Origin of the sequence: Niastella caeni (assembly GCF_004834005.1) — a bacterium.
GTDB lineage: Bacteria > Bacteroidota > Bacteroidia > Chitinophagales > Chitinophagaceae > Niastella > Niastella caeni.
In genome coordinates, this window is record NZ_STFF01000006.1 from 1 (window position 1) to 115,343 (window position 115,343).

80 protein-coding genes and 1 tRNA gene (1 of these 81 running past the window's edge) are annotated in these 115,343 nt (G+C 43.5%); 33 read left to right on the top strand and 48 right to left on the bottom strand.

Going from position 1 to position 115,343, the window contains the following annotated elements:
* A partial coding sequence (locus tag FAM09_RS20565; RefSeq protein ID WP_136579037.1) for a T9SS type A sorting domain-containing protein occupies positions 1–281 on the top strand: 281 nt, incomplete at its 5' end.
* Positions 282–343: 62 nt separating this feature from the next.
* Here the strand turns inward: FAM09_RS20565 and FAM09_RS20570 are convergent.
* The 3 genes from FAM09_RS20570 to FAM09_RS20580 form a co-directional block, all read right to left on the bottom strand.
* Complete coding sequence (locus FAM09_RS20570; RefSeq protein WP_136579038.1) at positions 344–4,708, bottom strand: FG-GAP-like repeat-containing protein; 4,365 nt, start codon at positions 4,706–4,708, stop codon at positions 344–346.
* 220 nt (positions 4,709–4,928) lie between these two features.
* Positions 4,929–5,552: a response regulator transcription factor gene (locus FAM09_RS20575; RefSeq protein ID WP_166437213.1), complete on the bottom strand. Its 624-nt coding sequence runs from the start codon at positions 5,550–5,552 to the stop codon at positions 4,929–4,931.
* Positions 5,539–7,380: a sensor histidine kinase gene (locus tag FAM09_RS20580; protein WP_136579040.1), complete on the bottom strand. Its 1,842-nt coding sequence runs from the start codon at positions 7,378–7,380 to the stop codon at positions 5,539–5,541. Before FAM09_RS20580 ends, FAM09_RS20575 begins: the two co-directional genes overlap by 14 nt.
* A gap of 158 nt (positions 7,381–7,538) precedes the next feature.
* Here FAM09_RS20580 and FAM09_RS20585 point away from each other — a divergent pair, with 158 nt between their 5' ends.
* Both FAM09_RS20585 and FAM09_RS20590 read left to right on the top strand, forming a co-directional pair.
* Entirely contained in the window at positions 7,539–7,775 is a 237-nt protein-coding gene (locus tag FAM09_RS20585) for an AAA family ATPase (protein WP_136579041.1), read from the top strand.
* A 1-nt stretch (position 7,776) separates the two neighbouring features.
* Entirely contained in the window at positions 7,777–8,055 is a 279-nt protein-coding gene (locus tag FAM09_RS20590; RefSeq protein ID WP_136579042.1) for an RloB domain-containing protein, read from the top strand.
* Positions 8,056–8,345: 290 nt separating this feature from the next.
* Here FAM09_RS20590 and FAM09_RS20595 read toward each other — a convergent pair whose 3' ends face one another.
* The 10 genes from FAM09_RS20595 to FAM09_RS20640 all read right to left on the bottom strand — a co-directional run bounded on the left by FAM09_RS20595 (position 8,346) and on the right by FAM09_RS20640 (position 23,371).
* On the bottom strand, positions 8,346–8,828 hold the full coding sequence (locus FAM09_RS20595; protein WP_136579043.1) for a hypothetical protein: 483 nt from the start codon (positions 8,826–8,828) through the stop codon (positions 8,346–8,348).
* 57 nt (positions 8,829–8,885) lie between these two features.
* Positions 8,886–9,428 (bottom strand): RNA polymerase sigma factor, encoded by a 543-nt coding sequence (locus FAM09_RS20600; RefSeq protein WP_136579044.1) that lies wholly within the window; start codon positions 9,426–9,428, stop codon positions 8,886–8,888.
* Between the two features lie 296 nt (positions 9,429–9,724).
* A complete protein-coding gene (locus FAM09_RS20605) occupies positions 9,725–12,664 on the bottom strand; it encodes a M16 family metallopeptidase (protein ID WP_136579045.1) in 2,940 nt (979 codons plus the stop codon).
* 6 nt (positions 12,665–12,670) lie between these two features.
* On the bottom strand, positions 12,671–13,798 hold the full coding sequence (locus FAM09_RS20610) for a TlpA disulfide reductase family protein (RefSeq protein WP_136579046.1): 1,128 nt from the start codon (positions 13,796–13,798) through the stop codon (positions 12,671–12,673).
* Positions 13,799–13,855: 57 nt separating this feature from the next.
* Positions 13,856–14,773 carry a TlpA family protein disulfide reductase gene (locus FAM09_RS20615; RefSeq protein ID WP_136579047.1) on the bottom strand — a complete coding sequence of 306 codons (918 nt, stop codon included), beginning with the start codon at positions 14,771–14,773 and terminating at the stop codon, positions 13,856–13,858.
* Positions 14,774–14,795: 22 nt separating this feature from the next.
* Positions 14,796–16,082, bottom strand: a complete 1,287-nt coding sequence (locus FAM09_RS20620; protein WP_136579048.1) for a TlpA family protein disulfide reductase — start codon at positions 16,080–16,082, stop codon at positions 14,796–14,798.
* Positions 16,083–16,098: 16 nt separating this feature from the next.
* On the bottom strand, positions 16,099–17,553 hold the full coding sequence (locus FAM09_RS20625) for a RagB/SusD family nutrient uptake outer membrane protein (protein ID WP_136579049.1): 1,455 nt from the start codon (positions 17,551–17,553) through the stop codon (positions 16,099–16,101).
* A gap of 20 nt (positions 17,554–17,573) precedes the next feature.
* A complete protein-coding gene (locus FAM09_RS20630) occupies positions 17,574–21,110 on the bottom strand; it encodes a SusC/RagA family TonB-linked outer membrane protein (protein WP_166437214.1) in 3,537 nt (1,178 codons plus the stop codon).
* A 357-nt stretch (positions 21,111–21,467) separates the two neighbouring features.
* Positions 21,468–22,682: a FecR family protein gene (locus FAM09_RS20635; protein ID WP_166437215.1), complete on the bottom strand. Its 1,215-nt coding sequence runs from the start codon at positions 22,680–22,682 to the stop codon at positions 21,468–21,470.
* Between the two features lie 89 nt (positions 22,683–22,771).
* Positions 22,772–23,371, bottom strand: a complete 600-nt coding sequence (locus FAM09_RS20640) for an RNA polymerase sigma factor (RefSeq protein WP_136579052.1) — start codon at positions 23,369–23,371, stop codon at positions 22,772–22,774.
* Positions 23,372–23,880: 509 nt separating this feature from the next.
* Here FAM09_RS20640 and FAM09_RS31445 point away from each other — a divergent pair.
* The 3 genes from FAM09_RS31445 to FAM09_RS20650 all read left to right on the top strand — a co-directional run bounded on the left by FAM09_RS31445 (position 23,881) and on the right by FAM09_RS20650 (position 26,829).
* Entirely contained in the window at positions 23,881–24,003 is a 123-nt protein-coding gene (locus FAM09_RS31445) for a hypothetical protein (protein ID WP_262711678.1), read from the top strand.
* 154 nt (positions 24,004–24,157) lie between these two features.
* Positions 24,158–25,579 (top strand): tail fiber domain-containing protein, encoded by a 1,422-nt coding sequence (locus FAM09_RS20645; RefSeq protein WP_136579053.1) that lies wholly within the window; start codon positions 24,158–24,160, stop codon positions 25,577–25,579.
* A gap of 89 nt (positions 25,580–25,668) precedes the next feature.
* Entirely contained in the window at positions 25,669–26,829 is a 1,161-nt protein-coding gene (locus FAM09_RS20650) for a T9SS type A sorting domain-containing protein (RefSeq protein ID WP_136579054.1), read from the top strand.
* 90 nt (positions 26,830–26,919) lie between these two features.
* On the opposite strand, the gene FAM09_RS20655 is transcribed toward FAM09_RS20650, so the two are convergent.
* Positions 26,920–28,170 carry a hypothetical protein gene (locus tag FAM09_RS20655; RefSeq protein WP_136579055.1) on the bottom strand — a complete coding sequence of 417 codons (1,251 nt, stop codon included), beginning with the start codon at positions 28,168–28,170 and terminating at the stop codon, positions 26,920–26,922.
* A 185-nt stretch (positions 28,171–28,355) separates the two neighbouring features.
* Between FAM09_RS20655 and FAM09_RS20660 the strand changes: the two genes are divergently transcribed.
* The 5 genes from FAM09_RS20660 to FAM09_RS20680 all read left to right on the top strand — a co-directional run bounded on the left by FAM09_RS20660 (position 28,356) and on the right by FAM09_RS20680 (position 37,943).
* Complete coding sequence (locus FAM09_RS20660) at positions 28,356–31,067, top strand: TonB-dependent receptor (RefSeq protein WP_136579056.1); 2,712 nt, start codon at positions 28,356–28,358, stop codon at positions 31,065–31,067.
* A gap of 51 nt (positions 31,068–31,118) precedes the next feature.
* Positions 31,119–33,521 carry a glycoside hydrolase family 3 C-terminal domain-containing protein gene (locus FAM09_RS20665; RefSeq protein ID WP_166437216.1) on the top strand — a complete coding sequence of 801 codons (2,403 nt, stop codon included), beginning with the start codon at positions 31,119–31,121 and terminating at the stop codon, positions 33,519–33,521.
* Between the two features lie 383 nt (positions 33,522–33,904).
* A complete protein-coding gene (locus FAM09_RS20670) occupies positions 33,905–34,966 on the top strand; it encodes a sensor histidine kinase (RefSeq protein ID WP_136579057.1) in 1,062 nt (353 codons plus the stop codon).
* Positions 34,963–35,661 (top strand): LytR/AlgR family response regulator transcription factor, encoded by a 699-nt coding sequence (locus FAM09_RS20675; protein ID WP_136579058.1) that lies wholly within the window; start codon positions 34,963–34,965, stop codon positions 35,659–35,661. The genes FAM09_RS20670 and FAM09_RS20675 overlap by 4 nt, the downstream gene beginning before the upstream one ends.
* Before the next feature lie 29 nt (positions 35,662–35,690).
* Positions 35,691–37,943, top strand: a complete 2,253-nt coding sequence (locus tag FAM09_RS20680) for a CocE/NonD family hydrolase (RefSeq protein WP_208025619.1) — start codon at positions 35,691–35,693, stop codon at positions 37,941–37,943.
* A gap of 237 nt (positions 37,944–38,180) precedes the next feature.
* Here the strand turns inward: FAM09_RS20680 and FAM09_RS20685 are convergent.
* Positions 38,181–38,268, bottom strand: a tRNA-Ser gene (locus FAM09_RS20685).
* Positions 38,269–38,670: 402 nt separating this feature from the next.
* On the opposite strand from FAM09_RS20685, the gene FAM09_RS20690 reads away from it, so the two are divergent.
* On the top strand, positions 38,671–39,591 hold the full coding sequence (locus FAM09_RS20690; protein WP_136579059.1) for a hypothetical protein: 921 nt from the start codon (positions 38,671–38,673) through the stop codon (positions 39,589–39,591).
* Between the two features lie 175 nt (positions 39,592–39,766).
* On the opposite strand, the gene FAM09_RS20695 is transcribed toward FAM09_RS20690, so the two are convergent.
* Both FAM09_RS20695 and FAM09_RS20700 read right to left on the bottom strand, forming a co-directional pair.
* The gene (locus FAM09_RS20695) at positions 39,767–40,135 is read right to left on the bottom strand and encodes a DUF1801 domain-containing protein (protein ID WP_208025620.1); all 369 of its coding nucleotides are present in this window, start codon (positions 40,133–40,135) and stop codon (positions 39,767–39,769) included.
* 69 nt (positions 40,136–40,204) lie between these two features.
* The gene (locus tag FAM09_RS20700) at positions 40,205–40,798 is read right to left on the bottom strand and encodes a Crp/Fnr family transcriptional regulator (protein WP_208025621.1); all 594 of its coding nucleotides are present in this window, start codon (positions 40,796–40,798) and stop codon (positions 40,205–40,207) included.
* 91 nt (positions 40,799–40,889) lie between these two features.
* Here FAM09_RS20700 and FAM09_RS20705 point away from each other — a divergent pair, with 91 nt between their 5' ends.
* A complete protein-coding gene (locus FAM09_RS20705) occupies positions 40,890–41,204 on the top strand; it encodes a hypothetical protein (protein WP_136579060.1) in 315 nt (104 codons plus the stop codon).
* A gap of 151 nt (positions 41,205–41,355) precedes the next feature.
* Entirely contained in the window at positions 41,356–41,793 is a 438-nt protein-coding gene (locus tag FAM09_RS20710) for a CBS domain-containing protein (protein ID WP_136579061.1), read from the top strand.
* Positions 41,794–41,974: 181 nt separating this feature from the next.
* On the opposite strand, the gene FAM09_RS20715 is transcribed toward FAM09_RS20710, so the two are convergent.
* Positions 41,975–44,089, bottom strand: coding sequence for an endonuclease MutS2 (locus FAM09_RS20715; protein ID WP_136579062.1), 2,115 nt, complete (start codon positions 44,087–44,089; stop codon positions 41,975–41,977).
* Positions 44,090–44,158: 69 nt separating this feature from the next.
* Positions 44,159–44,611 carry a hypothetical protein gene (locus tag FAM09_RS20720; protein ID WP_136579063.1) on the bottom strand — a complete coding sequence of 151 codons (453 nt, stop codon included), beginning with the start codon at positions 44,609–44,611 and terminating at the stop codon, positions 44,159–44,161.
* 156 nt (positions 44,612–44,767) lie between these two features.
* On the opposite strand from FAM09_RS20720, the gene FAM09_RS20725 reads away from it, so the two are divergent.
* Positions 44,768–45,637: a hypothetical protein gene (locus tag FAM09_RS20725; RefSeq protein ID WP_136579064.1), complete on the top strand. Its 870-nt coding sequence runs from the start codon at positions 44,768–44,770 to the stop codon at positions 45,635–45,637.
* A gap of 435 nt (positions 45,638–46,072) precedes the next feature.
* Positions 46,073–46,732: a peptide-methionine (S)-S-oxide reductase MsrA gene (gene msrA / locus FAM09_RS20730; protein WP_136579065.1), complete on the top strand. Its 660-nt coding sequence runs from the start codon at positions 46,073–46,075 to the stop codon at positions 46,730–46,732.
* Between the two features lie 677 nt (positions 46,733–47,409).
* On the opposite strand, the gene FAM09_RS20735 is transcribed toward msrA, so the two are convergent.
* Positions 47,410–49,035, bottom strand: a complete 1,626-nt coding sequence (locus FAM09_RS20735; protein ID WP_136579066.1) for an ABC transporter substrate-binding protein — start codon at positions 49,033–49,035, stop codon at positions 47,410–47,412.
* 116 nt (positions 49,036–49,151) lie between these two features.
* Here FAM09_RS20735 and FAM09_RS20740 point away from each other — a divergent pair, with 116 nt between their 5' ends.
* The 3 genes from FAM09_RS20740 (at position 49,152) to FAM09_RS20750 (ending at position 53,414) form a co-directional block, all read left to right on the top strand.
* Positions 49,152–50,867, top strand: a complete 1,716-nt coding sequence (locus tag FAM09_RS20740) for a M1 family metallopeptidase (protein WP_243751739.1) — start codon at positions 49,152–49,154, stop codon at positions 50,865–50,867.
* Between the two features lie 146 nt (positions 50,868–51,013).
* A complete protein-coding gene (locus tag FAM09_RS20745; RefSeq protein ID WP_136579067.1) occupies positions 51,014–52,507 on the top strand; it encodes an oligosaccharide flippase family protein in 1,494 nt (497 codons plus the stop codon).
* Positions 52,508–52,970: 463 nt separating this feature from the next.
* Positions 52,971–53,414 carry a sensor histidine kinase gene (locus FAM09_RS20750; RefSeq protein ID WP_136579068.1) on the top strand — a complete coding sequence of 148 codons (444 nt, stop codon included), beginning with the start codon at positions 52,971–52,973 and terminating at the stop codon, positions 53,412–53,414.
* Between the two features lie 470 nt (positions 53,415–53,884).
* On the opposite strand, the gene FAM09_RS20755 is transcribed toward FAM09_RS20750, so the two are convergent.
* On the bottom strand, positions 53,885–54,667 hold the full coding sequence (locus FAM09_RS20755) for a C40 family peptidase (protein ID WP_136579069.1): 783 nt from the start codon (positions 54,665–54,667) through the stop codon (positions 53,885–53,887).
* Between the two features lie 473 nt (positions 54,668–55,140).
* Here FAM09_RS20755 and dnaE point away from each other — a divergent pair, with 473 nt between their 5' ends.
* From dnaE to mqnE, 5 genes are all read left to right on the top strand, one after another.
* Positions 55,141–58,782 carry a DNA polymerase III subunit alpha gene (gene dnaE, locus FAM09_RS20760; RefSeq protein WP_136579070.1) on the top strand — a complete coding sequence of 1,214 codons (3,642 nt, stop codon included), beginning with the start codon at positions 55,141–55,143 and terminating at the stop codon, positions 58,780–58,782.
* Positions 58,783–59,004: 222 nt separating this feature from the next.
* The gene (gene trxA, locus FAM09_RS20765) at positions 59,005–59,322 is read left to right on the top strand and encodes a thioredoxin (RefSeq protein ID WP_136579071.1); all 318 of its coding nucleotides are present in this window, start codon (positions 59,005–59,007) and stop codon (positions 59,320–59,322) included.
* 145 nt (positions 59,323–59,467) lie between these two features.
* Positions 59,468–59,911, top strand: coding sequence for a thioredoxin (gene trxA / locus FAM09_RS20770; protein WP_243751740.1), 444 nt, complete (start codon positions 59,468–59,470; stop codon positions 59,909–59,911).
* Between the two features lie 344 nt (positions 59,912–60,255).
* Entirely contained in the window at positions 60,256–61,551 is a 1,296-nt protein-coding gene (locus FAM09_RS20775; protein ID WP_136579072.1) for a NupC/NupG family nucleoside CNT transporter, read from the top strand.
* Between the two features lie 191 nt (positions 61,552–61,742).
* Entirely contained in the window at positions 61,743–62,912 is a 1,170-nt protein-coding gene (gene mqnE / locus FAM09_RS20780; RefSeq protein WP_136579073.1) for an aminofutalosine synthase MqnE, read from the top strand.
* Between the two features lie 83 nt (positions 62,913–62,995).
* Here the strand turns inward: mqnE and FAM09_RS20785 are convergent, their stop codons facing one another.
* The 3 genes from FAM09_RS20785 to FAM09_RS20795 all read right to left on the bottom strand — a co-directional run bounded on the left by FAM09_RS20785 (position 62,996) and on the right by FAM09_RS20795 (position 65,624).
* Positions 62,996–64,423 (bottom strand): L-serine ammonia-lyase, encoded by a 1,428-nt coding sequence (locus FAM09_RS20785; RefSeq protein WP_136579074.1) that lies wholly within the window; start codon positions 64,421–64,423, stop codon positions 62,996–62,998.
* A gap of 246 nt (positions 64,424–64,669) precedes the next feature.
* Complete coding sequence (locus FAM09_RS20790; RefSeq protein WP_136579075.1) at positions 64,670–65,155, bottom strand: FKBP-type peptidyl-prolyl cis-trans isomerase; 486 nt, start codon at positions 65,153–65,155, stop codon at positions 64,670–64,672.
* Between the two features lie 148 nt (positions 65,156–65,303).
* Positions 65,304–65,624, bottom strand: coding sequence for a hypothetical protein (locus FAM09_RS20795; RefSeq protein WP_136579076.1), 321 nt, complete (start codon positions 65,622–65,624; stop codon positions 65,304–65,306).
* A gap of 116 nt (positions 65,625–65,740) precedes the next feature.
* Here FAM09_RS20795 and FAM09_RS20800 point away from each other — a divergent pair, with 116 nt between their 5' ends.
* Both FAM09_RS20800 and FAM09_RS20805 read left to right on the top strand, forming a co-directional pair.
* Positions 65,741–66,757 carry a hypothetical protein gene (locus FAM09_RS20800; protein WP_136579077.1) on the top strand — a complete coding sequence of 339 codons (1,017 nt, stop codon included), beginning with the start codon at positions 65,741–65,743 and terminating at the stop codon, positions 66,755–66,757.
* A gap of 163 nt (positions 66,758–66,920) precedes the next feature.
* Positions 66,921–67,427 carry a cupin domain-containing protein gene (locus tag FAM09_RS20805; protein WP_136579078.1) on the top strand — a complete coding sequence of 169 codons (507 nt, stop codon included), beginning with the start codon at positions 66,921–66,923 and terminating at the stop codon, positions 67,425–67,427.
* Positions 67,428–67,570: 143 nt separating this feature from the next.
* Here the strand turns inward: FAM09_RS20805 and FAM09_RS20810 are convergent, their stop codons facing one another.
* The 3 genes from FAM09_RS20810 to FAM09_RS30775 form a co-directional block, all read right to left on the bottom strand.
* Positions 67,571–68,995: an APC family permease gene (locus FAM09_RS20810; RefSeq protein WP_136579079.1), complete on the bottom strand. Its 1,425-nt coding sequence runs from the start codon at positions 68,993–68,995 to the stop codon at positions 67,571–67,573.
* A gap of 84 nt (positions 68,996–69,079) precedes the next feature.
* Positions 69,080–70,195 carry an aromatic ring-hydroxylating oxygenase subunit alpha gene (locus tag FAM09_RS20815; protein ID WP_136579080.1) on the bottom strand — a complete coding sequence of 372 codons (1,116 nt, stop codon included), beginning with the start codon at positions 70,193–70,195 and terminating at the stop codon, positions 69,080–69,082.
* 25 nt (positions 70,196–70,220) lie between these two features.
* Positions 70,221–70,385 carry a hypothetical protein gene (locus tag FAM09_RS30775; protein ID WP_153825469.1) on the bottom strand — a complete coding sequence of 55 codons (165 nt, stop codon included), beginning with the start codon at positions 70,383–70,385 and terminating at the stop codon, positions 70,221–70,223.
* 71 nt (positions 70,386–70,456) lie between these two features.
* Here FAM09_RS30775 and FAM09_RS20820 point away from each other — a divergent pair, with 71 nt between their 5' ends.
* A complete protein-coding gene (locus FAM09_RS20820; protein WP_136579081.1) occupies positions 70,457–71,056 on the top strand; it encodes a 3-keto-disaccharide hydrolase in 600 nt (199 codons plus the stop codon).
* Between the two features lie 233 nt (positions 71,057–71,289).
* On the opposite strand, the gene FAM09_RS20825 is transcribed toward FAM09_RS20820, so the two are convergent.
* The 9 genes from FAM09_RS20825 to FAM09_RS20865 all read right to left on the bottom strand — a co-directional run bounded on the left by FAM09_RS20825 (position 71,290) and on the right by FAM09_RS20865 (position 88,641).
* Positions 71,290–72,762: a glycoside hydrolase family 30 protein gene (locus tag FAM09_RS20825; protein ID WP_136579082.1), complete on the bottom strand. Its 1,473-nt coding sequence runs from the start codon at positions 72,760–72,762 to the stop codon at positions 71,290–71,292.
* A 16-nt stretch (positions 72,763–72,778) separates the two neighbouring features.
* Complete coding sequence (locus tag FAM09_RS20830) at positions 72,779–74,266, bottom strand: hypothetical protein (RefSeq protein WP_136579083.1); 1,488 nt, start codon at positions 74,264–74,266, stop codon at positions 72,779–72,781.
* Between the two features lie 12 nt (positions 74,267–74,278).
* Entirely contained in the window at positions 74,279–75,766 is a 1,488-nt protein-coding gene (locus FAM09_RS20835; protein ID WP_136579084.1) for a glycoside hydrolase family 30 protein, read from the bottom strand.
* Between the two features lie 25 nt (positions 75,767–75,791).
* Positions 75,792–77,486 carry a RagB/SusD family nutrient uptake outer membrane protein gene (locus FAM09_RS20840; RefSeq protein ID WP_136579085.1) on the bottom strand — a complete coding sequence of 565 codons (1,695 nt, stop codon included), beginning with the start codon at positions 77,484–77,486 and terminating at the stop codon, positions 75,792–75,794.
* A gap of 25 nt (positions 77,487–77,511) precedes the next feature.
* Positions 77,512–80,373, bottom strand: coding sequence for a SusC/RagA family TonB-linked outer membrane protein (locus FAM09_RS20845; RefSeq protein WP_136579086.1), 2,862 nt, complete (start codon positions 80,371–80,373; stop codon positions 77,512–77,514).
* A 133-nt stretch (positions 80,374–80,506) separates the two neighbouring features.
* On the bottom strand, positions 80,507–82,339 hold the full coding sequence (locus tag FAM09_RS20850; RefSeq protein ID WP_136579087.1) for a RagB/SusD family nutrient uptake outer membrane protein: 1,833 nt from the start codon (positions 82,337–82,339) through the stop codon (positions 80,507–80,509).
* A gap of 123 nt (positions 82,340–82,462) precedes the next feature.
* Entirely contained in the window at positions 82,463–85,747 is a 3,285-nt protein-coding gene (locus FAM09_RS20855; protein ID WP_136579088.1) for a SusC/RagA family TonB-linked outer membrane protein, read from the bottom strand.
* Between the two features lie 19 nt (positions 85,748–85,766).
* Positions 85,767–87,299, bottom strand: a complete 1,533-nt coding sequence (locus FAM09_RS20860) for a glycoside hydrolase family 32 protein (protein ID WP_136579089.1) — start codon at positions 87,297–87,299, stop codon at positions 85,767–85,769.
* A gap of 10 nt (positions 87,300–87,309) precedes the next feature.
* Positions 87,310–88,641: a sugar porter family MFS transporter gene (locus FAM09_RS20865; RefSeq protein ID WP_136579090.1), complete on the bottom strand. Its 1,332-nt coding sequence runs from the start codon at positions 88,639–88,641 to the stop codon at positions 87,310–87,312.
* 228 nt (positions 88,642–88,869) lie between these two features.
* On the opposite strand from FAM09_RS20865, the gene FAM09_RS20870 reads away from it, so the two are divergent.
* Together FAM09_RS20870 and FAM09_RS20875 are read left to right on the top strand one after the other, a co-directional pair.
* Positions 88,870–91,623 carry a hybrid sensor histidine kinase/response regulator transcription factor gene (locus tag FAM09_RS20870; protein ID WP_243751741.1) on the top strand — a complete coding sequence of 918 codons (2,754 nt, stop codon included), beginning with the start codon at positions 88,870–88,872 and terminating at the stop codon, positions 91,621–91,623.
* Positions 91,624–91,694: 71 nt separating this feature from the next.
* The gene (locus tag FAM09_RS20875; protein ID WP_136579091.1) at positions 91,695–92,297 is read left to right on the top strand and encodes an RNA polymerase sigma factor; all 603 of its coding nucleotides are present in this window, start codon (positions 91,695–91,697) and stop codon (positions 92,295–92,297) included.
* Between the two features lies 1 nt (position 92,298).
* On the opposite strand, the gene FAM09_RS20880 is transcribed toward FAM09_RS20875, so the two are convergent.
* From FAM09_RS20880 to FAM09_RS20925, 10 genes are all read right to left on the bottom strand, one after another.
* Positions 92,299–93,597 carry an amidohydrolase family protein gene (locus FAM09_RS20880; RefSeq protein WP_136579092.1) on the bottom strand — a complete coding sequence of 433 codons (1,299 nt, stop codon included), beginning with the start codon at positions 93,595–93,597 and terminating at the stop codon, positions 92,299–92,301.
* A gap of 31 nt (positions 93,598–93,628) precedes the next feature.
* Positions 93,629–96,640, bottom strand: coding sequence for an amidohydrolase family protein (locus FAM09_RS20885; RefSeq protein ID WP_136579093.1), 3,012 nt, complete (start codon positions 96,638–96,640; stop codon positions 93,629–93,631).
* Between the two features lie 4 nt (positions 96,641–96,644).
* The gene (locus tag FAM09_RS20890) at positions 96,645–97,907 is read right to left on the bottom strand and encodes a M14 family metallopeptidase (RefSeq protein ID WP_136579094.1); all 1,263 of its coding nucleotides are present in this window, start codon (positions 97,905–97,907) and stop codon (positions 96,645–96,647) included.
* Positions 97,908–98,007: 100 nt separating this feature from the next.
* Positions 98,008–99,408, bottom strand: coding sequence for a SusD/RagB family nutrient-binding outer membrane lipoprotein (locus tag FAM09_RS20895; RefSeq protein ID WP_136579095.1), 1,401 nt, complete (start codon positions 99,406–99,408; stop codon positions 98,008–98,010).
* Positions 99,409–99,420: 12 nt separating this feature from the next.
* A complete protein-coding gene (locus FAM09_RS20900; RefSeq protein WP_166437217.1) occupies positions 99,421–102,873 on the bottom strand; it encodes a SusC/RagA family TonB-linked outer membrane protein in 3,453 nt (1,150 codons plus the stop codon).
* Between the two features lie 220 nt (positions 102,874–103,093).
* Positions 103,094–104,362, bottom strand: a complete 1,269-nt coding sequence (locus FAM09_RS20905) for a FecR family protein (protein ID WP_136579097.1) — start codon at positions 104,360–104,362, stop codon at positions 103,094–103,096.
* Between the two features lie 970 nt (positions 104,363–105,332).
* Positions 105,333–105,971, bottom strand: coding sequence for a hypothetical protein (locus tag FAM09_RS20910; protein ID WP_136579098.1), 639 nt, complete (start codon positions 105,969–105,971; stop codon positions 105,333–105,335).
* Between the two features lie 110 nt (positions 105,972–106,081).
* The gene (locus FAM09_RS20915; protein ID WP_136579099.1) at positions 106,082–106,852 is read right to left on the bottom strand and encodes a TapB family protein; all 771 of its coding nucleotides are present in this window, start codon (positions 106,850–106,852) and stop codon (positions 106,082–106,084) included.
* Between the two features lie 238 nt (positions 106,853–107,090).
* A complete protein-coding gene (groL, locus tag FAM09_RS20920; RefSeq protein ID WP_136579100.1) occupies positions 107,091–108,728 on the bottom strand; it encodes a chaperonin GroEL in 1,638 nt (545 codons plus the stop codon).
* A 150-nt stretch (positions 108,729–108,878) separates the two neighbouring features.
* On the bottom strand, positions 108,879–109,169 hold the full coding sequence (locus FAM09_RS20925; RefSeq protein ID WP_136579101.1) for a co-chaperone GroES: 291 nt from the start codon (positions 109,167–109,169) through the stop codon (positions 108,879–108,881).
* Positions 109,170–109,517: 348 nt separating this feature from the next.
* Here FAM09_RS20925 and nusB point away from each other — a divergent pair, with 348 nt between their 5' ends.
* The 4 genes from nusB (at position 109,518) to coaE (ending at position 112,325) form a co-directional block, all read left to right on the top strand.
* Positions 109,518–110,498 (top strand): transcription antitermination factor NusB, encoded by a 981-nt coding sequence (nusB, locus tag FAM09_RS20930; RefSeq protein WP_136579102.1) that lies wholly within the window; start codon positions 109,518–109,520, stop codon positions 110,496–110,498.
* 40 nt (positions 110,499–110,538) lie between these two features.
* Complete coding sequence (locus FAM09_RS20935) at positions 110,539–110,970, top strand: DUF1573 domain-containing protein (RefSeq protein ID WP_136579103.1); 432 nt, start codon at positions 110,539–110,541, stop codon at positions 110,968–110,970.
* A gap of 149 nt (positions 110,971–111,119) precedes the next feature.
* A complete protein-coding gene (gene yajC / locus FAM09_RS20940) occupies positions 111,120–111,458 on the top strand; it encodes a preprotein translocase subunit YajC (protein ID WP_136579104.1) in 339 nt (112 codons plus the stop codon).
* Between the two features lie 264 nt (positions 111,459–111,722).
* Positions 111,723–112,325: a dephospho-CoA kinase gene (gene coaE / locus FAM09_RS20945; protein WP_136579105.1), complete on the top strand. Its 603-nt coding sequence runs from the start codon at positions 111,723–111,725 to the stop codon at positions 112,323–112,325.
* A 78-nt stretch (positions 112,326–112,403) separates the two neighbouring features.
* On the opposite strand, the gene FAM09_RS20950 is transcribed toward coaE, so the two are convergent.
* Positions 112,404–113,372 carry an MBL fold metallo-hydrolase gene (locus tag FAM09_RS20950; RefSeq protein WP_136579106.1) on the bottom strand — a complete coding sequence of 323 codons (969 nt, stop codon included), beginning with the start codon at positions 113,370–113,372 and terminating at the stop codon, positions 112,404–112,406.
* Between the two features lie 298 nt (positions 113,373–113,670).
* Positions 113,671–115,343: the 3' portion of a glycoside hydrolase family 127 protein gene (locus tag FAM09_RS20955; protein ID WP_166437218.1), read on the bottom strand. Its footprint extends 364 nt past the window's final position; the window shows 1,673 of its 2,037 coding nt (coding positions 365–2,037); its start codon lies off the right edge, out of view — the gene reads right to left on this strand; the stop codon is at positions 113,671–113,673.

Consider the following 115,343-nt stretch of genomic DNA (forward strand, 5'->3'; position numbering starts at 1 on the left):
GCCGTACGCACTGGCTTTATTTCGGAGATGACGCTCGTACTCATATACAGCTATTCCCTAATCCAGCGTCTGATCAGATAACGATCCAGTTGTCCCGTTCTCTCAGCCGAAAGGCGACGGTGAAGCTGGTTAGTTACCAGGGACAGGTTTTACATGCTTATGAATTGAACAATATCGGTCAGCCGTATAAACTGAAACTGCCCACGCTGGCCAAAGGGGTATACCTGGTACTCATAGAGGGAGAGGAGATCCGTGAACATGTTAAGCTCATGATACAATAATATTTCGAACGAGAAAACGCCTTCAAATTCAACAATTTGAAGGCGTTTTAGTTTTTCAACCTTTATTGTTTCATGAACTGTAAAACTTGCTTTTCGTCGCCACTTTGCAAATACATAAAATACATACCTGGTTTTAAATTAATAACAGGTATGGTTAACTTTTGCGTTGTGATTAATACATTGTTTAGTTGTTTCACCATTTGTCCGGTGCTGTTTACGATCTGTACATTCATGTTTGTGTAATTTTTATTCAACAACAAGCATAACTCATTGGCCGCAGGGTTGGGGAATACAATAATTTCAGTGGTGCTGATATTTTGCAATAAACTGATATTACTGTATTCTATATTTCCATTGGTAAACACGATTTTTATCCGGTAATACAGTTTGAGACCGATTGCGTTAATATCGGTAAAATTATAGCTGGCTGCACCTCCCGTATTATTGGCATTCAATTTTCCCGTTTCCTTAAAATCAAAACCAGAACTGCTTTTTTCAATTATATAACAGCAAACGTCCGATTCTTCATCTACCGAAAATTTCACCTGTGCCGTAACGCCCTTACGTAGCCATTGTGTGTTGAAGGCGGTAATATGTAACGGCAATGGTACTATTGATAAATAAGCCTGGTCAGGTACATACCGCCATGGACCGTATACCTGCCCGGTAATGGCTGTAACGGGATTGTATTTTACCCTTGTTCTTATTTTAGTGTAAAAATTGGCTGCGGTTACTACTTTTGCCACTACATTTTTCAAGGCTATCCCTGATACACCCAGGCTGGAATAGTTGTTTTGTGCCGAGGTAAACACTACGCTGTTGGTAATGGGTGTACCGCTGTATGCATTATAACTTACCCGGGTTTCCCAAACCAATTTGCCTTGTTGATTGCCCAGGAACGAACGGGCAAATAACCCCGTCCCGAAATTGGTATTACTAAAATTGCTGCTGTTTATTGGCGTATTTAAATCGGTATTGTATAGATCCATGTTATTGCGCATATTGTTACCAGCGCTGTTTCCATTATACACAAAGACAGCCCCTTCATTCGTTTGACCGTTACTGTACTGATGAGCTCCAACAATTACATCGCTATACCCGTCGCCGTTTACATCGCCACCGCATACCGAAGCACCAAAAGAAGCACTCCCCTGGTTGCTTTCCAGCATAGCTGCGGCAGTTGTTTGAATGCCGGTGGGTGAACCATGGTAAACAAAAGCCCCCCCTTCATTCGTTTGACCGTTATCGTAACCGTTTGCGCCAACGACTATATCGCCGTACCCATCGCCGTTTACATCGCCCGCACCGGATACCATTCGTCCTGTTTGTGATCCACCTCCGCCAGTATAAGCATTATCCTGGTTGATTTCCAGTATAGCAGCAGCAGTTGTATTGACGCCAAAGGAAGATCCATGGTAAATGAAGGCAGCGCCTTCGTTGGTTTGACCATTATCATAAAATTTAGCACCTACGATCACATCGCTATACCCATCACCGTTCACATCGCCTGCGCCGGATACCGACCAGCCAAATAAAGCAGATGCCTGGTTGTATTCCAGCATCGTGGCGGCAGTTGTATTGATGCCGGTGGCAGACCCGTGATAAATAAAGACGACGCCTTCGGCAATTTGCCCATTATTATAACTGCCCGCACCAACGATTATATCGCTGTACCCATCGCCGTTCACATCACCTGCGCCGGATACCGATGAGCCCAAACCTCCGCTTGCCCGGTTGCCTTCTATCCTGGCCGCAGTAGTTGTATTGATACCGGCGGAAGAACCATAGTAAATAAACGCTGCACCTTCATTGGTTTGCCCATTATCGTAATTTGTAGCACCAACAATAACATCACTGTACCCATCGCCGTTCACATCGCCCGCACTGGATACCGATGTGCCAAAATATTCAGTATTCTGGTCTCCCTCTACTATAACAGGAGCAGTTGTATTGATGCCGGTAGAAGATCCATAATATATATACGCCCGGCCTGCATCAGTGAGCCCATTATCGTAATGGTCAGCACCTACGATTATATCGCCGTATCCATCCCCGTTCACATCACCGGCACCGGATACCGACCACCCAAAAAAAGAAACCGTCTGGTTGCTTACCATGATAGCAGCAGCAGTTGTACTAATACCGGAAGATGAACCATGGTATACGAGAGCAGCGCCCTGGTTATTAGAGTAAAAAAAAGCTCCGACGATAATATCGCTGTACCCATCGCCGTTGACATCGCCCGCACAAGCTACTGAAATCCCGGAATTAGCACCATTCAAATTGCTCTCCAATACCGCAGCAGCAGTTGTTTTGATGCCGGAGGAGGCGCCATGGTAAACAAAAGCGGATCCTTCATCAGTTTGTCCATTATCGTATAAATAAGCACCTGTAATTATATCGCTGTACCCATCGCCGTTTACATCGCCGGCACTGGATACCGAATAACCAAAACTCGCATAGGCCTGGTTGCTTTCAAGGGATACAACAGTAGTACTGCTGATACCTATGGCTGAACCCTGATAAATAAAGGCCGCACCTTCGTCAATTTGTCCATTATCGTATAAATAAGCACCTGCAATAATATCGCTGTACCCATCGCCGTTTACATCCCCCGCACAAGCTATCGACCGCCCATAATAGGCGCCGGCCTGGTTACTTTCCAGCATAACTGCGGCAGTTGAATTGATGCCGCCTGAAGATCCATGATATACAAAGACAGCACCTTCGTCAATTTGTCCATTATCGTATAAATAAGCACCTGCGATTATATCGCTGTACCCATCGCCATTTACATCGCCTGCACTGGATACTGAATAGCCTAAATTCGCTGTGTCCTGGTTGCTTTCTATCATAGCGGCGGCTAATGTATTGATGCCGCTGGAAGATCCATGATATATAAACGCAACTCCTTCGTTAGTTTGACCATTATCGTATAATGGAGAGCCCACTATCACCTCACTATACCCATCGCCATTTACATCACCGGCGCCTGATACCGAATAGCCCAAATTAGCAACATCCTGATTGCTTTCCAGCATAGCAGGGGCCACAGTACTGATGCCTGTGGATGAACCTTGATATATCAAAGCAACTCCTTCATTGGTTTGCCCATTATCGTATAAAGGAACGCCCACGATCACATCACTATACCCATCGCCATTTACATCACCAGCCCCGGATACCGAAAATCCAAAAAAAGTAGAGTTCTGGTTGCTGTTGCTTTCCAGCATCGTTGCGGCAGTTGTATTGATGCCGTTCCCCGATCCATGGTACACAAAAGCGGCCCCCGCATCGGTGTGCCCATTATTGTATAGTGGCGCTCCCACGATCACATCACTAAATCCATCGCCATTCACATCACCAGCCCCGGATACCGCAAAGCCAAAATTAGCATTGTCCTGGCCACCTTCTATCATTGCTGCAGCAGCAGTACTGACACCTGTGGAGGAACCGTGGTATATAAAGGCAGCACCTTCATTAGCTTGTCCATTATCGTAATTGTAAGCTCCAACAATTATATCACTATACCCATCGCCGTTTACATCGCCGGCACTGGAGACTGAATAGCCCAAATTCGCATTGTCCTGGTTGCTTTCTATCATGGCAGCCGGCGCATTACTGAGCGGGTCAATGGTGATGGGGTAAGCAGCATCTTTACTTTGTACGTGTACGCAGTAATGCATATTATCTTTTTCAAAAAAGGCTTCCAGCGGCCGGCCATTGGCATCCCACACTTTTAATTGGTCGTAGTTCAATACCACACCGCTTTGCTTATGCAGAAATTGTAAACGGTCTTTTTGCATACGTTGCTGAAGATTGGTAGATACACTGAAACGAAGTTTAAGGTCACCTTGTTTCGAAAGCGGTTGCTTTACCACAAAGTTCTGCCGCAATCCATTCTCATTATTTATGTATTGAACAACTATATTACCTGCATCGTATTCAGCCTTATTGCCATTGATCTGCCACTGGCCTTCACCTACCTGGCTTCTATCAAGGTTAAAGGCTACTTCCCAGTTGGGTAAACCGGAATATCTTATTTCATCCGTTGTAGTTGTTGCTTCCATTTTTCCAACCGGCGCTTTGGTGGTTCCGGGTTGCACCGTAAAACCATTGCTATTATAATGAAAGTAAAAATTGTTCTTCCTGTTGTAGGTAGTATATGTAGCAGAATCATTTCCGCGAGAAAATTCATATTCTTTCTTCTGCAATTCTTTCACCACATTGTTGAACCAGCCATTTTGTTTGAGCATTTTAACCTCCTGGTTCTCTGCCTGATTTTTCTGCGCTGTCAACAAATTAACTACATAGGGTTGTTCCTGGCACAACTTTACATCATCAGATAAATTTTTTTTTGTTTCAAATGATGTTGGAACTACAGGCAATACCAAAAGGGCTGCCAAAGCGTATAAGGGATTTAGCATCACAGAGTAGTTTAAGCTATTGAATTGTATAATTATGAACAGTGAATAATGATTGCTGGTGCAATCATGTTCAAATAATTAGGATAGGCAATTACGATATGGCACGAAATTACTTTCAGGCAGAACCCGCAACAATACCTGATGTCAGGTATTTTGGTTCATATACTTAACCGATGATATATTTAACTGTGAGGGATAATATGAGGGGACTTTCAGATCATCACAATTCATAAATAAATCGAAGAAAATCATTTTCGCCTTTCAGTCCGGCTTTTAACTTTATGTTCTTTCGATGTGTTTCAACAGTATAAAAAGAGAGGTTAAGCTTTTCGGCAATCTCCTTGGTTTTTAAACCCGCTTTTATCAGGGTAATGACTTCCAGTTCGCGCGGAGAAAGTTTCAATGCTTTTAAAAAATTGTCGTCGGCATGATTGCTTTTCCCAGAAGTATTTGGAAAGTAAAAGCCGCCTGAATGCACTGTTTGAATAGCCAGTATCACATCCTCAGCAGAAACCGTTTTAAATAAATACCCGCGTATGCCGGATTTCCGGAATGTTTCGGTATACCGTTCTTCATGGTACATACTCAGGATCAATATCTTCAGGTTGGGATGATTTTCAAGCAACAAACGGGTCAGTTCCAGCCCATTGATATAAGGCATATTGAAATCTACAAGCACTATTTCAGGTTCCAGTTCTCTGATAGCCCGTAAGGCTTCGCGGCTATCATATATCCTCGATAGCACTTCAATGCCGGGTTCCGGCTGCAACATGGCACATAAACCGTCGCTAAAGAGCCGGTGGTCGTCAATGATCAGTATTTTAATTTTTTCATTTGTTGTCATAAGGGATCTCCAGTATAACGAGCGTACCATTACTGTCGCTTTCAAAATTAAGTCTTGCACCGATATAAGCAGCTCTGTGCCTGATATTTTTCAAACCAATGCCCTGCTCTGAACCGTTACCGGCTTTTGCCATCCCGCTTCCATTGTCTTCAACCATCACTACCAGACTTTTATCCTGGTAAATGACCTGAATAAAAGCCGCTTTGGCCCCGGCGTGCTTAATGATGTTCGTAATAAGTTCATTTACGATGCGGTAAATAAACAGTTCTGTAACCGGATTTAGTTTTACCATGCTACCTGTTTGTACAAAATCAAAAGATATAGCAGGATGTTCTATAAACTTATTAACGGTATGCCGCAAAATATCGGGCAGTTCGTATTCATTAAAGTTTATATGCATCAGGTTATGACTGATATTCCTTATATCGTGGAGAATAGTTTCAATTTCCTTTTCTATAACCGGGTAATCTTTTTTAAGGACCAGCATGTTTTTAACCGCTGCAAGGGAGTTGCCTACTTCATCGTGCAGATCACGGGCAATGCGCTCCCGCTCATCTTCCTGTATCGTGATGATCTGTTGTTGAACCTTATTTAGATCGACCTGAACCCTTAGTTTTTCTTTAATGGCTTTTGAAAAATGGAAGCCCATTCCTAACACCATGCATAATATTTCAATGAGTGGGGTAAAGAAATAAATATCGGTATTCTGGTTCACACCGTCTATCCATTGCAGATCGGCCAGCATTAATATAGATGCTATGATCAGGGTTGATAAAAAACCTGACAGATACAGGTATACGACCAGATCTTTACTGGCGATTCGAATGCAGATGGAAAAAAGAATAAAGGCATTAACAAAGAATATAATATAATAGGAGAAATAACCAAGCCACCAGCGTATGGCATCAGGCAATGGCAAAAAGAGGAGCGCTATCGCTATCAGGCAAAACAACCAACCGCTGCAAATGCCTGTGTAGTACAGCCATCTGAAGCGATGTGATTTGAGATTTAATAATACAACAGTGAATAAACAAGACCATCCCACCAGCCAGTAATAAAAGATTGTAGTGAAGGTATTGATCATGGGTTGATGCTGTTTATCAGATATAAATGCATGCATCAATCCTGAATTAGCCAGTAATAGTGTAAAAAAACTCAGGCAATAAATGCTATAGTATAAATATACCTTATGCGCAATAAAAAAATATAAAACGAGCCCCACCAATGCCGCCAGTACGATCATACCTTCAATAAAACAAAACGCCATGCTAAACAGGTATTCATAATTCTGAAAATAACGCTTTGTTTGCAGGTTAAGAATATTGGCATGCCGGCCAAACTGCCGCTGTGTATATAAATAGCACGTAATTGTATCATTCTTTTGCAAAAAAAGGTTATAGACAAAATGCAGGGAGTAAAAGGGTCTTTGAGACATCTTCAGAAAGTGCCCGGTAAGCGGATATTTCTCCAGGGAGTTATGCCGCATCACATACAATTGCACACTATCTACCCGGTTTTGCTGAACTTTCAATACCCAGTTTATATTGTCAGAAGAATTGGTAAGAGTAAATTTACACCAGCCGGCCGGCCAGTGAAAACCATAATGCACATCCTGTTTGTATTGATTTTGTATAAATTGCTCCTGTGAGGCGTTGCGAACCTTTTCGATATCATGTATGCCGGTATGCTGGTTGGTATATAGCCATACACTGGAGTTGAGTACAACGTTATCTTCATTGTTTTTCAATGTAACTATGGGCTGGCCATAAAAAATGGAAGGGTTTATACAAGCAACAAATAATAATAATTTCAAATAGACTGTTCTCATTTCAAAGCAGTAGCCTTTTTCATATAAAATGTCCGAATGTTTATTTTGTAATTGTCGCTGATAGCCTTGCCGCCAACAATTGCATTTCCTCTATTATACGCCATTTTTTAGTGTGAAACAATATTTTAAGCCATTCAGTAAAAAATCACGCAGATTGGATGAACCTGTTTTTATTGATCTTCGCTTCACATAACATTTTTTTGTTGGAAGAAAAGGATTTTATTCGCAAGGTTTGGTTCACCGAGAAAAGCAAAGCTGGGCAGGTTTCTCTTTATTCCGCCATTGATTTTGACAGTGCCACATTAAGAAAGGGAGCAAGCCTGATCAATGCATATAGATCTGGCAGGCTTGGCGCAAAACCCAATTTGGGCTCACCATATTTAACTTCAGAATGACATGACCAGGAAGCCAAGACGAATTCCGTCCAAACCCAAGGTCGCCCTTGTCGGAGATGGTCAGACGGAGCAGATCTATTTTGCCAATGTAAACGATACAGACAGACCGTCAGACCTGGATCTTTTTCCGGATTTGCCTATGAAGCCGGGCTCCTACAAGAGCGTCTTGAACAAAGCAGTACAGCTTGTTGAAGAATATGAATACGAAAGAGTGTACGTTCTTATTGATATGGACAAGGTGATCAGCGACGGCCAGCGAGGAAACGAAAAATGCCCCTAACGGGGCACTTTCGCACGAAATTTTATAATGCTAAATGCAATGCTCATAGTTATACATATCGGGCAAACCCCAAATCTAAAAAAAGTCAAGACGGCTTTTTTATACCAGGGTAGATTAGTGGGAATTATTGGACAACTAACTCCATCTCCTTCATATTCTTTAATGCCCCAAATATTGATATTTTCTTTCATTATTGTAAGCTTTAATTATCCCAAAAAATGGTAAATGCATAATGTTGTTAAGACGATTGATATTATGCACAAAATTATTTTCGTTCGCTTTGTCATCGTTTACTTGTTTAAAAGATTGCCAATTATTTGATTCATTTCAATGTTGGCAATCGCTAAGCTTTTTTCGCTCAATACTTTCCGCGTTTTGGCATCAATAAAAGTTACTATGCCTGTTGCTATTGATCTGTTTTTGCCATGTATAAAGCCACAGACTTGCATCATTCTGCCTACGCCTTTTCGCCTGGTTTCGTAAATCTGCATGTAAAGGGAAGATCTTTTTAGCTCGGCCTTTGACTTTTCAATGGTCGAATCATCCGTCAAATCATTCGTGATAATCACCAATCCTTTTGAGGCATAGGGAATAATGTTTTTGCCAAATCTTTCGCCATTGGCTTTGCATATACTGCACCAATCGGCTCGATTTATGACTGCAAATATTTTGGATGGATAGACAGTCGGTTGAATACCGTTAGTCTCTTGTCCGTGAGACAAGAAAGTAATTGACATTGAAAGGAGGCTGAAAAATGTTTTTAATTTGTTCATTTTATCGTTTTTTGATATAAACATTTATACCAAATTAAACGAAGTATCACCCAGGCATTAAAATTTATTTCCGCTTTCCTTTCTAATCTGTTCTATGCATTTGTATTTTTGATTTGATGCGGTGTGTTTATTTTTCCAGCCCATTTTTAACATTAGCCTATCCATAGGCTCGTTTAAGAAAAATATAGCTTTCAAAATGCGTTGGCAGTTGGCGGTAATTTTATCAAGCCAGGTCGCTAGTTTTTCTTCTTTGCAGTTTTGGTTGGCTTCCGAATCGAAATTTATTGTCTCAATTTCATCGACAGTAATACCAATAATGAAACCTTTTTTGCTTCTGATTTTTTTTAGCCAAAGATTTTTGGATATAGAAAAAAGGTAAGTCTTTAACGAAGAGGTCAGAATAAAATCGGGTCGCCTTAATTTATCAAGCAAAACTAAAATAGACTCTTGAAAAATATCCTCGGCATCCTGATCATTGCCACTATTTTTCTTTATATAATTAGCTGTCGAAGGAAAATGAGCTTTGTATAGCAAATTGTATGCATCATTTTCTTCCATCCTCAATTTATCAAGTAATATATTATCTGCTATTTCTGGCATATTGACTTAGAATTTTAAAGGTTAATACCACTTATTTGATATTATCACCCAGAACTTTTATAAATATTATCAAACTTGGCAGTAATCAAGTAAATAGCCCTAACTATTTTGGTAACGGTCCAAGGGCTTCATTGGGGATACGAACCTTCTCATTGCTTGATAATAAGACAATTAATACAAATCGGTTAATTTAATTAAAAGTATTCGAAATTTAAAAAACCTTCAAGGTCAACGACTTGAAGGCTTCAATTTTCCGCGGGCCTGTAGGTTACAACTTTCGAACCTGTTGAAATATATTAAAATCCAAACAGCTCGTTTACCGACAAGGTCTGTAACGTTCCATATTTCTTTAATTCGTCGGGATTGATCCGTTTGTCGGATGCAATTACACAATATGTATAGTGCTTCCCTGAAAGTGTTTCTTTATGAAATTTATAAACGTCGTCTAAGGTCAGGTTGCCGTATTGAGCATAATTATCCTTACGAAGATCATGATCTATCCCTTTTTGTTGTGCTGTAAGATAATCTGTAATGATCGCATCTTCTGTGATCCTTTCCGTCTCTATGTTCTTCATCAACCCTGATTGGGCGTTTTTAAAGCTCCCTTCCGTTTTTGGCAGTTCGTTTAAAAGCTCATTCATGCCTGCAATGGCATCGTTCATTTTATCGGCCTGACATCCCACATATGCAACCATTGAAAAGTTATCATTTTTCTTTTCCGGTATACTGATCTGTGCATAGGTGGCATATGCCAAAGCTTTTGATTCTCTGATGGTAGAAAAAACAACAGATCCCATGTCTCCTCCAAAATAACTGTTGAATAAATTTATCAATGCTTCCTGCCGGGAGTCATATGCCGACAAATTTTTCACCCAAAAGATCTCTGACTGTACCGCATCATAATTTGTGAATAACACTTTATTGCTTTCCTGCGGTACACGTTCAAATTTTGCAGCCTCGGGAGAAGGTAGCCAGGAAGAAGGCAGCTTATGCAGCTCCTTAACTTTTTTGATTAAACCGGCAACCGGCTGCGGGCCGTAATAACAGATTCTATGCTGATAATTGAATAAGGCATGCAATACATTGGTCAGGTCTTCCGGTTGTAATGCTTTAAGCTCATTATTCGACAGGGTATAATTAAAGGGGTTGCTCGCACCATACATAGCATAGGATTGCAAAGCCCTTGCGATCGCACCTTTGTTCAACAGACTGTTTGACCGGGCTTTGAATAAAGTATTTTGCAGGCCCTGCAATGCCTTCAGATCTGGTTTGCAATTTTTCAGCAACACTGAAAAAAGGCTTACTGCTTTATCAAAATTCTCATTCAAACCTGTTATAGAAATAGTTGTTTGCTCGCCTCCTGTGTAAATGTTGAAACTGCAGGCGAGATTGTAAAACTGCTTGCTGATCTCCTCAGAAGACCACTTGTCGGTGCCTAAATATTCTAAATACTGCGCAGCTACAGGTAATAATTTATTGTTCCTGTTTCCCATATCGAACCGGTATGATAGCTCAAACAGCTCATTTTCCCTGTTTTGAACGTACAGTACCCCGGCGTTTGACAGGTTGGTTTTTTGAAGGTCTTTATCATATTCAACCCAAACCGGCCTGATTGCGGGAAATGGTGTTTCAAGAATGGAATGAACAAAGGGGGATGTTTTGTCTTCATTGGTCACTACAGGCGTAATAGGAGGTTTATCTACCTTCACCGTGTTTTTATCCTCGCCTTTTCTTTTATAAAGTATCACATAATTCCTGTCGGTAAAGAACCGGTTGGCGAATGCAACGAGTTCTTTTTTCGTCACCTTACCCATTTCTTCTGTCATGGCTATGGCTTTATTCCATTCCAATCCTTTAAATTTAATGAACTCATCCACCAGGTTTTCGACACGGCTCGCGTTATTCTTCAGGGATTGCAACTTGTCTAATTTATTATTGGCCACAACTGCCCTGATCAACGATTCATCAAAATGCCCGCTTTTCAGGTCTTTCAATTGCGCATGTATCAATTCCTTTGCGTCATCAAGACTTTGCCCCTGCCCTGGTGAAGCCACCAGAAAGAATACGCCATAATCATTGAACTGCCACAGTACAGCGCCTGCGCCTAACACTTTTTGTTGTTTATTCAGGTTCAGATCGATCAGGCCTGCTTTCCCATTGTAAAGTACTGCGGATGCCAGGTTCGCCAATAAAGCATCCCTTGTACCTGCCGGCGCCGAGCGATACAGCAAGCGTATACTTTCTGCCGTTGGGCCAAACACTTCTTTAACGACGGGCCCTTCAATATCCTTCTCTTTAGTTCCCTGGTATGCCTGCAGCGGTGCAGGCCGCATATAAGCAAACTGGCGGTCTATTTTTGCGATCAATTCATCAGCATTAAAATCACCCGCCATGATAATAGCCATATTATTGGGCACATAATACTTCTTATAATATTCTTTAATAGCCTTTATTGATGGATTCTTCAAATGCTCAATGGTGCCAATAGTGGTTTGAAGTCCGTAATTATGCGTGGGAAACACAGTCGAGAACATGGCTTCCTGCATTTTGTTATTGTCATTGTCCAGCGCCCTGTTCTTTTCTTCATATACGGCTTCCAGCTCGGTATGAAATATTCTTAGAACGGGGTTCCGAAAACGTTCAGCCTGTATGGCCAGAAACTTATCAATGGCATTGGCCGGAATATCTTCTTCATACACTGTTTGTTCAACGGAAGTATAAGCGTTGGTTCCCTGGGCGCCCAGGGCCGTCATCATTTTGGAATACTCGCCGGCGATAGCAAACTTTGCCGCTTCACCGGAAACTTTATCTATCTCCTTATAAATTTCCCTGCGTTTCGCATCGTCTTTTGTTGAATTATATTGTTCATATAAATTCTCAATCTTCAAAAGCAATGGTTGCTCCTTTTCCCAATCCAGTGAACCGTATTTGTCGGTACCCTTAAATAATAAATGCTCCAGGTAGTGGGCTAAACCAGTATGGTCTTTGGGATCATTGTTGCTGCCTGTTCTTACAGCGATCCTGACTGCTATGCGGGGTTCTTTTGTGTTTTTGGAAAGAATGACCGTGAGGCCATTCTTCAAAGTATAAAAACGGGTTCCGGTTGGGTCGTTGGTCACATACTTATAATTGTACCCGCCAGCAGCTCCCTGCTTCCAGTCGTAACTTTTCTGGGCATATGTTGCAATAGAAAAAAAGATCGATAATAAAACCGAACAATATATTACTCTTATCATTATAGCTTATTTAAAAATTACAGCCAGTTTGGCTTCTAACATTTTTCCCATCAGGGTCTTCCCAACAATAACGCCGTTGGGATCAATTAAAAAATTCTGAGGAATTGCCTGCACGCCGTATAATTTTGCCGCCGGGCTATCCCAAAACTTCCCGTCAGAAAGCTGTAACCATGGAAGCCCATCTTTTTTAATAGCGGCTAACCACGCTGCTTTACTGTCAGACTTGTCTAGAGAAACACCAATGATCGTAAAATTCCGGTCTTTAAATTTGTTGTAGATATTAATGAGGTTGGGGTTTTCAGCGCGGCACGGCCCACACCAGGAAGCCCAGAAGTCGAGCAGTACATACCTGCCACGAAATGATGAAAGTTTAACCAGTTTACCTTCCGTATCGGGTATTTCAAAGTCAGGCGCTGGTTGCCCTATTGCTGTCGCTCTCATCTTTTCCAGGTTATCGGCCAATTTTTTACCGTCCTTACTGTTTTTAACTTCCGGTGACAATCCGTCAAATAAAGGTTTAACCATACTATAAGGCTGTTCATAAGCGATCTTGGGAAACAATTGCAAACCCAGCATGGAGGAAGGGTGCGTTTTTATGAACCTTACGTATGCGTCCATTGTCGCATCACTAAACCTTTTCCGAAAACCCTCCAGCATGGTCTCATAATCCGGCGTGTTCTGTGGTGATATTTTCCCCTCCATAAACATTTTGTCTTCGGCTGTCATATTTGAGCAAGCGGCATCCACAAGGTTGTTCAAATCGTTATCATCGTTATTATAGGGAGTTCCGGTTACCTGCGAACCAATAACGGTGGCTCCTTTCGCCGCAAACTTAATCATACCAGGCTCTATATAAACCGGTCGTTGTTCCATACTATTGGTTCTCCCCACGCCTTTGGTATCAAAGATCAGTGTGGCCATTACCGGCGTATTGGTTGCCTTCCCGGTGAATTTAAAAAAACCATTTTTCAACACAACCGAATCTATAATAGCGGCATCCCCCATGCTATACTCCAGGTATGCCTTGGCTGGTTTATTAAAAGTGCCATATCTGCCATCGATTATAAATCCTTTACTGCTCTGACCAAAAGCAGTCAGCCGTATCATTGCCAGTACTATAATTAATTTTTTCATTGCTTTTATAAGTCATTTGTTTTGAAAACAGGCGTTGCGATCAGGAAGCCAGCGAACTTATTTAAATAATTCCTCCAGCCTGGCTTCGAGCGCTTTTCCATGCAGGTTCATTACAATTATATTTCCCTTTTTATCGATCAGGAGATTTTTGGGAATAGCTGTAATACCATATTTTTTGCTGATGGGTGAATCGAATCCTTTACCGTCGCTGAGGTTGGTCCAGGGGTAGCCATCTTCCCGGATGGCTTTTTTCCACCTGGCGGCATCCGTATCCAGCGAAACGCCTATTACGCCCAGCCCTTTCGCTTTGTATTTTTTGTACAATGGCAACAACGCCCTGGCCTGTGAACGGCAAGGCGCACACCAGCTTGCCCAGAAATCGATGAAAGTATATTTGCTGGCGGCCGTGATGGTTTTGGTAGCCACTTTTTTCCCTTCCGTATTCGCCATGATAAAATCTTCATATTGCAGGATCACGGCTGGTTTATCAGGAGCCGCCGCAATTTTTTCTTCCCCGGCACCTGGGGATGCGCCCTCTTTATCGTTTACCACCAGCGTATACGCTGCGGAGGAAGGCGGCAAACACATTTCATCGGTGCATGCCATGTATTTGATCCGGAAACGTAATGTCGTTTTCTGGTCGGCTTTCAACTGAATGGTTTGCGAAAAAGTAACGCCTCCTGCATAATACGCCACCCCGCTATTTGACGGTTCAACCCCTTTTTCCTCCAGCTTCCCGATCAGTTCCACATTGGGATCTTTCTCAAACGTAATCGTGGTAGGCATTCCTAACCCGCCTGCAAAAGTCTGCGGATAGATGTGAAACGGTTCATTGATCGATGCCGTGAAATGTATTATATAAGTGCGTGGTGCAGTAGAATCACTATTAAATTTCCAGGAAACCGGGTGGTTGTCCTGAGCCTGGCCATGAAAAACTGCCAGGCTCGCTAACCACAAAAAAATCATCGATCTCATATTGTATGCATTGAGTTACTTATTACCCTTTATACCTTGCTTTGGTGATCTCTACCATTGACTTCAGCTTATAATATTCCCGGTCGGTGGAACCGGCATAGCCGGAGCTGTAGAACCGGATATTTCCCAACGGATCAAATACGATTTTGGTGGGCGTTCCCTGAACATCATAGGCTTTGTTGTCCTGATCCTGCAACACATCGAGCGTTATACCCTTCTTAGCTACAAATGATTGTACGGTGGCCTGTTCTTCGAACAGGTTCACTACGAATAGTTGAAAAGCCTCTTTTTTGTAATCAGCCACCACCCGCTCAAAGCCACTGAATGCGGCCACACAGGGCGTACACATGGTAGTCCAGAAATCCAGCGCCAATACTTTTCCTTTATAGTTACCCAACTGAACGGGTTTGCCATTCAGATCCACCATCACAATATCTTTCACCGGTTGTTTGGCCTGGAAGAGCTTCATGGGTTTCGCGTCTTTACGTTGATTGGGAAAAAATCCATCTAAGGTTGTTTGGGGAGAAGCGATGTATAATTTCGCCACTTCTTTATAACATTCCTGGTAGGCTTCCTGCTGTAGTTCTTTGAGGTATTTTTCAAATCCTTTGTCGGAACCTTTCACTTTGGTGTACACCTGTCTGAAGGTATTCACCATAACGGGTTTTGAATCCGCCTCGCGGAAAGCTTTGCTTAAGGTATCGAATGCCACCTGGTGTTTCCCCGCTGCTGACAACACGATGGCATACCGGTTCAGGTAATTGGCTCTGGCATCCCTGAAATATTTCATATCGCGCATCCCGTCTTTCACCTCCGAAGAACCGGCCAGCATTTTTTCGGCGATGGCTATGTTTCCCAATTGGGCATTCACCGCGGCATTTATTTCCATGACAGGCTGCGTTCTGCCGATGGGATCACTGATTGTTCCGTCTGTTATGTCTTTCAATATTCCTGCCGACACTTTCTCCAGTTCGGCCGGGTTCTTATTGGCATCCAGCAGGTATTCCATGGCATAGGTAAGATACATGAGCTGCAATACATTGAATTTCGGTTTGGTGTTCTTGTAATACCAATACCGTTCAAAGTTTCCATGTGAAAGCCATCCCAGCGCCAATTGCGCCCGGTATTCCTCATACATGGATGGTTTGGCAGGGTCAATGGGAGTTGCCTTCAACATTTCGTCGTATTGCTTCTCCTGATCTTCTACGTTCACGATCAAAACAAAGTCTTCAAAATTATAATTCGTGGGTTTTACCTGCTGCGCAAAAACAGGGCTCGAAATCAATAAAAGCAAAATTATCCTTTTCATATTCTTCAAATTTGTATTACTTATTCTCAGTTAACCCCTTGTTTTCGGCCAACATGCGTTCGCCGAATTTCAGGGCAAATCGTTCAGGCTTCAGCGTATAGGTGGCCACTACATTGCCTGCATCATCATAAAGCTTGTGTGTATATTTAACCGTATTGCTGTAAACCGGGTCTACTGAAAGCCGGCGCATATCCATCCAGCGCATGCCCGAGGTGGCGAATTCACGAATACGCTCATCGAGAATGAAACGAACCAGCGCTTCTTTATTACTTGCTGTGTTCACTGGTACAGCTACGATATTTGCAGGCATTCTTTTGGCGCGCAACACTTCCAGGTCGCTCTTTGCGCCCGTAAGGTCACCTGCCCTTGCTTTTAACTCGGCCCGCATCAGGTACAGGTCGGGTAACGAAGGGCCTACCTGCAATCCGCTGAATAACGCAGCGGAGTAACGCCGCATGCCACCGGGAAATATTATACCCGGATCGAACATTTCTGTTTCGGAGAACAACAGCAGCCTGTAATCCATAGGATCGTACAAGGCCGCTGTTTCGGGTGAGAACACATAAGTATTAGCCTGCTGAAATTGAAAATTGATCATGCTGAGATTGTACATCACCTCCGTATTATTGGCGGCCAATGGAAAGTTGGAAAGCCCGAAGCCGAAGTCGGGGAACCAGGAGTCGATGTTGTTTTCGTCCAACACGATATTGTAATCGTATAACTCCAGGGGGATCGTGGCCTTGCCCAGTTCAGCAAATCCCGCATCCACATGTGTTCTGGATTCATTGAACTTTGCCATATACAAATAAACACGGGCCAGGAGGAGTTCGGCCGCCACCCGCGAAAATTTTCGCCGGTGGGTCAACGGCTCCAGATCAGGCAAGGCATCTGCAAGGTCTTTTAGGATGAAATCATAGCTTTCCTGCACGGAAGCCCGTACAAATGAAGACTGGGTTACATCTGCTTTGGTAAGCAGTGGCACACCCGGGTCGGTAGCTGCGGTAGCTGCATTATAAGGCAACGAATAATCATTGAGAAAATAAAGATAGCAAAGCGCCCTGCCTACTTTGGCCTGCGCCAGGATCGCCTTTTTTTGCTGATCGGTACCACCCTGCGACTGCATCACTTCGTTGATGACCTTATTGAAGGTATAGATGCTGGTGAGATGCCAGGTTTCGGATGGAAGCTGATCTTCATCATACACCCTGTCTTCATACCTGAATAACCGTTGCGACCTGATGGCGGCGGCATCCATATAAGATTGCTGGGCGGCCATTTCATCACCCAGGTACAAAGAGGGAGCGTAAAGCACCTGGAGCGCTACAGCGTTCATCAATTGTTCATAATCGAGCGTTGTTTTTGCTATGCGCGAACCCTTGGCCTCAATTTCCAAAAAGTCTTTGGAACAGGCGGTTTGAAGAAGCAGCCCTATAAAAAAAAATGGTATTGATATTTTATGAATTGATCTCATAATTGTAAAGCTGGTTTTGATTAAAGAGTGAGGTGTGCGCCAACGGTAATGGTACCCTGTCCTGTACGGATATTCCGGTAACCATCAGGCGATTGAAACTCAGGGTCGATGCCGAAATTATTTTTCTTCCAGAGCATGAGATTCGATACCTGTGCCCGGAACGTCAATCCCTCTGCGCCTATCCGTTGTACAAAACCCTTTTCGAGGGAGTAGGAAAGCGTGATCTCCCTGATCTTTGCGTAAGAAGCGTTAAAGGAGTTCAGATTTGAGTACTGATAATATAAATCATTTCTGGCATTCGCGATACTGCTGTTATAGGCAAACCTCGGGATATTGGTTTTGTTTTCGTCGCCCGGTGCCTTCCAACGATTGGCGAATTCGGGTTGAATGTTATTTTGATACAGAGGTTCACTCCACACCCGGTTGAAATCACGGAAAAGCACATGTCCTACATTGAAACTGATATTAACGCCTAACTGAAAACCTTTGTAAGTAAACGTATTGAACAACCCGCCGGTCCAGATCGGTTGAGAAGTTCCCGCCAAATGAACATCTTCCCGTTTGGAACCGTTCTTTGCAGACAATATTTTTCCATCGGCCTGAATGATCTGGGGATCGCCGGATGCATTCAGCCCGCCATTTATAAACTCGAATAACGCATACGCAGGTTTTCCTTCCGCGAAAGCGGAATTGATCATACCTGTACCGGTGGTGATGGCAGTAGCATTGGCCATCCGGGTTATTTTATTTTTATTGTAGGCCACATTCAGCACGGTGATCCAGCCGAAATTTTGTTTATTGATGTTGATGGAGTTCAGGCTGAATTCGATGCCTTTATTCTCGAGATCGCCATAATTGCCAATAACGGTAGCATACCCTGTGAGGGGGGCCGTCATCAGGGGGCCGATGAGGTAGGTAGTTTTTTTCACATAAAGATCAATCGACCCGCCGAATCTCGATCTGAAAAAAGTAAAATCCAACCCGGTATTGTAGATCTTTGTCCCTTCCCAGGAAAGCTTATCGTTCCCGGGTGTTGCCACTATTAAACCCACGCCATTCACATAGTTAACGTTTGAAGAAGCCTGCAGAATATCGAAAGAGGCGGCTTGTGCCGGCCGGGGCGCATTACCCGTTATGCCATAAGTGAATCGTACGTTCAGCCGATTCACCCAGTCCACCGATTTCATGAAGGCTTCGTTATTCAGCAACCATTTGCCGCCAATGCTGTACACCGGTCTGTTCTGTGCGGATTTGGCAAGGCCGAATAAATTACTCTGATCAATTCTCCAGCTCGCATTCAACGCATACCTGCGATCATACATATAACCTAGTGTAGAATAATAGGAAGTCGTTCTGGCCACAGCGCCTTCGCCCCCCCTTACGTTATTACTGTCCAATACCCTTGTTCCACCGGGTATGGTGCCGGTAATTCCCTTCATCAGCATATCGATATTTACAGGCCGGCCAACCTGCAACTGGTCATCCCAACCGTAATAGATAGCTTCAGCAGTAAGCGGCGTAATACTGGTGGCTTCCTGACCAAACAGTACCGTCAACTGATGCGGATCCCAGTTCCGGTCGAATACCAGTTGGTTTCGAACCGTCCAGTTTTTTTGTGACGCATTCTTAACGGTGAGCATGCCGCCATCTTTCGGCAACCAATACGTGGGATTACTGGTACTGGTAGGAGACTGCGTAAACTTAACCAACTGGTCCCTTACCACATAACTTTCCTGGTCCTGTGTCAAACGGCTGTTCCTTGAAAACGTCTGGTAGCCATACGTACCTTCAAAGCGAAGGCCTTTCAATATTTGCAATCGGGCGCTTCCTACTACCCGGCCCGCAATCAGATTGCTCTTTGCGTGCGCCCGGTTCATTTCATCTATGGGTACATAATCGAGGTTAACCCGGCTTCTGGCAGCGTAGTCGAGCCTGAGCGAATCGCTGTAACTACCGAGAAAGTTTACTGCCAGGGGATTCCCTGCATGATCGCGAAAACGCTGGTAAGGCACAAACGATACGTCGGGAGCCGTAATGCCGTTACCGAGATTGCCAGCACTTGCTACGGTATTTGTAAGATCGGTTATTAATGACAGTTGTAGTCGCTTGTTAAGATTGAAATCCTGCCGAAGGTTCAATTTATAGGTATTGTTCTTCTCTCCGCGGGTGCTGCTTTGAATGCCGGTATAGCTCACCGATCCGTAAAAACTGTACACGTTCCCACCTCCTGAAAGCGAAACCGTATGATTGGTGGTGGCCGCCTTTCTATAAAAAACATCAGCGATCTCTCCCCTGTTATCAAGGCTTGCCAGGCTGTCTAAACTTTTATCAGCCTGCTGTGGGGTGATCAGTCCGCGGTACTGGTCATACTGGATCTGTAGATGCGGGGGAACGGGAACGATCGACTGCACCGAACTCCAGTTATTATACGGTGCATATTGCGGAAAGATCTCTTTGGCAACGGCAATAAATTCCCGGCTGTTCAATTTGGGAACATATGCGCGGTCGGGCCTGCCCTGGAAATTATAATACCCATCGTATTCAACCCGAAGTTTTTGTGCTGCTTTACCTTTTTTGGTAGTAATAACGATCACGCCGTTGGCGGCTTTGGCGCCCCAGATAGAAGCGGCAGACGCATCGCGCAGAATGGTGATGTCTTCAACGTCCTGCGGATTGATGTTAGAAATAGGATTAGATATATTGAATACATTGTTACGGGAATCATCGCTGGTGTTATCGGAGGGCAATTCCACCCCGTCTACCACGATCAGCGGCGACCTGGTAGAATTGAGCGAAGTTAACCCCCGGATCAGCAAGGGCTCTCCGCCGGGTGCGTTGTTCACTACCACCCCGGGTGCTAACCCATCCAGTCTTTGCAGAATGTTGGTACTGCCCGACCGGGTGGCAACAGTAACCATGTCTACTTTGGCCACCGAACCGGTATTTCGCTCCCGGGTAATTTTCTGGTAGCCTGTAGAAACCACTTCTGCCAATTCAAGCACCTGTTCCGAAGGAACAAGCACAACCGTTATCACTTGTGCATCTGTTATTATAATTTCCTTTTCATTGAAGCCAACAAAAGTTATTAAAAGCACTTCTCCTTTTTCAGCTTCCAGTTTAAACATGCCATTCTCATCACTCACCACCACTTTTACGCTTCCTTTTACCCGGATGGTGGCCCCTCTTAAAGGATTCTTATTATTATCTGTTACCTTTCCTGTTACCATTATCTTTTGCGATGGAGAACCAGAAAATTTCACCTCTTTTTCGCGCATCACTACCACATTGCCCTGCTTCATCTCAAAAGTGAGTTTCTCCGGTTTCAAAATGGCAGTCAAAAAATCAGCCAGCGGCATCTGGCGCGCATCGATTGTTACAGGGTTCGTATTCTTTATGTACTCATCATTGTAAAAAACAGTAACGCCGGTTTGTTTTTCAACGATCTTGAAAACATTCCGCAAAGGTTCCTTCTGTAAATTCGCTGTAACAGATTGCGCCAGTCCTGCAGCCTGCACCTGAAATAAAAAGGCAGTTAATAAAACAATTGTCAGTTTCATTGCTAACAGCGTTTTGGTTGAAACCGTCGGGTAGCTACAGGCACAACGGGCCGTTCCAGGCCACGACGGCTGGTTTAAAGCAGAAAATGTCATAACTTGGTTCTGGTTTGGTTGATAATAAGCAGTTGTCTCGAAATAATAATTGCTTTATTGACTGGCCTGTTATTCACCGGAGATGTTCTCAGCATCTTCGGTTTTTTTATCAGGCAGCCTGTTGGTTATTTCATCTGAAAATATTAATTGTTGTTTGGCCAGATGGATCTTACCATGACAAAATTTTCATTGCCCTGTGTGTCATAATGAAAATTTTGTCATGGACGATTCATCATGATGATATTTTAAGTTTTAAATTTTGAGTTATCCGGGGAGTATGACCAGCTTCCTGTTTCCTTCCAATTTGTAGCGAAGCCCAACGTTCCCGAGGAAATAAAGAACATCGGTAAAAGGCAGGCTTCTCTTAATGGTGCCGCCAAGCTGCAACCTGGGCACCGGTTGTTCATACACCACCTCAATATCATACCATCTTGCCAACTGCCGCATAGCTTCTTCCAGTGGAACATTTTCAAAATCGAATACGCCTGCTTTCCAGGCAACAACAGCAGCTACATTTACATCGTTGTATACCCTGATAGGGTCATTCCCTTTCGTCATCAGCGCCTGCTGTCCCGGCGAAAGCACTTTGAACAATTGCGTATTGGCCTGGTTCACTCCTACCTTAACTGATCCCTGCAGCAGGGTTGTACGAACAGCTCCTTCATTTTCATAAGCATTCACATTAAAATGGGTACCGAGCACTTCAACCCAGGTGCTTCCATTAACGTCTACCCTGAAAGGAGTAGAAGCTTTATGGGCTACCTCCAGGTATACTTCGCCTGCAACGTGAATCAATCTTTCTTTGCCGGTGAATGCTATAGGATAACGGATGGAACTTTCTGCGTTCAACCAAATGTTCGTTCCATCTGAAAGTTTTAGCTGAAATTGTTTACCCTTCGGAGTAGAGATGGTGTTGTATAGTACTTTGGAGCCGGTTCCTTCATAAAGCAATACGCCATTCCTGATACTGGCAACAACGCCACCCTGTAAGGCTATGTTACCATTTTGTATGGTATCTAAAAGTACTTTTGATCCATCAGCTAATGTAAGTAAAGTGCCCGTTTTCCCAGGCTGTACATTTTCGGTTGATCGCACGATCTCAGCAGGTGAGTTTCCCTTTTTATTCTGAAACCAGCCGTAAACGCCAATACCTGCTATAAATGCTATGGACGCTGCTACCGCCCACCATTTTCGTATAAAATGAACCCGGTGAACAGGAGCCATCGTTGGAACTACCTCATTTTCATCAGGCAATGACCTGGCTGGATAGCGGTCAAGGATATTCCTGATCATCATTTGCTGTTGCTCGTCGCTGAACTGCCCTTCGTCTTCCATTTTTTCCCATATTTCCTCAAGGGCAGGAATGATATCCCGTTCGGCAGAGGCAACTTGTAACATTTCGATAAGCTCCTGTTTTTCAGCTTCTACGAACTGATCTTTTGCCCACAGTTCCAGCAGTTGCAGTAGTCTGTGATTCACCATTCAACTAATTTATTATTATGGATATAAGGCTTCTATATGATAGGAGTAGGCTTTTGTAAAAAAGGGGGTATGCGATCGAAAAAAAATTACAATTTCCTGATCAGGAACGCAATTATGATGTTCAGGCCATAGTTCCTGATATAATCAACGATAGAGGAAGAGGCGATCTGAAGATATTTTTTTACTGTTTCCCGGCTGATGTTCATTTCCAGTGCTATTTCGGCATATTTCTTCCCTTCTAACCGGGCTAGTATCCAAACTTTCTTCTGTTGGGGCGGAAGCCGGTCAATAGCGTGCTGAACCAGGCTATCATAGGCATCTTTTAATGAGGCCTGATCCCTGACTTCAGGATTATCTAAACTGGTTTGGGTAAGCTGATGCCATTCCTGCCTTTTCCGGTTCTCACGGTCAATATTCTTCAGCATCCGCACGGCATGATGCCTGGAGATCACAAATAGCCAGGAACGAAAACTTTCCACGCCTTTGAGTGATTCCCTGGTGAGCCATAGTTGGGTGAAAATCTCCTGCACTACATCGGAAGCTATATCCCGGTCTTTGGTTAGTTTGACCAGGTAGGTAAAAAGCAGGCCGGAATACATATTCACAAGCATGGAAAAAGCCTGTTCATCTCCTGTGGAGATCTGCAGAAGCAACTGGCGTTCACTATGCTGATTTATTTTTGACAATTAAAATTGGCTAGTGCTGGTATTCCTGCAATACTATTAAAAAATTCACATATTAGGACGTGGCAAATACAAAAAGCCCGATCATATCCTTGGTTTACACCTCAACTATATTGAGTGTATAAAGAAACAGTGCTGTTAAAGTAGACCCCTAACAATTTGTGGCCCTTTATCACTTTTGGCTCGTTGTCAAATGCACCCGTCATTACTCTTTTATATGTTTCAGTATTTTCTGTTCCCGACCCATAACCAAAAACAAAGGAAATCTTATCGGGACTGCCATCATCCATTTTGGTAATGTATATTTTCTAACCAGGAGCTTCAAATGTTAATTTGCCTCCATTTGCCTTATCGGGCCTTGCATGACGCATATAACTTTTGCCACATATTTGTCTTTGTGACCTTTATTCGCCCCGTTAGTTTATTTCAGCCGTTCAACACCTTAAACCGATTGCTCACTGTTTTATAGTCTCAACAATACAAAGTCCTTGATAATTTGGACCCGAATTGTAATGGCAACGACAAGTGGAGTATACTCGCTTTACAACAATGCTACCGGCTTTTACAACACTGCTGTTGTAGTGTCGCTGGTAAAGGCAGTACAGGAATTAAATAAAGAAGCAGCATCGCAATAACAGATCATTGCTGAAAAAAACAAAAAAATAGAATTGCAGGATAAAAAACTGGCAGCGCTGCAACAACAACTGGATAACATAAAACAATTGCTGCCCGGTTTCAAATAGCACGCACAACTCACCCAATATAATATTAAAAACAAAACCAGAAAAAATGACAAAACGTTACATCGGCCTAATGGCCCTGTTAGTATTTATGACACCTTGCCTTGCGCAAAATGTGGCTATTAATGAAGATGGTTCTATACCACACGCTAAAGCAATACTTGATGTAAAATCGCAAAACAAAGGGATATTAATCCCCCGCATGGGCACAACCAACCGGTTGGCTATTAAAGCACCTCAGGGTTTACTGGTGTATGACACCACCACCAATTCGTTTTGGTACAGCATAGGATTAGGATCTGATTCCGTAGCTATCTGGAAAAAGGTATCAGCCTCCAGTGGTGATTTTCTAACGGCAGCGGCAGCGGCAACCGACCCCTGGCTGTTAGGGGGCAATACGGTTGACAGTACCAATTTTTTGGGAACCACTAACGCAATGCCATTGAAGATAAGAGTTAATAACGAGCCTGCAGGTCATGTTGATCATGTAAGGAAAAATACCTTTTTGGGGTTCCAGGCCGGTAACCCAAATGTGGTTGCTGCCGATTCACCGGCAACCGGTAATACGGCAATCGGATTCCGTGCGTTAAAAACCAACACCGCAGGACAATATAACACAGCCATTGGAGAAGCCTCACTTTTTTTTAATACAAGGGGAGATTTTAATACGGCGAGTGGCTATGGTGCATTGAATAAAAATTTAACCGGTAACGAAAATACCGCAGCAGGATGGGCTGCAATGAATAATAATACCAGGGGAAGTGGCAATACAGCTACCGGAGTAGGCGCGCTGATGCTGAATGTTTCTGGCCATAATAATACCGCCGTTGGCTATTGGTCATTATATAAGAATGGGCATGGATCGAACAATACGGCCATAGGATATAAAGCAGACGTAACTATCGACAGTTTAACAAATGCCACCGCTATAGGATATGATGCAAAAGTGAATGCCTCTAATAAAGTACGCATAGGCAATAGCGCAGTGACCGCCATTGAAGGATCGGCGCCTTTTAGCGTTGTCTCCGATGGTCGTTTTAAATTCGAAGTAAAAGAAGATGTAAAAGGCCTTGATTTTATTTTACAACTGCGCCCCGTTACATACCGGTTTGATGTAAAACGGTTCCAGACATATACCGGCCAAACTGCCAATAACCAGGCAAACACAGCCGGATACCAGATTATGCAGGCAGCATACAATGAAGCCGACGCGATTCGTCGTACAGGATTTATTGCCCAGGAAGTAGAAAAAGCCGCTGTTACATCGGGTTACAATTTCAGCGGTGTTTTACGGCCCAAAACATCCCGGGAACACTACAGCCTCAGCTACGAATCATTTGTAGTGCCATTGGTAAAAGCAGTGCAGGAATTAAGCAAAGAGGTAGAAACCCTGAAAAAAGAAAATAGTAAAATAGCAGACCTGCAACAGCAGCTCGATGAGCTTAAACAATTGCTGAAAGCGTTAAAATAGCGATAAGGGGGCAGATTAGTCAGCATGCACGTCTGCCCTGCTATTCGCAGGGAAAATATTTAATTCATTGCTGCAATTAAAATCATTTTATGATTCGAAAAAAATGTATAGGGAACGTAACATTAAAATTGCTGGCGGCGCTATCACCGGTTTGGGTAAACGCCCAGGGCATTTACATTGGCGCCGGGGCCAACCTGGTTGCCAACGGAAATGTAAAAATTGTATTGAATAACGCCGGCCTTGTAACAAATGGAAATTTCACAGCCGGTCAAAGCAACGTTATTTTTTCAGGAACCGCAAGTTCAATTCAACCTTCTGTTGGAGGAAATTCGACTGCCTCTTTTAACGATGTTACTATCAACCGGTTTTTTAATAAAGTGGTGTTAAATGGCGATATAACCATTCAGGGTGTACTTACTTTAGCACAGGGCAATGTGGAATTAAACAACCATACCCTCGATCTGATTACCACAGGTAGTATAACCGGAGAAAAACTTACTTCGCGTATTACAGGCGTTGGCGGAGGAGCAGTTCGTAAAAGTATCGACCTGAATGCACCACAGGCCATTAACCCGGGTAATATTGGCATTGCTATAACCAGCGCTGCCAGCCTGGGCCAAACGGTAATTACCCGAACGCATGTTCCGCAACCGATGCCGAATGGCGCAACAGGCATTAAACGTGTTTTTTCAATAACACCCGCTAACAATACAGCACTAAACGGTACCATCAGGTTCAATTATATAGATGCAGAGTTCAGTGGAGTAAGTGAAAGTAACCTGGTTTTTTGGACCCGCGCCAACGTGGGAAGTAACTGGCTGTTAATGAAAAGAGATAGTATTAATACAACATTAAATTTCGTAATAAAAAGCGGTATTGAAAATTTCGCGGAGTATACATTGGCTCCCGAAATAGCAGACGAGAAACTTACTTCAACAACTAATACTGTAACGAGGGTATCAACAACTACCAATGATCAAAAAGTTTTGCCCTATGCGCTTCAAACATCGGCGCATATATATCCTAATCCTTTACAGGAGCAGTTTGTTGTAGAAATTACAGGCAACCACGATAAAGAGTTGGTAATTGGCCTGTATAACCAATACGGCCAGTTATTACAAACGAAAAAAACAGCATGCAAAGCCGGAGTCAATCGAATACCATGGAATATGAGCAGCTATGCCAACGGAATTTATTATCTGGTATTTGAAAACGAGGGAATGAAAAGTATAAAAGTTGTAAAGCAATAGGTGAATATTGGTGAATGGTCAATGGTGAATGAATTGACCATTCACTTTTATAAAACCGATACGCTTCATTTAATAGCTGTTGAAAAGAATTTATCTGCGCTTCGTATCATTCCGTTTGCCAAGAATCAACCCCTGTTGTGGCTTCCTCAGAATTATGCTATTTTCATCCAAAAGGGTTTTAATTGGTGTTTCTGCTATACTATCAAGTAATTGATTTTTCAGATGAAAAGTTTTTAAACTGTCATTAACCTGATGCCAGGTAACAATTTTACACTTACAGCTTGCATTTTCTACGGTGTTAATGACTTCTTCTATAGCGCCGCCTTTCCCTTGCTTTATATAAACTTCCCTGATACCTACAATGTTGTTCCTGGCGCCAACATCAAAACTCCAGGAAGCTGAAATAACAGGAAGATACTTTCTTTCATTATTCAACTGCATCAATGAATGTCTTGGCGATTCAATATCGCCGGTATTGTTCTTAATATGAGAATGAAGCGAAACAAGATAAGGCGCTTCGAATTGCGCATAGCCGATATGATTGAAACTGGCTCCATATCTGTTGTAAATAAAATACCCGTCTTTATACCTTATATCCACTACATTAGAAACAACCAAATGAAAGCGGTTGGGGTCCGAACTTCTTGCCTGCGGCGAACCTGTGTAACATAGCCAAACGCCCTCAAGACTGTCAATCTCTGCCTGAGTTGGCTGATAAGGAAGCAGGTTCATATCCTTTTTGACAGTGTTCCATTTGTTTCTTGTTGAAATCCACTGATATGCCGAAAAAAGCATTGCGGCAAATACAACTGTTAAAACAATTGATAAGTTCTGCTTTATTTTCTTATATGATTTGCCGGCGTTTTGCAGTAGCGCTTCATTTTCTTTTTTGAGCGCATTAATTTCTATGGTAAGGGTTTCTAATTTAGATAGACCCGAGGGAGATTCTATGCCTATTACCATGTTGCTGTCTTTCGGGTTTTTCCCAAAGCCTTTTCGCCCCACAGAATAGATATAAATATAACAGGCTTCTACTAAAAAGGGTCTTGGGTTATTCACCAGCCCCAGCGAAGCGTCTTTAACCTGGCTCGCTGTTATATCATACTTCCGGGAAGGATACTCTAATTTATTGGGATTGTAATCGGGAGAATATACATCATGGTCCAGTGTATCGGCCGTATATGGCAACTGGTTACTGATCTCACTCAGTTTTTTTGATACCGCTTCGTAATTTTTACGGTTGGTATTTCTGGTGATAAGGTTTCCTGTCTCTGATTCGTATTTCTCAAAAACCCTTGCAAGTAAATAGACTATTTCTTCTTTACCTGATTTTAGCTTCATAACATATTTGAAATCACAGGGATTTAAAATTTCGGAAATTTTAAAGGTTTCCGAAAGATAAAATTTATTTCAGAAATGAGATTTTTAATTCAAAACAAATTCCGAAACCTTTTGAGGCAGGTCCTGGTATAACGGCTCGCTATATTGCGCACTGAAACACTATTCAGCCAAAACAAACTTGCTATATGACAAATATTAAAAACAATTATTTGTTTCACAAACTGTTTTTTTGTGTGTTGCTTTTTTGCTTAACCCAAATTGCAATAGGTCAGGGCAAAACAATAAACGGCAATATATACGGAGATAAAGATGAACCGCTTGCAGGGGTTACCGTTACTGTTAAAGGGAAAAAGAAAGCGGTAACAACCAACAGTGAGGGAAAATTTACTATTAGTGCAGAGCGGGGAGATGTACTGGTTATTACTTCTATAGGTTTTTTATCATATGAAATACCTGTAACATCAGAAATCTATTACACCGTAAAGCTAAAAACCAATCCTGCAGGCATGGGGGCTGTTACAATTATCGGCTCCCGCGGTAAGCCTCGTACAGATGTCAATCGACCTGTACCGGTTGACGTTATCAGCTCAAAAGAATTGGAAAATACAGGACAGGTTGACCTGGGCCAACAGGCGCAGTTTACATCGCCATCCTTCAACTCCTCAAAAAATGCTATCAACGGTTTAACCAGTTATGCAGATCCTGCTTCCCTGAGAGGCATGTCGCCCGACCAGTCGTTAGTGCTGGTTAATACAAAAAGAAGACACCAGTTTTCGGCGGTGAATAATAATGTAACAGTAGGTAAGGGTACCGTGGTAACAGACTTAAACGGAATTCCATCGCTGGCGGTGGAACGTTTGGAAATTTTAAGGGATGGGGCAGCCGCACAATACGGTTCTGATGCAATTGCCGGGATTATCAATCTTGAATTGAAAAAAACAATTAAAACCGGAACTTTCAGAACCCAGTTGGGTATTAATAAAGAAGGAGATGGCGCTACCGTAATGACAGCTATAAATTATGGCTTTGGCCTGGGTAAGCCCCAAAGCTATTTGAACCTTACCTTACACTATCAATACGTTGGGGAAACAAACAGGATCGATCCATACACGGGTGTAATCTATAATAGCAACCGTTCTTTAGACACTGTTATCCGTAATAAAAATGGGGTATGGCCTACAGATAAACCAGCCTATGTAAGTAAATACGGCAGCAGTCAAACAAAGTCGTACCAGGCTTTTATGAACCTTGGCTATCCTTTGGGAAAAAACTGGACACTGTATAGTTTTGGCGGCACTTCGAAGAGAGATATTCTGGCCTATGCTTTTTTCAGGTCGGCCCGTGCTAATGATGCCAACTCCGATTCGGTACTTTTTCCGCATGGATTTGCACCGGAAGGGCCGGGTAATTCGGTCGACTATTCATTATTTGCCGGGGTAAATAAAAAGGCTGAAAAAGGCTGGAACATTGATTTGAGTTCAGGTTATGGATTGAACTACCTGGATTTGTTTGCTAAGAACACCGCCAATCCATCAATGGGCGCTGCCTCACCCACCAGCTTTTATATTGGCAGATATACTTTTGGCCAAAGTACTACCGAAGCTACGGTTAGCAAAAATTTTAATGGTGCGTTAGGAACAAAGTCAATTAACCTGGCGCTGGGCACTCAGTTGCGTATCGATAACTTTAAAATTAAAGAAGGAGATACTGCCTCCTATATTGCAGGGCAGCTGGCATCTGCGTCGGTACCCGCCGCCAACAGAAAGAACCCGGGCAGTACCGGCAGGTCTGGCATATCTCCTGCAGATGCAAGCAACGAAAGCCGAACTAACATAGGCATATTTGCAGATATTGAAAGCGACATAACAGATAAATTTTTAGTAGCGCTTGCCGGTCGCTATGAAAACTATAGTGATTTTGGCAGCAATTTATCCGGTAAGCTGGCAACCCGTTACAGGTTTGCAAAAGGATTTGCCCTAAGAGCTTCTGTAAACCGTGGATTCAGAGCGCCATCATTACAACAGGTTAATTTCGGTCTTACTACAGGTGTTTTGCAGGGAGGTGAAGTAACACAGTCATTACAAATACGTAGTAAAGATCCACGGCTTGCACAGTTAGGTATAGAATATCCAAAACCGGAACTAAGCTGGAATTATAATGTAGGTATAACTGCAAAAGCGGGCAACAATGTATTGTTTACGTTAGATGCGTATCAAATTGATGTTACCGATAAAATTATGGTTTCGGAACAATTAACGGTAAGCAGCGCCATTCCTGCTTTGCTTGCGGCATTTCCTGCCAGTACGGGAATAAAACAGGTGACTTTTTTTACCAACAACATTAATACCAGTACCAAAGGCATTGATTTCGTTGCCAGTCTTAAACACACATTTAAACCCAGGCATTTTCTAAGCGGCAGCATTTCGTTCACGGCAAATAAAACAGAAATTACTTACCAAAAGCCAACCCCGGAACAATTACAGGCCGGAGCCACAATTACTGTTAAACTGATAGATACAATAACTGTTTCAATAATCGAAACATCACAGCCACGGACCAAAGTATTGGCAAGTGTGGCTTATCAAATGAATAAGCTTACTATAACTACAAAAGCAACTTACTTTGGAAAGGTAGTTGCCTGGGAAAAGCCAACCGGATTGCCGCACCGCAGCCAAACGTTTTCGGGAAAAACTTTAATAGATGCAACGGCAGGGTACGATATTTCTCAAAAACTTTCTGTAACGATCGGAGCCAATAACCTGTTCGATGTGTATCCCGATAAAGTAAATCCTGACTACGCTTCTTATAACAGCGGACAAACACCATATACGCGAAACGCAAACCAGTTTGGATTTAATGGCGCCTATTATTACACTACACTAAATTTGAAGTTTTGATAATTGTACAAACAAGAGTGTTTGTTAAGGCTAGTATACAAAAGAAAGCAGATGAAATATTTTAAGATCCTGTATATGCAGGTAATCATTGGTAAATTTACTTTTCTATCTTTTACGGTACTTCTTTTTATTAAACATGCACTCATTGCCCAATCGCCGGATAAGGTTGATTATTACAAAAAAGCTGCACAACAGGTTAGGCAAATGACACTGGAAGAAAAAGTGTCATTGTGTTCGGGGCTCGACCACTGGAACACCAAACCGGTTGAACGGTTAAACATTCCTTCTATTCGTGTTGCAGATGGACCCAATGGTGTGCGAAGAGCAAGCGGCTCAAGTTATAATTCGGTGGCGCTGCCGGCAACTTGTTTCCCAACAGCATCTGCATTGGGGGCGTCGTGGGATACGGCATTGGTAAGAATTACAGCAGAGGCTATTGCTGAAGAATGCCGTGCGTTCAATATTCAAATTCTTTTGGGGCCCGGAGTAAATATGAAGCGTTCCCCAATGGGGGGAAGAAATTTTGAATATTTCTCTGAAGACCCGGTTCTATCAGGTAAGCTGGCCGCAGCATACATTAAAGGCATACAGAGCCGGGGCGTAGGCACTTCACTAAAACATTTTGCTGTAAACAATCAGGAATTTGAAAGATACAGCTACAATGCTGTGGTGGATGAACGAACAATGCATGAATTATATCTAACTCCATTTGAAATTGCAGTAAAAGAAGCACAACCATGGACAATGATGTGTGCTTACAATAAAATAAATGGTGAACTGGCTTCAGAAAATTCCATACTCTTACATGATATTCTAAAAAAACAATGGGGCTTTAAAGGAATTGTAATAAGCGACTGGGGAGCTGTTGACAACCGTATAAAAGGTATAGAAGCGGGATTGCATCTGGAGATGCCGGGCAACGATGGTGTGAATGACAGGATATTAATGGAAGCAGTTAGAAATGGCTCATTACCGGAAAGCAGACTTGATGAAATTGTAACTGAACTGGTGGCAATAACTGATATAGCAAAAGATGCATTTCGTATAAATACATTGCCCGACCAGCAAAAGCAACATGACCTGGTTCGGAAAATAAGCGGCGAATGTATTGTGCTGTTAAAAAACAAGGATAATATTTTACCGCTTCCTGCTGCAAAGATCAGGCAGTTAGCGGTTATTGGCGCCTTTGCCATGAACCCTCGTTTTGAAGGCTCCGGCAGTTCAAAAGTAACGCCTGCAATAGTTGATACGCCATTTAAAGAAATAAAAAAACTTTCCCTCAAAAACAGTACCGTGAGTTACGCAGCGGGCTATACACCTGAAGCAACAACTTCTGATACATTGATTGAAGAAGCAAAAGCTAATGCCCGGAAAGCCAATGTTGCCATAATATTTGCAGGCTTGCCCGATGTATACGAGGCAGAAGGTGTTGACAGAAAAAATATTAAGATGCCTGAAGCTCATATAAGGCTGATTGAAGAAGTGACAAAAGTTCAACCGAATACTGTTGTTGTATTAATGAATGGCGCTGCAATAGAAATGCCATGGGCCAATAAGGTAAAAGCGATTGTAGAAGCATGGCTTGGTGGTCAGGCAGGTGGAGGTGCAATAGCCGATGTACTGTACGGAAAAATAAACCCATCAGGTAAATTATCGGAAACTTTCTGGAACAGAACGGAGGATACTCCGGTTTATCCTGGTTTTCCTGTAAAGGATAAAACAGCATTGTACGGCGAAGGTATTTTTGTAGGTTACCGTTATTGCGATAGTAAAAAAATCACTCCGTTATTTCCATTCGGATATGGCTTAAGTTATACTACGTTTGCTTATTCCGGAATAAAAACAAATAAAACTTCGGCACAGGATACTACTGAAATTATAATTGAATGCAAGGTCAGGAATACAGGTAAAATAGCAGGAATGGAAATTGTTCAATTGTATGTTCGAAATGAAAACGAGGAAATGATCAGGCCCGAAAAAGAATTGAAGCATTTTGCAAAAGTCTTATTACAACCCGGGGAGGAAAAAACGGTACATTTTAAATTGAACTTCCGGGACTTTGCTTACTACGACCCCCAGGTACATGCCTGGCAAACAAGCAATGGGAAATATATCATTCTCGCTGGCGGCTCATCCCAAAATCTGCCATTGAAAACACAAATTAATATTTCACCGGCAAACATGCTTTATCCAAAACTTACCCGTTACTCCATGCTGAAAGAGTTTGCCAAAAATCCAGCGAATAAAGCCTTGTATAATGAGTTGATGAATGTTGCATTATCTACCAGAACCGAGCTTACTGCTACCGGAAACGAAACAGAACAGGAGCGTAAAGGAAGATTGGTCAGGTTTACTATAACCTTTAATAATATGCCGGTGTATAAATTAATAGCCCGAACCAAAGGAAAGTTTACTGAAGATATGTTGGCAGAGATTATAAAACGGGCAGAGTGAAATAGTGAATGGTTTAATCAACAACTAATTTATGAAGGCTGGCGGAAAGAGAGGGATAGCTGCGCTGATCCCCGGGTGTGGGTATCAACTTTCGAACCGGTTTGTTGAGGAGCTTAATAATATTGCAGATTTCCGCAATGAGTATTTTATAAAAATTCAAACATTTACGTGAAAAAGGCATATATGTCGGAGATGGGGATTGTGTTCGAACAATTCGCTTCTTATCTGAATACTTTGCTCTTTGCGTCTCCTCCGCACCTTTACGGTCCTCTAAACAATGCAAAAGCCAGACGCTTATCACCCAAAACACTTCACTCACGTACCCGCTTTTTCTGCACTGACAATAAAAGCCTTACTTTGATTTAAAGAAGTATACAATCTTTTTGAAACCTAAAACAACCATATCTCTTTACTGGAAATGCCAATTCATCGGCTGGGCGATCGCTTCATTATATTGGGGCTATGCCGCTTTTGTAACAACCATAAGTTTCAGCTTTAAAGTGGCAATGGTCGATTTTGTGTTAGATATAGTAGTTGGCATACTGCTTTCAAATGGCTACCGGCATTTTGCACTAAAAGCAAAATGGGATCAGTTAAAACTAAAACCGCTGGTATGGCGAATTACACCGGCTGTTATAGTGCTGGCCTTGCTGTACATGATATTGATTACAGGTAAATTGTATCTGGCCCGTTTATGGTTCTTTCCCCAACTCAATATCCGTTTCAAAGAATTTTTTATTTTAAACTGGCTCACCGTTTTTATTACAGGAACACGACTAATGAGCATTTGGGTATTGGCTTATCATCTTTATCACTATGCTCATCGCGAAATAACTACTACCAAAGAAAATGCCCGGTTAATGGTTGTTGCCAAAGAAGCGCAGTTAAACAATCTTGCTGCTCAACTCAATCCTCATTTCTTTTTCAATTCGTTAAACAATATAAAGTTCCTTATAATAGAAAACCCAATAGCAGCCAGAAGAGCCATTGATCTGTTATCTGATCTGCTACGGAATTCATTGTACGGCAAAAGCGAGAAGCTGGTGTTGGCGAAAGATGAAATCAGTCTGGTAAAAGACTACCTCGAACTGGAAACGCTTCGTTTTGAAGAGCGATTGCAGGCAAATATTATAGCAGATGGGGCAATTGAAGAATCATACATTCCTCCTTTATGTATTCAAACCCTGGTTGAAAATGCTATAAAACATGGCATAGAAAAAAGGAAGAACGGCGGACTGGTAGAGGTAAAAGCCGAAAAGAAAGAAGGCTATATACAAATAAGTGTACAAAACCCCGGTAAGCTGAGTAATGCCCATCAGCCTGGGCTTGGATTAAAGAACCTTGAAGAAAGATTGCTTTTGCAATACAATGGAAAAGCAACATGCAGCATAAAAGAACTGCCCGGTGAAAAGATTTCTGTAACCATTTTAATTCCTATAGCATGAAAAAGATCAGGGTTATTGTTATTGACGATGAGCGTTCTTCGCGCGAAGAATTAAAAGGGATGCTAAAAAACTATCTTGAATTTGAAGTGGTGGCTGAAGCAAAAAACGCCGATGAAGCAAAAGAACAGATTGAAGCTAAACAGCCCGATTTACTATTGCTCGATATAGAAATGCCCGAAAAAACAGGGTTCGAATTACTTGAATCGTTAGAACATGCGCCCGCTGTTTTATTTACTACCGCCTATAACCAGTATGCAGTACAGGCTTTTGAAATAAATGCACTCGATTACCTGGTGAAACCTATCAGGGAAGAGCGCTTGGCAAAAGCCATTGAAAAAGTAAGAAACAATATAGGTATTGCACTCGTCGACCGGCAGATATTTATAAAAGATGGAGAGCAATGCTATTTTATACGATTGAACGAAATATATTTAATCGAATCGCTCGACAATTATTCGCGTTTATATTTCAGGAAAAAGAAACTGGTGCTCAAACGCTCTCTCAGGCAATGGGAACGACTGCTCGATACACATATCTTTTTCAGAATCAGCAGAACGCAAATTATTAATACCAATCATATTCAAGAGATTCACAACATACCTGGTAACCGCCTTAAAATAAGCCTGAAAACAGGCCAGTTACTGGAAGTATCGGGCCGTCAATCGGTCAAATTCAAAAATTTAAATGGTATTTAACCCGGTATCATTTTACAAATAGTATAGCCATGAAAAAAAGATGCAGTCTTTTATTCCTAGGCATTATTGCCAGTATAGGTTCTTATGCCCAACAGTTATATTTTCCCTGGCTGGCTACTGCCGACAGTAACCAGCTGGCTGAAATAATGCCGCTTTTGTCGCAAAAAGTAAAGGCCGTTTACCACGAGACAAATGAAGAAAATTACCTCGCCAATTTATTCAAGTTGCAAATAGTTGCTCAGGATTATAAAGCTGCCAATGCTACAATCAGAGCTTACAGAAAAGCAATTAAAGCAGGTAATATGGTTTTACCCGGTCTCTCCGCCATTCAGTTTGAATTATATGATAGTGCTAAACAAATAGCGACGCAAGGTGACTTTGAGAACCTTTTCACCAGCCTGTTACACAAATTATATCACAATTGGGATGACAAAACGGCCTTTCAAATTTCCACCGCATTCATCTCAAGATACGGGGTAGATGAATTGCTCATTGAATTGAATCAATCGCTTGCCAAACAAAAGGGACAAGATAGCATCTCCATAAACGATGCCTTAACTGTTTGCAGAAGTTTTTGCTTATACCAGGTTTATAAAAATATTGAACCGCTCGCAGCCCCTTTCCTTGCAAAGGAAGATGCTAAACGATATATCACCGATAGCGTGCTTATTAAAACAAAACAAGGCGTCAATTTATCGGCCATAGTGGTTAGAAAAAGAAGTATCACCATGCCACAGCCAACTGCCTTGCTGTTTACTATTTATGCGGGGCCTTTTAATTGGTACCAGGCAAAAGAGGCCGCGGCCTATGGATATGCTGGGGTTGTAGGCCTTACAAGGGGAAAAGGCCAAAGCCCCGATGAAATTGTGCCTTATGAACATGAAGTAGATGACGTAAATGCCGTTATTGACTGGATAGCCCATCAATCCTGGAGCAATGGCAAAGTAGGCATGTATAGCGGAAGCTACAATGGGTTTGCACAATGGGCCGCCACCAAACATTTGCACCCGGCACTTAAAACAATTGTCCCTTATGTGGCGGCCATTCCGGGGCAGGGATTACCCATGGAAAATAATGTTTTCATAACCGCCAATTACGGCTGGGCTTTTTATGTTACCAATAATAAATACCTCGACGATAAAACGTATAATGATCCGCAACGCTGGATTAATATGCAAAACAAGTGGTATGCGAGCGGGATAGCATACCGCAAAATAGACAGCATCGATGGCACACCCAATAAATGGTTGCAACGTTGGCTGAAACATCCTGCATATGATGAATACTGGCAGCATATGGTGCCTTATAAGCAGGACTATGAACACATTAACATTCCGGTGCTTACTATTACAGGCTATTACGACGACGGACAAATTTCAGCACTCCACTATTTAAAAGAGCATTATAAATACAATAAAAATGCTAAGCACTACCTCATTATCGGTCCGTACGATCATTTTGGAGCGCAACGAGGTGGTATTCCAGAACTACGTGGTTATACGGTTGACCCGGTAGCCCTGATCAGTACCCCGGACATCACGTTTCAATGGTTTGATTATATATTAAAGAATGGCCCAAAGCCTGCTATTATTCAGGATAAAATCAATTACGAAGTTATGGGCGCCAATACCTGGAAGCACGTCTCATCTCTCAAAAAAATGCACAATACCTTTCTTACTTTATATCTCTCCGATATAAAATCGGGTGACCACTATCAATTATCTGAAAAGAAGCCCGATCACACCGGGTTCCTTCCGCAGGAAGTAGATTTTGCTGACAGAAATTCTTCCAATAATAATTATTACCCCGATCCTATTGTTATTGATAGCCTCGATGCCGCACACGGGCTGGTATTTATAACCGAACCTTTTAACGAACCCATTTCTGTTAATGGCGCCTTTCAAGGACAGTTAAAGGCAAGCATCAATAAAAACGATATGGATATAGGTATTACATTATATGAACTAATGACCGATGGCAGATACTTTCATTTGGCGTATTTTCTGGGTAGAGCAAGCTATGCCAAAGACTTGACGCAACGAAAATTACTGCTGCCTGGTCTTATAGAAACAATTCCTTTTGAAAGAAGCCGTATGGTAAGCCGCCAGCTAAGTAAAGGAAGCAGGTTGGTGATTGTTTTAAATATTAATAAAAATCCTTTTAGTCAAATAAACTACGGTACCGGTAAAGACGTAATCGACGAAACCATTCTCGATGCAAAAGAACCTTTACGTATTAAATGGTACAACAACAGTTTTATAAAAATACCGGTTTGGAAATAGTCAAAGTTTAGCTCAAGGATGAGCTAATCACGTGGAAATAATTCTATCGAGTAGGAAGTAAGGAAAGAGAGGGATTGCCTTCGGCGATCCCTGGAGGGGGAGCTAAAACGCAAGTTCAGCAGTGCCGCACTTCGTGCGGTTTTTTATGCCCCTCCCGCTCACCCGAGCACGCTCGGTGCGCGTTAGGGCCATAAAAAATGCCCAGCCAAAGGCTGGGCACTGCTGAACCTGCGTTTGCGGAAAGAGAGGGATTCGAACCCTCGTACCGAACAAGCCGGTAAACGGTTTTCGAGACCGTCCCATTCAACCACTCTGGCATCTTTCCTGAAGAACTTAAAATTAAACTGATTCCCTTAATCCGGCAAAAGTTTCATGCCACCCCACAACCGGTTATTATACTCAGCTTCCTCTTTGAAAGAGGGATCATATAAGTTCCCGTATTTATAATGATTTTTAAAAACTACGTATACGTATCTCTGTTTACTGCTTTTTACAGGTAGCTTCGCGTATGTTTACGTATATGCATCTCAGGTAAATTCAATAACTTTAATAAAGGCGTACACTTCATTCCGGAATTATTCCATCTCTTTTAATCCGGCTCCTTTTTCATTTATTCCATATTGAGATCATTATTCCCTACAGCGAATAATGAGGAAGCTCCCGAAAATCCTTAACAGAGTAGGGCGCAAAGCCTGAATGCGTGAATAAAGGCACCTAAATCTTCTTTATGAACCGATTAAACCTTACAACAATTGTCTTTGGCCTGTTAACCATTGCTGCCTGTAAAAAAAGCATTACTGCAGATCGATCGTCATCGGCCTTAACTGCCAACAAAACGAACAATGCAATGGAAGAATGTCAGCCTACCATGTATAACCTGGCTGTTGATTCTGTTTCTGGTGCTTCCTATATTTTTAAAGTGGCGGGGTCACCCGGGGCCGGCCCTATAATTGTAACCCCCTATGTGGTAAGCGGCACCAACCAACTGAAAGATTGCGGCGGTAACCCCATCCTGAATGCCAGTGGATTAGCGTATGATCCGGCAACCGGTATTTTTTATGGTACAACCGGCATAACAGGGTCTGTACCCAACGCCATTTTTAGATTTATCGACCCCAATTGCGTAAGCATAACGCCAGCCACCAGCACTTGCGGCATTGCACTCAATTTAAGCGATGTGGAAAGAGATCAAACTACAGGTGCCTATTACGCCATTAACCGGGGCACTGCAGCTCCGAGTAACCGGATCGTAAGGCTGGGATTGCCTGGCGCCCCATCGGTAAATTGTTTGCCCAACCCTTTGCCCATTGGACTGAGAGCGCGTGGTTTAACCTTTGACTGTAACGGTCAGTTATACGTGATGCATACCAGTGGAAATACTGGTACAGTTGTGTTTGTCAACAAAGCAACAGGCCTGAATGGCGCCACTTTCCCATACCCGGGCCCCATTACCACCTCTGCAGCAGTTCCTACCCCTGATTTAGGGTTACACTTCGACTGCAATTGTATTGGTCGTTTTGTTACCGGTAGTTATAACCCGGTTGCCACTACCCGCATGACAGATGGGCTGCCAACAGGGCTGGGAGGTCCCATTTACAACACGGCGCTTAACGTATTGAAACCTACCGTTGATTTCGCCCGACCTTAAGTTTTCGATGGAATAATTCCGGTATGATTTGCCAAAAAACAAATATTTGACTTCTATCTTATCCCCAAAATGGTCAATTGGTTTACAGAAAATTCACCCGGTTTTGGGATAAAATGTCCGGCCTTGGTTTCCGCTGGTGGGTTTGGTGCATTTATACCGATTTTTTCGAACAGACCTACCGATTCATCAGCTTTATCCACTCCTTCACCACCTTCTGCAAATTTCCTTTATGCGCTTTTACTTCTTCCATAGAACGGAATTTTGCATATGCCTTCCCTTTAGGCGCCGGTTCAAGAACACCCGTTTTATCGCTTAATAACTCACCTTTGTGAAAGATCACGGCCACATAATCAGTAACCCGTGGATTAAATGTGGCCATAGGCTCTTTGTAGTCGAAACTGGGACCGCCCCATTTTACATCTTCTTCCAATTTAGGACTGGCCTCGCGGATAATTTCTATCACCGCTTCCATTTCTGCTTTTAAGGGATGTTTGAGTTTGCTTACAAAATCATCGATCTTATTTGTTTTTGTCATCTGTTTCATCTTTTTGTTTTTGATGAAACAAAAGTATACAGGGTCAAAAACCTGTCCATTGATGTATGTTAAGAAATGCTATTTAAGGCCCTTTTTGGTCAAATCCTTTCTAACCCTGCTCAAGCCTTCGGGCGTAATGCCCAAATAAGAAGCGATCATCCATTGTGGCACACGAAGCGATAAGTTGGGATAGCGCTTTAAAAAATCAAGGTACCTGGTTTCTGCAGTAGCGCTGAGTAATTGCATAATGCGCTTTTGCAAATGCCGTACATGATTGTGTAAGGCCCTATGGTTATTTTCGCGGTATGTTTTACTTATTTCAGAGGCTGCATTGATAAATTTTTCGTCCATTACAACCACTTCCGAATCTTCGATGGCATCTATAAAATATTCACCTGGCTGGTTGAAATAGGAGCTGCTTCTGTCGCTCACTATCCAGCTTTCAGGTGCAAAATGAATAATATGCTCTTTGCCCTGGTCATCGATAGTGAACTGTCTTAGAAGCCCCTTCTCAACAAAAAAAATGGCTGTGCATATCTGGCCTTTATCTATGAGAGATTGTCCTTTTTTGAACTGTTTGGATTTGGGAATGTAAGGCAGTTTCATCATTTCTTCATCCGAAAGGCCAGCTTTATCATTCAGGTATATTTTAAAATTGTTGGAGGCCATCATAGGGCACAAGGATAACAAATTATAGCCTTAGAGTTTATTTTTTATTGCCGGAAAACGGTAAAATTATTAATGCGTATGATAAAATGATTATATGAAGATCAACCAGCAAAAACAGGTTGTCATATCGGCCGCCGCGGTTGCCTTGATCATCTTTATCAAAAGCCTCTTACCCCTGGTGATTAACCTACGGGCTTTTCGCCTGCCAAATGCAGCACGCATGTATGAAATTCTCGACTCGTTAAAATACCTGCTGGTTTTTTGGACCGGGGTATTGACCCGGCTTTATGCTGTAAAACGAACATCTGTCGTATCAACCGTAAGGGGGTTCCGATCGTTAGTATTCAATGGGTTAAACGATTTCACCCACCCCGGTCCGGTTTTAACTCATATAACCACAAAAAACTAATAGCTGACTTTCGTTATATAATCCGGGAAAATAAAGGAATAAAACACCTGATTTTGTCACTAAATGCCCGCCCGGCCTTGGTTTTCCATTCCATTTTTTGTAATTTCCCTTAAATGATTGTTCACCAAAACGTTCACCAAAACATTGCTGTATGAATAAAAAAGTGGCCGATGTTCTGCTTCGTAAAGGAAGCCATATTACTACCGTTACTCCAGGAACTACCGTACTGGAAGCATTGCACATCATGGCCGATCAAAATATCGGTTCCGTGATGGTATTGGAAGATGGCCACTACCTGGGCATTGTTACTGAACGTGATTATTCGCGCAAAGTGGTGGTGAAAGGTAAATCTTCTACCGACACCAAAGTAAGCGAGATTATGTCTAATGATCTCCCGCGCGTTACTGCCAACGATTCAATTGAATATTGCATGCAGCTAATGTCTGACAAAAACATTCGTTACCTGCCCGTATTCGACGAATCACAGGTAACCGGTATTATTTCCATTAACGATGTGGTAAAAGAAACGATCCTGGCGCAACAGGAAACCATTTCCCAATTAAAAGACTACCTGCATTCAAGCTTATAAATAGCCGGCAGGCCATACTATCCTGAGAAGACACTGCAAAAAATGTCCCGTGCCAGCACGGGACATTTTTTCAATATTGAATATTGAACCGAAGAAAATCGAATGTAGAAGTTAATACAATTTAATAATTTTCATTTTCTGCATTTCACTTCGGCGTTCAAAATTGAATATTCGATATTCATTATTCTTCATTCTGCTTCTCCGTTACCACCACCAAATCATCTACCGACACCGTAATAGGCATCAGCCCCAGTTGTACCACCGCTTTCTTACCCCTTAATTCCTTCACCTCCCCTACCTGGTGGTTTTTCTTCATCAGCACCTTATCACCTATCTGCACCTCACCGCCTACTTCGTCGTATTTTGAATTGAGCTTTTTCTTCACCTTCTCGGTTACCTGCTTCTGGTGTTGTTTGAACAACAACGCATGCATCTGCTTTATCAGCTCCCTTTTATCCTCCTGTACCTCGGCCTTTTTCCAGTCGAACACCAATTGCTTCAACGTGCGCTCCATATCCTTCAGGTAAGCAATGCGATCTTCGGTTATACGGTTCTGCTGTTTCAATAATTCTACCTGCTGCCGGTGTTTCTCCTGGTTTAATACCTGCTGCATTTCCTTATGCAGCTTTTCATTTTCCTTGATCAGTTTCGACAGTTCCTTTTCTTTCTTCTCAATTTCACGCAGGTCCTGCTCAGTCCGGTTCAACAGTTTATCGAGCCTGAAATGATCTTCTTCAACAAGGCTGCGGGCCCGGTTAATTAACCGGGCATCGAGCCCAATGCGCTCTGCTATGGAAAACGTATACGAGCTTCCTGGTTTTCCAATGGTGAGCTTATATAAAGGCAACAGGTTATTTTCGTCAAAAGCCATTGCCCCGTTGATAATGCCTGGTGTTTTGTTGGCCATTACCTTCAGGTTCAGGTAGTGAGTGGTAACAATACCCATGGCATGTTTATGGCCCAGTTCTTCCAATATAACTTCGGCAAAAGCCCCCCCCAGGTGTGGATCACTTCCGCTGCCTAATTCATCAATAAAGAACATGGTTTTGCCACTGGCATTTTCAATAAAATGCTTCATGTGCAACAGGTGTGAGCTATAGGTACTCAACTCAAACTCCAGGCTTTGGGTATCGCCAATATGTATCATGATCTGCTTGAAGATCCCAAACGCCGAAGTGGGATGTACCGGTACCAGCAAACCGCTTTGTATCATCAGTTGTAATAAGCCCACCGTTTTCAACGTAACGGTTTTACCGCCTGCATTCGGACCTGAAATAACCAGGATACGCCTTTTCTCATCCAAAGTTAAATCAACCGGAATAGTCGCTTTTTTCGTTTTCTGATGATACAGGTATAATAAAGGATGATAGGCCTTCACCAAATGCACATGCGCTTTATCATGTAACTGCGGATACTCCCCATTCATATCCAGCGCCAGTTTCGCCTTGGCTTGTATAAAATCATATTCGCCCAGTACCTGGTGCCAGGTTTTCAGCAAGGGGGCATACATCGATAAGCGGGCAGTTAATTGCTGCAAAATGCGGTACACTTCGCGCCGTTCTTCATTTTCCAGGGAAAATATTTCATTGTTCAGTTCAATGGTCTCTTCCGGTTCAATAAAGGAGGTGCGGCGGGTATCGCTTTCGCCATGTAAAATGCCTTTTACCTGGCGCTTTTGTTCTGCAACGATCGCCACTACACGCCGGCCATTCAGGAACGCTTCATCGATATCTGCTGTATACCCTGCTTTGCTGAGTTTCTGCACGATCTTGTCGAACAGGCGACGCAGTTCGGTACGGCGCCGGTACAAACTGCCGCGGATGCGGGCCAGATCTTCCGATGCATTGTCTTTTACTTCGCCATTTTCCAATAACACATCATCGATCAGTTCCATGATCACCTTTTCGTAATAGGTGTCGCCGATCACTTTTACCAATGCAGGATAAGCTAATCGCCGGTCACTATCGAACCAGCGGAAAATATTCTGCATGCCTTCGGCCAGTTTACGCACCAGCATAAACTGTTCACCGGTCAATACGGCGCCGGAAATGCCGAGCAATCGCAACTCTTTGGCTAAATTCAGCACGTAATCGTTGGGGAAATACATGCTGTGCTGTATCAGTAATTTATATTCGTGGGTCTGCTGTAACTCCAGTTCAATAAATTCCTTACGGGTATGAATGCGCAATTCCTGCGATTTAACTTTCGCATACTCCGTTTTACAATGCTCTTCCAGCAATGTCTTCACCTTATCAAACTCTAGCTGTGATAACGCCGATTCAGGAAAAAACTTCATATAATTATCTCTTCTCGAACCGGCAAAGGTAAGAAGAATGTTTTTGGTTTGTCCTGCCGGCAGGCAGGTTTATGGTTTGTGGTTGCCGATTGGCTTTTTCACTGTTTGTACAACAAAATATATCAGAAAAATAACCTGAACTGCCAGGCAGCTCCAGCCCGCCACCATTCCCAACTTATTCCGGAAGATCATTGCATCCAGGTCTGCATCGGTATATCCTGCCGCATTGGAAGGACCACCTGACAATCCGGCAAATAGGAATAGCCCTAAAGACACCAGCGTAAGCATACTATAAATAAGTACAACCTTTTGATGTACCAACCGGTGCCGTTGTCTTATGCGCTTAAAAAGAAGAATAACAATAAGCAGCCATAATGCAAACCAGCCTGCAACAGCCGCGCTGGATATAAGATAATAAGTATCGTACAAATGAATATCAATTGTTGTATCACTATACTTCGATGCACTATAAAACAACAGCACCAATACCGGTAAAAACAAAAAATTCTCAATCTTTTTCATATAAAATCCAAATAGCTGGCCGTAATATTACTAATCATCGTTTGATCCTACAATCTTCTTTTAATATATTTACGAATACTAATATATTAAATTACCCGTTTACCCTTTTTAAACTTTCCTTTTAATAACCCGTCTGAACAACAAACCATTTAAATAATGAAGCATCTTTTACCCGGAGTGCTTATTTTATTAAGTTTTAGCACTTTAAAAGCCCAGGATCAAACACCCGACTCTACCGGTTTACCCGGCGACAATTTCAGCCTGCAAGGCGCCCTTGAATTGTTTAAAAAGGCTGGTTCCCCTGAAGAATTTGAAAAATTATTGAATACAGAAGATAGCAAGGTCAATAACCTCGACCTTAACGAAGATGGCAACACCGATTACATTAAGGTGGTGAGCAAACGCGAAAATGATGTGCAGATCTTCGTTTTGCAGGCATTGGTTTCTGAAAAAGAAAGCCAGGATGTGGCTGTGATTGAACTGGAAAAAACAGGTAAAGAAAACGCCGTGATCGATATTGTGGGCGATGAAGACATTTTTGGTGAAGAAACCATTGTTGAACCCGGCGATAGCCAGGACAATGCTTTCAATGAAGGCTTTTCTTCCCTGGCCGGCGGTCCGAATATGGAAATAGCGAGCATGGCTTCACCAGCAGGCATTGTGGTGAACGTGTGGGCATGGCCCTGCGTTCGTTTTGTATATGCGCCTTCGTATGCACTGTGGGTGTCTCCTTTTAGCTGGCGCGCCCGCCCGGTTTGGTATCGCCCGTGGAGACCGTTGGCATGGCATGTGTACCGCCCGTACCGGTATCATTATCGCCCGCGTTATGCAGTAGTGACCACCCGCCGGGTTGTAGTGGCGCCCCGCATTTACCGGCCAATGCGCGTTACCTCAGTAACCGTTACAAAACGTCATCACGTAGCAGTGAATAATTACCGGGTTACCCGTAAAACCACTACCGTGCGCACGCATCGCGGCAGAACGATTAGCAGAACACATACTACGGTTAGAAGAAGAAGAAGATAAAGGCCAATGAGATAATGTGATAATGAAATACAGCTATAGTAAATGCTTACGCTTGAGCTTCGAATTATATAGGAACTGCCGAACGGGAAGAATTATCAGATTATCACATTATCAAATTTTCAAATTGCATTGAATATCCAGTATAGTTACACAGATCCCGCCAATGGCGGGATTTTTTATTTCCTTATATCTCCACTTTTTCTCTTCCCTTCTCCACTTTTTCTCTTCCCTGCCCGCTACTAAGCAACTTACTACTCACTATTTTTGTAATTTGTTAACATCTGCAACAGCACAGGCAGCGTATATAATGTGTTTTGTTAAGTAATTGATAAAAGCAAATCAATGTCGGCCAGCTTGCAAAAAAGCGCTTGTTTGCCGGTTTAACTTACACGAACGAATAACATTACGATGCAACAACTGTTAAAACATTATGGCATGAAGCTGTTTTTCACCGGTGCGCTGGTTACATTGGCTACCTTGTTTTCCTGTGCGCAAAAACAAAATGCAAAAAAGAATATAAGTAAGGATATGACAACGAATACAAATGGTTCTGCAAACACACCCACCGATACCGCCACCTTTGGTACCGGCTGCTTTTGGTGTACGGAAGCTATCTTTCAACAATTGGATGGCGTTATTAAATCTACCTCCGGCTACAGCGGCGGGCACGTTGACAACCCCTCCTACAAAGAAGTATGCGCCGGCACTACCGGTCATGCGGAGGTTATTCAGGTAGTGTATGATCCTAAAAAGATCAGTTATGATGAGTTACTGGAAGTATTCTGGAAAACCCACGATCCCACCACGCTTAACAGGCAGGGTAACGATGTAGGTCCGCAATACCGCAGTGTTATTTTTTATCACAACAACGAACAAAAAGAAAAAGCGGAGAAATACAAGGTGGATTTGGATAAGAGCGGCGCTTTTAATGATCCCATTGTGACGGAGATCTCTCCATACAGCAAATTCTATGCGGCTGAAAATTATCACCAGGATTATTTCAACCAGAACGGTTCACAACCCTACTGTAATTTTGTGATCAGACCGAAGGTTGAGAAATTTCAGAAGGTGTTTAAAGACAAATTGAAACATTAATATCAGTTTATGGTTTGTGGTTTATGGTTTATGGTTCTTTAATTCGAAGCTCACTTTTATCCGTTTCAGGCTTTATGTCAATAACAGAACTCGACATTCAATAATGAATGCCCAAAGCGCGGAGCAACCACAAACCTCAAACCATAAACTACAAACCGTTACTCAATATCTGTTTATTGTTTGAGGTTTATGGTTTGTGGTTTATGGTTCTTTAATTCGAAGCTCACTTTTACCCGTTTCAGGCTTTATGTCAATAACAGAACTCGACATTCAATAATGAATGCCCAAAGCGCGGAGCAACCCCAAACCTCAAACCATAAACTACAAACCGTTACTCAATATCTGTTTATTGTTTGAGTTTTATGGTTTGTGGTTTATGGTTCTTTAATTCGAAGCTCACTTTTACCAGTTTCAGGCTTTATGTCAATAACAGAACTCGACATTCAATAATGAATGCCCAAAGCGCGGAGCAACCACAAACCTCAAACCATAAACTACAAACCGTTACTCAATATCTGTTTATTGTTTGAGGTTTATGGTTTGTGGTTTATGGTTCTTTAATTCGAAGCTCACTTTTACCCGTTTCAGGCTTTATGTCAATAACAGAACTCGACATTCAATAATGAATGCCCAAAGCGCGGAGCAACCACAAACCTCAAACCATAAACTACAAACCGTTACTCAATATACGTATGTCTCAATTCCAGTAAATTCAATCCATTAGTCTTGAATTGCTGCACTTTGGGACTTACCAACCTGATCACTTCATCGTACCACAATGGCACCACGGGCGCATCATCTATCACTAATTGGTCCATTTGCCGGTACAATTTATATCGCAGGCTATCATTCTCTGTTATCATTGCCCGCTCATACAAAGCATCAAACTGAGGATTGTGATAACGGGTATAATTAGGCGGCGCCGGGTTATTGCTGTAAAAAACGCTCAGGTAATTTTCCGCTTCGGGAAAATCGGCGATCCAGCTTCCGCGAAAGAACAGGGCTTCCGATTTGGCGGTGTGTTCCAGCAACAGGCTTTTAGGGATCACTTCTACCTGAATTTTTATCCCGATCTCTTCTAACTGCCGGGCAATAAAACTGGCAATGTCACTGTATGTGGCAATAGTCAACAACTTTATTTCCGGTAACCCTTCCCCATCGGGAAAACCGGCCGATTGCAGTAACTCGCGCGCCCTGGCCGGATTGTATGTATAGCCCTTTACAATACCCGAATCAAAAGAAGGCAGTCCGGAAGGAATGAACCCGCTTTCAGCCGGCATACCTTTCGAATTGTACAGGTACATGATCATCTTGCGCCGGTCGAACCCGTAATTGATCGCCTGCCGCACCTGTTTAATGCGCAAGGGAGAAGCGCTTACCAGCGGATTATCTTTTTCCATCAGGATACCCAGATATTCGGTATTCAGGAAAGAATGTTTTGATAAGATGATCCTGTTCTGCCAGTCTTTACGCAACTGCCCTTTTTTTGTCAGGATCTCATCTTTAAAAGAAGGATCGATATCGTTAATAAAATCCAGTTTGCCTTGCTGGAACAAGAGGAACTCGGTGGCCTTACTGTCAAAAAAAGTGATCTTAATGCCATCCAGGTACGGCAAGGGCATACCTGTACTGTCGCGCTCAAAATAATTTTCATTCTTCTGCAGGATCATCGCCTGCCCTTCTTCCCAGGCCTTGAACTTAAACGGACCGGTACCACAGGGATGGCTGCGGAAATCGGCGCCGTACTTTGTGATCACTTCTTTTGGCACAACAGAGCAATATTTCATACTCAGCAAACCCAGTATGGGCGCAAAAGGCGTTCGTAATGTCAACTGAAAGGTAGAATCGTTCAACGCCCTGAAACCATGCTGGTCGTTTACACGGTCGTTAAAGATCCAGGCGCCGCTGCTGGCGGTGGCCGGGTCTGTAATGCGGTTAAAACTGTATTCTACATCATAAGCCGTCAATTTGCGGCCCTTTCCCTGGGGAAAGGCAGGGTTATCGTGAAAGAAAACATCGGGCCGTAAATGAAACGTATATACTTTCCGGTCAGCCGAAACATCCCAACTATAGGCCAGCGAAGGAACGATCTGCAGGTCATCGTTGGTTTCTACCAACGTATTGTATAGCTGATGAACGGCCCAGATGATGGACTGGTTTTTGGCAAATGCAGGGTCAAGAGTGGCAATGCCGGTAGCTTCGTTGTAATGAAACACCTGTTTATTACCGCTCGTACGACTGCCGCATGCATTCAATAAAATCACCCCGAAAAAGACCGCAAAAAATATAACTTTACCATTCATAATATGCAAATTAGCAAATGTGCAAATTAACAAATGGGATTCTCCGGATCCCGGCCTTCAATTTTCACATTTTCACATTTTCCAATTTGCTAATTTGCTAATTAAATTATACCCTTGTGATCAATATAAAACAAACCAGCATATCTCTCACTTTTTCATTTCTCGTTTTTTATTTTTCATTCCTCATTCTCATTGCTACTTCCTGCGCCGCACAACCGTTAAGCAATAAAAAGCAATATAGCCGCCAGGATACCTTGCGGGGTACTATTACACCCGAAAGGGCCTGGTGGGACGTATTACGGTACGATCTGCAGGTTACGCCCGACTACGCCACTAAAACCATCAGGGGAAAAAACAGGCTCACTATACGGGTTAAAACGCCTTCTGACAAAATGCAGATCGACCTGCAGGAACCCTTGATCATAGATAGTATTTTTTTAGTGGTTAATGCCGGCAGCGCCTCAGGCGGTAAAACCAACCTGGCCTTTCAGCAGGAAGGCAATGCCTGGTTTGTTACCATGCCTGCATTAACAGACAATTCAACCCAGGTAATTGAAGTGAGTTACCATGGCAAACCCCGGGAAGCGGTTCGCGCCCCCTGGGATGGTGGCTGGATCTGGAGCAAAGACAAACAAGGCCGGCCCTGGATGACCGTAGCCTGCCAGGGACTGGGCGCCAGTGTATGGTACCCCTGTAAAGACCATCAAAGCGACGAACCCGACAACGGCGCCAGCTTAAGCATCATCGTTCCCGATTCGTTAATGGGGGTTGCCAACGGCCGGCTGGAAGCGAAAACCCCGAACAACAATGGCACTACCACATATACCTGGCAGGTGAAGAACCCTATCAATAATTATAACATTATTCCATACATTGGTAAATACGTTACCTGGCACGAAGATTTTGCCGGTGAAAAGGGCAAACTGGATTGCGATTACTGGGTGCTGGATTATGACCTTGACAAAGCCAAAAAGCAATTCAGGCAGGCGCCCGCCATGTTGAAGTGTTTTGAATACTGGTTTGGCCCCTACCCTTTTTATGAAGATGGGTATAAGCTGGTAGAAGCCCCTCACCTCGGCATGGAACACCAAAGCGCGGTGGCGTACGGAAACGGTTTCCAGAACGGTTACCTGGGCCGCGATCTGTCGGCCAGCGGCTGGGGCAACAAATGGGATTTTATTATTGTGCATGAAAGCGGCCACGAGTGGTTTGCCAACAGCATCACCACTAACGATATTGCAGATATGTGGGTGCACGAAGGGTTTACCAATTATTCAGAAACGCTGTTCACAACCTGCGAATTTGGGGTAGAAGCGGGCAATGCCTATTGCATTGGCACCCGCCAGTTGATCCAAAACGACATTCCTATCATCGGCACTTATGGCGTGAACCAGGAAGGCAGCGGCGATATGTATTATAAAGGAGGCAATTTGCTGCACCTGATAAGGCAGCTCATCAACAACGATTCTACATTCCGCGGCATCTTACGCGGACTGAACAAAACCTGGTATCATAAAACGGTTACCACCAAAGAAGTGGAAGACTATATCAGCCGGCAATCGAACATTGATCTTTCAAAGGTCTTTGATCAATATCTTCGCACCACCCAAATTCCGGTGCTGGAATATTCAATAAAAGGGAAAGACCTGAAATTCCGCTTTACCAATTGCATTAAAGGTTTTAGCATGCCGGTAAAAGTAAAATTAAGCAATGAAGAAAAATGGATCCGCGTCAATGAGGAATGGACCATTATTTCGGGGAATGCCAGCACGGCCAATTTCAATGTAGACAAGAATTTTTATATCAATGCGAAGAAGGTCAATTGGCAATAAACAATTTTCAATAGACAATTTGCAATAAGCAATTGGCAATCCTGAAAAACAAACTCCTGCATTTGCTTGCAGCTTACAGCTTGTAGCTTGCAGCCGGTTTTCGCGAGGTAAAAAATTGTAGTGAACTTCGAACCAAGAATTAAACAATGAGCATACGGCGGCAAAGTATTATTTCTTCTTTTCTGGTGTATATAGGATTTGCGCTGGGTTTGTTTAATACCTACCTGTATGCAAAAGGGTTTACAGAAGCACAGTATGGGCTCATTGGCACCTTTATCGCTTTTGCCAACATCATGTTATCCTTCTCCAATGTTGGATTATCATTTTACATCTATAAATTCTTCCCCTATTATAACGATAATCTGCCGCCCCAAAAAAACGACATGATTACCCTGGCCCTGGTTACCAGTTTAACGGCCTTTCTGTTTGTGGTGATCAGCGGTATCGTTTTTAAAGACTTCTTTATCCGTAAATATTCCGAAAACTCCCCGGAGATCGTATACTATTATTACTGGCTTTTTCCTTTTGGCCTGGGGCTTTCCATATACACGATCTTTGAAGCTTATGCCTGGCAGTTGCGCAAATCGGTGGTCACTAATTTCCTTAAGGAAATTTTGTGGCGCCTGTTTGCCACCATACTCATCGTGCTTACGTTTATGCGTGTCATTAAAGACTTTGATGTGTTCATCAAAGTGTATGCTTTCACCTATATGGGCATCGCACTCACATTGCTGATCTATTTGCTCGCTAAACGCCAGGTCTACTTCACATTTAACATAAGCCGGGTAACAAAAAAGTTTTACAAAAAAATAGTAGGTGTAATCGTTTTCATTTGGGCAGGCAACTTTGTAATGAATTTATCGCAGGTATTCGACACCCTCGTAATTGGTGCTGTTGTGGCAAACGGAATGACCTTTGTTGGCATTTACACGCTGGCGCAAAATATGTCGAGCATGGTGTACGCGCCGCAACGGGCTATTATTTCAGCTTCTATTCCAGCTTTGTCACAGGCCTGGAAAGACAAGGACTTTGGCAATATCAATCGTATTTACCAACGCAGCAGCATTAACCAGTTGATCTTTGCCATTGCCATGTTTTCCCTTATATGGCTCAACTTTACCGATGGCGTACTTACTTTCCATTTAAAGCAGGGTTACCTCGATGCGCGGATTATTTTTCTATATATAGGGCTTTCCAAAGTAATTGATATGGGCACGGGCGTTAACGGGCAGATCATTGGCACCAGCATTTACTGGAAAGTCGAATTCATAAGTGGTATAATCCTGCTGCTGATGACACTGCCATTGAATTATATTCTCACCAAACAATTAGGTGCGGTTGGCCCTGCCATTGCCAATCTCATTTCAATGACTGTTTATAATGCCATCCGATACTTTTTCTTATTGAAGAAATTCAACTTGCAGCCCTTTACTGCAAAAACGATGTATGCAATATTGTTGGGTGTAAGTTGCTATATCGTTTCATACTTGCTTTTTAACAATTACCAGGGTATTGGCTGGATCATTCTTCGCAGTAGTGTATTCACTTTGCTCTATGCAACAGGTGTTTTGTTGCTCGATCTTTCTCCTGATGTATTACCGGTGTGGTCCTCTATACGAAAACGTTTTCGTAAGCCATAAAAGCTCACTTAACAAGTGCCATAATCGCTTTTGCAATTACAATTGTTTTAACAATAAATGTCAAACCAACGTTGATAAGTGTCCCAATGCCTTTTATAATATTTATAAACGTGTAATCACCACTTTTAAAGAACACCTTGTTTTTATATGGAAACCCTTAGCGTGCTTTCATACTTTAGTATATTTTCACTGATAACAATCGATTGCGTGATGCTTTCGCCTCTTTTCTGTCGTTACTTTGATAAAGAATTAGGAAAAGAAATGGAGTTCTTGGAAAAAGTTTCTGAAAAACCAGATCGTAGCAAATAAAGAATCATAGTCCCGATGAAACCAGAACGTACCCAATAGAATAATAACAGTCCCTGATGAAATAGATTAAAATCCGTAGCTATCAGTATCCGTTTTTAGTTCGTATCCCTTTGATTACTGCATCTCAAATTCGATCACAATTAAAGGTCCATTTATGAAAAGCTTGTCATTCACTCTAAACACCGCCGCTCCGGCCATTGCTACCAGTACGTCAACAGCAACCGTATCACTTCACCAACTCGTTGACCAGCTCATGGATAGTTTCATTCCATTGGCAGTAAACCAAAAAAGTTTTATCATCAACGACGTTGACAAATCGTTTCAGCTACATGCCGACGAGCAGGTATTGGCTTTTGTAGTAGGAAATCTTTTAAACAATGCCATCACCAGTTCGCAAAGTGTTTGCATTCGTATTGAGGCAGTGAGAAAACCAGAAGGTATTCAGATCATGGTGCGGAACAATGGTTCTCACTTTTACAGCACTGTAGCCCATGGTTTTTCGCAGGTGGTAGCCGCTGCACGCAGTTTGGGTGGAAATATAAACATCTATAACCAGCGTCACGAGGGAACGGTTATTACATTGTCGATGGCAGCCTAAAACCAATTGGCAATAAGCAACTGGCAGGCAAAAACCAATTGGCAATTCTTCAACTTGCGCCTCTGTGCTCCAACGCTAAAGCTGGCGCAAGCGTCTAAAGCCTCAGCGAACACGCGCAGGCTCAGGAGCAATTGGCAAGCTTAAACAAATAGGCAAGCAATATACCCGATCCAATAACCTATAGTCAATATACCGCTCAATGGTGATAGCCGGAAGGTAAGCAGCAAGGAAGTAAGAAGTTCGAAGATTGAATGACTAATGTAACAAGTAGGTGTGAACTATAAACTGACTGGCGACCGGCGCCTTGTTATCGTCGATTTTTTAAATATCTTTCGAAATCCGTGTTCTATACCCCCTATGTTCACCGGGGCATAGTCTGTACCCTGAAAACTAACTTTCCAAGGTTGAAAGCGGAAAGCAAATACCTGAAACCTGTAATTAAACGGCAACTGGCGCCCGGCAACCGGTAACTAATTAATTCTCCCCCCACCCACAAACCTGGCCTTATAATAATCTTCATCCAGGTCGCTGATCATTACGCCACTACTCGTAGCAGCATGTACAAACTTATTATTACAGAGGTAAATGCCTACATGCGAGATACCGCCTTTAGGGCCGCGGGTTTTAAAAAATACCAGGTCGCCCTGCCGTAATTTCTTCTTTTTAATTTTCGCGCATTGCCCGTATTGGTCTTCAGACCTTCTGGAAAGCTCCACGTTATAATAGGAATTCATAAAAGACCGGGTAAATCCGCTGCAATCAACCCCCTGGCGGCTATCGCCCCCATACTTGTACCGGGTGCCATACCAGCTTTCGATCAGCTCCAGCAATTTATTATCATTGATCATCTCCACCGGTATATCAAGCAAAATGGCATATTTAAACTGCAAAGGCGCGCTGAGTTCAATACCGATGGCTTTGCGATTTTTACGCGGCAGTTCGTTGATTATATTTTCTTCATCAGGCGTAAGCGCGGCCAGCTTTTGGGTGGGACTGGTAACTCGTTTTGTTTTGCCCGCAGTAGATGTAGTGGAAGAACTTTTAGTAGTTTTTGAACCTTTCTTTTTATCCTGGTTTATTTCATCGTCCTCAGCACCGGTTCCGGCTACAATATCTTCTAAAAACTCAGGATCGCCCACCGGGATAACAGACGTATCCGCCATCGCCCTTTCCCACTTTGCGGGAGAAAACGGGTAACGCGCAGCCGCCGGAACGGCTAACAGGACGGATAAAATAATGATCAGATACTTCACAGGCTGGAATTAATATTTACTATCCCCTCATTCACAATCTGTTAACCACTTTTGCCCGTTAGCAGATCACGATCAATTCACGCAAGGGTCAAAAATAGCAAATACATTGCCAAATGCATAATCAAAAGCTGAACGCTTAACGCTGAAGGCTTAACGCAGCCTCTCTACATTCGGGCAGGTTTTGCAAACTGCCTTTGCCTCGGGCCTTTAGCGTTGTGCGTTCGGCCTAATTAATTTATTCAGGCCCTGTTCATAAAATTTTATCCCGTTCACAATTGAATAAAGAACTTTATACCACAATTTCGTGTTTTTATTCAGGGAAGTTTCCTATTGGAAATGAACAACTTAAGACTAAAGGACAACATTAAAGAAATAGGAACCCGAAGTAAGAGGTAGGTATATTCAGGTTTTCTCCAATATCCTTAAGATCAGCAAAGAACCAATTAAACAAACATATTCATTAGAAGAAGCACATGTGCAAATTCTCTCATTTACATGTTCATACGCAGTTTTCGTTGCTTGATGGAGCCGCGTCGATCCAGGCATTGTACAAGAAAGCCATCAAAGACGGCATGCCGGCTATTGCCATTACCGACCATGGCAACATGTTCGGCGCCTTTGAATTTGTATCTGAAGCCTATAAACATAAAAATGAGGATGGCAGCCTGAAGGTAAAACCAATTGTGGGTTGTGAATTTTACGTGGTGGAAGACAGGCACCGGAAAGTATTTTCCAAAGAAGTAAAAGACGAACGCTACCACCAGGTACTGCTTGCAAAAAATAAAACCGGTTACCAGAACCTGGTTAAATTAACCAGCCTTGGTTACATAGAGGGTATGTACAGCAAGTACCCACGTATTGATAAAAAATTAATAGAGCAATACCACGAAGGGCTCATTGCTACTACCTGTTGTATCGGCGCCTATGTGCCGCAAACCATTTTACACGATGGCGAAGAAAAAGCCGAGCAGGAATTCAAGTGGTGGCTCGATATGTTCGGTGAAGATTATTTTATCGAGATCCAACGACATAATATCAAGGAACAGGAGATCATTAACCAGGTGTTGTTGAAGTTTGCCAAAAAGTTTAATGTGCCGGTCATTGCTACCAACGACAGCCATTATACCGATCAGGACGATTACAACGCCCACGACATCCTGCTATGTATAAATACCGGTGAAAAGAAAAGCACCCCGGGTTTTGACGACTTCGTTAACGACGATACCAACATAAAAGATCGCCGCTTCAAATTTCCCAACGACCAGTTCTATTTCAAGTCGCAGGAGGAAATGAAAAAGCTGTTCAGCGACATTCCCGAATCGATCGATAATACCAATATGATCGTTGACCGGGTGGAACTCCTGAACCTGAAAAAAGACATTCTGCTCCCGGCCTTCCCATTACCAAAAGAATTCCAGTTGACTGACGACAGCAACCTGAACCAATGGGAGTTCCTTAAGCACATTACGTATGAAGGCGCCAAAGAGCGCTATGTTGATATTACGCCCGAGATCCAGGAAAGGCTCGACTTTGAGCTGTTCACCATCAAGACCATGGGTTTTGCGGGTTACTTCCTCATCGTGGGCGACTTTATTAAAGCCGGTCGCGAACGAGGCGTATTCATTGGTCCCGGCCGTGGTTCGGCCGCAGGTAGTGCGGTGGCCTATTGCATTGGCATTACCAACATTGACCCCATTAAATACAACCTGCTGTTCGAGCGCTTTCTGAACCCCGACCGTAAGTCGATGCCGGATATAGATACTGACTTCGACGATGAGGGTCGCCAGAAAGTGATCGATTACGTGGTAGAAAAATATGGTAAGAACCAGGTAGCCCAGATCGTTACCTACGGTACCATGGCTGCCAAAAGTAGTATCAAGGACGTAGCCCGGGTGTTAGACCTTCCCCTGGTTGAATCGAATGCCCTGGCGAAAATGGTGCCTGAAAAGCCGGGCATTGAACTGGGACGCGTATTACACGCACCCTTAACCGCCAGGGATGGAGAAAAATCACTGGAGGAAAAAGACGGTATTGGCCCCGATGAGATTGAGATCATTAAAAAGCTGCGCGAAATATACAACGGGCAGGGCCTTACTGCTACGGTGCTGCATGAAGCAGAAAGGCTGGAAGGTTCGGTTCGTAATACGGGTATCCACGCGGCGGGTATCATCATTGCCCCCACTGACCTTACCAACCTGATACCGGTTTGTACCGCCAAGGACTCCAGTTTGTGGGTTACCCAAATTGAAGGTAGCATCATTGAAGACGCCGGCGTAATCAAGATGGACTTCCTGGGTTTAAAGACCCTTACCATCATCAAGAACGCGTTGCGGATGATAAAGGAAAATCATGGAGTAGAAGTTAATATAGATACCATCCCGCTCGATGATCCCAAAACATTTGAACTGTACCAGAAAGCTGAAACCATTGGTACATTCCAGTTCGAAAGTCCAGGGATGCAAAAATACCTGCGCGACCTTAAGGCTGACCAGTTTGCCGACCTGATAGCAATGAACGCCCTGTACCGGCCTGGTCCGCTCGCGTACATCCCCAACTTTATCGACCGTAAACATGGACGTGAGCCTATCACCTACGACCTTCCCGAAATGGAGGAATACCTGCAGGAGTCGTACGGGATCACCGTATACCAAGAGCAGGTGATGTTGCTGGCGCAAAAGCTGGCCGGTTTCAGTAAAGGGGATGCCGACGTACTGCGCAAGGCCATGGGTAAAAAACAAAAGGCGGTGCTGGATAAAATGAAGGCCCAGTTCGTTAAAGGCGCCACGGAGAAAGGCCATCCTGCCGAAAAGCTGGAAAAGATCTGGACCGACTGGGAAGCGTTCGCCCAATACGCCTTCAACAAATCGCACTCTACCTGTTATGCCTATGTGGCGTACCAGACTGCCTATTTAAAAGCCCACTACCCTTCTGAATATATGGCTGCCGTTTTGAACAACGCCGGCAATATTGAAAAGATCACCTTCTTTATGGAAGAGTGCAAACGAATGGGTATAAAGTGTCTTGGTCCTGATGTGAACGAATCGAAAAAAGGGTTCTCTGTAAATAAGAACGGCGACATTCGCTTTGGTTTGGGTGGATTGAAAGGCGTGGGTGAAGCCGCCGTGGAAAGCCTGATCGAGGAACGGGAGAAGAACGGACCTTATCAGTCGATCTTCGATATGATAAAACGGGTGAACCAGCGTACAGTGAATAAGAAAACACTGGAAAGCCTGGTATACGCCGGCGGTTTCGATTGCTTTACCGACCTGCACCGGGCGCAATACTTCTTTACGCCCCAGAACGATACCAGCACGGGATTGGAAAAGATCGTGCGCTTTGGTAACGTTTACCAGGCACAGAATGCGAATACCAGCAATACCCTTTTTGGCGGGCTTACAGAAGTGATGGAAATACCCCCGCCGAAGATCCCGCCATGCGAAGAGTGGTCGCTCACCGAATTACTGAACTATGAAAAAGAGGTTACCGGCATGTTCATGAGCGGTCACCCGCTCGATCACTTCCGGTTCGAAATAAAGCATTATGGCATCACTACCATGGCTGAGTTCAATGAAATAAAAGACACGCTGGCCTTGCAGGCAAACCCAGGCAGAAGCTTCCGCCTGGCAGGGCTGGTAACCGATGCCCAGCACCGCGTTACCCGTACCGGCCGCCAGTTTGGTTCCTTCTGGATCGAAGACTATTCGGGCAAAAGCGAATTTATGCTTTGGAGTGATGATTATATGCGCTTTACCAATTACCTCGAAAAAGGTAAGAACCTGTTTATTACCGGTGCGTTCAAACCCCGGTTCAATAAAACCGAGTTTGAGTTCAAGATCGAAAAGATCAGTTTGTTGGAGAGTATTAAACAAAACCTCACCAAACAGGTTATATTAAATATTGAAGCCAGACACGTAAATGAGGAACTTATCAGTTTCTTCGAAAAGAACCTGAAAACTTTCCCGGGAAGCTCGATCCTGAAGTTTAATGTAAAGGATATCAAGGCTATGTGCAAGGTAAGTTTGCAATCCGTTGATACAGGCTTTCAAATGAATGACGAAATGGCCGCTTTTTTACAAGGCCGACCCGATATAGATGTACAGGTTGTCACGGCATAAGTTCTGTACAATGATAAAGAACTGACAGGAGTGGTAAAACAATTGGAATGGCATAAAATTAGACATTTAAGGCACAAGAAACAAGGTACTAGAATTAAGGCACAAGGAACCCGAAACCGTAGATGCCGGGTTTTATCGGGAACTCCGAAATTTATTACTTGTACCCTGTACCTTGCACCTTGCACCTTAAATTAATAACTTTACACACTAAAATATACATATATGGCTTTAGAATTCACAGACACAAACTTTCAGGACAAGGTCCTTTCTTCAGATAAATTAACAGTAGTAGATTTTTGGGCTGAGTGGTGTGGTCCCTGCCGCGCTATCGGGCCGGTTATTGAAGAATTATCGAAAGAATACGACGGCAAAATAAACGTAGGTAAGGTAAACGTTGACCATAACCCACAGTTATCAATTAACTATGGTGTTACTTCTATCCCTGCTATCCTTTTCATTAAAGGCGGTAAAGTGGTAGATAAGCTGGTAGGCGCACAACCTAAAAGCAACTTTGTAAAAAAGATAGAACAGCATATATAAGCACGTTACCAGTATCGTTTTAATAAAAAGGCGGTTCCAGATTTGGGACCGTTTTTTTAACATTATTACTTCCCTACCCGCTATAACATGTACTAATCTTTACATATCTTTCGTTCTGAATTCGAATAATCAATTAAACACGTACATGAAAATACCTTATTTATTTTCGTTTATAATACCCGTTATGATCCTGTTTGTTCCGGCTGATCATCAAACTGCCAATCGTGGATCTGCTGAAAATAGCATAGCCGTGAACAATGATACCAAAGGCGGCGCTGTAGAATTCACCGATGCAAACTTTCAGAGCAAGGTCCTTTCTTCTGATAAATTAACCATAGTAGATTTTTGGGCCGAGTGGTGCGGTCCCTGTCGTAAGATGGGCCCGGTAATAGAAGATCTGGCAAAAGAATACGGCAGTAAAGTGAATATAGGCAAGTTAAACGTGGATCACAATCCGAATGTTTGCATGAAGTATAAAGTTACATCCATCCCTACCATCCTGTTCATAAAAAACGGGAAAGAGGTAGACAGGGTTGTAGGCACTAATCCTAAGAAAACATTGTTAAAAATGATAGAACAGTATAAGTAGCATGTAGCTATAAATATCTTAATAAAAAGCGATCCATTACAGGGTCGCAGTTCAGCGTAAAGAGAAAAAGTTAACCCATACTGGTTACTGGTTTCTGGCAACTGGAACAACGAAAAAGGCCGTCTCGCATTTTTGGAGACGGCCTTTTTTCAATTTGTACTTCTTTATTGTCAATTAAAATATATCCTTTATATTGCTACAGCATACCCTAATTTTGCTGGCCATGGTTCGCGTTTATTCTTTCCTGACGGAATAAACACGAACCATTGTAAATTTTATACGTGTAAACAATACTATCATATCGCTAAAACTGTTATCTTTTTCAACTACACCAAAATATTACTATGACCCCTGTACTTGAAAACATTGTCCGCGGCGCCTTAGGTATGTTCTTCCTCATTCTTGTTTGTTTCTTATTAAGCAATAACCGAAGGGCCATTAACTGGCGGCTGGTGGGCATTGGGGTGGTAGCCCAGGTGTGTTTTGCCCTGGGGGTATTAAAAGTAAACGTCATTAAAATAGTCTTCGGCTGGGTATCCGATAAATTTGTTGAACTGATAAACATCGGTCACAAAGGCATCGAATTCATCTTTGGTAACCTGGCCGATCCCAAGGGCAGTTGGGCTTTTATCTTTGCCGTACAGGTGCTGCCCAACATCATCTTCTTCGCCGCATTGTCGGCCATGTTGTATTACCTGGGCATTCTGCAAAAGATAGTGTATGTATTTGCGTGGATGTTAAAGAAACTGGGCATCTCAGGGCCGGAGAGCGTTTCTACGGCAGCCAATATTTTCCTGGGTCAAACGGAAGCGCCGTTGATGATCAGGCCTTTCCTCGATAAAATGAACCGTTCTGAAATGCTGTGTATCATGGTGGGCGGTATGGCCAATACGGCTGGTAGTGTGCTGGCAGCGTATGTTGGCTTTTTAGGCGGAAGTGACGTTGTGCAGCAAAAGTATTTTGCCCTGCACATGTTAAGCCAGAGTATCATGAGCGCCCCGGCCGCCATTGTGGTATCGAAGGTGTTGTTCCCCCAGAATGAGACCATCATTAAAGAATTGAAAGTACCGAAAGAAAAGATCGGCGACAACTTTTTAGATGCCATTTCACTGGGCACCACCGATGGGTTAAAGCTGGCGGTAAACGTAGGCGCAATGCTGATCGTGTTTACCGCGCTGATGTATTTGTGCAACTGGATCCTCGGTTCCGTTGGCTACTGGTTCAGCATCAACGATGATATTGCCCGCATAACACATGGCCGTTATGAATCCTTATCGTTGCAAATGATCCTGGGTTATGTGTTCTCCCCTGTTGCCTGGCTCATAGGCGTTAACAGCCATGAAATGGTGCAGGTGGGACAGTTGTTGGGTGAAAAGACCATCCTCAATGAATTTGTGGCATATATGTCGTTTGGCTCCATGAAAACGACCGGACAAATAACAGATCCCAAATCTATATTGATTGCCACTTATGCCTTATGTGGCTTCGCCAACTTTGCTTCTATTGGCATCCAGATCGGGGGTATCAGCCAGTTGGCGCCTAATCAACGCCGCAACCTCACCGAACTGGGTGTAAAAGCGCTCATAGGCGGTACCATTGCCTGTTTGATGTGTGGCACCATAGCCGGCGCCCTAATGTGATAACGGAATACAGTTCTAAGTTCTGAGTTTGTAAGTTCGTTAGTTATTGAATCTATTATTTCGAAACTAAATAGCTTACAAACTCAATAACTAACTCGTTGCCTTTATGCCTCCTATGCCTTGTTGCCTTTTTCACGTAACTTTGTGCCCGTTTTAATTGTTACACACACGGAAGCGAAAATCCAGATCAAATGAGTACTAACATTCAGCAGGTTATTGCAGCAGAACAGAATCCGGCCCTCCGCACCATTGGTGAAAAGATAATGAACCGGCAGCGAATTACCCCGGAAGATGGCTTGTTGTTATTTGAGAAAGCCGGTCTGCCCTTCGTAGGCGCACTGGCCAATTTCGTGCGCGAACGCCTGCATGGTGACACCACTTACTTCAATCGCAATTTTCATATTGAGCCCACCAACGTGTGTGTGTTTGCCTGTTCTTTTTGTTCTTACTCCCGCTTGTATGCGCATCGTGAAGAAGGCTGGGAACTTACTACCGACCAAATGTTGAACATTGTAAAAGGTTACGATGGTAAACCAGTTACCGAAGTGCATATTGTTGGCGGTGTTCACCCTAAATTAACACTTGAGTTTTTTGCCGATCTGTTACGCAAAATAAAAGCCCACCGGCCCGAATTACATATTAAAGGTTTTACACCGGTTGAGCTGGACTATATGTTCCGCAAAGCCAAAATGAGTGTTGAAGATGGCATGAAATACCTGCACGAGGCCGGACTGGATTCCTTACCCGGCGGCGGTGCGGAGATCTTTGCACCTGAGGTCAGGGAAAAGATCTGTGCCGATAAAGTTGATGCCATCGGTTGGTTGAAAATTCATGAAACCGCCCACCAACTCGGTATGCATAGCAATGCCACTATGTTGTATGGCCATATTGAAGAGTTCCGTCACCGGATAGATCATATGGAACGGTTACGCCAGCTACAGGATAAAACGGGCGGCTTTAATACATTCATCCCGCTTAAGTTCCGCAATAAAGAAAACGACATGAGCAACGTGCCGGAGTCGGGCGTAATTGAAGATATGCGCATGTATGCCATTGCTCGATTGTATATGGACAATTTCCCGCACCTGAAAGCCTACTGGCCTATGCTGGGTAGGCATAATGCACAGCTTACGTTGTCTTTTGGGGTGAATGATATCGACGGCACCATCGACGATTCTACCAAAATATACTCCATGGCCGGTTCAGAAGAACAAAACCCGGCTATGACCACGGCACAACTGGTAACGCTGATAAAACAGGCTAAAAGAAAACCTGTTGAAAGGGATACCTTGTATAAGGTGATACACGACTATAGCAACATGGATGTGAACCAGATTGATGTGAATCCGCAAATGAATTAAGAAAAGCTGCAAGCTTCAAGCAATCCAGCTGCATGCAATTTAGTCTTCGCTTGTGGCTTATAGCTAGCAGCTTGTAGCTGCATTCAACATTCAGGCAAACTCAACGGAATATGCACTGCCAGTCCGCCTTCGGCGGTTTCCTTGTATTTATGGCTCATATCGATGGCCGTGTTCCACATGGTTTTGATAACGGCATCGAGTGATACTTTGGCGAAATCGGGTGTGCTTTGCAGTGCCAGTTGAGAAGCGGTAATGGCTTTAATAGCGCCCATGGTATTTCGTTCAATGCAGGGGATCTGCACCAGTCCGCCTATAGGATCGCAGGTCAGTCCCAGGTGATGCTCCATGGCGATCTCCGCAGCCATCAGGGCTTGGCGTTGACTGCCCCCCAATACTTCGGTTAATCCGGCAGCCGCCATCGCAGAAGATACGCCGATCTCAGCCTGGCAACCACCCATAGCGGCCGAGATGGTAGCGCCTTTTTTAAAGATGCTGCCGATTTCAGAAGCGGTCAGCATGAACTGCATTACCTTATCATCATTGTATCCATCGCAGAAAACGACAAAATAGTGCAATACCGCCGGAATAACGCCGGCAGCGCCATTTGTGGGCGCGGTAACTACCCTGCCGAATGAAGCATTCTCTTCATTTATGGCCAGCGCAAAACAACTCACCCAGTCGAGAATGTATTTAAAATCATTGCCACCTGAGCGAATGGCCTTTATCCAGGAGGCATAGTCTTCATACGTTCTGCCCTGTAACAGCTTTTTATTGAGATCGGCGGCCCTGCGCTTCACCTGTAAGCCACCCGGCAACATGCCCTGGCTATGGCAACCGCGGTACATGCATTCTTTCATCACCTGCCATATTTGCAATACCCCCTTGCGGGTAGCTTCCTCACTGCGCCAACTGTTCTCATTTTCCATTACCACTTCACTGATGTGTAACCCGGTTTTACGGCACCAGTGCAAGAGGTCATCTGCGGTGTTGATTGGGAAAGGTAATTGCACCGCAGCGGCAGCCGTTGTGCTTTCATTTTCCTGCTGCACAAATCCGCCGCCTACCGAATAGTAGGTAGAAGCGAACTGTTCCCCGTTCTGCAGGGTGATCATAAACGTTAAGGCATTGGGATGGTATGGCAGGGATTCAGTAAACAGGAATTCAATATCGTCTTGCGGATCAAAATCAATTTCATGTTTACCGTGCAGCAACAGCCGTTTCGTGTTGCGAATACGCTGCACTTTTTCATCTATCAATTCAACATCACAGGTAACGGGGTCTTCACCACTCAGGCCCATTAACACGGCTACGTCGGTGCCGTGTCCCTTGCCGGTTTTGGCAAGTGAACCATATAACAATACCTGTAGCGATTGTACCTGTAAAAGTTGATGCTTTTGTTCGAGCGATTGCAGAAATAATTGGGCGGCGCGCCAGGGGCCTAATGTATGGGAGCTGGATGGACCTACCCCAATTTTAAAGATATCAAATACGGAAATGGCTTCGTGTGGCAATGGCTATACATTTTCGGCAAATGTAGTTGTTAATTGCCGGATTCGAACGTTCGTTAGTTTGGCAGAAGCCTGTTGCCGGTTACCAGGTACCAGTTGCCGGGTCCTTATGGCAGATTTCCGGTACTTGACAACTGGCTTGCTCCCTTCATAGGGCGCAAGCGAGTGAAGCTTCGCAAAGGCGTAGTAACTGGTACCTGTTTTCCCTGTAACTGGAAACCGGTAACCGGTAACCCTAATTGTTTACTGCTAATAGAATGTAGTCAACGAAATATCGAAAATAAGTATAGAATTCGCCGGTATGATCACTTTCCCATTGCCATCCTTTATTTCTTTTGAACCGTATGCCAGTGACGGAGGAATATACAACTTGATGCGACCACCTTTTTTAATAATGGGTAAGCCTTTTCTAAACCCTTCAATAGTGGAGCCCAGGGTAAAGGCGGTGCTTGCCTGGTCAAAAACATCTCCATTGGTAAGTTTGCCGATGTAAGACAATTCTACCTGTGAACACAAATTGGGACTATTTCCATCTCCCTCTTTAACAACTTCATAATAAAAACCGCAGGCATCTTTGCTACCCGAATATAAGCTATTGGAATCGAGATAACTTTTTACAGCCTGTTGTTCGCTTACCGGTGCCACTATATTTTGATCGCTATAGCCGCAACCAGATTCTTTTTTACAACTATAAAAAAGGACAAAGCACAGAAAACCCCAAACAAGATTTCTCATCAGAAATTGATTAGTTTATGTTAACCCAGGTACAAGACAATGGTATAAAGAGGAGCGCTGCTTATTAAAGGTTGCCGGTTGCCGGTTCCCAGGTCCCGGTAACTGGTAACTGGGAACCGGTAACTCATATGAGTTGCCCCCCTAAAGCTTATTCTCCCTTTTCTTCTCTTGCTTTTAATTCCAGATAATGCTGCTCTCTCTGGTCCCACTGATGACGTTTGTAAAACACAGCCACAAAAACAGCAATACATATTATCGCAATCATTAGTATGATCGGGCTACTCTGGCTGTTGGCCTCCATATTGGCCCGTTGATACCAGAATTTTCCGGAAAATAATAAAATTAAAACGGGAATTGCAAACAACAACCCGATGGGGAGACCCAATAATAGTTGCTTGTTTATTCTTTTTTCGCGTAAACGATTCGCTTCCCAGTAGGCCAAAAACTGCTTTTCTGATTCGGTAAGCATGCGTAATAAATTAATCCACAACGAATAAAACTTCCTGCAAAAATAATAACTTCACCCCGGCCTGTATTGCGGTACAGGCAAATAATGATTAACTTACGCCAAAAATCCTTAATCTCTTGAAAATTTCGGTATTAGTAGCGCAGTATTTTTACCAGCACAGGGTATTAAACTTACCAGGTATAGGAAGCTTTTACCTTGATGATGTGGTAGATGCACAGAGTATTGGGGATAAAAGCTCCCGGGAACTTATAGATCACATCCATTTTGCCCAAAAGAACATTGCCCGCCCAGATGACGAACTCATCGATTTTATTCGCAAACATACCGGTAAAATAAAGCCACTGGCAGAATCGGACCTGGAGACGTTTGTAGCAGATGGCAAGCTGATGCTCAATATTGGCAAGCCCTTTCACATTGAAGGCATTGGCACTTTACAAAAGAATAAAGAAGGCATTTATGAGTTTACACCGGGCTTACCGGTTGTACAACGACTTGAATCGCCCCCTCCTATTATTCCGTTGGAACGCGAACAGGAAGTACCTAAAAAGAAATCGGTCTTTGATGACGATCCCAACGAAGTCCGCAATGCTTCCATCCGGCGTATAGCCATCGGCATTGGGTTAGTGGTAGGCGTAGGTATTATTCTTTGGGGGGGCTACAGTTTATTTTCCAATAAAGTACAACAGTCATCCAATACGGTAACAACCAGTGTAACCAATGACGAAGATTCCCTGCGAACATCGTCGTACCTGCAAAACATCAACGATCCCAAAAAGGCGCTGGATAATGTTATTAAGAAAGACAGTTTGATCATCAATGATCCCTATCCCGCCGATACCAATACACAGGGAAGAACTATTCCACCAGCAGCAGCTACCACGGCGTCGCCCGTAATAGCCAGCGGCCCAACCAAGGTGTATAAATTCATTCTGCAAACCACGAAGTACAGGCCGACCGCCGAAAAAATGTATAACAAGTTAAAACCTCGGGTTCAGCTGGAGGCGGTTGACTCAACATTATTTAAAATTGTTATAAATGTACCTGGTACCCCGGCAGATACCACCCGCATCAAAGATTCTTTAAGATTCTGGTATTGGGGAGCACGTAATAACCCGGTAACGATAGAACAATAGAATACAGCCGTAAGCTGAAAGCAAAATACAGCTACGCGCTACAAGCTGCACGCTGCACGCAAATTCAAAATACAGCTGCACGCTGCAAGCAATACAAATGCAGTTAAAAGCTGAAAGGCGAAAGCTTAAAGCAAATACAAATGTTGCCAGCGAATAAAATATTATGAGCAAACGAACAGCAGCGTACTGGATAAACAAATTACAACTGGCTACCCATATCGAAGGCGGCGCTTTCAGGGAAATATACCGGTCGCCGGTTTTGGCGCCTTTGTCGGCACTCCCTGCCGGCTTTACAGGAGAAAGAAACTTTAGCACCAGTATTTACTTCTTATTACAGCAGCACCAGTTTTCCGCATTTCATAAGATCAAAAGCGATGAAGTGTGGCATTTCTATTATGGCGATACGTTGATCGTTTATGAGATCGATCAGCAGGGCCGCATGATAGAACACCGCCTCGGCTGCGACCCCGATAACCAGGAATCGTTTCAATGCGTTATTGCTGCGGGTAACTGGTTTGCCGCCCGGTTGGCGCCCGGTGGCGACTATGCATTGGTAGGCTGTACCGTTTCTCCCGGGTTTGATTTTGCCGATTTTGAATTGGCCGACAGGAAAGAATTACAACATTTATTTCCTGAACATACTGAAGTGATAAAAGAGTTGACAATATGAATTAGCTAGTAGCGAGTAGTAAGTAGCGAGTGGCTAGTAGGGAAAACAAATGTGATAATCCCGCTAAAGGCGTTACAAGTTGTGATAATGAAGAAAATGGCGAGTCTCGCAATGAACCCCTACTAGCCATTTACCACTAGCTACTAGCCCTGTTTCCTCCTAAAATAATAGTACACCGGAATACCCAATGCCGTTACCGATAATCCTAACAGAGAATTTATAACAGGCACCCGGCCACTTACATAATTGTTCACATCATTGATGATCGTACTTCCTACATAAAAAGCGGCAAAAGCAATAAACAGCCAGGGCACTACCGGGTACCCCCATACCCTGTACGGACGTGGCTGATCGGGCATTCTTTTTCTCAATATAATGATACCGATAGCGCCCAGTAAATACACGGCCCAGGTAACAAATGTGAACATATCGGCCAGCATATCGAACGAACCGCTTATAATAAGAAAAGTAGCCCAGCTGCCATGCAGCCATAAGGCGTTGCCCGGCGTATGAAACCGGGGATGTTCTTTACCGGTAAAGGGAATAAACAACCCATCTTTTCCCATAGCATAGGTTACCCGGGAAATTGCCATCGTATTACCATTTATGGCGCCAAACGTGCAGATAACGATCAGGGCAGCCACTATGGCGCCGCTGGTTTCTCCCAGGGCCACGGCAATGGCATCGGAAGCCACCAGGGGCGATGCCGCCATTTTATCGATCGGCAACACGTATAAATAAGCCTGGTTAACCAACAGGTACACTACGATGCAAACAAATACCCCGGTTACCAGACTACGAAAAATATTCTTTTGAGGGTTTTGGATCTCACCGCCGAGGAAGGTAATATTGATCCACCCGTCGTACGACATAAAAGCGCCGGTTAATGCGGCTATCAATCCACTGGTTAAGCTCCAGCCCTGTAGCGGATGAGAAGAGGGATGTATAAAATTAGCCGTTGTGCCATTGCCCGAATAAAAAATACCGGCCACCAGTAAAGCAACCACAACGATCTTTATTAAGGTAGAAACCAGTTGCAATTGACTGCCGGCACGCACACTGAGATAATTTACCAACGTAAGCCCCAACACCAACCCAATGGCCATCAGTTTCACTCCGGCATTGGCTAACGGAAACAGATTTCCTAAAAAAGGGATATGCCACACCACAGATCGTTCAACCGCAGCATCAAACCGGGGTAAATGAAAAAAGAAATCGGCATATTGCGCGCATACGAAAGCAATGGCGGCAACCGATGCTGTATTAATTACTGTGAAGCCTGCCCAGCCATATAAGAAAGCAACAAAGTTGCCATACATGTGGCGTAAATAAACATACAGTCCGCCCGTTTGCGGGAACATGCACCCCACCTCGGCAAAGATCAATGCTCCGAATAAAGAGAAAATGCCCGCCACGATCCAAACCACGGTAAGCCATACCGGCGAACCCACCTGTGCTGCCATAACAGCTGGTTTCATAAAGATGCCCGAGCCTATAATGCTGCCTACGACAACAGCCGTTGCAGCTCTGAAGTTGATTGATTGTTTATCTGTGAGTTTGGAAGGCATAGTGGTAGTGAATGGGGCTTAGTTTTCACTTCTACATTCAAAATTGGACATTCAATATTCGACATTTCTTCTCTTTCTCATTCTTCATTTCTCATTTCTCTGTTCTTCATTTCCTACATCCTTCATTGCTTCCGAAATAATCCTATGAAAATGATGTGTCCCCTGTTCCCGGGTCACCGAATACCGGCCATGGCGATAAAACCTCGACCGCACCCCTTTCTGCACCGCTTCCACCACTTCTTCATCTTCCAGTTCTACCTGGTTCAGATCGGAACCTGCGCCCCGGTTAAACAATTCCTCCTTCCATACATACGTCAAAAACGACACTTTACATTGCTGCTGCGTAATTGGCTTTACGATGTTGATACTTAGTCCCCAGGGATAAAAATTGAACATCATATTGGGAAAAACGAAAAAGTAATAAGCAGCCACCTGTTTACCATGATCAGGCGAGGTAGCAGGCAGTTGAAATACATCTTCTCCCTCTTTGGCAATACCCAATTGCAGGTTGCTGTACCGGTACAATTCGGTAACATAATTGCCAAAGTCGAGCACGGCATTTAAACCGGCATGCACAAACGGAATATGAAAACCTTCCAGGTAATTTTCGCAATACAATGCCCAGTGCGACTGTACAATATAATCTTTCGACAATTCGGGACGAAAAACAAACTCGTTCAGGGGCAGCCAGCCTACCCTGTCCATCATTTCCTGTAAGTAAAGCTGCGGCGTAGAAGCAGGTTGCAGGGAAACAAATAGCAGCGGCCCCCATTTAAAAAGCGGCAACTGCGCCAGGTTATCATCTGGCGTAGGAAATTCTTTTACTTCTTTAAATTCAGGCATGGAAATAAAATGGCCATCGAGGCCAAATTGCCGGCCATGATAACGGCAACGCAAATGGGCAGTTTTGCAGGGTTCCTTTATAACAATGGTGCCCCTATGCGTACATACATTACTAACACAATGAATAGTATGCTGCTGGTCGCAAGTAAGCAGCAGCGGCTCATCGAGGTAACTTTCAAGCAGGGTAAAAGGATAACAACGGCCCGGTTCATTCACCAAACCGGCATCACCTATGAATTGCCAACTGCCTGAAAATAGCTTCTCCCTGGCCAGTTCAAATACCGCGGGATCAGTATAAAAATCGGTATGCAGTGTTTTGGCCCGGGAAATATCAGGATCTACATAAAAACGACTCATGCAGGGAAATTGACAATTTGATGAATTAACTCCCGCCGCCGTTCTTCGACTGCCATATCAGCCAGTTGGCGAAGACGGTAGTAAAGCTTTGGCGGGCGAAGGAAAACCGGTAATAAGTTAGTAATTTAATTTCTGCTAAACGCCAACCATTCAAAATATACACATGAATCGTCCATGACAAAATTTTCATCTGACACCAGGGATATGAAAATTTTGACATAGTAAGATCCATCTGGCCAAAACCCAATAAAAAATTCTCAGATGAAACAATTACTGCTCTTTTCGGGGTTCCTTTTGCTGAGTTGCTCCCTTGCAGCTCAAAAGAAAAAGTCGCTTTTCAATGGTAAAGATCTTACCGGGTGGACCATCCACGGCACTGAAAAATGGTATGTAGATAACGGGGAACTGGTGTGTGAAAGCGGTCCCGACAAAGAATACGGCTATTTGAGCACCAATGAAAAATATAAAAACTTCGAGCTTACGCTGCAGTTCAAGCAGGAAGCGAATGGGAACAGCGGGGTCTTTTTCCGCTCCGCCATTGAAGGAGTAAAGATCAGTGGCTGGCAGGTAGAAGTGGCCCCCTTGAATGCGCATACGGGGGGTATTTATGAATCGTACGGCCGCGGCTGGATCATTCAGCCCAAGCCGGAAGATGAGCAATGGCTAAAGCCAGGCGAGTGGAATACATTAAATATTAAGGTCATCAATGATGAAGTAACTACCTGGTTAAATGGTCACCAGATGATTTACCTGAAAGATGAAAAAGTAGGCCAGGGTGATGGTTTTATTGCGTTACAGATCCATTCGGGCGGGGGTATCAAGGTACGGTGGAGGGAGATAAGGATTAAGGTGAAAAGGTGACCCTATCAACTTATCAACATTTTCATCGCTTATACAACCCTTGAGCACAAACGGTCGTCAATATATAATTACCAGCTCCCTTTTTAACCCGTTTTGGATCCGTTTCAGGTAAGCTTTGAGACCACAGGCTTAAAGTATTACTTTTTAAGAGGGTGGGTCCGCCGGTTGGCGGAGCCCAGCCTTTTTTTTGGCAGGAAGTGGAAGCCGGTTGACCGGCTTCACCTTTCCAAAGCTTACTTCACTACCAACGTCTGTATCGAATGCGGTTCACTGGTTACCTTAACAGCCCTGTCTTTTACCCACAGCAAATAATCTTTTTTATCGTCAGTTTTATTCATTACAACCACGGCGATCGTTCCATCAGTATTGCGGAAAGCCGTAGCCAGCAATTTATCGTTGGTTGCCGAGCAGGCAATGCGTTTGGCGCCCGGACGAATGAATTTTGAAAAATGGCCGATGTAATAATAAATGTTGGTATAAGTTAAAGCACCGGTTTGGGTATTGCCATGCACGGGAGCAAAACACTGATTGCCCGCATGGTTGGGACCACCTTTTTCATCGAGCAAAACATTCCAGTCGGTCCAGCCTGCTGTGCCGGCGTTAAAATCATTGATCATAGCCTGGCCGTACCGCTCACCCAATGCCCAGTCATGCACTTTGTTTGCCTCGTAATGTTCTATGCAACCTTCTGTAAAAAGCAGGTTTTTATCAGGGAAGGCCTGATAGGCGAGGCGAACCTTGTCGTACCGGGCGCCGCCTGTGCTAAAGCTCTCATACCAGTGAAATCCCATTCCCCAAATATATTTTGCCGCTTCGGGGTCCTGTAAAATGGCACTGGCCCGTTGGTAAACGAAGTCGCGGTTCCAATCCCATATGATCACCTTTTTATTGCCCATACCATTTTTATGCAGGGTTGGGCCCAGGTAGTATTTTACAAAGTCCTTTTCCTCTTCGGCTGTGAACTGGCACGATTCCCAGGGTGATGCGGACATTGCTTCATTTTGAACCGTTAATCCCCATACCGGCACACCTTCCTTTTGCAAGGCGTTTATATACCTTACAAAGAAGTTGGCCCAGCTTTGCCTGTACTCAGGCAACAATTTGCCACCTTTTTGTACAACCTTTGTATCCTTCATAAATGCCGGCGGGCTCCAGGGCGAAGCGTACAGGGTTAGCCTGCCACCTGTGGCCGCCATCGCTTCTTTTATGAAAGGAATGCGATACTTTTTATCATGGCTGATATCAAAAGTTTTCAATTCCTTATCCCCTTCTTTTACATAACTGTAGGTCTCACTCGAAAAGTCGCAGCTTTGTATAGATGTACGGGCAAGCGTATAACCAATTCCTTTGTCCCTGTCGAAATAAGCGGTGAGAAACTCCTTTTGCTTGTCTTTTGGCAATTTGTAAAAGGTTTCTGCCGAGGCATCTGTTAAAGCGCCACCAATGCCTAACAATGTCTGGAAGGTATAGCCAGGATCAACAAAAACCGACAGCTCTTCATCGGGCTGAAGCTTTGCAGAAATTGGCAATGTTCCTGTTTTCGCCAGCCGGTAATCGGTGTTTTGTGCGGTAGTATAAACAATAACTTCTTTTCCGTTAACAGGCAAGGCCGCCATTGCTGCCTTTTTGTTTTGGGCAGGCAACAGATTTATACCCGCAGCACCTGAAGCGACCAATGCCAGATATAATTTAAATTGCTTATTCATAATCTTTCTAAAATGCTTATTTAAAATCAAATGCGGAAGCAGTAATACCCGTGGTCCCCAAATCATTCCCTCCTCCCCTTACTGTGATATAGTACGTACCACCGGAAGGCAGGGTAATGGTGCCGCCATTTCCATTACAGCTTATGGCAGAAAGCTGCGCGTTAAAAGGAGACACGCCGCAACCAAGCCACGTATTTAAACTGAGTAACATCTTCGCGGCAGGGTCCCAGCCGGTTGTAACATCCTGGCCGTCCTGTGGTTTTTTCTGTGATAACCATACTTCAAACCACACATTGCTTGCACCCGATCCCTGCACATGCATATCGATCTTATATTGCCGGTGCCCATACAAACGTACTTCCTGGTAAACACCGGCCTGGTTCCAATTCCCATTTCCTCCTTTGTAAAGAATAGAACCTGCTTGCGTATTGATAGTTGCAGTTACATCATTGCTCCAGGAAAGATTTACCGGAACCCATTTGGTAATATCGGCAAGCAAATTCACCCGGGGAGCAAACAAGGCAAGAATATCATCTGCATTAAAATATACAACGATCTTATTTCTATTCGCATCAATTGGAAATTTGGAATTAGTGATCGTTAATCCCAATGCAACTACTGAGCCTGCGTACTGCGATAATTTGGCAATGCTTATCTTAGGCATTGCAGTTCCCTGAAGCATACCATTTTTATCGCTCATCGTTACACTGTTATTAAATGTGTAATCCGCTGCATTCAGGGCCACGGTATTGGAAGGTAATTTACCGGCGCTTATCAAACCGGGAATTGCACTGTTGTCGACTGTTACGGTGGCAGACGATGTAGCCAGGTCGGCAATACCGCCGCGCAGCACCGGAATGGAACAATTAACTGTATTGGTAATGGTGTCTATCGTATAACTATTATCATCCAGCGCCACTACGCTATTACTTCCATTGGTAACGCCCGGAAAATATACCTGGCTAACGAGTGAATCAACAGGAAAATAGATCACCACTTTATTTGCGGAGGTATTTACTTCAAATTTATCTGCATATTTCACAACAACTCCCAGCGCTGCATATTTGCCGCTGTATTTGCTCAAATTGGCCACTTTAATTTTTGGCGTGATCGCCCCTTTCATTATGCCGTTTGTGTAAGCAATGGTATCCGCAGTTGCCAACTCGTAATCTGATGGGTCAAGGGCTACTGTGTTTGCAGGAAGCTTACCCGATTGTATAAGTGCCTGAATGCTGGTGGTATCTGCCCCTGCATACACGGCGAAAGCAGCAAAATCAGAAAAGCCGCCACGGTAAACGGTTACCGGGAAACTGATCGAATTTTTCACCGTATCAATACTGTAATTGCCCAGTGCGGCAACAATTCCATCCTCATCGGGAAAGTATACTTTACCGCTCTCTTTTGTTTCGTTGCCTCCATAATCTTCGGGTCTGCAACCCAAAAACACAGAGAGAAACAAGGTGAACAGCATGACCGGTAAGGAAGGAAGTATTTTATTTTTCATATAGCTTATTTGTTATTCAATAATGATCGTTTGAATACTATGCGCATTTGAAGTATGGCCCGCCCAAAAACCATTTGACCAAACATGATAATTAATATTGTTTTCGCTCCGGTTCAATACAACAACTGCCATTTTTCCATCTTTATTTATAAAAGCCGTTGTTTGTAAAGCACTTCGGTTACTCACAGCGCTTATGCGTTTCGCTCCCGGGCGAATAAATTTCGAGAACTGACCAATGTACCAGAATTCATCCCTGATATTTATTTTGCCGGTAACGGTGTTTCCAATGATGGGGGCATAACTAACATTACCAACATGACTGGGACCGCCATTTTGATCAAGCAGCATGTTCCAGTCGCACCAGGCCCTGATGCCGTTGTTTAAATCGTTCAGAATATTATTGCCATACAGCTCGCCAAGCGCCCATTTGTTATTTTCATAAAAAGCAGTTTTGCCCATACTGCCTTCGGTAAAGATCAGGTTCAGATCAGGAAATGCCTTATTCACCTGTAATACATTGTCATACATCGGCGGCTCATTTGTCCACGTTTCATACCAGTGCAGGCCGGCTCCCCACACGTATTTTGCCGCCTGTGGGTCTTTTAGGATAGTGCTTACATATTGAAACACCAGGTCGCGGTTGTGGTCCCATACAATTATCTTTTTACCGGAAAAATTGTTTTTTGTAAAGGCGGGCCCCAAACCATTTTTAATAAAATCCCTTTCCTCTTCCGCGCTAAAGAGACACGATTCCCAGGGAGCGTTGTTCATTGGCTCATTCTGAACCGTAACACCCCAAACCGGAACACCTGCGGCATCGTATGCCTGCATAAACTTTACAAAGTAATCGGCCCACACCGGGTAAAATTCTTTTTTCAACCTGCCCCCATGCAGCATATCATTATTGTCTTTCATCCATGCCGGCGGGCTCCAGGGGCTAGCCAATAAAGTAAGCTGACCATTCAACTTATCATTCGCCTTTTTTATTAATGGGACCTTATACTGCAGATCATGATCTATGGAAAATGACTGAAGCGAAACATCATTATTCTTTACATAAGTGTATGATTCGCTTGAAAAATCGCAACTATTCATATTGGTCCTTCCAAAGGTGTAGCCAATGCCATGCTGAGCATCATAATAAGCAGTAAGAATGGAATCCTGAGCCGCCTGGGGAAGTTTTGCAAATGTTTCTGCAGCGGCATCTGTAAGCGCACCGCCAAAACCTATAATGCTTTGAAATTGACGGGATGGATCTATAAAAATACATACATCCGTTTCCAGTGGTTGTGCTTTTGGCTCAAAACCAATTGTTGCCCTTTGAGTTATTTTCTCATTGGTGCCTTTTGTTGTTGAATAAACAATCCCTTTTGAATCCCAGCGGATCTCTTTTATTGAGGAAGAATCACTTATTTCAGCCTTCTTCCTGCAACCTGGCAGTGAAAACACGAACAATGCCGGGAGCATGATCATTAAAGCAAACAATGTTTTATTTTCCATAATAGTTTTTTAAACTGTTATTCGTTTACCATCCTGAATTTTGAGCCCAGCCGGTTTTGGTAATTTCATCCTGCGGTACAGGATACCAATTCATTTTGTCTTCAAAAACCCTGTTCTCCAGCTTTGTAACAGTATAACTGTATGTACTGCCATTTTTAATGATCTCTATACGGTTCACAGGCTTATTTAAATGGGTAGTTCCCCCTTTCCATCTGCGTACATCCCATAAACGCTGGTCTTCAAAACCCAACTCCACATTGCGTTCATGTTGTATGCTTTGCTGGTTAAGCTGTGCCGCAGTCAATGAAGGCATTTGCACACGCTGCCTCACCAAATTCACCGCCTGCAATGCCGTCATGCCATAATTTTTAGGATCTGCCGTTGCCCCATATGCATTGTACATAGCTTCCCCATAATCGAGTAATATTTGTCCATACCGGAAATAGATCCAGGTGTGTGCGGCAGATGTGCCGGCTACCAGGTTCACCGACTGGTTCACCCATTTTGAAAGATAATAGCCGGTTTTGGTTGCATTCAGCATTGGCAGTCCACTGTTACCCCCCCTGAATGTTTCAATAGCCGTAGAAGAAAATGTAACGCCATTATATACCACGGTGGCGGCCATACGTGGGTCACGGTTTGCATAGGGATTTTCAGCATCGGTAGCATTTGACCAGTCAAAAGCCCTTGCACCGGTAATATTACCGTTATTATCTTTTTGAAGCACCTCAAACTGATCTACAAAATTTTGTGTTGGGGTAATGCTGTTGCCATCGCTATTCAGAAACACAATGGGGAAGTTGCCTCTTTCAACGTTGTTGGTATTGCCATAACGCCGGTAAAAGATCAGTTCATTGGAACTGCCATTATTGGCGCCAAACAAATTTGCATAATTTGCATCCAGCGAATACCCATTCGATGCAATAACTTCATGAAATGCATCCGCCGCATCGGCCCAGGTGGCCGTAGCGCCGGCCTCCCTGAACAATGGGCTTGCCCCATACAACAATGCTTTTGCTTTCAATGTTTTTATAGCGCCGGAGGTTACACGGCCCTGGCTGTACCAGGAATAGGGCGACAGGTTTGAAGGGATAATGGTAGCCGCAGAATCACATAAAGCAACAATGTATTTGATGCATTCATCAACCGTATTGCGCGGCAAGTTTTTCCAGGTAGCCGCATCGTCATAGTTCAAAGGCTGGTTCATAATGGGCACACCTGCATACCGCTTTACCAGATCAAAATAAAAGAACGCTTTCAGGAACAGCACTTCGCCCTGCATGAACTTTACATTGTTTCGTGCATTGAACCAGGCCGATGAATCGGAAGTGGTAATCTGCCCTTTGATATATTCTATATTAACCTTTTCTTTATTGGCCAGATAAAGATTTGCCTGTCTGATGCCATTAAAGTTCCGCCACCACGAACCATCGGGATTGTTGTATTGATTCCAGATGCCATTGTTAAAGGTGTGCGACGCCCAACTGATATTCGTTGCTTCTGCATTCTCTGTTACAGCTTCATAATCCAGCAACGAAAAGCCATCGGGCAAATAACTATAAACATTCCATACCGCCTGCTGGGCATAGTTGTAATTGGTGTACAGGTCATCGGGCGATACATAGGTTTTTACTTCATTCACCTCCAGGTAATTCTTTTTACAGGACACACCTGTAAAGAGCATGGCGAATAATGATATAATGACAGCAAGTTTCTTCATACACTATATGATTGTATTGTGTGTATTAAAATTTTATATTAAAGCCGAAATCCACCACCTTCGTCAACGGATAACCCATTGAAAGATTCTCCGGTTCCAGCCCATCGATCCGGTTAAAGACAAATAAATTTGTTCCATTCACAAATACCCTTACCCCACCCGCTTTTTTCAAAAATCCTTTCTTCGAAAAAGTATAGCCCAGTTGCACGCTACGGAGTTTGATAAAACCACCTTTACGCAGCCAGAAGTTGGAAGACTGGTCATTATTGGGATTACTGAGCGTAGAAAGCCTGGGGGTTGTTGCCGTTAAGGCAGTCGCCGGCGTAAAGCTATTGTTTGAGAATGCGGTGATATTATTATTGTTCACGAACGGATGCGTATAGTTGTAAGCCACGGTAAGCAGATTGACCGTCCGGTGCAGAACGCCTTGTGCAAATGCACTGAGATCAATTCCTTTCCAGGCAAACCCAATGTTTAATCCAAGGGTAATTTCCGGCACGCTGCTGTACCCGAATGGTTGTATATCGTACCCATTGATCACCCCATTGTCATCGAGGTCTTTATATTTCAGGTCACCGGGCTTTACATTGGTAAAAGACGATGCAACCACACCTGCTTTTAAATTGCCATTGGCATCAAAATCAGTTTGCTGATAAAAGCCGTCAAAGGCTAACCCTTTCTCCTGGTTAACAGCAAAGCCTTTTTGATAAAGCCGGTCAAATGGTTGTGCCGTCTCTGATCTCTCCATTATTTTATTTCTTGCAAAAGCCGCAGAACCGGAAATATGGTATTTACAATCGCCTGCTTTGTTGTCATAATTAATTACTGCTTCAAAGCCCTTGTTGTGCACCACACCACTGTTTACCCAGGGCAAATTAAAGCCGGTGAAAGCAGGTACACTGGCAGCAGGAATTTCATAAATGCCCGTACGCTTTTCGCTGAATACGTCTACTGATGCAGACAATGTTTTCAACAAACGGATATCAAAACCAACATTGAAACTTGTTTTTAATTCCCAGGTAGCATTGGGATTTGCCAACTGTGCGATCGCCATGCCGCTTTGCAACGTGTTACCGCTTCCCGTGATCCATCCGCTTGCGCCGTTTGCCTGCTCTGTATACAGAAAACGATAACTTTCATTGATATTTCCCGCAGAACCATAAGATGCCCTGAATTTTAAATAGTCAACAACCCTGCTGCTTTTCAGCAAGCCTTCATTCGACGCCACCCATCCAATACCAACCGCAGGAAAGAAACCATACCTTTTTCCTGGTGCAAAATCAGCAGACCCCATGTAAGCGCCGCTTAGATCAACAATATATTTTTGCGCATAATCATAGGTTACACCGGTAGACAATCCCTGTACACGTACGGCATAGGTTTGCCCGTTGTGCAAATAGCTTACTCTTCGCCCCAGTACCGTCGCAGAAAATGTGTGTTTTCCAAAAGAGCGGTTATAGTCGAACCCCAATTGCAGCGTATTTCGATTCCAGTGAAACGTTCCCCCATCACCGGTTGAGCGCGGCACATCATTGCCAATGGTTTTGTAAACAACGTTGCTGTCTGCATCCCTTACCGGCAGATCCTGTGCATTTTTCACTATTTCATAGGTCCGTACAGCATATGACGTCATATAGAACCCGCCATATTGATTATTGAACGACACACCGCCGGTAATATTCAGGCCTGGCGTTATTATATCCAGTTTTTGCTTTACGGTTACACCTGTTTGTAATGTTCTTGTATGGGCACTGTAAATACCACTTTGCTGCAACAGCTCAACCGGGTTAAAATTATATACCGAGCTGTTGCCCCAGGTACCGTTGGGATTCTTTACCGGGAAAGCCGCTGCCGGAATGGTCATGAGGTTATTAAACAATTGGCTGGCAGAGAAACCAGAAGGGGTGTTACGGTCTTCAATAATGCCGGAAACGGTGGCCGATACCAAAAGGTCTTTGGTAAGGTCAATTTCGGCATTGGCCCTGAGGTTGATCTTGTTGTAAGTAGCGTTTGTGCCAAAGTCTTTATTAATTGCTTTTGCATTTTTATACAACCCATTTTCGTTCATATAATCTACCATTACAAAATACCGCGCGGTCTGGTTACCGCCTCTGAACGACAGGTTATAGTCCTGCATGTATGACCTATTATTCAATAGTTCGTTATACCAGTTCACATTGGGATGAAAGGGATCGTTGGCAGCCTTGTATAGATCAGGATTTGGATACTTAGGTGAGAACCCATCATTGACCAGGGCCTGATTATACAATGTTGCATAATCATACGCATTCATTACCCCGGGTAGCTGCACAGCGCTTGAAATGCCATATCTCGCATTGAGCACTAATTCATTTTTAGGCATTGCTTTCCCTTTTTTCGTGCGGACACTTAAAACACCTGCACCGCCCTGCAACCCAAACCGGGCCGTAACAACTGCATCTTTCAGCAAGGTCACCGATTCTATCTCGTAAGGCGACAATGCGCTCAGGGCGCCTGTTTCAACCTGGAAACCATCGAGTAAAATAACCAGTTGGTTGCCGCCGATATTCCAGCTTGTTTGACCGCGTACATACAGGGAAGGATTATCGTATCCCGGCTCTCCTGAACCCGTAACCACGGTGAGGCCGGGTATGCGGCCCTGCAGCGTATTCAATAAGTTGCCGGTAAACATTTTACTGAGCTCCCTGCCGCGCAGCGTATAAACAGCACCGGTATTTCGCCATTGCGGTTCCTTCCTGAAGCCCAGATCGACCACTGTATCAACAACACCCGCATCACTTTCTACTGTGCCTCGTGTATTAATGACAATCGTTGACTGCGCCATTGAAACGATGCAACAGCACAGCATGGTTGACAAAACCAATAATATTTTATAATGCTTTTTCATCTGTTCTTTTTAATTTTTATTTTGGCCAGATGGATCTTACCATGACAAAATTTTCACTGCCTTATGTGTCAAACTGAAGATTTTGTCATGGACGATTCATTTTATGTTTTTATTTCTTCAATGGGCAGTTGACTTACCATCCCGGATTTTGTCCGTTCCAGTCTTTTCCGTCGCCTAAATAATTAATGCTGACCTGGGAGCTGGGGAAAGGCGTATAATAGTAACGCTTTAAAAATGTACGCCTCATGAAATCAACCACCCGCCAGTTTCTCTTCAAGGTGCCCGATGTGGCATTGGCTTTCGTTTGTATACCATGCAATGTTCCATTCAGCACATCATATGCTTTCAGCCAGCGTTGAAGATCACTAAGGCGAAATCCTTCATAAGCAAACTCAATTGTTCTTTCGTTCTGCACAGCATCCCTGAAATCGTCGGGGGAAGAAAAGTTCTTATTAGGCATACCCGCTCTTTGCCTGATCTTATTAAGATAAGTGGTAGCTTCACCCTGGGGTCCCTGGTATTCGTTCAGTGCTTCTGCATAGCTCAGGTAAAATTCGGCCAGCCTGAAAACAGGCCATGCAAAATGATTATCATTGAAGTTGTCTATACGTGATACGAACTTATACGTTTCCAAAGCATAGCCGTCGTCACCCACATCACTGTGTCCAAAATCAGTTGTGGGATATTGTGCGCCATCACCAAGGTAGTATGACAATACGCCGCGTTGGCTATTGTACCACATGCCATCGTATAAGATAGTCTGGTAAAAACGCGGATCGAGGTTCATTGCCTTTATCCATGTGGGAAAATCGTCGCCTGTGCTTGTCAATGGCAACGTCCATCTTGTGCCGTCGCGTTTTTCATATTGTTGTATAAATTCAAGCGGCACATTATTTTTAAAGGCCCATTGTCCCTGTCTTACTTTGGAAGTCATCCAGAGGCCCCAAAACCAACCACCGTACCTCGACGCATCCATACTTAAGGTATTCACCAGGATCAACTCCGAATTACCATAAACGTTGGAGACAGCTTCATAATCGCCCAAACCTGCATAAGAGTCATCATTTGGTGTGGTTTCTGCCTTGCCGGTATAGTACAGGGCAATGCCCGAAGCGGGTGCAGCATTTATAACGTCCCTGGCCGCATTGGCTGCCGTGAGCCAGCGTCCTTTATCGTAATTGGCATAAGCGAGCACGGTATCATGCTCGTTTCCAAAACGGGCGCCATCAACAGTTGCCTGCATGGAAGGTGGTGTATTGTACAAAGGGCTTGCAGCAAACAACAGCACCCTTGCCTTTAATGCTTTTGCAGCAAGGCTGGTAGCCCGGCCGTAATCTGTAGCGGGCCAGGTTGCCGGTAATAAAGCCGCAGCCTGATTGCACCAGTTCACCATGCTGTCTATCGTAGTGGCTACCGAACTTCTATGTATTTTCAATTGGTGCGCACCATCCAGCGGTTCCGTTATCAACGGAATACCTCCATACTGACGGAATAATTCAAAGTGCTGCATAGCCCGGCAGAACAATGCCTGCCCCTTCACCTGGTTTTTCCAGGCATCATCGGCATCTGTTACTTCATCTATATTTTTCAGCACCAGGTTGGCCTGCCTGATGCCAAGATAATGGCTTCCAAACCCACCTCTGTCAATAGTTGCATCCACTGTTGCAGTTCCAGTAACATAGCTTCCAACATTCACCATCCAGTCATACTCCGGATGGATCATATACAATTCATCCGTCACCATATCGGGCCTGGTCATATCATGGTTGGTATTTTTTGGAAATCCTGACGGAATGCACAAGTTGTACATTTGCGCTACGGCGCCTGATGCATTAAGTTTTGTATTGAACACCGTATCCACCGTAAAAGTGCCGCCCTGCGGCTTTTCCAGAAAATCTTTATTGCAGCTCACAGTAAGCAGCCCTGTAAAAAGGAGTACTGCAAATAATATTGAAATTGGTTTCATCTGTTCATTTTTAATTTTATTTTGGCCAGATGGATCTTACCATGACAAAATTTTCATTGCTTTTTTTGTCTTAATGAAAATTTTGTCATGGACGATTCATATCCAACGACATTTATCAGCCAGTTAAAAATTGAGATTTACGCCTGTGTTATACGTTTTGTAAATCGGGTAGCCTATATTCCCGAGATTTTCCGGGTCGCCCCATACTTTTGCCGGCGACCAGGTATACAGGTTATTACCACTGACATAGATCCTCGCCGATTTTATGCCTATTCTTTTCATAAAGGCGTTGGTAAGCGTGTAGCCTACCGCAAGGTTTTGTAACCTTACATAAGAAGTATTGATGAGGAAAAAAGTATTACCCGCATTGTTGGGCCCGGTACCTGCCGCGTTTTTATCATAAGCTGCCATAGGGAAAGAAATTTTATCCCCTGCATTATATCTGTCTATGGTAAACCGGGTTAGGTCAACCGAAAAGATTGCCTGTTGCTTATCAATATGAAATTGCCCTAAACCGCCTCTTGCCACCCCGGCAATGCCTGCAAACAAAACTGATACATCGAATCCTTTGTAACTGCCGCCGGCCGTAAGGCCAAAATTGTATTCGGGATTAACGGTGTTGCCCGTTCTCGTTCTGTCTTTTTCATTGATCACTCCATCGCCGTTCAGGTCTTCGAGGCGAACGTCACCAGGTTGCAATGGCCTGCCGCCATAACCCAGGTCTTTTACATATACAGGCTTACCACTTACATTGGTGTATGGTTTTCCGTTGCTCGACGCCAGCACAGGCTGCGACAGAATAGGATTTCCATTGGCATCGGTTTCATAGAGTTGCGACCAGGAAGTGTACAAACCGTTGGCCTTTAACAATAGCTGCTGCCCCACCGCATTCCCTGTGGCTGCCTGGTATTCCAGCCCCGGAACAATAGCTTCGTCCTGGAACACTATTTTATTCCGCTGAATAGCGGCATTGCCATGCAGGAAAAAACTAACGCTTCCTACCTTGTCGTTATAGCTAAACTCAAGATTATGTCCCCAGCTTATTACTTTTCCCAGGTTGTACGGTGGCAGATTGGCCTGAACGAACGCCGGAACAGTTCCTTTGTAAGAAAGGATATTGGAACGGTTGTTCCTGTAATATTCATAAGTAATGGAGAGCTTGCTTTTAAAGAGATGGAACTCTGCCGCCAGGTTCAAATTCCTGGAAACCTCCCAGGTTACATTTGGGTTTCCCAGTACTGATTCATCATAACCATTGATATATTGTTGGTTATTCAGGGCGCCGAATGTATAACCGCCATTACCTCTCCAGGTATTGGGCAGGTACAGGTAACGTGCGCCGCCTATATTATCGTTGCCCACCTCTCCATAAGAGGCACGCAATTTTACAAATCTTACGGTGTTGTTTACCGGAAAAAAAGATTCGTTGCTTAACACCCACGCCGCGGAATACGACGGGAAGAAACCGTATCGCTTCCCTTCCGGAAAATTCTCTGAGCCATTGTATCCCATATCATATTCTACAATGTATTTGCCTTCATAATTATAATTGACCCTTCCCGTAACCCCCTGATAGGCGTGTGGCAGATTGTACTGAAGTGTGGGATCATATTTCTTTTCCCTGCTGCCCAATACCATGGCAGAGATGATATGTTTACCGCCGCCGAAAGAACGATTGTAATTGACAGATGCTTCGGTATACAGCTTGCGCCATTTTCCGAGGTTGAAGTCGGCATAGATCTGCGACGGGGTAGCTGCATTAAGTTGTATGAACACCGGATCTAACGGGTCGCCATTAGGATTTGGCTTTATTGCATATAACACCGGCGTATAATGCCCATAGCTTCTGCTGGCAAAATAACTATCATAAGAGCCCAACGCTTTTATAGAAAGACCGGGCGTAATCCTGTCTAATTTATACTCCGCATTCACAGAGGAATTTAAGATACTATTGTTGGTAACATTCCAGTAGTTACCATTTTCTATTGCATACATGGGGTTGTATTGTTCATAGCCGCCGGCTGAATAAGGCAGTACATATTTACCGTTGATGATACCAGGAGAACTCATAGGAAAGGCCCACCATATTCTATTGTACCAACTGGATGCATCATTGTCCATACCGTTAATAGTAACGTATTGCGTTCCCAGGTTTACAGACATTTTGAGATCTTTCGCAACATCGAAATCGAAGTTCCCGCGCAGGTTATAGCGGTCCTTGGAGAATTGCATCTTGTCGGGGAAGGCCATGTAATCGGTCTTGAAAAGCCCGCCCTGGTTCAGGTAACCAAGCGATACAAAATATTTCATAAACCGCGTGCCACCGCTCACATTCACATTGGCCTGCGACATAGACGCATATTTCTTAAATAACTTGTCGACCCAGTTGGTATTAGGATGTAAATAAGGATCGTACCATGGATTGGCCTGGCCATTATCGAGTTTGGGTTTATCGGCATTCTGAAAATATTTCAGATCATTGTCTGTAAAATTAAGCGACCCGTCATTTCTCCAGTTAGCATCACGCTTGGCAACATAATCATCCCAGGTTTGTATATCCGGATCTTTCGCGTGTTTGACCCAGTATTCTCCCATGGCCCTTTCATTGATAATGGTTGCATAATCGTACGAATTGGCGAATGCGGGGAAATTTGTAAAAGACGAAACAGATGTTTGCGAAGTAAGATTGATTGAAGGAGCGCCCTCCTTTCCGCGTTTGGTGGTGATCAAAATAACGCCGTTTGCGCCACGTACGCCATAAACGGCGGTTGCAGAGGCATCTTTCAAGATGCTTATTGAACCTACTTCATTTGGGTCAATGTCTTCGTACGTATCTCTGGCAACACCGTCTACCATGATCAGCGGTGCGGTTTGACCGGTATACGTACCAACGCCCCTGATCGTTAGTACCGAACCATCGGAACCCGGCTTTCCTGTACCCTGCATGGCCACCAGTCCCGGCAGTTGCCCTTTCAATGCCGTGCTTAGATTGGATACAGGCGCCTTTACCAATTCGGAGCCGGTAACGGTGCTTACAGATGCAGTCAGGAATTCTTTCTTTTGTTTTCCATAACCAACAATGACTATTACCGCATTCAGGCTGTCGGCCTTCGTTTCCAGTTTCACTGAAAACTCCTTTTTCCCCCGCACAGGAATTTCCTGGCTATAATAACCAATGTAAGTAAAAACAAGTGTGCCATCATCAGGTACAGCCTTCAACAAAAACGCTCCGGATGCCTCTGTTGTGGTGCCTCTTTTGGATTCTTTCAGCATAACCACAGCACCCCTGATGGGCGCACCCGACGTGTCGGTTACACGCCCGTGTACATCCCTCACCTGAGCATGGATGCTTGTTGCGGAGCTTAGCAGCAGCACCGTGATCGATAATAGTAATAACGAAAACTTCATAATTGGCAAGTTGAGTGAATCAGTATTGTTTTGGTTGCTTTTGAAACGAAACGTCCAGGCTTTTAAGTTTCAATTCCTCTTTTGACTGCATCCTGATATTTGAATAATCTTCGCCAGGGAAAAAGATGGCAGTCATTACCGTTAACCCGTCACCTGTGAACAATTCAACAGAAGCCTTATCAATAATAAGCGTACAATCAAAATTTTGTGATGTAGAAAACCGCGGCGCCATATGCCTTTTTCCAAAATCTTTTTCAAAACCAACGTTCCCAGACCTGGTTCTGTCGATAAAGAATTCATTCCTGCTTTTATCAAAACCAATAACCAGTTGTTCATCCAATGAATTGGAAAGGGTGATCGAAAAATCTTTCATTGTATCGCCGGCCATTTTTATTATGGCAGGACCCGTTAGTTTCCCTGTTTTTGCAGTGAGATCAAGATCAGTGACCAGCATATTTTGAAACTGTAATGAACGGCCGAACAAGTTATTTACTGCAGCTACCGGCGTTGAGGCCAATAAATATTTACCGTTCAATTTCTTTAGCGATAACTCACGGGGCACTGTCATGGCGCCCCGCCACTTTTGTGTAGGAACTACCTGCGCATATTGCCAGTTACTCATCCATCCTAAAAAAAGCTTTCTGTTGCCGGTGTTCGAGAAAGTAACGCCTGCATATTCATCAGGACCATAATCCAACCATCTTGTTTCCTTATCAAATGGGGTGAATTGATGACCATCAAAATCACCCACAAAATATTGAGTTCCGGAACCGCCATTGGGACCACCGGGATTTATGTTTACGATCAGCACCCAGATCTTCTTTCCCTGATAATTCAGGGAGAACAGATCGGGACATTCCCAAACACCGCCATGAGCGCCTGTTTCTTTTCCGAATGCCGATTCTTTTGTCCAGTCTTTTAAATTGGGCGAAGAATAAAAGGTGATGTGGTCTAATGTGGCCAGGGTCATGATCCACTTATCAGCCACTTCATTCCAGCTCACTTTAGGATCACGAAAATCTTTGATGCCTGGATTTTTTAAAACCGGATTGCCTTTATACTTCGTCCATGTTTTTCCTTCATCGAGACTATATGCCAAACTTTGATTCTGGTAATCACTTCTTCCTTCCTGCTCCCCTTTCACACTGTGATGGGTGAAAATGGCAACCAGTGGAACCTTTCCCTGCCGGCCAAAGCCTGATGTATTTTTATAATCTACCACTGCACTTCCTGAAAAGATCCATCCAAGGCTATCGGGATACAAAGCAATGGGCTGATGTTGCCAATGTATTAAATCCCTGGTTGTGGCATGCCCCCAGTGAATGGGCCCAAACACAGTGCTGCCCGGATGGTGCTGGTAAAACAAATGATATACACCGTTATAATGCACCATTCCATTCGGATCATTCATCCAATGTTCTTTAGGAGTGAAGTGGATCTGCGAACGATGTGGCTCATGGTAATATAGTGTAGTTGCAGCTTGTTTTTGCGCACTACATAAAAAGAAATGGAATGCAAATGCTATAGTAAAAAGATGTTTTAATAATAACATTGAATAATTATTAATGAAGTATCAATGAATGTTCTATTTGCTCCAGCGATTTGCCTTTTGTTTCGGGCATCAGCTTCCATACAAACAATAATTGCAATACCATCATGGTGGCGAAAAATAAAAACGTGTTACCAGCGCCGGCTTTTTCGGCCAGGTAAGGAAAAGTAAAAGCAATAACCGCAGCCATTACCCAATGCGTGGTGCTGCCAAGGGTTTGGCCTTTTGCTCTTACAGATGTTGGAAATATTTCGGAAATAAATACCCAGATTACAGCGCCTTGTGAAAAAGCAAAGAAGGCGATGTACACAAAAAGAAAAACGGGTACGGACCAAACACTAAAGCTTTGCTGGTAAAAAGAATAAGATACCAGGCTAAGCGAAAAGATCAAACCAGCCGAACCAATCATCATCAGGCTTCGCCGGCCTACTCTATCTATAAAGCCCATAGCCAACAGGGTAAACATAAAATTCATTAGTCCCAGGCCAGCTGTTGATAAAAGGGAAGAATTTTTGCCAAGACCTGTCATCTCAAAAATGCGCGGTGCATAATAAATAATGGCATTGATGCCCGACACCTGGTTGAATATGGCGAATAGCATGGCCAGCATTACAGGTGTTTTGTATTTTGCCAAAAACAGTTTCGGTCGTTCCTCAGGCATATTGTTGGTTGCACCTGTTTGCTCAATGCTTCGCACAAGTTCTTCGGCGCTTTCCGGTTCAACAAGCCTGAATATAGCACGTGCTTCGCTCAATTTTCCTTTTTTCAATATGAGCCAGCGTGGACTTTCAGGGACCAATTGAAGCAATAGCAGAAATACAGTAGAAGGAACTGCCTGTACCCCCAGCATCAGCCGCCAGGAGTTGTCGCCATTTAAACCAATAAGATAATTGGAAAGATAGGAGATCACTATGCCGAATACGACGTTGAACTGGAATAAGCCTACCAGCATACCGCGTTTGGAAGGCGGAGAGATCTCTGAGATATAAATGGGAGCAGTAACAGAGGAGGCGCCTACACCCAAACCGCCCAACAAGCGAAATACAAGGAACAGGTACCAGTTGGTTGCGAGTGCGGTACCTAAAGAAGATACCAGGTATAAAACAGCGATAATGTATAATGTCTTTTTCCGGCCCCAGCGGTCGCACGGATACCCGCCAACCAGGGAACCGATCACTGTACCAATTAATGCGATGGAAACGGTAAGACCATGCTCAATGGTATTCAGGTTCCAGTACAGCTGTATAGTTTGCTCGGCGCCGGAAATAACAGCCGTGTCGAAACCAAATAAAAAACCACCAAGCGCTATTACGATAGACCAGGTTAATGCAATCCTTTTTTTCATATAACAAGCCTTAACCCGCCAAAAGTATAAGCGGATGCGGCCTGGCGCCTTTCAAAATTCAATCAATCACTTTAGCTTTTTCGTCATTTATATTTTTATGATTAATAAGCTGAATACTAATCATTTAATAATATAGAATACTAATTTTTAAAGGTCCGGTTTACGTTTTTCAACATAGGTATTAAAAAATATATCATTTTTATAGTACCAAACGATTGCTTGTATAACATGAGGTTATTTGTAGTGATATTGCTGGTAGCCATGCTGCCTGTTTCCTGCGCCGATTACACAAAGGGCAAACAATACGTTATTGCGTTTTCCCAGTGTATGGACTATGATCAATGGCGACAAACCATGCTGGCGGAAATGAACCGGGAGCTTTCTTTCCATAATGATGTCCGGTTCATATATAAAAATGCCAACAGCAACAGCGACACCCAGGTGGCACAGATCAATGAATTGCTGAAGCAGCGGATCGATCTGTTGATCGTGTCGCCAAACGAAGTAGCCCCCCTCACACCTGTTATTGAAAAAGTATCTGATGCAGGCATACCTGTTGTTTTGATCGACCGGAAAACGAATTCCGATAAATACACTGCCTTTATCGGGGCCGAAAATTTTGAGGTAGGCCAGAATGCGGGTCAGTTCGCCGTTTCTGTGCTGAAAGGGAAAGGAAAAGTAATGGAAATAACGGCGCCGGAAGATGCTTCTCCATTCATTGACCGGCATAATGGATTTATTCATGTTATTTCACGGTACCCCGGCATTCAATTCCTGAAAAAAGCAAAGGCTGGCAATGCCCAACACTTCGACAGTACCATAAAAGAAGCCGGTGAACCGGACCTCATTTTTGCACATAACGATGCAATGGCAAATGATGCCTACCAAAGCTGCCAGCGTTTGGGCATTGATAAAAAGGTAAAGATCATTGGGGTTGACGGCCTGCCGGTAAAAGGAATGGGATTGGATATGGTGGCCAATAAAAGTATCATTGCAACCGTGCTATACCCTACCGCTGGCAAGGAAGCGATCCTGACCGCATTGAACATTTTAAGCAACAAACCCTTTAAAAAAGAAAATCAGCTTTTTACTACGGTAATAGATTCGGGCAACGTACGGTTAATGAAAATGCAGGCCGAAAAGCTGATCAGCCAGCAATATGATATTGAAGAACGACAGAAAATACTCGACCGGCAGATCATCATTTCACAAAACCAGGAAACGGTAATATTTATTATTGCCATTACCCTCAGCCTCACGTTAATATTAGGAGGCCTTTCCTACTATTTTCTAAAAGAAAACAAGAAAATAACCAACCGGCTCGAATTACAGAACAAGGAGATCTCTTTGCAAAAAAATCAACTGGAAGAACAAAAGAACCAGTTGATCGAGATGGGGGCCAAAGCCGAGGAGGCGCACCAGGCAAAACTGAACTTCTTTACCAATATCTCGCACGAATTCAGAACACCGCTGTCGCTTATTTTAACACCGCTCGAAGAAGTGGCCGGTAATCCGCGGTTGCCTGCCGGTATACAACAAACACTGAAACTCGTAGAAAAAAATGTGTTGAGGTTGTACAAGCTGGTTAACCAGTTGATGGATTTCAGGAAAATAGAGTTTAATAAAATGCCTGTTAATGCCGCGGAGCATGATCTTGTTGATTTTATACAGGAGATTGTGCACACGTACAATAAGCTGGCGCAAAGCAAAAACATCCATCTTCGTTTTATAACAACCGAAAGAACATTACCGGCCTGGTTCGACGCCGGCATGCTGGATAAGGTACTATTTAATATGCTATCGAATGCATTTAAATTCACCAAAGAAAATGGATTTATACAGGTGAGTCTTCAGCAGGAGCATAGTAACGCTGTTATCAGGATCGAGGATAGTGGCGTTGGTATGTCGGAAGAAATTATACAGCATGCTTTTGACCCTTTTTTCCAGGGGGAATATGAAAACTATAAAGGAACCGGACTTGGACTTGCCTTATCAAAAGAGCTTATTGAATTGCATAAAGGCACAGTGGCCGTAAAAAGTGAAAAAGGCAAAGGCACCACATTTGAGATCCGTTTTCCGCTCACGGCTATGCAGGTTGCTGCCCAAGCATCAGCAGCGCCTGCGCTCAACCATATCATTAGTGAAGACGCTAAAATATATACCACAGAATTGTATCCCGCGCTTCCATCAACGACAGTTGCACCTGCTTTTATCAGAAAAGAATACAGCATACTGATCATAGAAGACAATGACGATCTGCGACAATTTATGGCGAACCGGCTTTCTGTGCGGTATGAGGTCTTTGAAGCGGCCAATTCGAACACGGCGCTGAAAACAGCCCTCGATAATTCGCCCGACATCATTATTTGCGACATTGTGATACCAGGTAAAAATGGTTTGGAACTGACGAAAATATTCAAATCGGATGTGCGCATGGCGCATATACCGGTAATTTTACTCACAGCACGTAATACCGACGAACAAAAAATAGAAGGTTTTAAAACCGGCGCCGATGCTTATATTACGAAGCCATTCAATTTTCAATTGCTTGAGCAACATGTTATTGCCTTATTGAATAACAGGAATAAATCCAAAGAGCATTATTCCAGTGACACGATGCCAGGTATAACACAAATTACCAGGAAAAAAACAGACCGCAAGTTCATCAGTGAATTTTCGGCGATCGTAGAAAATAATATCAGTAATGATGCATTCAGCATAGAAGATATTTGCCGCGAACTGAACATTTCACCCGCACAGCTCTCCAGAAAAGTAAAAGCATTGATGGAATGTAACGTAAACGAATACATTGTTAATACCCGGTTGAAAAAGGCAAAATATTACCTGCAGCATGAAAATCTTACCATTGCCGAAATCGCATTTAAAACGGGCTTTTCTTCCGCCGCGTATTTTTCTACCGTATTCAAATCGAAATTTTCAATTACGCCTTCAGAGTTTAAAGAGGGCCCTGGCAGGGAATAGGGGAAAGATATTGAATTGAACAGTACTAAATTGCGGCATTTTTCTTATTTTTAAGATATTGTAAAATATACATGTCTGTTCAATTCACCATACTGCCCAATGAGAAGGATCTATTTGTGCGTGCTGCAGAAGGTGATCAGACCGCTTTCACCAACATTTTCGATCATTACTCGCCCCGCTTATTTGCTTTCATTCTAAAAATTACAAAATCACAGTCTGCAGCAGAAGATATTACACAGGAAGTATTTTTAAAGCTCTGGACAAACCGCGAAAAACTCCCGGATATAAAAAGTTACAGTTCTTACATTTTTACTATGGCCTTTAATTACACGGTCAATTACATCAAAAGAAATATTTGGGAAGCTGGCAAGTTGCGCATTATTGAAAACAACGGTATTACTCATTCGAATATTACTGAAGAAATAATAGATTTCAACGAAAGCAACCTGCTTGTTCAGCAGGCCGTTCAGCAGTTGCCGCCACAAAAGAAGATCATTTACAAACTTAACCGTGAACAGGGCCTTACGCTTGAACAAATTGCCGGGCAAATGAACCTGTCAAGAAATACAGTGCGAAATCATTTGGCCGAAGCGATCAATTTTATCAGAACGTACATTAAACAGCAAACAATATCAGTAATAGTACTTATACTTTCCAATAACCGCCTTCATTAACTTATTTAAGGTTATAATAACGCTTATAACGCTCATTCAATTGCTTATGCTTATCATCAAGATCTATTTCCCTTCCCTGTATGTAAGCCCTGAGAATAATGCTGGTACGCATATCCAGAATATCGCCGGCGCACACTAAAACATTTGCATCTTTACCTGCTTCAAGGGTGCCGGTAACGGAATCAATGCCTAAAATTTTTGCTGTATTCAGCGTAATGGCAGCCAGCGCCTCTTCTTTTGTTAATCCATATGCCGCAGTTGTTCCGGCATTGAACATGATATTACGTAACTGGTAAGAACCTTCCTGACCAATACAAAACAACACCCCTGCCCTGTGTAATTGCCACGCTGTTTTATAAGGCTGGTCAATGTCATCATCCTGCATTACAGGCAAACGGTGCGGCGCATTGAGAATAACCGGAATGTTATGTTGCTTTATCAGATCTGCGATCATCCAACTGTCGGTTCCCCCTGCAATGACAATATCAATTTCCTGCTCCTTTCCCAGGTCAATTGCCATCAGCATTTCTTTAACACCATTACAATGAACGATCAATTTCTGCTGATGATTGAACAGGCCCTTTACCGCTTCGTAATTCAAATTGATGGCTGCATGGTTGCTTTCTTTTAAATAAGCCCTTGCTTCGGCTAAAAAAGACCTCGCCTGCCGAATAGCCCCCATTACCCTTTGCATATTGCCTCCACCGGCCTCATCGCCGTCCTCTGCGGCCTCCATTCTTAAACCCGGAATATAAAAGTGTATGGCATTATCTTTTTTATATACGGCATCCTTATTGTTCCAGGCATCTAACTGCACTACTGAAGAAGTTCCCGCAATAAGCCTTCCCTGCGGCACAATATGCGCCAACAAAATTCCATTCGACCTTAATGTATTGATCACCTTCGAATCAACATTATAAGCCACGAGTGAACGAACAGCCGGCGAAAGCTGCCCGATCTCAGCATAATCATTGGTGGATTTTATACTGGATACTTCAGCAAGCCCCAAATTACCAGATGCTGCTATGAGTCCCGGATAAACATGCTGACCACTGCAGTTTATAATTTTTGTACCGGTAACCGGAACCGTGATTTCATTCCCAACAGCAATGATCTTGCCATCGGCGAAAGCAATAGTTCCATTATTTACAACCTGGCCATTTCCTACGTGAATAGTGGCGTTGGTCAAATAAACGGGCGAAGATTGGGGTGGCGCCGGATACACCGTTTCCTGTGCATTTGACTTTACCCGTAAAAGAACAGTAAGAGAAATGATAAGTATTACCTTTTTATATCGCATGCTTATAAGATTATTTTTTTATTTATTCCTTTTATAATTGTTCCTCTTCCCCGTAAAGTCCTTCGCAGCTCCATACTTCTTCTTCCGTTGCTTTTGCTTTTTGAAGCGGACCGCCTTTTTTCTTTTCGGCAATCATTTTCTGGATCAACCGGTTCCTTTCCTCGCTGATCCGTTTACGCAAAAGCCGGTCGCATTCTATATCGAAATATATTATTCCATCCACCATTGTCTTTTCGGCTTTGGCATAGATGCTAAGCGGATGATCGCTCCACAATACCAGGTCTGCATCTTTACCCTCCTTTATACTTCCCACCCTGTTAGTTATGTGCAGCAACTGCGCCGGATTGAGGGTAACCAGCTTCACAGCCTCTTCCTCACTCATGCCGCCGTATTTCATCATTTTTGCGCCTTCCTGGTTCAGTCTTCTTGCCATTTCTGCGTCATCTGAATTGATAGCGGTTATTACACCAACTTTGCTTAAAATATTTGCATTATAGGGTATGCCATCAACCACTTCCATTTTAAATGCCCATCTGTCAGAAAAAGTTCCAACACCCGCTCCATGCTGCTTCAGTTGCCCGGCAACTTTGTACCCTTCCATGCCGTGTGTAAATGTATTTACGCGAAAGCCAAACCGCTCTGCCACTTCCATGAGCATAGTTATTTCACTTTGCACATACGAATGAGAAGTGATGAACCGTTTTTTATACAGCACTTCAACCAAGGCGTCCAGCGTCAGATCCTTTCTAACGCCATTTCCTTTTTTTGCATATTCGCCGGCTCTTGTAAATACATCGATCAAAGCCTGTTCTACCCCCATTCGTGTTTGCGGGAAACGGGTTCCCGGCCGTTCACTGCGGTTGGAGTGTTTTACATTTTCACCCAGTGCAAACTTTATAAAGGGATCATTATTCCCGAATTTTAATTGTTCCGGACCGGCGCCCCATCGCAGCTTTATGAGTTGTGATTGTCCGCCTATAAGATTGGATGAACCAGGTAGGATGTGTGATGCAGTAACACCACCACTTAATTGCCGGTAAATGTTTATATCATCGGGATTTAATACATCTTCAATCCTTACTTCAGCAGTTACTGTATTGGAGCCTTCGTTTACACCTCCTGAAATAGCGATGTGGGAATGTTCATCGATAATACCGGCAGTAAGATGCTTATTGGTTCCGTCGATGATGCGGGCACCCGGAGCGGTAAGGTCTTTGCCAACCTGGGCTATTTTTCCATTTTTGATCAGCACATCCCTGTTTTGCAACCTGCCCTCTTTTTCGTTCGTCCATACAGTTGTGTTTTTTATTAAAAGCGTTTGCTGTTCCGGCTTATTTTCCCAGCCATAGCCATTAAACGGGTAATAGATTGCAGCATTTACATTACTTATTTTTCTCAACGCATCGCCCTGCTTTGTGTTCAAAGATTGGGCTGGTTGAATAAGTTTCGCTGTCCAGTATAACGATGTTCCGGCAGTATCACGACCTACGCCATTCCATCCGGCAATTGATCCTGTGCCACTCAACAAAATTTGTTGTTTTGCTCCTTTCTTACAGGGAAAGGTAAGGGAGACGGTTTGCCCTTCGACATTTATTTTGCCTGGCAAGGTATCATTGCCGTGAATTACAGTTACTGCCGGAATTTTCACTGAACCACCAATTTGTAAAGTATAGTTTATTCCATTACCTGCATTATTCACAACCATATTATAACTTCCCCGCACATCGAACAAGGCATCTTCATTTATGGCGTATTTATCGCCCTGTATCCAATTTTGATAAATAATAGTTTGTTCTTCGAACAGGGGGCCAGAGGTGATCAGCAGGTTGGCTATTTTCCCAGTTTCCAAAGAACCTAACAGGTCATTTGTTCCTATAATCCTGGCCGGGGTTGTAGTTAAAGCTTCCAGCGCTTTTTGTTCGCTTAATCCATACTGAATGGCCTTCCTGATATTGGGTATAAAATCTTTGACATCCTTTAATCCAAATGGGGTAAAGCAGAATGTAATTCCAGCTTTTTCAAATGCAGCAGGTTGGGTTGGCGCCATTTCCCAGTGCTTCATGTCTGCCAGGGACACATAACGGGCATCGGCGGGGTCCTCAAGATCCATCGCCAATGGAAAATCTACAGGCAGAATGAAACTTGCATTCGTGGCTTTCATTTCGGCCATACGCTGGTATTCATTGCCATCGGCTTTTATGATATACTGTACGCCAAATTCATCGCCTGTTTTGTCGGCTCGTAATACGTCCCATTTGTTTTCTGCTGAAAATATTTGCGGCAATGTTTGTTGGGCATTCCATGCTTTAAGACTTAAGTTCACCCCTTCGCCGGCGGGGTTGGTTTTATACCACCTGGCATCGAGGAACGTTTGGCGCAGCAAAGCAATGGAGCCCATTAATGAAAAGGGATAGGTTTGTGTGGAGCTGCCTTTATCGAAAGAATAAAAAGCAGCCGCTTTTTCTTTTATCATTAATTCATTTTCCCTTTTGCTGCCAGGAGTAACCAGGGCGCCTGTACCACGGGCAATTCCATCCATTTGATGTATGACCACACTGCCAAAGCCGGCGTCGCGGATCTTTTTAGCATCGGCCCCATTTATTGTAAACAGGTCACAGGCATTCACTTCGCTTTTTATGGCCTGGTTCCAGCCATAGGCTCCTTTGGTATTGGATATAAACTGTGGGGTGTTTGTAAATACCTGCGGCGCCTTTTTAACTGCAGGCGTTCCATAACCGCTGAACAGGTCGAGAAAAGAGGCATAGATATATTTTCCACTGCAATCAATAACTTCCGCCTCTTTAGGTATAGGTGTTTGTTTATCGCCCACGCTTATTATTCTTCCGTTGCGGATAACCAATGTTCCATTTGCGATCGTTCGGGCAGGGTCCTGTACAATAGTGGCATTGGTAAAGGCGTAACAGGCTATTTTTGGATTGCTTATTCCATTTACCGGAAAAGTTTCCTGTGCTATACCAGCAAGCGACATTTGGCACATCAGGATCAGCACAGTTATTTTTATTAATAATTTTAAACGGGCCATAATTCTATTTTTTTGACAGCATTAGTTTCATTAACTCAATTGCTCCGGTTTTTCCTTTCAATTTCAGATCTTCTCTTTCGGTATTATCGCCTACTTCATATACCAATGCTTCCATTCCATGCGAAACAAAAAAATAATTGCGTGAAATAATGGCGGGTTCCATCTTGTCATTGGGATCAATTTTAGGATCGTAACCAGGGAACGAGGCTTTTAACTTAGTAAGCCATTCGGGCACCAGGCCGGGCATATTTCCCCTGAGTTTCGGGTCAACGGTGTAGTAGATATCGCCGTAAGTAGAATGAAAATCTATCCCGAAATAGAATTTACCACTTGTTTCTTTCTCCTGCTTCTTAATAAACTTACTTACTGCAAGGCATTCCGGCTGGTTAAACTTTGTCCAGTCCCTATTCAAATCAATTCCACCTGCATTATGCCGCCAGTGGCCGTTCTCCACACCATCGGGGTTCATCAGCGGCACTACATAAACGCTGTAATTTTCCCTGAACTGTTTGGCAAGCGGAGAATTGTTGCACAGGGTCTCTACAAAAGATCTCATTGCCAGGTAGCCCGTCACCTCAGGCGGGTGCTGCCTTGAGATGATCATGATCATTTTTTTTGAACGCCTTCTGCCAATATTTAAAACATACAACGGCCGCCCTTCTTTACTCTTTCCAATTTCGGCATAACTGATAAATGGCTTTCTTGCCATCTCTTTTATCCAGTTTAGCGTATGCTTAACAGTTTGAAGTTCCTGGGCGCTGACCCATAACGTATCCGGCTTCAGGGAAAGCCTGATGCTTACATCTGCTGTAGCTGAATCTGATCTGGCCGGGCGTTTCTTTTCAAAATAATCGCAGGAATCAATGGGCTTCCAGTTTAATGCGTTAGCACTAATTTTAGGATAATAGCGGTGCGATACCCCCGGCGGATAAGTAAAGTTGATATAGATTGTTCTTTTTCTTTTAGACCAGATAGCGAACGAATACCAGGGGCTGGGATTCACAGGTACGTTTTCGGGCGTTATCAATACGGTGAATGTGCTGTCATTGTTCTGCATAATTCCATTCAGCCTTGCCCCCGAAAAATTGTTTGAAAAAACGATAGCCCCGTTTTCAAATGGAAAATTTCCTTTCCATTGCTTTTGTACCGGTCTCGAAGTAGTTTCTACCGGTCTTACTTCGCCCTGTCCCTGAAATACAGGTTTAGACTGTGCTAACAGGTTGGTGCTTAGAATTAAAAACCCTGCTGCCAAAATAGTTTTATTCATCTGGTGTGCTTAAAGTTTAATCAATAGAAAGGAAGGTTTTCCCGCTTAATGCAATCATGCGCATCAAAAGGAAAAACAAATTCACCGGGCACTGGTTGTATTACTGATTTACCTTCGTAACAGAATATAGTCCGGGCTCGGCAGGCGCTTGCTCGTTTGATAATATTTCCGCTTCAGGATAAATAAATCGTTGGATATACTGTGTAGCAGTTGCCGTATTCAGCGGAAAAGGCACTGCAATATCTGAGTCGCTTTTTTTCAATCTCCTGGCATCATCGAAAGGCATAAAAGTTGTAAACCCTGAAATATATCTTTCTTCTATAATTTCCCGGAGCAATGCTCTTGTTGGGTCTATTCCATCCATATTTTCTATACCAAACGCATTGAAGTCGGTTACCACATAATCATCATATTTTCGAGCCTCTGAAGTAAAATTCGAATTAAGAAAAGTGCCTGCTCTTAAAAAAGTTCTTAGCGTGTTCAGGTAACCCAGGCCTACAGACATACCTTGTGTTCGTGTTCCCGCTTCGGCCAGGATCAATAAATTTTCCTGGTAGGTGATCATGGGTTGTGATTCCAGCGAATAGGCAATCCCCAAATTTGCGGCTGCGCTGGTACGGTTTATTTTGTAATATTTCAGCCTTGCGTTCTCATTTGTTTTTGTATTGTTCCTCGATATGCCGCTGGTGGCGTCGAGCAATTTGATCATATAACTATTTTCAGTACCCATATTTGGCCCTCCTGTGAGTACGATATAGATCTTGTTTTTGGCACTGTTATCGGTGCTTGTGCCGGAAGGCTTAAACACCATATTGTTTGCATAAGCTGAAATGCCTTTTTGAGCTGCGGTGTAAGCCAGGTCATACTGCCTGGTGTACATGTAATACCGGGCTTTTAACGTAAAGGCCGACTGCAACCATTTTGTTCTGTTTCCGCTAAAAATATAATCCTGCAGCACTACACTTCCTGCAGCGTTATTGAAATCAGTTACAGCTTCATCAAGCATTTTTTGCAAACTATCAAAAACTGCCAGTTGATCATCGAACACGGGGTCGGCAATATCGGTTACCGCCTGCGAAAACGGCACATCTCCAAACAGGGAGGCGTAAGTGCCGATGAGGTGGGCTTCCAACACTTTTGTTATGCCCTGGTACAGCGGGTTGGCCATTGTTCTTTTGCGTATTTCCCGTAAAGGAGTGATCACACTTTGGTAGCCATCCCAGTCAAAGTCGGAATTGGTAACATTATAATTATACCTTTCCTTCTCTACCTGTTCAACCCCTACCAGTTGTCCCGAATAGTAACCTGCCATTCTGCTTAATGGGCCTAATTGTATGGCAATGTTCGATAATTCGGCGCCATTAAGGAAAAGACCGGCATCAATTGCATCGGGCGTAAGTTGATTGGGATTATCATTACGACCTGCTACCAATTTCTGACAGCCCGATTGGGTTGCAATTATAATGGCAGCCATAATGTATATATTATATATCGATTTCATAGTTGAACTAATTTAGAATGTTACCTGAAGATTTAACAGAACTGATTTGGTGCCGGGGTTATTAAAATAATTCATGCCAAAGGCATTGCTTACCCCATAGTTGTTGGTTTCCGGATCAACACCTTTCAGTTTTGTCCAAAGGATCAGGTCCCTTCCGGTAACAGAGAGTTTGATTGAATTGAAAAGTATCTTTTTCGTGAGTTGAATGTTCGAAAATGTATACCCGAGCGTTACATTACGAAGCTTGGTCCAGGTTGCATCTTCAACATAAAGGTCATTTACTTTATTAAAACCTAATCCGCCCCCACGGCCGTTATACCAGGCTTCATCAAGCAATACATTGCCCCCACCAAAATTGGCAATATTGCCACGGAGGGTTGTGCCGGCAGCAAATGTTACTCCATTCACATTTTTTAAAGCTTCTGTAAGGGTAATTTCATTGCCTACATCGGCATGCGTTCCAAAACCATACAGGGTAATTCTTGTACGGTTTATATAATCACCGCCATGGGAATGTTCAAATAAAAAGCTGAAATCAAGTTTTTTCCAGTTAAACGTCATTCCTACACCTCCCCGCCAATCAGGATTAGGGTCGCCAAGCACCCTGCTTTTTGTATCTACTTGGGGAAATCCGTTTGCATCCAAAGTCAACTTACCATCTGAACTTTGTAAAGTACCGGGAAGGTAAAAAGCGCTCATAGGGTATCCCTTTACGGCCTTGGAGGTTCCCCCAATATCCACCGTTTCGGTTCCGGCAATATCCACTACCTTATTTTTATTGGCGTTAAAGTTCGAATTGATGGATAATTGAAAGTCCTTTATTTTTAAAACTTTCGCCGTAAGGTCTATTTCAATTCCTTTATTTGCAATTACAGCCGCGTTTTTGTAATTAAAGTTATAGCCCGAGCTTGGGTTTGCCTTTACAGAAAACAGCACATCTTTTGTTTCGCTGTTATAGTAAGTAACGCCCAGTTGGATCCTGTTGTTAAATAGCCGTAGATCGGTCCCTATCTCGTATTCTGTTTTCACTTCAGGTTGTAAGCCGGGATTTCCACTTTCACCACTTATTAAATAAGCTCCGCCAAAGGATGAAAAACCTGTTGTAACCAGGGTATGGAATTTATAAGGCGCGGGTTGTATACCTACTTTTCCATAAGATGCCCTGAACTTTCCAAAACTTAATATGTTAGATTTTATTAAATCGCTGAACTGCCAGGCAATATCTGCCGAGGGATAGAAAAAAGTTCCTTTAATAGTTGATGCCGCTTCGAACGTACCCGATGCACTTACAAATAACTGATCAAATAAATTAAAAGCCAGTATTCCATAACCCCTGTTTGAGCGAATATCGGTGATTGTTCTGTCCCACGTTGAGGCTGCCGGATCAGGATTAAGAATAGTTGACGGAAGCGCAGCGTTCACGGCAAAGGAAGTGAGTACATTTGAATTGGTACTTCTGTAGCGGTCGTTATAATTTACACCCACTGTTGCAGTTAAACTTATATCCTTGCTAATGTCACGGCTGGCTTTTACAATTGCGTCAAGGTTCATTTCCCTGCTGGTAATATCGTCTTTTTCCCATCTGCCCAAACTTCTCAATGAGCTCGATGAGCCGGTAGGAAAAAATGTACTTCTATCGTCGCCGTAATAGTCGAAACCACCCCGTACTATTACATTAAGCCATTGAAGCGGTTCTAATTGCAATTCAGGCGCCATTATAAACCGGTTTACCTCAGTGCCTGATCTCTGCTGATAAATTGTCCATAACGGGTTATTATAATCAGGGCTCTGATTTTCGCCAATCTGCCTTCTGTACATTCGCTGCCTGCCCTGATATGCCGTGCCGCCCGCTACATACGTGCCAATATATTCTGTAATATCAAAATCAGGTGCATTACGCAACAGGCCTAATAAAATGCCATTTGTGTTTTCACCTGCCTGGGCAATGCGGTTTGATTTTGTATTGGTATAGGTAAATTTATTATTCCAACTGAATTTATCGGTGATCTGAACTTTGGTATTCAATCTTACCGTATGCCGGGTATAATCAGAATTTCTGATAATGCCCTCCTGGCTGAGGTTTCCATAACTAAAGAAGTAAGAAACTTTTTTTCCGCCTCCTCCTATAGAAACATCATGCTCCCTGTATTTACCGGTTTGAAAAACCTTATCATAATTTTCTTTGAGAAATGTTTGCGTGGCGTTTTTTGTAGTTACCGGGTATATTTTACTGCCGGTAACATCAGAAATAAAGTATGCTCCTGTCTGGTTCATAACATCGTCTCCGCCTGTTCTGTTAACAATTTTATCGCCCCATGACCCCTGGGCAGTACGATTCCATACACCACCGGCGCCCTGCCCGTATTTGTTCTGTAAAGGGGTAAAAACATTTATTTTATCAAAGGACTGCGTAAATGAATACTGTACAACAGGTTTCTTTTCATAAGCGCCATTTTTGGTAACGATCACGATCACTCCATTGGCAGCCCTGGAACCCCATAAGGCTGCCGCCGAGGCCCCTTTCAATACCTGAACAGATTCTATGTCGTTGGGGTTGATATCATCGAGCCGTGATTGCTGGCTTACATTTATGTTCCCCAAATTATCATTGCTTACCGGAATACCATCGAGAATGATCAATGGCTGGCTGGCGCCCTGAATAGTATTAGACCCTCTGATCTGTATAACTGATCCTGAACCGGGATCACCGTTGGATTTTCCAATTCTAACCCCCGAAGCTTTTCCTGCCAGTGAATTAATTAAACCGGCCTCGCCAGAACCGGCAATGTCTTCCTTTTTAATAGCAGAACTGGTGGTGCCGGTTTGATCTTTTAATTGTGTTACCCCTATAGCTGTGATCACCACTTCACTCATGGTAATATCATTATGATTAAGTACCAGGGTAACAGTAAGTTTGGTTTTTCCTTTAATTGGAACTTCCTGCGTTTTATACCCGATATAAGAAAAAACCAAAACAGCATTTTCATTAACCGATGTAAGCGTAAACTCACCGTTTGCCCGGGCTGATGTAGAATTGAAAGTCCCTTTCACGGTTACGGTTACGCCTTCCATTGGCTCACCTTTTTCATTTACTACTTTACCTTTTATATCAACAGGAGGCGGTCCTGCTGCAGATTGCAGGTTTGATGGAGCCGGGCTTGATAAAGGATCTTTTTTATAAATAACAACTGTTCTTTCAACAATAGCGTAATAAAAAGGTTGTCCTTTAAAACAGGCATCCAATGCATCTGTAACAAGAACATCTTTCATGTCAAGGGTTACTTTTTTGGCATGTTTAAACCATTCGTCCCTATACACAAATGTGTATCCGCATTGTGCTTTAATTTTTTTAAAAATAACGTCCAACGGGGCATTCCGTTCTGAAAGGGTTACTTTCTGTGAGTAACCATTGGCAGTTGCCGCAAGGCAGGTGGAAAGTAAGATAATAGCGGTTAATTTCATCATCCGCAATGTTTTGGTTAAAGCCTTCCCCTTTGGAAGGGAAGAGCTGCAAATAGCCCTTAAATCCATAACTTTGTTTGGTTTGGGTTAAACAATTTCTCTCCCGACACAAAGTGTCGGGAAAAGCAGTCTTAGCAGATTGAATACGTTGGTTGATCCGAACTACTTACAGGGGAGTGCTGAATTCACTTCCCTGTTTTCTTTCAGACAGAACCTTAAAAAACTATCCTTTTACAATAATCCTTTTCCCATCTATAATTGCATTCACCCCACTGTACTCAAGCAATTTGAGCACATGCGAAAGCGTTAAATCTCTTGGCACCTCACCGCTGAGCGTTCCTTCGGGCACGCCGTTTTCATACACTACATCCACATCATACCATCTTGCTATTTGTTTCAATATTGAACCAATGCCCGATTTCTCCATCACAAACATGCCATTTTTCCATGCCATCACCTGCTCCAGATTTGGTGAATGGTCAATGATGAATGGTGAATTAGCCCCCAGTACGGCCTGCTCTCCGGGTTTCAATATCACCAATGCAGGGTTGCCGGCTGCATGTTCTTCCTCCTTCCTGCCTGCCGGCAGGTTACCAACCTTCACACTTCCTTCAAGCAATGTCACTTTTATTGTTTCTTCATCATCATAGGTATTCATATTAAAATGAGTTCCCAATACCTGTACTACAGCGTCATTATTAACCTTTTTCACTTTAAAGGGTTTAGCGGCATTCTTCGCTACCTCAAAATAGGCCTCGCCTGTTATCTCCACCTTCCGTTCGTTGCCAGTAAAAACAATTGGGTATTTTATAGAGCTTTCATTATTTAACCAAACCTTTGTGCCGTCACTTAAAGTAAGGAATTGCACTTTACTTCCCCTGGGATTGAACAAGGTATGGTATGCCGCCTCTTCATTGACACTGCCCCTGACAGGGCTATAAACTATTTTTCCATTGGCTGTCTTCAGCACATTTACATTATCAAGCGATGCCAGGATGCCATTGCCCGCACTATCAAGGAATACTTTTTCACCATTTTCAAGAATGATCATGGCCCTGTTATTTTCAGGCGCTTTTACATCATTGGAAACAGGCAAAGCTGTTTTTGCCAGCTCAGCCTTCTTCCCTGCCTTTGCAAAGAACAAAAAGTAGCTGCCTGCTCCCAGCATCAGCATAACAGTAGCAGCTATCGCTACTTTCCATACAGGAAACATACGCGATACCGGGGCTTGCTCCGGTTCAGAAGAAGCTGAATTAAAGCCGGCTTCATCGGGGATCGCGGGAGTGAATATTTTTGCCAAAATTTCTTTGCGTGTCCCTTCAGGCAGGGGCATGGGCTCTGTTTCTTCAAAGATCTTAGCCAATTCATTTTGAACGCTATTGTTGCGCCCAGCCTGGTTCACTATCGCCAATAGCTCGTTTTCTTCAGCAATCGTTGTTTCCTTTCTCGAATATTTTTCGAGAAGGAGGAGTATCCTGTTTTTATCTACCATAAAAAAATAGGGCTAAGCAGTGACATTAAATTCATTCACAGGTTTACAGTTCTGTAACCTTCTTATAAGATGAGACAAAAGCCAGGAGGGAGTGTACCAGTTCAGGTAAAAATAAATTTAGTAATTCACCAGCAGCTTCTGTAAGGGCTTTTCTTCCCCTGCCAATTATTCAATTGTATTCAGGTCAAAACCGGGTGTTGCGTCACAAGATTCCTTTCAACGCGGCTTACCCAGAAATCGCCAGCCTCCGGTTCTCAGTAATGTTCTGACTTGCGTTCGAAATACACCTACAGAAATATAACATAGGGATACATTATTTCTTTTTTGTTACTATATAATTTTGTAATTTACAGCTACCCGTTCGGGTTATTATACTCCTGCGCCTTTTGTTACCGGAAGCTATGCTAGGCCGCAAAAAACACTACTATAGAAGTCTTTTTCTCTCATCAACATTTCTTCGGAATTAAGGAATTCTGTAAGGAAATCAGTATTCCTTCAAGGAAATCTAAAAAGTTTCAGAGGAATCTAAAAAGCTTCAAGGCGATCATAAAAGCTTACAGGTAATCAGAAAAACTGGAAGGAATTCAAAAAAGTTTCAGGGATATCCGGTATCCTTCAGGGAATTGCTGAAAGTTTGAAGGAAATCGCAATTCCTTTAAAGAAATAAGAAACTACGTCCACAATAAGTTGATTTCAAGCAACATTTGAGTCATAGTTGGGAAGTTAGTGGAGAAAATAAGCTACCCTTCGGCTGTTGTAGGCGACTTATGAACGTTGAAGCTTAACATTGGATTAAAACCGTGAACCTTGCCAAATAAATGATCAACATGGCGCCATTTTTAACCTGACAACGAAAAATATCTCTTCAATTTTGGCGGAATAATCACCAACATGGCAATAAAACATGCAAACAATAACCAATTTTCAATAAACAAACAGGAAAACACAGAAACAGCCATTCAATTCAAAATCACTGGGCTGCAATCAATTCATTATACTTCTTCACCACGGCAACAAAATCTTCCGGTGAATGCAACTTTAACTGCCGGGCGGCAATAAGCTGGGCAATCTGTTCTTTATGATCACCAAATGTTGAAGGCAGGTCGTTTTTGTTGGCCGGTAACAGCGTCATAGTGCCATTCTGAAGCAGGTAATAATATTCCACTTCTTCCATGCGGCGATTGATGCGCCCGTTCACCGATACCAATTGTTTTTCCTCTACAATATTCCGGGCAATCAATCGAAGTAACGTTGCTTTGCCTTGGAGTAGCACATGAAAATAGGTACTCTCGCTGGTTTTATCAGTTGTTGGAAATCCCCGGCGAAAAAGGAGGGAGTCTTTTTTTCTGGGGTACATCACAAATTCCCGCACCTTGCTTTCAGCGGCGAAGGCGTTGCCTTCGAATTGCAGTAATAGCTGGTTCTTTAAACAATCGAATTTCAGTTTAAACTGGTTAACGGTTCTACCGCTCGTAAACCGCACTACCCCATCGTGCCACTCTTTAAATAAATAAGGATTACCGCTAATTGTATTAAGATCGTCTTCTTTTGATGTTTGACCAAGGGCGCACTGGCACAGCAACAGCAAACACCAGGCTACATGTTTCATGGCTGCCATTTTGATTGGGTATAAGTTACGAAGTATTTTATAATAAGCAAGTGGGAGTAGCTAGTGGCGAGTAGGTCTTTATTCTTCACTCACTACATTTCGCCCGCTCGCTATTTCTTTATGCTGACCAGCTCTATATTTCCACCCGGGCCTTCCATTTTCACCAGCCCTAACTCACTATTTAAATACAACCAGAATTTTACGGGCATAGAAAATTTATTCACTTTTTGATCGCTGTCCACGTATAATTTATAACACACAAATGTTCCGGCTTCTGTTTTAACCGACTCCTTACCTATCAATTTAATGCTCTTGATATTTATCTTATTATCGATATCCCTCTTTACCAGGCCGCTTGTTTCAGACCTGTATCTATGTTTTACTTTTTGTTCCAACTGCTTTTTTCCCTCCGGTAATTTATTGATGCCATCCATCACTAATGGAACAATGAAAGCTATAGCATCCTCCATTGGTGTATAGGCAAATACATAACTATGCTTATCTCTTCTGTCTTTAGGATAAACGTCCCTTGTATAAATGGTATCGGCTGTATAAAAATCAAATGGGAAAAGCAGGTTCCTACTATCACATTGCAAAACGATTCTTCTTTCAAAATGATCATTTTCATCATGTATGCTAAACCCCCGCTTGATAATTGTACTGTAAACGCTGCCGGCACTATCAGTAACATGGTCCACTTCATAAACAAGGCGGGAAACTTTCAAGTCAGTTGACGACATCCCTCTGATAACGTCCAGGTCGGGCATATATACATTATATTCCAGTTTAGCGTCTTTTTGAAAAAGGACATGGTTGGTACAGGTTTGTGAAAAGGCATTAACACAAAACAGGCTAAACAGTAAGAACAACTGCGATTTCATGTATAAGGATTTAGAGGACACAAGATATCAGATAATTATAAAACCGGAAATAGTAGCCTTTGTCTTTTCGATAACAGGCATAAAAAAAGAGGAAGTATCAAAAATAAACGAAGGGCTTTAGAATCGCATAAATGGCTACCTGGCTCCATCAGGTACCCGAATAAAAAGAGGGTGTCTCGTACTTTTGAGACACCCTCCAGTTGTATCTTCTCCATCCCCTTTACGGAGATGGGGGGTATTAATAATCCATGCCACCCATTCCAGGAGCGCCACCGCCATGTACATGGGGTTCTTCTTTCTTCGGCTTGTCGGCAATTACGCACTCAGTAGTGAGCACCATACCGGCAATAGAAGCGGCGTTTTCCAATGCAATACGGGTAACTTTAGTAGGATCGATTACACCGGCGCGAAGCAGGTTCTCGTATTTCTCAGCGCGGGCATTGAAACCGAAATCGTTCTCACCTTCTTTTACTTTTTGTACAACGATGCTGCCTTCGATACCGCAGTTGGCAACGATCTGGCGCAGCGGCTCTTCAATAGCGCGTTTTACAATAGCAATACCAGTGGTTTCATCTTCGTTCAAACCTTTCAGTTTGTTCAAACCGGCAATAGCACGGATGTAAGCTACACCACCGCCAGGTACAATACCTTCTTCAACAGCAGCGCGGGTTGCATGCAGTGCATCATCTACGCGGTCTTTCTTTTCTTTCATTTCAACTTCAGTAGCAGCACCTACGTACAATACAGCTACACCACCGCTTAATTTAGCCAGGCGTTCCTGTAATTTTTCTTTATCGTAGTCAGAAGTTGTTACTTCAATCTGCGCTTTGATCTGGTTTACGCGTGCATTGATATCGTCTTTTTTACCTTTACCACCTACGATAGTAGTGTTGTCTTTATCGATAGTGATAGAAGCAGCCTGACCCAGGTAAGACAGATCAGCACCTTCCAGTTTGTAACCTTGCTCTTCACTGATAACGATACCTTTGGTAAGGATAGCGATATCCTGCAGCATTTCTTTACGACGGTCGCCGAAACCTGGCGCTTTAACAGCAGCCACTTTCAGGGTACCACGCAGTTTGTTCACCACCAGGGTAGCCAGTGCTTCACCTTCCAGTTCTTCTGCAATGATCAATAAAGGACGGCCGCTTTGAGCAACTTTCTCCAAAATGTGGAGGATATCCTTCATAGCGCTGATCTTTTTGTCGTAGATCAGGATGTATGGGTTTTCCAGTTCAGCCTGCATTTTTTCGCTGTTGGTAACGAAATAAGCTGAAGTGTAACCACGGTCGAACTGCATACCTTCTACTACTTCTACAGTAGTGTCGGTACCTTTAGCTTCTTCTACAGTGATAACACCTTCTTTACCAACTTTACCAAAAGCTTCAGCGATCAGTTTACCAATGTTTTCGTCGTTATTGGCAGAGATAGAAGCAACCTGTTGGATCTTTTTGCTATCGATACCAACAGTTTGTGATTGACCTTGCAGGTTTTCAATAACAGCTTCAACCGCTTTATCGATACCGCGTTTCAGATCCATTGGGTTAGCGCCAGCAGCAACGTTCTTCAAACCTTCGCTGATGATAGCTTGTGCCAGAACGGTAGCTGTAGTAGTTCCGTCACCAGCGATATCGGCTGTTTTAGAAGCTACTTCTTTTACCATTTGGGCACCCATATTTTCGATGGGATCTTCCAGTTCAATTTCTTTTGCTACGGTAACACCATCTTTAGTGACAGCAGGAGCACCGAATTTTTTCTCCAGAACCACATTACGGCCTTTGGGACCTAAAGTCACTTTAACAGCATTGGCCAGTGTATCAACACCCTTTTTCATTTTATTACGGGCGTCAATGTCGAAGAAAAGTTGTTTTGCCATATCTAGTTAATTTGATAATTTGAAAATTTGAAAATTAGGTAATTTGAATGGCTGTGCTAATTTGAAATGGTATAATTGAAAATGGCATTGCTTAACGCATATTGTATTTTGTATTCCATTTTCAAATTTTCAAATTGGCACATTTTCAAATTAAACAATTGCTAAGATGTCGCTCTCGCGCATGATCAGCAGGTCATCGCCTTCGATCTGGATCTCTGTTCCTGCATATTTACCATACAGAACTACATCACCAACTTTTACTGTAACCGGCTCATCTTTCTTACCAGGACCGGCAGCTACAACCGTACCGCGTTGTGGCTTTTCTTTAGCAGTATCTGGGATGATGATACCACCGGCGGTTTTCTCTTCCGCTTTAGCTGGTTTAACAATTACCCTGTCATGCAGCGGGGTAACGTTTATAGCATCTACTTTCTTAGCCATAGTGTATTAATTTTTGATTTTAGATGATGTTATAGAGGATATGAATTTTTCCCACAAGGATCTGGGTACCCTGCCAAAAAGCCGGGCGGCAAAAGTAAACGAATTTTATACCAATCCTTTCCGAAAGGTCATTTTTTCAGCGTTTTTGGCAAACTATGGCAGAAAACCGTGATAAACACCCAACCCAGGCAATTATTAATATGCCAATTTTGCAGCAGCCAATTACTTCTAAGCCAATATATTGTCGTTGAACAAGAAATTGCCAACCCTGGAAAGTTACTAAACACGATTTTGGGGGTACCCGTTAAATCGATTAGCTTTGTGCCCTCAAAAACAAGTTCTTGCAAGATGATCAGTAGAAGAAATATTCGTGTGAAGGTTATGCAAACCATTTATTCTGTAGAAAGCCAGTTTGCAGAATCAGGCGGTGAAATGCCTACCAAGCCTGTTGATACCGTGAAAGTTTTACAGAAGCATTTTGATCAAACCCGGCAGCTTTTTATTTATTTGATCCATTTTGTTACCGAAGTGGCCCGTTACGCCGAAACCGATGCCCGTAACCGCGCCTCCAAACACTTGCCAACGAAAGAAGACCTGAACGTTAATATCAAATTAGCCGGTAACGAACTGTTATGGAAGATCCTCGAACACCCTTCCTACAAACAAGCCGTAAAGGATGATAAACCAGAACAATTGGTAAATGCAGAACTGCTGCGCAAAATTTACCTGGAACTGGTTGAATCGGAAAAATACCAGCAATATATTGCCGTGCCCGGAAGAGATAAGAAAGAAGAGAAAGAGATGCTGGAATATATTTTTGAAACGTTGCTGTTACCCAACGAAACCTTTACCAGCTATATAGAAGAGTATTTTGCCAACTGGGACGATGATGCGGATATGCTGATAGTACTGTTGCAAAACTTCATGAACAAACCTGCCGCGTACAACTTCCAGGAATTGCTGAGCAAGGAAAAATGGCAGTTTGCGAAAAACCTGTTGCAAACCACACTCGAAAAAAGAGACCTGGCGATGCAATATATAAAACCCAAACTCAAGAACTGGGACCCCGAGCGTATTGCATCCCTGGATATGATACTCATGCGGATGGGTGTATGCGAGTTTTTATTCTTTGAGACCATTCCCCCGAAAGTTACCATTAACGAGTACATTGACCTGGCCAAGGAATACAGTACCCAACAAAGCGGCCAGTTTGTAAATGGTATTCTGGATAATATACATAAAGACCTGGTTCGGGATAACCAAATGAATAAAGTAGCCTTTACACCGAACGGTTCGTCCACACAGCCATCAGCGAATAAACCTTCCTGATTTGGTTGCTTTGATTAGATTTGCAAAAATTAATTCCTTAATGAAATACTTTTTGGCCTTAATAACAGCAGCTGTTTTCGTTGGCTGTGATTATGCAGAAAAAGCACCGGGCGCCCATGCTGCTCCCCAGGAAGCGCTCGATAGTTCAAAGTTCACTACCATTGAATGGATAGATTCTACCAGGGACTATGGCAAGATCACTGAGGGACAAAAACTGGATGTATCTTTCCGTTTTAAGAATACGGGCGACAAACCGCTGGTTATCCTGAAGGTTCAGCCTGGTTGCGGTTGTACCGCCGCCGAACCGCCCAAAGAACCTATTGCACCGGGCGCCGAAGGTACCATAAAGGCTACTTTTAACAGCCAGGGCAAGGAAGGACATAACGGCAAGGATATTCATATTGAAGCCAATACCAAAGGCACCCAAAACCATACGGTGCATTTTGATGTTGAAGTAGTAAAACCGAATTAGATAATGTGCAAATTTTGAAAATTTGAAAATGGAACAGCTTGAGGTTTAAGATAGCGTTACATTTGCATTTTCTCAAAAACCGGGACTAATTTTCACATTTGCACTTTTGGTATTTTCAAATTTTCAAATTCACTAATTCTCAAATTAATATGACAAGTTTAGTTATTTTCTTACAGGCTCAGGGTGGCGGCGCCGGCTATATGCAATTGATCCTTTTAGTAGGTATGATCCTCGTATTCTGGTTATTTATGATTCGTCCGCAGGCTAAAAAAGCAAAACAGGCCAAATCATTCCAGGAGAATTTACAGAAAGGCGACAAAATCGTTACCATTGCCGGTATTCATGGCAGAGTAAATAAAATGAATGAGGATGGTACCATTGAAATGGAAACCAGCCCAGGCAGCTATATGAAAGTAGAGAAAAGCGCTATCTCTATGGAGATGACCGCTAACGTGAACAAAGCGACGGCTGCTACTCCAGCGAAGTAAGCCCCGGCCCACACTCCTGCCCCTAAAGGGGTGACGGTCTTTTGGGTAAAAATATCAAGGTGAGTCTTGCAAAAGGCTCGCCTTTTTTGTTACCGGTTTCCGGTTACCAGGTCTTGAAGTTGAACAGTCTACCTGTAATCGCGCTCTCCAGGTTTTCTGCCAGGCAACTGGTAACCGGCAACTGGTACCTGTAACCCCGGCAACTTATAGCCAACCTTGCCTATTGCATATTGCGTATTGCCTATTGATTACTAACTTGCCCTCATGACTCTACGAATCGGCTTAACCGGTGGTATTGGCAGTGGCAAAAGCACTGTGGCCAAAGTATTTGAAGTACTGGGCATACCGGTATATTACGCCGATGAAGCCGCCAAACGCATTATGAATGAAGATGCGCAGCTAAGGCAACAGATCATTCAGCTCTTTGGCCCTTCCGCCTACAAAAACAACCAGCTCGACCGGCCCTACATCGCCAGCCAGGTCTTCAACAATAAAGAAAAACTGGAACTGCTCAATTCCCTGGTGCATCCCGCCACTATTCGCGACGGCGAACAATGGATGCGCAAACAAACCACGCCCTATGCTATTAAGGAAGCAGCCCTGATATTTGAGAGTGGTACCCAGGACCAGCTCGATTATATTATTGGCGTTTCGGCCCCTGCCCCATTACGCATTCTGAGGGCAATGAAACGCGACGGTTCAACCCGCGACCAGGTACTGGCCCGCATGAGCAGGCAAATACAGGAAGTGATCAAGATCCGCCTGTGCGATTTTGTTATCAATAATGATGAACAGCAAGCGGTGATACCGCAGGTTGTAACATTACATGAGAAATTGTTGGGGCTTGCAAGTAATATCGAATATTGAGTGTAGAATGTTCAATGTAGAAGGGAAATACAACATTTGCCTTCACTTCTACATTCTACATTGGATATTCGACATTCTTTAAGAGGCCAGCACATTACTCTTCCTGCCTTGATACACCAACCACGCCGTCAACGCTAACACCGCTACACCTGCCGCTACGGCAACCCCTGGAGTTATCCGGCTAACCTGCCGGGGAACATAGGTTACTCCGCCTGCATCGGTAATGGCCGCCTCCCGCGAATACCGGCCATGCGAAGGAACTGCCAGTTCCCGGAAGTTCTCTGCCAGTTTGTGGAGCATTTTCCGCATTTGCTCACCCTTCATAGGCTGGCCATGGCCTGTAGCTACCGTTTCGGGCTCTAATGCCGCCAATGCTTTAACCGATCTTGCCGCTGCCTTCCAATCACAGGTAAAGTACCTGGGCGGGCCGGTCAACACACGCGTTTGCATCATGACCGACCATACCGATTCCTGCCGGGTGGTAACAACAGCATCCCCGGCCAACAGTACTTTGTCCCTCTTTCTGAATAAGCTGATATGTCCGGGCGAATGACCGGGTGTATGAATGTACTTCCAGTCGGGTAAGAAAGGAAGGCTGCCATCATCGGGCAGCAATTGAATATGATCACTGATATTGATGGGCCCTTTCGGAAAGGCCGGCGAAACAACCGACATCAAACCACCACCGGCCCAGGGATCGGGAGGTGGGTAGGCAGACAGGCCTGAGAGATAGGGCAACTCCATCAGGTGAGCAAATACCGGCACATCCCATTCACGGGCCAGTTCCAAAACAGATCCTACATGATCAAAATGACCATGGGTTAAAATAATGGCAGCCGGTGTTGATTCAGGCCAAAAGAGGCTATCGGCCAGTTGTTTGATCTTGCTGGCTGTGCGCTTCAGGCCGGCATCAACCAGGATCCATTTTTTCTCAACGGCGTTATGAATGAAATAGACGTTAACAAAAGCATCGCGCAAGCCCCAGATACCGGGCGCCACCGTAAACCAATTTGCATTGACTACTGATCGTATCGTTCCGCTTTTCATTGGTGAAATTTTTATGATTGGAAGGAATAGAGAGTTTCCTTACAGATAAAAAAATCTATGCCAGATGAAGAAGGAAATAAAAGGTAGGAAGTAAGAAGAATTACGAATATTGAATATCCAATGTAGAATGGAGAAGTGAAAACCATACTGAAGGCTTAAAACTAAAAGCTGAAGGCCAAACGCTTAAAGCAAACTGTATTTGCTTTTGGCTTTCGACTTTCAGCTTTCGGCTGTATTCGCTTGTACCGCCCAGGCGGGATAGCTTGCAGCTTGCAGCGTGTAGCTTGCAGCTTTTTCTTTATTTCTTCCCTGGTTCCTGCTTAGACTGCTCTCCTATTATTTCAACATCTTTCACCTTTTCAGGAAACCAAACCATCATTTCACCTTTACCGCGGTTGGCCCATGCATAGTAAGGAATGGCCGTAACCAACTTTCGATTAGTAGAAACTGTTTGCGCCTTTTCATCAACCGTTATCACCGGTACTTCGCTTTGCAGTACTTCCACCCCATTTAACAGGTCGGGTTGAAAGCGGGCCTGGAATACCGCATCGGGCGGGATCAGGATATTGGCCGCTCTGCCATTGTTATCGGCCCATTCGGCACAATAAATGAGCGGACCGCGTTGTAAAGCCACTTTGCCCTGGTCGTCTTTTACATTCTCGCTGGCAACTACCCGGCGTACATCCATGGGCAGATCTACCTTCAGCACATCGCCCTTTTTCCAGGTCCTTTTTATTACCGCATAGCCTTTGTCAACGGAGTACTCAACCGGTTGTCCATTTATAGAAATAGAAACTTTAGTTGCAGGATTATCACTGAATGTATACAGGTTAGAAGGAATGGCCTCATTTCGCGCCCAACCCGGAATACGTACCAGCAGGCTGAAGGCATCGGTCTTTTGCGGCGATACGGTAAAGGTTAAAGCGCCATCCCAGGGATAATTATTCTGTTGCACAATGCTCACCGGTTTACCGTGCACATTCATGGTGGCGTTCCCCGACACAAACAGGTTAACATACACGGCATCGCCTTTTTGAGCATATACATAACCAGGTATAGAAGGGATCAACCGGGTAAGATTGGTAGGGCAGCAGGAACAATCGAACCAGCCCGAACGCTCGGGTTCCATGGCTTGATGCGAGAAATGGTTTTTGATCTGCATGGCATTGGCATAGAAAAATGATTTACCATCGAGCCCTATCCCGCTGATCAAACCATTGTATAACATCTTTTCCAGCACATCCATATATTTTGAATCACCGTGCAATAAGAACATGCGGTAATTCCAGTATACCCCGGCAATAGCGGCGCAGGTTTCGTTGTAGGCGGTGGCATTTGGCAGTTCGTAATTATCGCCAAAACGCTCACCAGATGGAATAGCGCCCAGGCCGCCCTGCACATAGATCTTTTTAGCTACTACGTTCTGCCAGATGGAATCAACGGCCAGCAACAGTTTTTCATCGCCGGTAAGGGCAGCTACATCAGCTACAGCAGAATACAGGTAAGCGGCGCGAACGGCATGCCCCACCGCTTCCCGTTGATCAGCAACAGGCTGTTGGTCCTGCCAGTAAGCGCCATTTCTCCAGGGGTCTTTACTCTTTGCATCATAGCCTTTATAGCGACCACGTTCTTCAATAAAGAACCTGGCAGTTTGCAGGTATTGCTGTTTGCCGGTAATGCGATACAGTTTAACCAGGCCCATTTCAACAATTTCATGACCGGGCGCAACATGAAGTTTGCCCTCGCCAAAAACCGAACAAACCAGGTCAGCATTCTTCAGGGCAATGTTCAGCAGGTTCTTTTTACCCGTTGCGTAATAATGGGCGTAGGCCGCTTCGTATAAATGACCGGAGTTGTACAGCTCATGGCTTAGTTCACGTTCTTTCACCCATCTTTCGGGGCCAGCCCAGTTATGCGGCTTTTGCGGATCGATGGTACGGGCGGTATACAGGTAGCCATCGGGTTCCTGCG

What these genes read in the sequence shown, in the direction of transcription:
- FAM09_RS20890 (WP_136579094.1), bottom strand. Translation starts at nt 97,907, where the DNA reads ATGAATAAAACTATTTTGGCAGCAGGGTTTTTAATTCTAAGCACCAAC.
- FAM09_RS20675 (WP_136579058.1), top strand. Translation starts at nt 34,963, where the DNA reads ATGAAAAAGATCAGGGTTATTGTTATTGACGATGAGCGTTCTTCGCGC.
- FAM09_RS20905 (WP_136579097.1), bottom strand. Translation starts at nt 104,362, where the DNA reads ATGGTAGATAAAAACAGGATACTCCTCCTTCTCGAAAAATATTCGAGA.
- FAM09_RS20735 (WP_136579066.1), bottom strand. Translation starts at nt 49,035, where the DNA reads ATGAATGGTAAAGTTATATTTTTTGCGGTCTTTTTCGGGGTGATTTTA.
- FAM09_RS20715 (WP_136579062.1), bottom strand. Translation starts at nt 44,089, where the DNA reads ATGAAGTTTTTTCCTGAATCGGCGTTATCACAGCTAGAGTTTGATAAG.
- FAM09_RS20615 (WP_136579047.1), bottom strand. Translation starts at nt 14,773, where the DNA reads ATGAGATCGATGATTTTTTTGTGGTTAGCGAGCCTGGCAGTTTTTCAT.
- trxA (WP_136579071.1), top strand. Translation starts at nt 59,005, where the DNA reads ATGGCTTTAGAATTCACAGACACAAACTTTCAGGACAAGGTCCTTTCT.
- FAM09_RS20835 (WP_136579084.1), bottom strand. Translation starts at nt 75,766, where the DNA reads ATGGAAAATAAAACATTGTTTGCTTTAATGATCATGCTCCCGGCATTG.
- nusB (WP_136579102.1), top strand. Translation starts at nt 109,518, where the DNA reads ATGATCAGTAGAAGAAATATTCGTGTGAAGGTTATGCAAACCATTTAT.
- FAM09_RS20775 (WP_136579072.1), top strand. Translation starts at nt 60,256, where the DNA reads ATGACCCCTGTACTTGAAAACATTGTCCGCGGCGCCTTAGGTATGTTC.
- FAM09_RS20650 (WP_136579054.1), top strand. Translation starts at nt 25,669, where the DNA reads ATGATTCGAAAAAAATGTATAGGGAACGTAACATTAAAATTGCTGGCG.
- trxA (WP_243751740.1), top strand. Translation starts at nt 59,468, where the DNA reads ATGAAAATACCTTATTTATTTTCGTTTATAATACCCGTTATGATCCTG.
- FAM09_RS20880 (WP_136579092.1), bottom strand. Translation starts at nt 93,597, where the DNA reads ATGCGATATAAAAAGGTAATACTTATCATTTCTCTTACTGTTCTTTTA.
- FAM09_RS20805 (WP_136579078.1), top strand. Translation starts at nt 66,921, where the DNA reads ATGAGCAAACGAACAGCAGCGTACTGGATAAACAAATTACAACTGGCT.
- FAM09_RS20590 (WP_136579042.1), top strand. Translation starts at nt 7,777, where the DNA reads ATGACCAGGAAGCCAAGACGAATTCCGTCCAAACCCAAGGTCGCCCTT.
- FAM09_RS20605 (WP_136579045.1), bottom strand. Translation starts at nt 12,664, where the DNA reads ATGATAAGAGTAATATATTGTTCGGTTTTATTATCGATCTTTTTTTCT.
- FAM09_RS20660 (WP_136579056.1), top strand. Translation starts at nt 28,356, where the DNA reads ATGACAAATATTAAAAACAATTATTTGTTTCACAAACTGTTTTTTTGT.
- FAM09_RS20665 (WP_166437216.1), top strand. Translation starts at nt 31,119, where the DNA reads ATGAAATATTTTAAGATCCTGTATATGCAGGTAATCATTGGTAAATTT.
- FAM09_RS20870 (WP_243751741.1), top strand. Translation starts at nt 88,870, where the DNA reads ATGAGGTTATTTGTAGTGATATTGCTGGTAGCCATGCTGCCTGTTTCC.
- FAM09_RS20585 (WP_136579041.1), top strand. Translation starts at nt 7,539, where the DNA reads ATGAACCTGTTTTTATTGATCTTCGCTTCACATAACATTTTTTTGTTG.
- FAM09_RS20695 (WP_208025620.1), bottom strand. Translation starts at nt 40,135, where the DNA reads ATGAAACAGATGACAAAAACAAATAAGATCGATGATTTTGTAAGCAAA.
- FAM09_RS20710 (WP_136579061.1), top strand. Translation starts at nt 41,356, where the DNA reads ATGAATAAAAAAGTGGCCGATGTTCTGCTTCGTAAAGGAAGCCATATT.
- mqnE (WP_136579073.1), top strand. Translation starts at nt 61,743, where the DNA reads ATGAGTACTAACATTCAGCAGGTTATTGCAGCAGAACAGAATCCGGCC.
- FAM09_RS20865 (WP_136579090.1), bottom strand. Translation starts at nt 88,641, where the DNA reads ATGAAAAAAAGGATTGCATTAACCTGGTCTATCGTAATAGCGCTTGGT.
- FAM09_RS20935 (WP_136579103.1), top strand. Translation starts at nt 110,539, where the DNA reads ATGAAATACTTTTTGGCCTTAATAACAGCAGCTGTTTTCGTTGGCTGT.
- FAM09_RS20855 (WP_136579088.1), bottom strand. Translation starts at nt 85,747, where the DNA reads ATGAAGTTTTCGTTATTACTATTATCGATCACGGTGCTGCTGCTAAGC.
- FAM09_RS20595 (WP_136579043.1), bottom strand. Translation starts at nt 8,828, where the DNA reads ATGAACAAATTAAAAACATTTTTCAGCCTCCTTTCAATGTCAATTACT.
- FAM09_RS20900 (WP_166437217.1), bottom strand. Translation starts at nt 102,873, where the DNA reads ATGATGAAATTAACCGCTATTATCTTACTTTCCACCTGCCTTGCGGCA.
- FAM09_RS20575 (WP_166437213.1), bottom strand. Translation starts at nt 5,552, where the DNA reads ATGACAACAAATGAAAAAATTAAAATACTGATCATTGACGACCACCGG.
- FAM09_RS20700 (WP_208025621.1), bottom strand. Translation starts at nt 40,798, where the DNA reads ATGATGGCCTCCAACAATTTTAAAATATACCTGAATGATAAAGCTGGC.
- FAM09_RS20570 (WP_136579038.1), bottom strand. Translation starts at nt 4,708, where the DNA reads ATGCTAAATCCCTTATACGCTTTGGCAGCCCTTTTGGTATTGCCTGTA.
- FAM09_RS20645 (WP_136579053.1), top strand. Translation starts at nt 24,158, where the DNA reads ATGACAAAACGTTACATCGGCCTAATGGCCCTGTTAGTATTTATGACA.
- FAM09_RS31445 (WP_262711678.1), top strand. Translation starts at nt 23,881, where the DNA reads ATGGCAACGACAAGTGGAGTATACTCGCTTTACAACAATGCTACCGGC.
- msrA (WP_136579065.1), top strand. Translation starts at nt 46,073, where the DNA reads ATGAAGCTGTTTTTCACCGGTGCGCTGGTTACATTGGCTACCTTGTTT.
- FAM09_RS20850 (WP_136579087.1), bottom strand. Translation starts at nt 82,339, where the DNA reads ATGAAACCAATTTCAATATTATTTGCAGTACTCCTTTTTACAGGGCTG.
- FAM09_RS20820 (WP_136579081.1), top strand. Translation starts at nt 70,457, where the DNA reads ATGAAACAATTACTGCTCTTTTCGGGGTTCCTTTTGCTGAGTTGCTCC.
- FAM09_RS20840 (WP_136579085.1), bottom strand. Translation starts at nt 77,486, where the DNA reads ATGAAGAAACTTGCTGTCATTATATCATTATTCGCCATGCTCTTTACA.
- FAM09_RS20725 (WP_136579064.1), top strand. Translation starts at nt 44,768, where the DNA reads ATGAAGCATCTTTTACCCGGAGTGCTTATTTTATTAAGTTTTAGCACT.
- FAM09_RS20825 (WP_136579082.1), bottom strand. Translation starts at nt 72,762, where the DNA reads ATGAATAAGCAATTTAAATTATATCTGGCATTGGTCGCTTCAGGTGCT.
- FAM09_RS20830 (WP_136579083.1), bottom strand. Translation starts at nt 74,266, where the DNA reads ATGAAAAATAAAATACTTCCTTCCTTACCGGTCATGCTGTTCACCTTG.
- FAM09_RS20630 (WP_166437214.1), bottom strand. Translation starts at nt 21,110, where the DNA reads ATGAAACTGACAATTGTTTTATTAACTGCCTTTTTATTTCAGGTGCAG.
- FAM09_RS20620 (WP_136579048.1), bottom strand. Translation starts at nt 16,082, where the DNA reads ATGAAAAGGATAATTTTGCTTTTATTGATTTCGAGCCCTGTTTTTGCG.
- dnaE (WP_136579070.1), top strand. Translation starts at nt 55,141, where the DNA reads ATGTGCAAATTCTCTCATTTACATGTTCATACGCAGTTTTCGTTGCTT.
- FAM09_RS20745 (WP_136579067.1), top strand. Translation starts at nt 51,014, where the DNA reads ATGAGCATACGGCGGCAAAGTATTATTTCTTCTTTTCTGGTGTATATA.
- FAM09_RS20600 (WP_136579044.1), bottom strand. Translation starts at nt 9,428, where the DNA reads ATGCCAGAAATAGCAGATAATATATTACTTGATAAATTGAGGATGGAA.
- FAM09_RS20885 (WP_136579093.1), bottom strand. Translation starts at nt 96,640, where the DNA reads ATGGCCCGTTTAAAATTATTAATAAAAATAACTGTGCTGATCCTGATG.
- FAM09_RS20790 (WP_136579075.1), bottom strand. Translation starts at nt 65,155, where the DNA reads ATGAGAAATCTTGTTTGGGGTTTTCTGTGCTTTGTCCTTTTTTATAGT.
- FAM09_RS20750 (WP_136579068.1), top strand. Translation starts at nt 52,971, where the DNA reads ATGAAAAGCTTGTCATTCACTCTAAACACCGCCGCTCCGGCCATTGCT.
- FAM09_RS20810 (WP_136579079.1), bottom strand. Translation starts at nt 68,995, where the DNA reads ATGCCTTCCAAACTCACAGATAAACAATCAATCAACTTCAGAGCTGCA.
- FAM09_RS20845 (WP_136579086.1), bottom strand. Translation starts at nt 80,373, where the DNA reads ATGAAAAAGCATTATAAAATATTATTGGTTTTGTCAACCATGCTGTGC.
- FAM09_RS20680 (WP_208025619.1), top strand. Translation starts at nt 35,691, where the DNA reads ATGAAAAAAAGATGCAGTCTTTTATTCCTAGGCATTATTGCCAGTATA.
- FAM09_RS20860 (WP_136579089.1), bottom strand. Translation starts at nt 87,299, where the DNA reads ATGTTATTATTAAAACATCTTTTTACTATAGCATTTGCATTCCATTTC.
- FAM09_RS30775 (WP_153825469.1), bottom strand. Translation starts at nt 70,385, where the DNA reads ATGAAAATTTTGTCATGGACGATTCATGTGTATATTTTGAATGGTTGG.
- FAM09_RS20925 (WP_136579101.1), bottom strand. Translation starts at nt 109,169, where the DNA reads ATGGCTAAGAAAGTAGATGCTATAAACGTTACCCCGCTGCATGACAGG.
- FAM09_RS20915 (WP_136579099.1), bottom strand. Translation starts at nt 106,852, where the DNA reads ATGAAATCGCAGTTGTTCTTACTGTTTAGCCTGTTTTGTGTTAATGCC.
- FAM09_RS20690 (WP_136579059.1), top strand. Translation starts at nt 38,671, where the DNA reads ATGAACCGATTAAACCTTACAACAATTGTCTTTGGCCTGTTAACCATT.
- FAM09_RS20815 (WP_136579080.1), bottom strand. Translation starts at nt 70,195, where the DNA reads ATGAGTCGTTTTTATGTAGATCCTGATATTTCCCGGGCCAAAACACTG.
- FAM09_RS20910 (WP_136579098.1), bottom strand. Translation starts at nt 105,971, where the DNA reads ATGAAACATGTAGCCTGGTGTTTGCTGTTGCTGTGCCAGTGCGCCCTT.
- FAM09_RS20895 (WP_136579095.1), bottom strand. Translation starts at nt 99,408, where the DNA reads ATGAAATCGATATATAATATATACATTATGGCTGCCATTATAATTGCA.
- yajC (WP_136579104.1), top strand. Translation starts at nt 111,120, where the DNA reads ATGACAAGTTTAGTTATTTTCTTACAGGCTCAGGGTGGCGGCGCCGGC.
- coaE (WP_136579105.1), top strand. Translation starts at nt 111,723, where the DNA reads ATGACTCTACGAATCGGCTTAACCGGTGGTATTGGCAGTGGCAAAAGC.
- groL (WP_136579100.1), bottom strand. Translation starts at nt 108,728, where the DNA reads ATGGCAAAACAACTTTTCTTCGACATTGACGCCCGTAATAAAATGAAA.
- FAM09_RS20705 (WP_136579060.1), top strand. Translation starts at nt 40,890, where the DNA reads ATGAAGATCAACCAGCAAAAACAGGTTGTCATATCGGCCGCCGCGGTT.
- FAM09_RS20950 (WP_136579106.1), bottom strand. Translation starts at nt 113,372, where the DNA reads ATGAAAAGCGGAACGATACGATCAGTAGTCAATGCAAATTGGTTTACG.
- FAM09_RS20795 (WP_136579076.1), bottom strand. Translation starts at nt 65,624, where the DNA reads ATGCTTACCGAATCAGAAAAGCAGTTTTTGGCCTACTGGGAAGCGAAT.
- FAM09_RS20875 (WP_136579091.1), top strand. Translation starts at nt 91,695, where the DNA reads ATGTCTGTTCAATTCACCATACTGCCCAATGAGAAGGATCTATTTGTG.
- FAM09_RS20610 (WP_136579046.1), bottom strand. Translation starts at nt 13,798, where the DNA reads ATGAAAAAATTAATTATAGTACTGGCAATGATACGGCTGACTGCTTTT.
- FAM09_RS20655 (WP_136579055.1), bottom strand. Translation starts at nt 28,170, where the DNA reads ATGAAGCTAAAATCAGGTAAAGAAGAAATAGTCTATTTACTTGCAAGG.
- FAM09_RS20720 (WP_136579063.1), bottom strand. Translation starts at nt 44,611, where the DNA reads ATGAAAAAGATTGAGAATTTTTTGTTTTTACCGGTATTGGTGCTGTTG.
- FAM09_RS20625 (WP_136579049.1), bottom strand. Translation starts at nt 17,553, where the DNA reads ATGAGATCAATTCATAAAATATCAATACCATTTTTTTTTATAGGGCTG.
- FAM09_RS20580 (WP_136579040.1), bottom strand. Translation starts at nt 7,380, where the DNA reads ATGAGAACAGTCTATTTGAAATTATTATTATTTGTTGCTTGTATAAAC.